At 64.5% G+C, this 113,454-nt stretch carries 109 protein-coding genes, 3 tRNA genes, 2 pseudogenes and 1 riboswitch (1 of these 115 only partly in view); of the genes and pseudogenes, 48 read left to right on the top strand and 66 right to left on the bottom strand.

The window, feature by feature from the left end; genetic code table 11:
* On the top strand, positions 1-357 hold the final stretch of the coding sequence (pks13, locus tag CH302_RS23550) for a polyketide synthase Pks13 (RefSeq protein ID WP_037187198.1). 4,680 nt of this gene lie to the left of the window's left edge; 357 of the gene's 5,037 nt are visible here — the last part of the coding sequence; its start codon lies off the left edge, out of view; it ends in the stop codon at positions 355-357.
* Between the two features lie 3 nt (positions 358-360).
* Positions 361-1,905, top strand: coding sequence for an acyl-CoA carboxylase subunit beta (locus CH302_RS23545; protein WP_037187200.1), 1,545 nt, complete (start codon positions 361-363; stop codon positions 1,903-1,905).
* A gap of 161 nt (positions 1,906-2,066) precedes the next feature.
* Here the strand turns inward: CH302_RS23545 and CH302_RS23540 are convergent, their stop codons facing one another.
* From CH302_RS23540 to CH302_RS23520, 4 genes are all read right to left on the bottom strand, one after another.
* Positions 2,067-3,029 carry a hypothetical protein gene (locus CH302_RS23540; RefSeq protein ID WP_037187202.1) on the bottom strand — a complete coding sequence of 321 codons (963 nt, stop codon included), beginning with the start codon at positions 3,027-3,029 and terminating at the stop codon, positions 2,067-2,069.
* Between the two features lie 327 nt (positions 3,030-3,356).
* Complete coding sequence (locus CH302_RS23530; RefSeq protein ID WP_037187206.1) at positions 3,357-6,674, bottom strand: arabinosyltransferase domain-containing protein; 3,318 nt, start codon at positions 6,672-6,674, stop codon at positions 3,357-3,359.
* Between the two features lie 75 nt (positions 6,675-6,749).
* Positions 6,750-9,920, bottom strand: a complete 3,171-nt coding sequence (locus CH302_RS23525) for an arabinosyltransferase domain-containing protein (RefSeq protein ID WP_230596139.1) — start codon at positions 9,918-9,920, stop codon at positions 6,750-6,752.
* A gap of 10 nt (positions 9,921-9,930) precedes the next feature.
* Positions 9,931-11,700 (bottom strand): glycosyl transferase, encoded by a 1,770-nt coding sequence (locus tag CH302_RS23520; protein WP_037187208.1) that lies wholly within the window; start codon positions 11,698-11,700, stop codon positions 9,931-9,933.
* Between the two features lie 290 nt (positions 11,701-11,990).
* Here CH302_RS23520 and CH302_RS23515 point away from each other — a divergent pair, with 290 nt between their 5' ends.
* Complete coding sequence (locus tag CH302_RS23515) at positions 11,991-12,335, top strand: nuclear transport factor 2 family protein (protein WP_037187209.1); 345 nt, start codon at positions 11,991-11,993, stop codon at positions 12,333-12,335.
* A complete protein-coding gene (locus CH302_RS23510) occupies positions 12,332-13,171 on the top strand; it encodes an SDR family NAD(P)-dependent oxidoreductase (RefSeq protein ID WP_037187210.1) in 840 nt (279 codons plus the stop codon). Before CH302_RS23515 ends, CH302_RS23510 begins: the two co-directional genes overlap by 4 nt.
* A gap of 118 nt (positions 13,172-13,289) precedes the next feature.
* Here the strand turns inward: CH302_RS23510 and CH302_RS23505 are convergent, their stop codons facing one another.
* Entirely contained in the window at positions 13,290-13,700 is a 411-nt protein-coding gene (locus tag CH302_RS23505) for a hypothetical protein (RefSeq protein ID WP_037187211.1), read from the bottom strand.
* Positions 13,701-13,865: 165 nt separating this feature from the next.
* Here CH302_RS23505 and CH302_RS23500 point away from each other — a divergent pair, with 165 nt between their 5' ends.
* Complete coding sequence (locus CH302_RS23500) at positions 13,866-14,087, top strand: hypothetical protein (RefSeq protein ID WP_141216718.1); 222 nt, start codon at positions 13,866-13,868, stop codon at positions 14,085-14,087.
* Positions 14,088-14,213: 126 nt separating this feature from the next.
* On the opposite strand, the gene CH302_RS23495 is transcribed toward CH302_RS23500, so the two are convergent.
* From CH302_RS23495 to CH302_RS23465, 6 genes are all read right to left on the bottom strand, one after another.
* Complete coding sequence (locus CH302_RS23495) at positions 14,214-14,399, bottom strand: hypothetical protein (protein ID WP_141216717.1); 186 nt, start codon at positions 14,397-14,399, stop codon at positions 14,214-14,216.
* Between the two features lie 203 nt (positions 14,400-14,602).
* Positions 14,603-15,619: a hypothetical protein gene (locus CH302_RS23490; RefSeq protein ID WP_037187215.1), complete on the bottom strand. Its 1,017-nt coding sequence runs from the start codon at positions 15,617-15,619 to the stop codon at positions 14,603-14,605.
* A complete protein-coding gene (locus CH302_RS23485) occupies positions 15,616-16,503 on the bottom strand; it encodes a hypothetical protein (protein ID WP_141216716.1) in 888 nt (295 codons plus the stop codon). The genes CH302_RS23490 and CH302_RS23485 overlap by 4 nt, the downstream gene beginning before the upstream one ends.
* 665 nt (positions 16,504-17,168) lie before the next feature.
* Positions 17,169-19,058 carry a galactan 5-O-arabinofuranosyltransferase gene (locus CH302_RS23475; RefSeq protein WP_052047299.1) on the bottom strand — a complete coding sequence of 630 codons (1,890 nt, stop codon included), beginning with the start codon at positions 19,056-19,058 and terminating at the stop codon, positions 17,169-17,171.
* A 37-nt stretch (positions 19,059-19,095) separates the two neighbouring features.
* Positions 19,096-19,860, bottom strand: a complete 765-nt coding sequence (locus CH302_RS23470; protein WP_037187221.1) for a decaprenylphospho-beta-D-erythro-pentofuranosid-2-ulose 2-reductase — start codon at positions 19,858-19,860, stop codon at positions 19,096-19,098.
* Positions 19,857-21,308, bottom strand: a complete 1,452-nt coding sequence (locus tag CH302_RS23465; protein ID WP_037187223.1) for an FAD-binding oxidoreductase — start codon at positions 21,306-21,308, stop codon at positions 19,857-19,859. The genes CH302_RS23470 and CH302_RS23465 overlap by 4 nt, the downstream gene beginning before the upstream one ends.
* A 47-nt stretch (positions 21,309-21,355) precedes the next feature.
* On the opposite strand from CH302_RS23465, the gene CH302_RS23460 reads away from it, so the two are divergent.
* The gene (locus tag CH302_RS23460; RefSeq protein WP_082323528.1) at positions 21,356-21,874 is read left to right on the top strand and encodes a GtrA family protein; all 519 of its coding nucleotides are present in this window, start codon (positions 21,356-21,358) and stop codon (positions 21,872-21,874) included.
* Between the two features lie 177 nt (positions 21,875-22,051).
* Here CH302_RS23460 and CH302_RS23455 read toward each other — a convergent pair whose 3' ends face one another.
* Entirely contained in the window at positions 22,052-22,636 is a 585-nt protein-coding gene (locus CH302_RS23455; RefSeq protein ID WP_037187225.1) for a dTDP-4-dehydrorhamnose 3,5-epimerase family protein, read from the bottom strand.
* Entirely contained in the window at positions 22,633-23,505 is an 873-nt protein-coding gene (gene rfbA / locus CH302_RS23450) for a glucose-1-phosphate thymidylyltransferase RfbA (RefSeq protein ID WP_037187227.1), read from the bottom strand. The genes CH302_RS23455 and rfbA overlap by 4 nt, the downstream gene beginning before the upstream one ends.
* A gap of 130 nt (positions 23,506-23,635) precedes the next feature.
* Here rfbA and CH302_RS23445 point away from each other — a divergent pair, with 130 nt between their 5' ends.
* A complete protein-coding gene (locus CH302_RS23445; protein ID WP_052047300.1) occupies positions 23,636-24,154 on the top strand; it encodes a maleylpyruvate isomerase family mycothiol-dependent enzyme in 519 nt (172 codons plus the stop codon).
* 16 nt (positions 24,155-24,170) lie between these two features.
* On the opposite strand, the gene CH302_RS23440 is transcribed toward CH302_RS23445, so the two are convergent.
* Positions 24,171-24,722 (bottom strand): hypothetical protein, encoded by a 552-nt coding sequence (locus tag CH302_RS23440; RefSeq protein ID WP_052047301.1) that lies wholly within the window; start codon positions 24,720-24,722, stop codon positions 24,171-24,173.
* Positions 24,719-25,495, bottom strand: a complete 777-nt coding sequence (locus CH302_RS23435) for a hypothetical protein (RefSeq protein WP_052047302.1) — start codon at positions 25,493-25,495, stop codon at positions 24,719-24,721. The genes CH302_RS23440 and CH302_RS23435 overlap by 4 nt, the downstream gene beginning before the upstream one ends.
* 226 nt (positions 25,496-25,721) lie before the next feature.
* Between CH302_RS23435 and rfbB the strand changes: the two genes are divergently transcribed.
* From rfbB to CH302_RS23410, 5 genes are all read left to right on the top strand, one after another.
* Positions 25,722-26,726, top strand: a complete 1,005-nt coding sequence (gene rfbB, locus CH302_RS23430) for a dTDP-glucose 4,6-dehydratase (protein WP_037188736.1) — start codon at positions 25,722-25,724, stop codon at positions 26,724-26,726.
* A gap of 54 nt (positions 26,727-26,780) precedes the next feature.
* A riboswitch (cobalamin riboswitch) is annotated at positions 26,781-26,899 on the top strand.
* A 99-nt stretch (positions 26,900-26,998) separates the two neighbouring features.
* Positions 26,999-27,970 (top strand): ABC transporter substrate-binding protein, encoded by a 972-nt coding sequence (locus tag CH302_RS23425; RefSeq protein WP_037188737.1) that lies wholly within the window; start codon positions 26,999-27,001, stop codon positions 27,968-27,970.
* Positions 27,970-29,055, top strand: a complete 1,086-nt coding sequence (locus CH302_RS23420) for a FecCD family ABC transporter permease (protein ID WP_037187230.1) — start codon at positions 27,970-27,972, stop codon at positions 29,053-29,055. The genes CH302_RS23425 and CH302_RS23420 overlap by 1 nt, the downstream gene beginning before the upstream one ends.
* Complete coding sequence (locus CH302_RS23415) at positions 29,052-29,819, top strand: ABC transporter ATP-binding protein (protein WP_037187232.1); 768 nt, start codon at positions 29,052-29,054, stop codon at positions 29,817-29,819. The genes CH302_RS23420 and CH302_RS23415 overlap by 4 nt, the downstream gene beginning before the upstream one ends.
* The gene (locus CH302_RS23410; RefSeq protein ID WP_037187235.1) at positions 29,816-30,508 is read left to right on the top strand and encodes a (2Fe-2S)-binding protein; all 693 of its coding nucleotides are present in this window, start codon (positions 29,816-29,818) and stop codon (positions 30,506-30,508) included. Before CH302_RS23415 ends, CH302_RS23410 begins: the two co-directional genes overlap by 4 nt.
* Here CH302_RS23410 and CH302_RS23405 read toward each other — a convergent pair.
* Genes CH302_RS23405 through CH302_RS23385 form a run of 5 tightly spaced genes read right to left on the bottom strand, consistent with a single transcriptional unit; the run spans position 30,505 to position 36,050 of the window.
* Positions 30,505-31,341 carry a glycosyltransferase family 2 protein gene (locus CH302_RS23405; protein ID WP_037187238.1) on the bottom strand — a complete coding sequence of 279 codons (837 nt, stop codon included), beginning with the start codon at positions 31,339-31,341 and terminating at the stop codon, positions 30,505-30,507. The two genes, CH302_RS23410 and CH302_RS23405, sit on opposite strands and share 4 nt — an antisense overlap.
* The gene (locus CH302_RS23400; protein WP_037187241.1) at positions 31,338-31,805 is read right to left on the bottom strand and encodes a GtrA family protein; all 468 of its coding nucleotides are present in this window, start codon (positions 31,803-31,805) and stop codon (positions 31,338-31,340) included. The genes CH302_RS23405 and CH302_RS23400 overlap by 4 nt, the downstream gene beginning before the upstream one ends.
* Entirely contained in the window at positions 31,802-32,743 is a 942-nt protein-coding gene (locus tag CH302_RS23395) for an NAD-dependent epimerase/dehydratase family protein (protein WP_037187244.1), read from the bottom strand. The genes CH302_RS23400 and CH302_RS23395 overlap by 4 nt, the downstream gene beginning before the upstream one ends.
* The gene (locus CH302_RS23390) at positions 32,740-33,783 is read right to left on the bottom strand and encodes a glycosyltransferase (RefSeq protein ID WP_170945866.1); all 1,044 of its coding nucleotides are present in this window, start codon (positions 33,781-33,783) and stop codon (positions 32,740-32,742) included. The genes CH302_RS23395 and CH302_RS23390 overlap by 4 nt, the downstream gene beginning before the upstream one ends.
* Positions 33,784-33,797: 14 nt before the next feature.
* Positions 33,798-36,050, bottom strand: coding sequence for a hypothetical protein (locus tag CH302_RS23385; protein WP_230596141.1), 2,253 nt, complete (start codon positions 36,048-36,050; stop codon positions 33,798-33,800).
* A gap of 210 nt (positions 36,051-36,260) precedes the next feature.
* On the opposite strand from CH302_RS23385, the gene CH302_RS23380 reads away from it, so the two are divergent.
* Positions 36,261-37,244, top strand: coding sequence for a DUF418 domain-containing protein (locus tag CH302_RS23380; protein WP_037188744.1), 984 nt, complete (start codon positions 36,261-36,263; stop codon positions 37,242-37,244).
* A gap of 111 nt (positions 37,245-37,355) precedes the next feature.
* Positions 37,356-39,248, top strand: coding sequence for a glycosyltransferase (locus CH302_RS23375; protein ID WP_082323462.1), 1,893 nt, complete (start codon positions 37,356-37,358; stop codon positions 39,246-39,248).
* Here the strand turns inward: CH302_RS23375 and CH302_RS23370 are convergent, their stop codons facing one another.
* From CH302_RS23370 to CH302_RS23350, 5 genes are read right to left on the bottom strand one after another with little or no spacing between them, the layout of a single operon-like run.
* Positions 39,249-40,112, bottom strand: coding sequence for a TylF/MycF/NovP-related O-methyltransferase (locus tag CH302_RS23370; protein WP_037187247.1), 864 nt, complete (start codon positions 40,110-40,112; stop codon positions 39,249-39,251). It lies immediately after the preceding gene.
* 51 nt (positions 40,113-40,163) lie between these two features.
* Complete coding sequence (gene glfT1 / locus CH302_RS23365; protein ID WP_037187250.1) at positions 40,164-41,078, bottom strand: galactofuranosyltransferase GlfT1; 915 nt, start codon at positions 41,076-41,078, stop codon at positions 40,164-40,166.
* Positions 41,059-41,901: a galactan export ABC transporter ATP-binding subunit Wzt/RfbE gene (gene wzt / locus CH302_RS23360; RefSeq protein ID WP_052047304.1), complete on the bottom strand. Its 843-nt coding sequence runs from the start codon at positions 41,899-41,901 to the stop codon at positions 41,059-41,061. Before wzt ends, glfT1 begins: the two co-directional genes overlap by 20 nt.
* An 11-nt stretch (positions 41,902-41,912) precedes the next feature.
* On the bottom strand, positions 41,913-42,794 hold the full coding sequence (wzm, locus tag CH302_RS23355) for a galactan export ABC transporter permease subunit Wzm/RfbD (protein ID WP_037188751.1): 882 nt from the start codon (positions 42,792-42,794) through the stop codon (positions 41,913-41,915).
* A 48-nt stretch (positions 42,795-42,842) separates the two neighbouring features.
* Positions 42,843-43,439 (bottom strand): bacterial proteasome activator family protein, encoded by a 597-nt coding sequence (locus CH302_RS23350; protein WP_037187254.1) that lies wholly within the window; start codon positions 43,437-43,439, stop codon positions 42,843-42,845.
* A gap of 175 nt (positions 43,440-43,614) precedes the next feature.
* Here CH302_RS23350 and CH302_RS23345 point away from each other — a divergent pair, with 175 nt between their 5' ends.
* Positions 43,615-44,820, top strand: coding sequence for a cysteine desulfurase-like protein (locus CH302_RS23345; protein ID WP_037187257.1), 1,206 nt, complete (start codon positions 43,615-43,617; stop codon positions 44,818-44,820).
* A 106-nt stretch (positions 44,821-44,926) separates the two neighbouring features.
* Here the strand turns inward: CH302_RS23345 and CH302_RS23340 are convergent, their stop codons facing one another.
* The gene (locus CH302_RS23340) at positions 44,927-45,916 is read right to left on the bottom strand and encodes an NAD(P)H-quinone oxidoreductase (protein WP_037188754.1); all 990 of its coding nucleotides are present in this window, start codon (positions 45,914-45,916) and stop codon (positions 44,927-44,929) included.
* A gap of 35 nt (positions 45,917-45,951) precedes the next feature.
* Positions 45,952-46,986 carry an L-glyceraldehyde 3-phosphate reductase gene (gene mgrA, locus CH302_RS23335; RefSeq protein ID WP_037187260.1) on the bottom strand — a complete coding sequence of 345 codons (1,035 nt, stop codon included), beginning with the start codon at positions 46,984-46,986 and terminating at the stop codon, positions 45,952-45,954.
* A gap of 77 nt (positions 46,987-47,063) precedes the next feature.
* Between mgrA and CH302_RS23330 the strand changes: the two genes are divergently transcribed.
* Together CH302_RS23330 and CH302_RS23325 are read left to right on the top strand one after the other, a co-directional pair.
* Positions 47,064-47,576 (top strand): MarR family winged helix-turn-helix transcriptional regulator, encoded by a 513-nt coding sequence (locus tag CH302_RS23330; protein WP_052047305.1) that lies wholly within the window; start codon positions 47,064-47,066, stop codon positions 47,574-47,576.
* A gap of 45 nt (positions 47,577-47,621) precedes the next feature.
* Positions 47,622-47,711 (top strand) — tRNA-Ser (locus tag CH302_RS23325).
* A 259-nt stretch (positions 47,712-47,970) separates the two neighbouring features.
* Here CH302_RS23325 and CH302_RS30275 read toward each other — a convergent pair.
* From CH302_RS30275 to CH302_RS23310, 5 genes are all read right to left on the bottom strand, one after another.
* A complete protein-coding gene (locus tag CH302_RS30275; RefSeq protein WP_155292874.1) occupies positions 47,971-48,108 on the bottom strand; it encodes a hypothetical protein in 138 nt (45 codons plus the stop codon).
* A complete protein-coding gene (locus CH302_RS23320; RefSeq protein ID WP_141216715.1) occupies positions 48,105-48,641 on the bottom strand; it encodes a hypothetical protein in 537 nt (178 codons plus the stop codon). The genes CH302_RS30275 and CH302_RS23320 overlap by 4 nt, the downstream gene beginning before the upstream one ends.
* Before the next feature lie 308 nt (positions 48,642-48,949).
* Complete coding sequence (locus CH302_RS30725; protein WP_255138859.1) at positions 48,950-49,084, bottom strand: hypothetical protein; 135 nt, start codon at positions 49,082-49,084, stop codon at positions 48,950-48,952.
* A gap of 49 nt (positions 49,085-49,133) precedes the next feature.
* Entirely contained in the window at positions 49,134-49,487 is a 354-nt protein-coding gene (locus CH302_RS23315) for a hypothetical protein (protein WP_141216714.1), read from the bottom strand.
* Positions 49,488-49,804: 317 nt separating this feature from the next.
* Complete coding sequence (locus tag CH302_RS23310) at positions 49,805-50,473, bottom strand: hypothetical protein (RefSeq protein ID WP_037187268.1); 669 nt, start codon at positions 50,471-50,473, stop codon at positions 49,805-49,807.
* Positions 50,474-50,592: 119 nt separating this feature from the next.
* Between CH302_RS23310 and CH302_RS23305 the strand changes: the two genes are divergently transcribed.
* From CH302_RS23305 to CH302_RS30720, 3 genes and pseudogenes are all read left to right on the top strand, one after another.
* A complete protein-coding gene (locus CH302_RS23305) occupies positions 50,593-50,982 on the top strand; it encodes a hypothetical protein (RefSeq protein ID WP_037187271.1) in 390 nt (129 codons plus the stop codon).
* Between the two features lie 228 nt (positions 50,983-51,210).
* Positions 51,211-51,627, top strand: a pseudogene (locus tag CH302_RS30915) (DUF5642 family protein); the annotation flags it as partial.
* A gap of 67 nt (positions 51,628-51,694) precedes the next feature.
* Positions 51,695-52,468, top strand: coding sequence for a hypothetical protein (locus tag CH302_RS30720; protein WP_037187274.1), 774 nt, complete (start codon positions 51,695-51,697; stop codon positions 52,466-52,468).
* 1,043 nt (positions 52,469-53,511) lie between these two features.
* On the opposite strand, the gene CH302_RS30260 is transcribed toward CH302_RS30720, so the two are convergent.
* Positions 53,512-53,688 (bottom strand): hypothetical protein, encoded by a 177-nt coding sequence (locus CH302_RS30260; protein ID WP_155292875.1) that lies wholly within the window; start codon positions 53,686-53,688, stop codon positions 53,512-53,514.
* Between the two features lie 332 nt (positions 53,689-54,020).
* Between CH302_RS30260 and CH302_RS30255 the strand changes: the two genes are divergently transcribed.
* The 4 genes from CH302_RS30255 to CH302_RS23280 all read left to right on the top strand — a co-directional run bounded on the left by CH302_RS30255 (position 54,021) and on the right by CH302_RS23280 (position 58,074).
* Entirely contained in the window at positions 54,021-55,400 is a 1,380-nt protein-coding gene (locus CH302_RS30255; RefSeq protein WP_037187277.1) for a hypothetical protein, read from the top strand.
* 41 nt (positions 55,401-55,441) lie between these two features.
* Entirely contained in the window at positions 55,442-55,924 is a 483-nt protein-coding gene (locus tag CH302_RS23290; protein ID WP_037187279.1) for a hypothetical protein, read from the top strand.
* 78 nt (positions 55,925-56,002) lie between these two features.
* Positions 56,003-56,782: a hypothetical protein gene (locus tag CH302_RS23285; RefSeq protein ID WP_141216713.1), complete on the top strand. Its 780-nt coding sequence runs from the start codon at positions 56,003-56,005 to the stop codon at positions 56,780-56,782.
* A gap of 329 nt (positions 56,783-57,111) precedes the next feature.
* Positions 57,112-58,074: a GGDEF domain-containing protein gene (locus CH302_RS23280; RefSeq protein ID WP_052047306.1), complete on the top strand. Its 963-nt coding sequence runs from the start codon at positions 57,112-57,114 to the stop codon at positions 58,072-58,074.
* On the opposite strand, the gene CH302_RS23275 is transcribed toward CH302_RS23280, so the two are convergent.
* Positions 58,060-59,022 carry a pseudouridine synthase gene (locus CH302_RS23275; protein WP_217903131.1) on the bottom strand — a complete coding sequence of 321 codons (963 nt, stop codon included), beginning with the start codon at positions 59,020-59,022 and terminating at the stop codon, positions 58,060-58,062. The genes CH302_RS23280 and CH302_RS23275 overlap by 15 nt on opposite strands.
* A 51-nt stretch (positions 59,023-59,073) precedes the next feature.
* Positions 59,074-59,388 (bottom strand): excalibur calcium-binding domain-containing protein, encoded by a 315-nt coding sequence (locus CH302_RS23270; RefSeq protein WP_037187287.1) that lies wholly within the window; start codon positions 59,386-59,388, stop codon positions 59,074-59,076.
* 142 nt (positions 59,389-59,530) lie between these two features.
* Here CH302_RS23270 and CH302_RS23265 point away from each other — a divergent pair, with 142 nt between their 5' ends.
* Positions 59,531-59,734 (top strand): DUF3072 domain-containing protein, encoded by a 204-nt coding sequence (locus CH302_RS23265; RefSeq protein WP_037187289.1) that lies wholly within the window; start codon positions 59,531-59,533, stop codon positions 59,732-59,734.
* Positions 59,735-60,025: 291 nt separating this feature from the next.
* Positions 60,026-61,072 carry an alpha/beta hydrolase gene (locus CH302_RS23260; RefSeq protein WP_037188761.1) on the top strand — a complete coding sequence of 349 codons (1,047 nt, stop codon included), beginning with the start codon at positions 60,026-60,028 and terminating at the stop codon, positions 61,070-61,072.
* On the opposite strand, the gene hisC is transcribed toward CH302_RS23260, so the two are convergent.
* On the bottom strand, positions 61,061-62,113 hold the full coding sequence (gene hisC, locus CH302_RS23255; protein WP_037188764.1) for a histidinol-phosphate transaminase: 1,053 nt from the start codon (positions 62,111-62,113) through the stop codon (positions 61,061-61,063). The genes CH302_RS23260 and hisC overlap by 12 nt on opposite strands.
* Before the next feature lie 93 nt (positions 62,114-62,206).
* Here hisC and CH302_RS23250 point away from each other — a divergent pair, with 93 nt between their 5' ends.
* From CH302_RS23250 to CH302_RS23235, 4 genes are all read left to right on the top strand, one after another.
* A complete protein-coding gene (locus CH302_RS23250) occupies positions 62,207-62,971 on the top strand; it encodes a dienelactone hydrolase family protein (protein WP_037187291.1) in 765 nt (254 codons plus the stop codon).
* 123 nt (positions 62,972-63,094) lie between these two features.
* A tRNA-Ser gene (locus CH302_RS23245) sits at positions 63,095-63,184 on the top strand.
* Between the two features lie 50 nt (positions 63,185-63,234).
* Positions 63,235-63,307: transfer RNA gene (locus CH302_RS23240), tRNA-Arg, on the top strand.
* 130 nt (positions 63,308-63,437) lie between these two features.
* The gene (locus CH302_RS23235) at positions 63,438-65,057 is read left to right on the top strand and encodes a BCCT family transporter (RefSeq protein WP_082323464.1); all 1,620 of its coding nucleotides are present in this window, start codon (positions 63,438-63,440) and stop codon (positions 65,055-65,057) included.
* 120 nt (positions 65,058-65,177) lie between these two features.
* Here the strand turns inward: CH302_RS23235 and CH302_RS30715 are convergent, their stop codons facing one another.
* Together CH302_RS30715 and CH302_RS23230 are read right to left on the bottom strand one after the other, a co-directional pair.
* Positions 65,178-65,312, bottom strand: coding sequence for a hypothetical protein (locus CH302_RS30715; RefSeq protein ID WP_255138856.1), 135 nt, complete (start codon positions 65,310-65,312; stop codon positions 65,178-65,180).
* 141 nt (positions 65,313-65,453) lie between these two features.
* Positions 65,454-66,104: a LysE family translocator gene (locus CH302_RS23230; RefSeq protein ID WP_094650075.1), complete on the bottom strand. Its 651-nt coding sequence runs from the start codon at positions 66,102-66,104 to the stop codon at positions 65,454-65,456.
* A gap of 197 nt (positions 66,105-66,301) precedes the next feature.
* Between CH302_RS23230 and CH302_RS23225 the strand changes: the two genes are divergently transcribed.
* Both CH302_RS23225 and CH302_RS23220 read left to right on the top strand, forming a co-directional pair.
* A complete protein-coding gene (locus tag CH302_RS23225) occupies positions 66,302-67,099 on the top strand; it encodes an endonuclease/exonuclease/phosphatase family protein (protein WP_037187293.1) in 798 nt (265 codons plus the stop codon).
* A gap of 11 nt (positions 67,100-67,110) precedes the next feature.
* Positions 67,111-67,704, top strand: a complete 594-nt coding sequence (locus tag CH302_RS23220) for a hypothetical protein (protein ID WP_141216711.1) — start codon at positions 67,111-67,113, stop codon at positions 67,702-67,704.
* A gap of 110 nt (positions 67,705-67,814) precedes the next feature.
* On the opposite strand, the gene CH302_RS23215 is transcribed toward CH302_RS23220, so the two are convergent.
* Together CH302_RS23215 and CH302_RS30250 are read right to left on the bottom strand one after the other, a co-directional pair.
* Positions 67,815-68,033: a hypothetical protein gene (locus CH302_RS23215; RefSeq protein ID WP_037187299.1), complete on the bottom strand. Its 219-nt coding sequence runs from the start codon at positions 68,031-68,033 to the stop codon at positions 67,815-67,817.
* A gap of 28 nt (positions 68,034-68,061) precedes the next feature.
* Positions 68,062-68,205 carry a hypothetical protein gene (locus CH302_RS30250; protein ID WP_176460759.1) on the bottom strand — a complete coding sequence of 48 codons (144 nt, stop codon included), beginning with the start codon at positions 68,203-68,205 and terminating at the stop codon, positions 68,062-68,064.
* A gap of 502 nt (positions 68,206-68,707) precedes the next feature.
* Between CH302_RS30250 and bla the strand changes: the two genes are divergently transcribed.
* Entirely contained in the window at positions 68,708-69,637 is a 930-nt protein-coding gene (gene bla, locus CH302_RS23210; RefSeq protein ID WP_037187301.1) for a class A beta-lactamase, read from the top strand.
* A 3-nt stretch (positions 69,638-69,640) separates the two neighbouring features.
* Here the strand turns inward: bla and CH302_RS23205 are convergent, their stop codons facing one another.
* The 6 genes from CH302_RS23205 to CH302_RS23180 form a co-directional block, all read right to left on the bottom strand.
* Positions 69,641-70,093 (bottom strand): MarR family winged helix-turn-helix transcriptional regulator, encoded by a 453-nt coding sequence (locus tag CH302_RS23205; RefSeq protein ID WP_037187303.1) that lies wholly within the window; start codon positions 70,091-70,093, stop codon positions 69,641-69,643.
* Between the two features lie 81 nt (positions 70,094-70,174).
* A complete protein-coding gene (locus tag CH302_RS23200; RefSeq protein WP_037187306.1) occupies positions 70,175-70,987 on the bottom strand; it encodes an HpcH/HpaI aldolase/citrate lyase family protein in 813 nt (270 codons plus the stop codon).
* Positions 70,984-71,469, bottom strand: coding sequence for a MaoC family dehydratase (locus CH302_RS23195; RefSeq protein WP_037187309.1), 486 nt, complete (start codon positions 71,467-71,469; stop codon positions 70,984-70,986). The genes CH302_RS23200 and CH302_RS23195 overlap by 4 nt, the downstream gene beginning before the upstream one ends.
* The gene (locus CH302_RS23190; protein WP_037187312.1) at positions 71,466-72,632 is read right to left on the bottom strand and encodes an acyl-CoA dehydrogenase family protein; all 1,167 of its coding nucleotides are present in this window, start codon (positions 72,630-72,632) and stop codon (positions 71,466-71,468) included. The genes CH302_RS23195 and CH302_RS23190 overlap by 4 nt, the downstream gene beginning before the upstream one ends.
* The gene (locus CH302_RS23185) at positions 72,629-74,623 is read right to left on the bottom strand and encodes an acetyl/propionyl/methylcrotonyl-CoA carboxylase subunit alpha (RefSeq protein ID WP_037188768.1); all 1,995 of its coding nucleotides are present in this window, start codon (positions 74,621-74,623) and stop codon (positions 72,629-72,631) included. The genes CH302_RS23190 and CH302_RS23185 overlap by 4 nt, the downstream gene beginning before the upstream one ends.
* Positions 74,624-74,628: 5 nt before the next feature.
* A complete protein-coding gene (locus tag CH302_RS23180; protein ID WP_037187314.1) occupies positions 74,629-76,206 on the bottom strand; it encodes a carboxyl transferase domain-containing protein in 1,578 nt (525 codons plus the stop codon).
* Positions 76,207-76,320: 114 nt separating this feature from the next.
* Here CH302_RS23180 and CH302_RS23175 point away from each other — a divergent pair, with 114 nt between their 5' ends.
* The gene (locus CH302_RS23175; protein ID WP_037187317.1) at positions 76,321-76,941 is read left to right on the top strand and encodes an SACE_7040 family transcriptional regulator; all 621 of its coding nucleotides are present in this window, start codon (positions 76,321-76,323) and stop codon (positions 76,939-76,941) included.
* 18 nt (positions 76,942-76,959) lie between these two features.
* On the opposite strand, the gene CH302_RS23170 is transcribed toward CH302_RS23175, so the two are convergent.
* Positions 76,960-78,012, bottom strand: a complete 1,053-nt coding sequence (locus tag CH302_RS23170) for a DUF3068 domain-containing protein (RefSeq protein WP_052047308.1) — start codon at positions 78,010-78,012, stop codon at positions 76,960-76,962.
* A gap of 187 nt (positions 78,013-78,199) precedes the next feature.
* On the opposite strand from CH302_RS23170, the gene CH302_RS23165 reads away from it, so the two are divergent.
* The 3 genes from CH302_RS23165 to CH302_RS23155 are packed head-to-tail and all read left to right on the top strand — an operon-like array spanning position 78,200 to position 81,894.
* On the top strand, positions 78,200-79,588 hold the full coding sequence (locus tag CH302_RS23165) for an MFS transporter (RefSeq protein WP_141216710.1): 1,389 nt from the start codon (positions 78,200-78,202) through the stop codon (positions 79,586-79,588).
* A 27-nt stretch (positions 79,589-79,615) separates the two neighbouring features.
* Entirely contained in the window at positions 79,616-80,740 is a 1,125-nt protein-coding gene (locus CH302_RS23160) for a HoxN/HupN/NixA family nickel/cobalt transporter (RefSeq protein WP_082323465.1), read from the top strand.
* 53 nt (positions 80,741-80,793) lie between these two features.
* The gene (locus tag CH302_RS23155) at positions 80,794-81,894 is read left to right on the top strand and encodes an alpha/beta hydrolase family protein (protein ID WP_230596180.1); all 1,101 of its coding nucleotides are present in this window, start codon (positions 80,794-80,796) and stop codon (positions 81,892-81,894) included.
* Here the strand turns inward: CH302_RS23155 and CH302_RS23150 are convergent.
* The 4 genes from CH302_RS23150 to CH302_RS23135 are packed head-to-tail and all read right to left on the bottom strand — an operon-like array spanning position 81,891 to position 86,366.
* The gene (locus CH302_RS23150) at positions 81,891-82,706 is read right to left on the bottom strand and encodes an SDR family oxidoreductase (RefSeq protein ID WP_037187326.1); all 816 of its coding nucleotides are present in this window, start codon (positions 82,704-82,706) and stop codon (positions 81,891-81,893) included. The genes CH302_RS23155 and CH302_RS23150 overlap by 4 nt on opposite strands.
* On the bottom strand, positions 82,703-84,304 hold the full coding sequence (mhpA, locus tag CH302_RS23145) for a bifunctional 3-(3-hydroxy-phenyl)propionate/3-hydroxycinnamic acid hydroxylase MhpA (protein WP_082323466.1): 1,602 nt from the start codon (positions 84,302-84,304) through the stop codon (positions 82,703-82,705). Before mhpA ends, CH302_RS23150 begins: the two co-directional genes overlap by 4 nt.
* Positions 84,301-85,236: a fumarylacetoacetate hydrolase family protein gene (locus tag CH302_RS23140; protein ID WP_037187329.1), complete on the bottom strand. Its 936-nt coding sequence runs from the start codon at positions 85,234-85,236 to the stop codon at positions 84,301-84,303. Before CH302_RS23140 ends, mhpA begins: the two co-directional genes overlap by 4 nt.
* Positions 85,233-86,366, bottom strand: a complete 1,134-nt coding sequence (locus CH302_RS23135) for a VOC family protein (RefSeq protein WP_037187331.1) — start codon at positions 86,364-86,366, stop codon at positions 85,233-85,235. The genes CH302_RS23140 and CH302_RS23135 overlap by 4 nt, the downstream gene beginning before the upstream one ends.
* A 125-nt stretch (positions 86,367-86,491) precedes the next feature.
* On the opposite strand from CH302_RS23135, the gene CH302_RS23130 reads away from it, so the two are divergent.
* Positions 86,492-87,145 (top strand): TetR/AcrR family transcriptional regulator, encoded by a 654-nt coding sequence (locus CH302_RS23130; protein ID WP_037187334.1) that lies wholly within the window; start codon positions 86,492-86,494, stop codon positions 87,143-87,145.
* Positions 87,146-87,168: 23 nt separating this feature from the next.
* Here the strand turns inward: CH302_RS23130 and CH302_RS23125 are convergent, their stop codons facing one another.
* The 4 genes from CH302_RS23125 to CH302_RS23110 are packed head-to-tail and all read right to left on the bottom strand — an operon-like array spanning position 87,169 to position 91,575.
* A complete protein-coding gene (locus tag CH302_RS23125; RefSeq protein WP_037187337.1) occupies positions 87,169-88,002 on the bottom strand; it encodes an SDR family NAD(P)-dependent oxidoreductase in 834 nt (277 codons plus the stop codon).
* On the bottom strand, positions 87,999-89,528 hold the full coding sequence (locus tag CH302_RS23120) for a flavin-containing monooxygenase (protein WP_037187340.1): 1,530 nt from the start codon (positions 89,526-89,528) through the stop codon (positions 87,999-88,001). The genes CH302_RS23125 and CH302_RS23120 overlap by 4 nt, the downstream gene beginning before the upstream one ends.
* Before the next feature lie 17 nt (positions 89,529-89,545).
* Positions 89,546-90,664, bottom strand: coding sequence for a PDR/VanB family oxidoreductase (locus CH302_RS23115; protein WP_052047309.1), 1,119 nt, complete (start codon positions 90,662-90,664; stop codon positions 89,546-89,548).
* Complete coding sequence (locus CH302_RS23110; protein WP_037187342.1) at positions 90,661-91,575, bottom strand: metal-dependent hydrolase; 915 nt, start codon at positions 91,573-91,575, stop codon at positions 90,661-90,663. The genes CH302_RS23115 and CH302_RS23110 overlap by 4 nt, the downstream gene beginning before the upstream one ends.
* Before the next feature lie 111 nt (positions 91,576-91,686).
* Between CH302_RS23110 and CH302_RS23105 the strand changes: the two genes are divergently transcribed.
* Positions 91,687-92,271 (top strand): TetR/AcrR family transcriptional regulator, encoded by a 585-nt coding sequence (locus CH302_RS23105; protein WP_037187345.1) that lies wholly within the window; start codon positions 91,687-91,689, stop codon positions 92,269-92,271.
* A 52-nt stretch (positions 92,272-92,323) separates the two neighbouring features.
* Here the strand turns inward: CH302_RS23105 and CH302_RS23100 are convergent, their stop codons facing one another.
* The 4 genes from CH302_RS23100 to CH302_RS23090 all read right to left on the bottom strand — a co-directional run bounded on the left by CH302_RS23100 (position 92,324) and on the right by CH302_RS23090 (position 94,649).
* Positions 92,324-92,569 (bottom strand): hypothetical protein, encoded by a 246-nt coding sequence (locus tag CH302_RS23100; protein WP_037187347.1) that lies wholly within the window; start codon positions 92,567-92,569, stop codon positions 92,324-92,326.
* A gap of 304 nt (positions 92,570-92,873) precedes the next feature.
* Complete coding sequence (locus CH302_RS30710; protein ID WP_255138846.1) at positions 92,874-93,008, bottom strand: hypothetical protein; 135 nt, start codon at positions 93,006-93,008, stop codon at positions 92,874-92,876.
* Positions 93,009-93,141: 133 nt separating this feature from the next.
* Entirely contained in the window at positions 93,142-93,561 is a 420-nt protein-coding gene (locus CH302_RS23095; RefSeq protein WP_141216709.1) for a hypothetical protein, read from the bottom strand.
* Between the two features lie 476 nt (positions 93,562-94,037).
* A complete protein-coding gene (locus CH302_RS23090; RefSeq protein ID WP_082323467.1) occupies positions 94,038-94,649 on the bottom strand; it encodes a TetR/AcrR family transcriptional regulator in 612 nt (203 codons plus the stop codon).
* A gap of 138 nt (positions 94,650-94,787) precedes the next feature.
* Here CH302_RS23090 and CH302_RS23085 point away from each other — a divergent pair, with 138 nt between their 5' ends.
* From CH302_RS23085 to CH302_RS23065, 5 genes are read left to right on the top strand one after another with little or no spacing between them, the layout of a single operon-like run.
* Positions 94,788-96,215, top strand: a complete 1,428-nt coding sequence (locus tag CH302_RS23085; RefSeq protein WP_037187352.1) for a flavin monoamine oxidase family protein — start codon at positions 94,788-94,790, stop codon at positions 96,213-96,215.
* Positions 96,197-96,676 carry an SRPBCC family protein gene (locus CH302_RS23080; RefSeq protein WP_037187354.1) on the top strand — a complete coding sequence of 160 codons (480 nt, stop codon included), beginning with the start codon at positions 96,197-96,199 and terminating at the stop codon, positions 96,674-96,676. The genes CH302_RS23085 and CH302_RS23080 overlap by 19 nt, the downstream gene beginning before the upstream one ends.
* The gene (locus tag CH302_RS23075) at positions 96,673-97,608 is read left to right on the top strand and encodes a carbohydrate kinase family protein (RefSeq protein WP_037187356.1); all 936 of its coding nucleotides are present in this window, start codon (positions 96,673-96,675) and stop codon (positions 97,606-97,608) included. Before CH302_RS23080 ends, CH302_RS23075 begins: the two co-directional genes overlap by 4 nt.
* Positions 97,608-98,270, top strand: coding sequence for a class II aldolase/adducin family protein (locus CH302_RS23070; protein ID WP_037187359.1), 663 nt, complete (start codon positions 97,608-97,610; stop codon positions 98,268-98,270). Before CH302_RS23075 ends, CH302_RS23070 begins: the two co-directional genes overlap by 1 nt.
* A 3-nt stretch (positions 98,271-98,273) precedes the next feature.
* Positions 98,274-99,473: an MFS transporter gene (locus CH302_RS23065; protein WP_052047310.1), complete on the top strand. Its 1,200-nt coding sequence runs from the start codon at positions 98,274-98,276 to the stop codon at positions 99,471-99,473.
* 4 nt (positions 99,474-99,477) lie between these two features.
* On the opposite strand, the gene CH302_RS23060 is transcribed toward CH302_RS23065, so the two are convergent.
* The 7 genes from CH302_RS23060 to CH302_RS23030 form a co-directional block, all read right to left on the bottom strand.
* The gene (locus CH302_RS23060; protein WP_037187362.1) at positions 99,478-100,968 is read right to left on the bottom strand and encodes an aldehyde dehydrogenase family protein; all 1,491 of its coding nucleotides are present in this window, start codon (positions 100,966-100,968) and stop codon (positions 99,478-99,480) included.
* On the bottom strand, positions 100,965-102,512 hold the full coding sequence (locus tag CH302_RS23055; RefSeq protein WP_037187364.1) for an acyl-CoA synthetase: 1,548 nt from the start codon (positions 102,510-102,512) through the stop codon (positions 100,965-100,967). The genes CH302_RS23060 and CH302_RS23055 overlap by 4 nt, the downstream gene beginning before the upstream one ends.
* A 133-nt stretch (positions 102,513-102,645) precedes the next feature.
* Positions 102,646-103,275: a TetR/AcrR family transcriptional regulator gene (locus CH302_RS23050; protein WP_037187367.1), complete on the bottom strand. Its 630-nt coding sequence runs from the start codon at positions 103,273-103,275 to the stop codon at positions 102,646-102,648.
* 28 nt (positions 103,276-103,303) lie between these two features.
* Positions 103,304-105,478, bottom strand: a complete 2,175-nt coding sequence (locus CH302_RS23045; RefSeq protein WP_037188781.1) for a 3-hydroxyacyl-CoA dehydrogenase NAD-binding domain-containing protein — start codon at positions 105,476-105,478, stop codon at positions 103,304-103,306.
* A gap of 35 nt (positions 105,479-105,513) precedes the next feature.
* Positions 105,514-106,722, bottom strand: a complete 1,209-nt coding sequence (locus tag CH302_RS23040) for an acetyl-CoA C-acetyltransferase (RefSeq protein ID WP_037187371.1) — start codon at positions 106,720-106,722, stop codon at positions 105,514-105,516.
* Positions 106,723-106,758: 36 nt separating this feature from the next.
* A complete protein-coding gene (locus CH302_RS23035) occupies positions 106,759-107,919 on the bottom strand; it encodes an acyl-CoA dehydrogenase family protein (protein WP_037187373.1) in 1,161 nt (386 codons plus the stop codon).
* 183 nt (positions 107,920-108,102) lie between these two features.
* Entirely contained in the window at positions 108,103-108,801 is a 699-nt protein-coding gene (locus CH302_RS23030; RefSeq protein WP_037187376.1) for a FadR/GntR family transcriptional regulator, read from the bottom strand.
* A gap of 195 nt (positions 108,802-108,996) precedes the next feature.
* On the opposite strand from CH302_RS23030, the gene CH302_RS23025 reads away from it, so the two are divergent.
* The 4 genes and pseudogenes from CH302_RS23025 to CH302_RS30705 all read left to right on the top strand — a co-directional run.
* Complete coding sequence (locus CH302_RS23025) at positions 108,997-110,367, top strand: SLC13 family permease (protein WP_037187379.1); 1,371 nt, start codon at positions 108,997-108,999, stop codon at positions 110,365-110,367.
* A gap of 211 nt (positions 110,368-110,578) precedes the next feature.
* On the top strand, positions 110,579-111,778 hold the full coding sequence (locus CH302_RS23020) for a CaiB/BaiF CoA transferase family protein (RefSeq protein ID WP_037187382.1): 1,200 nt from the start codon (positions 110,579-110,581) through the stop codon (positions 111,776-111,778).
* Complete coding sequence (locus tag CH302_RS23015; RefSeq protein WP_037187384.1) at positions 111,775-113,280, top strand: carboxyl transferase domain-containing protein; 1,506 nt, start codon at positions 111,775-111,777, stop codon at positions 113,278-113,280. Before CH302_RS23020 ends, CH302_RS23015 begins: the two co-directional genes overlap by 4 nt.
* Positions 113,281-113,322: 42 nt before the next feature.
* A pseudogene (locus CH302_RS30705) lies at positions 113,323-113,454 on the top strand (citrate synthase); the annotation flags it as partial.

The raw sequence follows: 113,454 nt of genomic DNA, 5'->3' as shown, positions 1-113,454 counted from the left end.
CGCATCATCACCGATCTGGTGAAGCTCAGTGGCGCGAAGATCCCCGGCGGCATCATCGAGCACCAGCGCACGTCGTGGCTCGACAACCGGGCGATCCAGACGGCCGAGCTCAAGAAGTACGGCGGACACGTGACGCTGTACATGGCCGACAAGTACCACGACGACGCCATCGCCCTCGAGCCCGCGTACGCCAGCCGTGAAGAGCACGGTGGCTGGGGACCTGTGGTCGAGGACCTCGAGATCGTGTACGTCGGAGGCGACCATCTCGCCGTCGTCGACGAGCCGTACATTGGAAAAATTGCGGCCCATTTGTCGAAGACGCTCGAGAACATCGAGTCTGCAAGAACCGGAGCGTAGATCTTGAGTGGCACCACTGCGGAGAAGCTGGCCGAACTACGGGCGAAGCTCGAACAGGCCAAGGAGCCGGCCGGCGACATCGGCGTAGCGAAGCGCGCGAAGAAGGGCATCCCCAGCGCCCGCGATCGCGTCAACTCGTTGCTCGATCCCGGTAGCTTCGTCGAGATCGGCGCACTGGTGAAGGCCCCGAACGATCCCGGCGCCCTCTACAGTGACGGCGTCGTCACCGGTCACGGAACCGTCGACGGCCGTCCGATCGCCGTGTTCTCGCACGATCAGACGGTGTTCGGCGGAACCGTCGGCGAGATGTTCGGCCGCAAGGTCGCAGGCATCATGGACTTCGCGATCAAGATGGGCTGCCCCGTCGTCGGCATCAACGACTCCGGTGGAGCACGTGTGCAGGACGCGGTCACGTCGCTGGCCTGGTACGCCGAACTGGGCCGACGCCACGAGGCGCTGTCCGGTCTGTGCCCGCAGATCTCCCTGATCCTCGGCAAGTGTGCCGGTGGTGCCGTGTACGCGCCCATCAACACCGACATCGTCGTCGCCACCGAAGAGGCGTACATGTTCGTCACCGGCCCGGACGTCATCAAGTCCGTCACCGGTGAGGACGTCAGCCTCGACGAACTGGGCAGTGCTCGCGTCCAGGCGGTCAACGGCAACGTGCACCACGTGGCAGCGGACGAGAAGGCCGCGTTCGAGTGGATCCGGAACTACCTGAGCTACATGCCGTCGAGCTGTCAGGAAGAGTCGCCGGTGATCAACCCGGGGCTCGAGCCCGAGCTCACCGACTCCGATCGCAAGCTCGATTCGTTCATGCCCGACGCCGACAACGCCGGCTACGACATGCACGACATCATCCTGCGTATTTTCGACGACGGTGAATTCCACGAGCTGTCGGGCCAGACGGCACCGAACGTCATCACCGGCTTCGCCCGCGTCGACGGCCGGCCGGTGGGCATCGTCGCCAATCAGCCGATGCATCTGTCCGGGGCGCTCGACGCCAAGGCAGCGGACAAATGCGCCCGGTTCATCCGCCTCAGCGATGCCTACAACATTCCGATCATCTTCCTGGTCGACACACCCGGCTTCCTGCCCGGCGTCGACCAGGAGACCCTCGGCGTTATCCATCGCGGTGGCCGCTTCATCTTCTCGTTCGTCGAAGCGACAGTGCCGAAACTGACTGTGGTGATTCGTAAGTCGTACGGCGGCGGATACGCGGTGATGGGCTCGAAGCAGCTCGGATCCGACATCAACCTCGCCTGGCCGACCGCCCGCATCGCCGTCATGGGTGCCGAAGGTGCCATCAACATCATGAGTCGCAAACAACTCGCCGAGGCCGGAGAGAATGCACCGGCGCTACGCAAGCAGCTCATCAACTTCTACAACGAACACGTGGCAACGCCCTGGATCGCCGCCGAGCGTGGCTACATCGACGCGGTCATCGAGCCCTCCCAGACGCGCCTCGAAATTCGTAAGGCCCTGCACATCCTGAAGGACAAGGAAGTGCACAAGAGTCCACGTAAGCACTCGTTGCTTCCGATCTAGTCGGACTGAAGTGGTGCCCCTGCCCTCGCAGGGGGTCGCTTCGCTCCCGTTCGCGTCAATGGACCACTGCACCGTTCAGACGTATGCAATGGTCCATTCACGCGTCAGCCGGGCCGGTGTCAATGGACCACTGCACCGGTCAGACGTGTTCTATGGCCCATTCACGCGGTCGATTCACGCGGAACCATCACTACATCCGGTCGAGGTCGGGCGAGAGCATGCTGGTAGTTCATCCGTAGGTCGTCGAGCACCTGATGCGGTCGATCGCGGATGTCTTGCGGTGAATGGGATACGACGATCAGACCGTGGGCCTGCATTCGGTTGCGTCGGGCTTGTGTCCGCTGGTAGTCGGCCGGTGACAGATGATGGGTCACGGAATCGATCTCCCGTGCCAGTGCCACGGCGTCGATCCACCCGTCCGTGTTGGCGATGAACTCTCCGCTTCGGGCGTAGATGTCGCAGTTGTGCGTCATCGTGGGCAGCCCGCTGGTTCGGTACAGACGTTGATCCTCGAGTTCGGCCACCGAGTGCGCGTTGTCCCGCAACTCGAGAAGCACACGTCGGGTGAGCGCGCTGTAGCGTCGCGGCCCTTCGGCCAATTCGGTGGCGATTTCGTCGATGGACGCGCTGCCTCTTTGGAGCACCTCGGTCAGCAAGGTGACGCACCGTGCCTCGGATCTCGCGGCCCGCGTGGCGTCGACCAATGAACGCACCAGAGGAGCAACTCGGATGCTGCCCTTGGTGATCGGCTCGGGAAGCCGCCACGTCCGCTCTGCTCGGACGAAAGACACCGATGCCCGACGCATCTCCGCGGGCAGCAGCAGATGAACCTCCCCGGAGGATCCGTTGGTCCCGTATCCGAACGAATCGAGTCCGACGCAGCCGGTGATCATGCTCGTCGGGCCGCCGTACGCGAGCGCCGCGGCTGAGCGCTCGAGGGTCGAGGGATGGCCGTTGCGCAGCAGTACGACACCCGGTAGCAACCGCTGCCACGGACCGCCTGCCGCGCATCTGCCGTCGATCGCTGCGTCACTCACGCCCACTTCGCGAAGCTGTCGGCGCGTCACTACGCCGGTCGAGCTCAGGTCGAACAACGAACCTGCGTTCCACTGTCGTCTTTTCATGCCCGAAGAGTCGAATTCGGCACCGACACGTTTTTCGCATTTAGACGCTGTCGCCGATTGTCTGTGGATACCCGACGAGGCTGTGGATGGATCGGCTGCTACAGGTCGCGAGCCGGACGATGCTGTCGGACTCGAATGATAAAGCCGGCAGATGGAGTCCGATGAAGTCCGCGGTCTGTGCCCCACCGGAGGGTGAATGGACCATCCACGCGCTCAGACGTATGCAATGGTCCATTGATCCACGACGTGCCGAAACGTGAATGGACCCTTGCACGGTCGAGACGTGTGCAAGGGTCCATTGACGCGGAGCGGGGGGCGGGCGGGCGATCAGTCCTCGAAGACTCGCAGTTCTCCGTCTTTGTACCAACCCGATCGGGTGACGTCGGCGGTGTCGAGTTCAGCGGGCACGGCGCTCGGGTAGTACTGCTCGTAGCGCTCCAACGATCCCCAGTCCCTGGCCCAGTCGTTCTCGAGGTAGGTGGGGACGGTGACGGGCTTGGCGAGCAGTTCGGACCAGCCCAGGGGGCCGCCGTTCTCGCCGGATTGCCAGGTGTCGGTAGAGCTGACGGCGAGTGGGCGGTCGGGCAGGATGCGGTATCCGGGTACCTCGGCCACGCCGTATCGGTGGTCGAAGGGGCGCTGGCACGGGAACTGCAGTCCGACGGCCCAGTCGAGCAGCACGGGTTGCTCGCTGCCGATCATGGTGTTGAGGTTTTCCATCACGGGCACTCGCGGTGGGGTGAACGCGAGCCATTGGTCGCCGGTGAGGTTGGGGTCGTTGGCGACGATGCGGACGGCGTCGGCGTCGGGTGCGATGTCTGCCAGCGGGATTCGGAGGTTGCGCCACGAGGGTGCGGGTCCGATGTCACGCGGCAGGTAGGTGCCCTGGGCCTGGACGCTACCGTCGGGCTGGCGCTTGCCGTATTCGAGCAGCAACGACTGTCCGTAGGTGAGGGCTCCGGTGTCGTCGTAGGACCAGATACGTCCGGCTGCGGAGAAGACGACCAGCGGTGCGTCGTCGCTGCGGGCGGGTAGTTGGTACCAGCTCGAGGTGGCCGACGCGGGCTCCTGGACGCCTTCCTGGTACGAGCCGAGGACGGGGGTGGTGGCCGGGTCGAGTCCGAAGGGGAGGGCGGCGGAGGAGCCGTTGACGCCCACTTCGCCGGTGCCTCCTGCGGTACCCGAACTCTGGCCTTCCTCGAAGGCGGGCCCGACGGACTGTTGGTCGGTATTGCCTTGTCCTGGTTTGACTTCCACGGCGTCGGCGCTGAGGTCGCTGGGGACGCCGTTGGCGGTGAAGTTGCGCAGTGTGCTGCTCGATCCGCCGAGGGGTCCTGCGACGGGGTCGAATTCCTCCGGCAGCGGGCTCAGTACACCTGCGTTGGGGTTCGATTCGACGAGGACGTCGTTGGCGAGTCCGCACGAATTGCCCAGAACCGATTGCACATTCGAGCGCGCCAGCGAGTAGGCGGGATACTGCGAGACGGCTCCCTTGACGAGCGAGAGCACCTCGAAGAGCACCATGATTCCGGCGATGACGGTCAGCGGTGCGGCGGCGAACTTACGGATGCGCTTGCCGCGCGCTGACGTCGGTTTCGGTTGTGGGGGAGCGTATCCCTCGCGTAGGTACTGGAATGCGGCGACGGCGAGGACCAGTCCGAAGAGGATGAGGAACAGGGTTCCCGATTCGTTGCCGCTCAGCGATACCGTCTTGTCGAACCACGGCACGCCGTAGCTCGAAACGTACCAGTAGCCGTTGATGCCCGAGAACGACAGTGCGAGAACGAACATCAGTCCGGCGGTGAACAGCGATCGGTTGCGTCGCGAGCGCAGGGCGCTGGCCGAGACGGCGACGGCGGTCAGTGCGGCGAGTCCACCGGCGATTCCGGCGTAGGAACCGAAGTGGTGAGTCCACTTGGTGGGGTTGAACATCATGAAGAAGATGGTGCCGAGCACGACGCCGAGGAGTCGCCAGGCCGGCCCGTTCGCGATGCCGGGGATGCGTCGGCGACGCAGCAGCACGAACAATGTGGTGAACAGGCACAGAATCATCGTCAGGAACGCGAAGCGGCGTGCGACGGAGCCGTCGACGGTCTGGACGAAGAGGTAGTAGTAGCGCAGGAAGTCCTGGTACCAGGCCTCGTTGGGGCCGATGATGGTGCGGACTCGGGTGGACTCGATGACCGTCGCGTACGTCTGGTCGGCGAACACGACGACGAGAACCAGTACGCCTGCTGCGGCCAACGGTGCCAGCATCGCGAGGGTGCCGACCTGGCGGTGGCGTCGGACGACGATGCGCGCGATGGGCCGGGCTCCGGCGAGAAGTGCTGCCACACACATCAATCCGGTCGGCGCTGCGGCGAGGGTGAAGGCTCCGATGAGACATGCGGCGGCTGCGGGGAGCAGTCGTCCGGTGGCGATGGATCGTTCCACCGAGCACCAGGTGAGGAGCGCGCCGAGGGCGACGATCGGCTCGGGACGCAGTCCGTTGTTGTACGGCAGCCAGAACGCGAGGAACACCAGTCCGCCGGTCCACAGAGCGACGTTGGATTTGCGCACTGCGCGGCCGAGGCGTGGCACCACCTCACGGCTGATCACCATCCAGCACAGGACGCCTGCGATGAGGGCGGGTAGTCGCATCCACGGGCTGGCGGTCGAGATCTTGGCGAAGACGGCGAGTACGTCGTAGTACCAGCCGAACGGGGCCTCGGGTACGCCGAACCAGCGGAAGTAGTTGGCCATGTAGCCGGAGTGATCGGCGGCGCGGGCCATCGTGAGCAGGTAGCCGTCGTCCGAGGTGTTGGCACCGACGAAGTGCCACCCCACCAGAACGCCGAGGACGGTGACGTCGACGCCGGTGAACTTCCACCAGTGGGAGGGGAAGAAGCGGCGGTGCGCGCGGCCGTCGGTGCCGTCGAGCCGACCGAGTGCGCCGATGGCCAGCAAGGTGCAGGCGATCGCGAGGATCATGATCAGCGACTTGAGCAACGTCGGCGACGACGAGAACCGCGAGTCGACGTCGACGGTGACGGACATGTCGGCCGGGGCCGCGCCGCTGAGATCGCTGAAGATGCCGACGACCTGGGGTCGCAGATCGCCGTCGAGCCGGCCTTGCAGAGGCTGGCCGTCGTCATCGGTCAGTCCGGTGAAGGCCGCGGAGGTGTACTGGTCGTTCGAGGTGATCTCGATGGCCGCGCAGCGGGTGCTCTCGACGTCGGCGCGAGGTGCCGTCGCGACGACCACGTTGCGGTCGAGAACGTCGACGTTCGTTTCGCCGACGCGCACGAACAGACTGTTCAGTGCCGCGCCTTCGCCCTGCGGGGGCGCAGTCGCCAGCAACAGCCCGCCCGACGCGGGAAGTGCTGCGACGGCAGAGCACGGGAGGGTCGCAGTGAGGCTCAGGGGTGCCTGGGACACCAGCGGGGCGTCCACGTCCTGCAGGAGGCCGTTCTGCGGCCATTCGATGGTGGCCGTGGTCTGAGTGACGGGTGCGAACGGAGTGATCAGCGCGAACAGCACACCGAGCACGCCGGCCACCATGGCGATCAGCCGGGGAATTCGTACCTGAGCACGAAGTTCGTCCGAGGCTCGCAGTGGAGCGGGAACGGGTGGACCAGCTGATGAATCTGTCACGACGTCGGGCACGAGAGTCGATGTTATGCGAGCGTGACGAAGAGGTCACACAGGCACCGTCCCCGGAATAGTTCCAGAACCAGGGGATCAGTCTGTTTTCATCGGTCCGTCGCTGGCCAATCCGGACCGAGACCGCTGCTCGACGGCGATCTCGGCCGTCGCCGCGTCGGGATCGAGTGGCATGTATCTCTCGATCGATCCCCAGTCTCGGGCGTAGTCGTCGGCGAGGTACGACGGCAACGTCTGCGCACCGAGTAGCAGTTCGGTCCAGCCGAGCGGGCCGCCGCCGATCGAGTCCTGCCAGGCATTGGTGGACTCGGCACCGGTGCGGTCGGGCAGGATGCGGTACTCCGGCACCTCGGCGACGCCGTCACGGTGATCGAACGGGCGCTGGCACGGGAACGCGAGTCCGACGGCCCAGTCCAGCAACACCGGATCGGTCGATCCGACCAACGAGTTGAGAGTCTGCGTCTTCGGGACGCGCGGTGGGGTGACAGCGAGCCATTGATCGCCGGCCAGGTCGTTGTCCTCGGCGACGATGCGCACGACGTCCGCGTCGGCAGGCAGCTCGTTCATCGGCACGCGCAGGTTGCGCCACGACGGCGACGGACCGATGTCGAGCGGGGTGATCCGCCCCAGCGCGAGCACGTCACCGCCGTCGCGGCGACCGTATTCGAGTTCGACGCGTTGGCCTTCGGTGACGATTCCGTCCTTGTCCACCGATCGGATACGGCCGGCGGCGGCGATGGTGATGAGGTCGCCCTCTCCAGGCAGCGAATACCAACCCGAGGTCAGGGACGCAGGCTCGGTGGCCCCGAAGCTGCCGAGTACCGGTGTGGTGCTCGGATCGAGTCCGAACGGCAGAGCGACCGTGCTGCCGTTGACTCCGACGTTCTCGTTGGTTCCACCGGAGGTGCCCGCGGAGTTCGACGACGTCGCCGCCGCGCTCTGTTCGGAGTCCTCGGGCCGAATGGAGTTGGCGCTGCCCTGCGCGGTGTCCTCGGAGTCGGCCGTCAGGTCTTGTGCGACGCCGTCGGGGGTGAATCCGGTGCTTCCACCCGCTCCGAGTGCGTCCACGCCGGGTTCGATCGGTTGCAGTACCGAGCCGTTGACGTCGGTCTCCACCTGTACGTCGCCGGCGAGTCCGCACGAGTTTCCGGCGAGGGCAGAGAAGTTCGAGCGGGCGATGGAGTACGCCGGGTATTGCGCCACAGCGCCTTTGGCGAAGGACAGCACCTCGAAGGCGACGACACCGCCGGCGACGATGGTCAGCGCGGACGGCGCGAATCTACGACGCGTGGTGGGTTCTTTTCTGCGATAGGGCAATCGGACGTGTTGGTAGGCGGCGTAGAGCAGCGTCAGAACGGTCAGTCCGAGCAGGATCGTCGAAAATCCCTTGCCGGCAACGGACGGCGGCTTGTCGAACCACGGAATCCCGTAGCTCGAGACGTACCACCAGCCGTTGGAGCTGGTGAACGCCACCGCCGTCAGGAACAGCACGGCGGCGGTGAACAGTGTTCTGTTGCGCGGAGATCGGACGGTCGCAGCGGTGACGGCAACGGCAGCCAGCGCGGCCAACGATGCCGCGAGACCGGCGTACACGCCGAAGTGGTGGGTCCACTTGGTGGGGGTGAACATCATCAAAGCCAGTGCGCCCAGGATGATTCCGAGGATCCGACGCGACGGCCCGGTGGCCGTACCGGGGATGCGTCCGTTCTTGCGGAGCATCACCGCGATGCACACGACGATGCACAGCAGCATCGCGAACATGCCGAATCGTCGGGCGAGCGAGCCGTCGGGCGAGATGGTCATCAGCGCGTCCCAGCGGACGCGTTCTTCGAACCACGGCACGTTCGGTCCGATGGCCGAGCGCACCCGGGTGGCTTCGAGCACGGTGCTCAGAGTCTGGTCGGCGAAGATCGCGATCAGCACCGCCAGTCCCGACGCGACCAGCGGCGCGAGAACGGCGAGCAGTCCCACCTGGCGAGCCCGCTTGACGACGATCATCACCAGCGGGCGCAGCCCGGCGAGCAGGGCGGCGACGGCGATCAGTCCGGTGGGTCCGGCGGCGAGGGAGAACGCGGCGATCAGGGTGCCGATGGCGGCGGGCAGTAGTCGTCCGGTGGCGATGGCGCGTTCGATCGAGCACCACGTGAGCAGTGCGCCGAGGGCGATGATCGGTTCGGGGCGCAGTCCGTTGTCGTAGGGCAGCCAGAAGGCGAGGAACACGAATCCGGCGGTCCACAGTGCGACACGGTTGGTGAGGACCGCGCGACCGAGGCGGGGGATCACCTCTCGGCTGATGACCAGCCAGCACAGCAACGCCGCGATGGTGGCGGGCAGGCGCATCCAGATGCTGGCGGTGCTGACCTTGGCGAGGGCGGCGAGCATGTCGTAGTACGGCATGCCGAACGGTGCCTCGGGGACGCCGAACCAGCGGAAGTAGTTGGCCATGTACCCGGCGTTCTCGGAGACCCGGGCCATGTTGAGCAGGTAGCCGTCGTCGGAGGTGTTCGCGCCGATGAAGTGCCACAGCACCAGCACGCCGACCACGACGGCGTCGACGCCGGTGACGGACTTCCAGCGCGAGGGGAGGAATCGGCGGTGGCGTCGACCGTCCATGCTGTCGAGGCGATGCAGCGCGAACAGGGAGGCGATCACGGCGAGTGCGCCGACGATCATGGCCAGCAACTTGAACGTGGTGGGGCTCGAGGAGTAGCGCGAGTCGATGTCGGCACGCACGTTCAGGCCGTCGACGGGTGCGGTGAGGTCGGTGTAGATGCCGACGACCTGCGGCCGGATGTCTCCGTCCACGGTGTTCGCGTTGCCGTCGAGGTCGACGACCGTGCGGGTGGCGTTCGAGGAGACCGTCAGTGCGCAGTCTTCGGACAGCTCGGACACGGGAGCCTCGGCGAGGACGCGATCACGCAGCAGCACCTGCAGTCGGCCGTCGTCGACCCGCACGATCAGTGCCTTCTGCTCGGTTTTCGCAGCTGCGGTCGGTGCGGTCGAGACAAGCGTGCCGCCGTCGGTGAGAGCAGTGGCTGCGCTGCACGGAACGGTTGCCTCGAGGTCGACGGGCGAGTAACTCACCAGCGGGGCGTTGACGCTGCCGAACGAGCTCTGTGGCCACGACAGCGTCGCGACGTCCTGCTGGACCGGAAGCAGGGGCGTGGCGATGGCCACGACGGCACCGATGATGCCGGTGACGATCGCTATCAGCCGGGCGGTCGCGATGTTCGGAGCGGTCTCGGGCACGCCGACGATGCTATGGGACGAGCGTCCGCACGTCCCACACCCACACGCCACCGGTGTACCGAGGCTCGACGCCGACGAGGTCGGTGACGGTGGTGCGCAGGGCGAGGGTGTTCTTGCCCGGCGGAAGGACGACGACGTCGGCCTCCCAGAACGCCATGTCCTCGGCAGCCTGGCTGCGCTGATCGTCGGTGATCTCGGGGACGGTGCCCGAGTCGTAGACCGAGCCGAGCAGCAATGCCGTCGGACGGTCGACGGCTCCGTACTTGGCGACCTTCTCTTCTTTGTCGCTCGGTCCCACGAAGTATCCGGCGGCCAGCTTGAAGCCCATGTCGGCGTCCATCTGCCAGCGCAGCGGGCGCGCGTCCTCGGGCCGTGGGAGGGGAACGGTGACGACGGAACCGTCGTCGACGTAGTTCTCCCACTCACCGTCGGCGAAGAATTCCGGGGTCGGGGACTTGTCGACGGTCACCAGCGGCGTGGGGATCAGCGGTACGAGAGCGAGGGCGAGGCCGGCGATCCAGAACGCAGGTAATGGGCGAAGTCCGTTACGGAACGTGCGATCGGTGGCCAGTACGAGCAGCAGTGCCAGGGCAGGTACCGCGCCCAACGCGAAGCGGGTCTCGAGCACGGATTCGACGAGGGGGTACTCGGCGAGCTTCGTCCACGGCAGCGTGATGCCGGTGTCGTCCTTGCCGATCACCAGCGTCGCACCGAGCGATAGCACGCTCATGACGATGGCGGTCGCGGCGGCGGCGCGGGCGCAGGCGACGCGCCACATCCACACCGCTGCCACGAGGCACAGCACCAGCAGCGGCCAGCCGAAGTACGCGTTCTCCTCGGTGGCGTTGATGCGGACGTTCTGCCCCGGCGTCGCCTCGCCGCCGAGGGATTGCGTCGGGAATTGGAACAGTGCTTTGGCGTCGTTGCCCATCGCGCCGTGTTCGAGGAACGAGTACGACTGCGGGCCGAAGAACTGCCACCACAGCGGAAATGCCACGAGCGTCAACGCGATACCGGCGGACACCGCGAGTCGGGGAACGGCGTTGCGGACGGCAGGCCACAATGACCGCGGCCGGGACACGTAGTAGACGACGGCGAAGATGGCGAACGACATCGCGAAGATCAGCAGCGGCTCTTCGCCGAGCAGGATCTGCAGCGCGACGATCAACCCGAGTCCGACGGTGTTCTTCTTGGTCCCGCCGCCACGTGCGATGCGGGTGACCAGCATGGCGATGACCGGAAGCAGGAACAGCACCACGAAGTTGGGGTGGCCGTTGGCGTGGGAAATCACGCCGGGCGCGAAGCCGCACAACGCGCCGCCCATTGCAGCGGCACCCTTGGACGCGTTGAGCTGGCGGGAGAACAGCCAGAACCACGCGAACGCGGTGCCGGCCAGGCCTGCGGTGAGGGCAATCGCCCAGGTCACGGTGGGTCCGAAGAGCAATGTGATCGGCGCAAGCGGAATGGAGATCCCGAACATTGCCGTGTTCGCCATCAGATTCACCCCGAGCGGGTAATTCTGCAGGTCACTCCACAGCGGGTTGTCCAGATGCGCGACAGAATGGGCGGCGACGGAGAAGAACCACTCCCACATCGTCTGGTCCTGGCCGCTGTTGTAGAGGTAGCCGCCGTTCGGATTGCGCCACTGACCCTGCAGGACGTACACGGCGGCGATCAGAAATCCGACGGCCGCCACGACGTCGCCACGCCCGACGCCGGAGTGTCGAGCCGGTGCCGTAAGCGGCTGCCGCTCGAGAACTCTCTGGTCGTGGGTGGTCATCGCGTCGAGGTTACAGAAAGATCACGATGGGCGAAAACTCGAACGACCTGGGTCACACCGGCCGGCGCGGTACGTCAGGCCGCTTTTCTCGTCACATCGAAACGATCGGTCAGCGGCGTGGCTCGACGGGGCGGGCGTGCATTGGACGATTCCGTACCCAGCTGTGTCGTCTGGGAGTCCGGCCGACGGGTGAGGTGGTGCTGAAAATGGGCCGGCAGATTTCGGTGCCGAGGGGCTCGATCTCGGCCGAGTGTTGACACTCCCCTTGGGGGAAGGATCACGGTGGGTTCATGACCACAGAATGGGATGGACTCCCGGACACCGTGAAGAAGTTCATGACCGCACTCGACGCCCGACAGGGCGCTCGAGCGCTCACCGTATTCACCGCGGATGCCGTCGTGACCGATGAGGGCCACGACCATTCGGGCCGTGACGAGATCGAGGCCTGGCTGGCCGCCTCGGTCAGTGAGAGCGAGTACACCTACACAACAGAGTTCACCGGAGCGACCACGACCGGCACGACCGTCGACGTCGAGCAGCACCTGGAAGGCGACTTCCCCGGGGGAGTCGCCGACCTGCACTACCGCTTCACGCTGGACGGCGCGCTGATCGACCGGTTGGTGATCGAGCCATGAGCAAGCGATGGTTCATCACCGGTGGCACACCCGGCGGCTTCGGCATGGCGTACGCCGAGGTGGCGCTGGAGGCGGGGGACCGCGTGGTACTCACGGCTCGGCGTCCGGGGGAACTGGCGTCGTGGGCCGATCAGTACGGTGATCGCGTTCTCGTCGTGCCCATGGATGTCACCGACGCGGCGCAGGTACTGCAGGCGGTACCAACAGCCGAGGAGCACTTCGGCGGTATCGACGTACTGGTCAACAACGCCGGCCGCGGCTGGTACGGATCGATCGAGGGAATGAACGAGACCTCGATACGGGCGATGTTCGAGCTGAATTTCTTTGCCGTACTGACCGTCACGCGCGCAGTGCTGCCGGGTATGCGCGCCCGCGGAAGCGGGTGGATCGTCAACGTGTCCTCGGTGGCCGGGCTGCTGGCGGCGGTCGGATTCGGTTACTACAGCGCCACGAAATACGCGATCGAGGCCGTCACCGACGCTCTGCGCCAAGAGGTTGCCGAGCACGGCATCTCCGTGTTGGCGGTCGAACCGGGGGCTTTCCGCACGAACGCTTACGCCGGGTTCGCCGACGAGACCGTCTCGGAGACGATTCCGGAATACCACGACACGCTGAAAGAGGTCCGTGCCGCTTTCATCGACATGAACGGGGTGCAACCGGGCGATCCGCATCGCGGTGCCCGTGCGGTGATCGCAGCGATGGCCCAGGACCCGCCGCCGCGTCGGCTGATCCTGGGCAACAGCGGATACGACGCCGTGATCGATGCGCTGGAACAGAACCTGGGCGACATTCGGTCGAACGAAACGCTGTCTCGTAGCGCGGATTTCCCCGCCTGACCCGCCGAAACAACAATTCGACACCGACCCATCGGTGCACCTATATCGCTACACGTCGACCGAGCTGACGAACGTGCCGGTCCTCAGCGCATCGACGTTCGAATGCACACTCCACCGTCTAGCCGTCAGATTTCACCAGGCCTTCGACTGTCTCAGCTGCTGGACTTGTTACCTGGACCAGCACGTTGCCCGTCGCTGGGTCGGTCAGCGCAGTGGTGCACACTCCGCGGGTAGGTGATGTCCAGATGGTCAACGCGGATTCGTTTGCGCCGTCCTCTGCCCTGAACTCGTCGGAGTAAATCGGGACTGTGTCAGCTGACGCAATCGCGGGAGCCTTTGCCACCGACAGCTCCTCGGTGTCGCGGGAACCGAACGTGGCGCGGACCGTAGCTGCGCCGTCGTCGCCGCAATCCACGGTGGCGACCATCACGGCGTCTGGCCCGCCCACAGTCGGCACTGCTGTGTCGTCGACTGTGCAACCAGCGACGGGCAGTGCGACAGTGATGAAGGCGGCAAGACCCCATCGCACGTCGCCGTTCTTCTCGATCCGGACGTCGTTGATCGCCTACTCCTTCGCCTAGTTCATGCCCTGAATGGGGTACATGTCTGGTTCTGGCATATTTCGTACCACATGGTGTGGTTCGATTGCGTTCAGCGATCCTCGGTCCTAGGCACCGAATTGGAGAACACCACCGTGAGCGATCAGAACAACCACCGCGGCGACCAGACAGTCGGTGCCCAAATGGGCGACGATAACGACCCAGCCTTGGAAGAGCCGGTCATTGATGGCGATGCCCCGCAATCCATCCGTGACTGGGTCCGAGATTCTCGGCCCGGCTCAAACACCGTCGATGACGGTTTCCTGGCAACCGACCCCGAAGACGAAGCTGTTCCGGGCGAGGGCTGGACTTCCTAGGCGGCGCGGAATTCGCTGCGCTGCAACAACCCACAACCAGGACGGCTGCGATCACTCGCCCATATCGTCGTACCTGCACGGCGGCATACTCCCCGGAGGAAGCTGAGGACGGGCCGGGACGCGGGCTTAGAATTCTCCGAGGCGGTCTTGTGTTCGGGCGGTGCGGTCTGTCGTGGGAGCGAGCAGGTAGGCGAACAGGTAGCTCGACGCTGTAATCGCTGCCAGCGCGATCCGCCAAGGCGGGAATTCGTCTGTATCGGTGAAGATTTCACCGGCAGCGACGAACAGCCAGCACAAGGCAAGAGCGGTCACCAGCGTGACTGCTGTTGCTGTGCACGCAGCGAATCGGTGTCGCCAGGTGCGGTGCGACCGTGCGGGCCACACGCGATTGGACCACCCCATGCTCGTCATCAAATGAGGAACATTGGCCCTCTGGATACCGACAGAAGTTGAAGTGCTGCAACAACATGCAGAACTTCTATGGTGACTCTGTATATCGGAGTCGGTCGTACTGCTCAGCGGGGTCTCGGATTCAGTGGAGGTGTGCCCACCACGTCTTGACCTGGATGCAGAGCGTCTTGTAGTTGCGCCACTGTCGCATCGGTCAAACTGCCCGCTCCCAGACCTATTGCGCATGCCCAGTCGAATTCGTCCGTGGACCACGCTCGGATCGGAGTCGGGTAGTGAGCGGTCCAATTGACGGGGAGCAGCCAGTCTTCGCAGGAGCGCGTGCGGCGCCACAGGCGGCCAATACCCTTCTCGAAATCGGCTTCGAAGCTGTCCGGGTGTTCGGGGTCTCGTCGCACCTCGGTCGGGGTGAAGTCGACCAGGACGGTTGCCTGCAGACGTTGTGGGCTGACGTTGTCGTGGAACCATTGCATGGTGCTCTTCGATCGTTCGATCGAGCGCGCCCGATCTTCGGCGAACACGTTTCGGGCCATTCTGACCGGGCCGGTCCACGAAAACGTCGAGTCCGGTACTTCGTTCGACACAACACACTGGACGTACTCCCCACTGCCCTCCTCGCACTGCTGCCTCAGCACGGCCCCGGTCTCGGTGTCGATCGTCAGCACCATCGGCAGGCCCCTGCTGCCGGTCTTCAATTCCACTGTCCAGCAGCGTCGTCCGATGAACTCGACCTTTTCGATGGGGCGTGTGGGTCGGGTAAGGCCCGGCCGCGCCCAGTGTTCGACTGGGCGGGACACGATGAGATCCCGGCCAGGGTCATGTATCCGTGTGTTGAGTTCGTTTGTTTCGATCGGATCGTCATGACCAGCCTGAAAGACCCAACACTTCTGGCCGTCGGCAATGAACAGCGGTTTCCCATCGAGGGACTCCATGCGCGTCTTTCGACCGAAACGGAACAGACGGACCTCGCCGAGTCCGAAACCCACGTACGACGGAACGATGCCGTAGTGCGCGTCGTAGACGACTCGCGGACCGATGTCGGCGTGAATTGCGTGGGCGATGCCCGTGACCGGCCGCTGCGGACCATCGACGATCTTCAGCAACACCTCGACCCAATGCGTCATACGTACAACACTCCGCCAATGGCGTGCGACCGATCAGGGTAGGCGCGAGTGTCTGCCTGCTCCATCAATTCTGTCGGGGCATAACGAGTTATGTCGTCGAGGCGCTGTCCCTGTTCGTCGTACAGATTGAGTCGAGCCACCAAAGTAAGCCGCTCGTAGTCATCGTGCGTGAAACTGATGTGCAATCGACCGCGCGGCCAGTCCCCGATGAACTCGGCTCGCACGTCGTGCATTCGGTTCGAGAACTGCCGACCGTCGAGTCGACGAATGCAGTAGCGAACATACGACGCATGATCCGGCGGCTCCGGGGCGACGGGCCTGCAGTACCCCGTGATGTCCAGATCGTCTATCGCTGTTTCGAGTTCGCGCTCTGCTGTGTCTATCGACAGTCGAATAAGCTGGCGGCCCGGACTGCCTCTGTCTGCAGATCTGACCAGAAGCCATAGCCGGTCACCGTGTGCGGTGCCCTCGTAGACTTGGATCCCGGTCAGTACGATCTCACGGACGGGCGTCGACGAGCCGTCACGGAATGCCTTCAGGAGAAGAACGCCGCTGCGCCTGTCTGGCGTGCCCCAGTGCCATCGGATGCTGGCGCCCAGTGCGCGCTTGCGGCGGTGCTGCTCGTTGTAAGTAGTGTCCGCGTACTCGCTGGTGTGCCAGACGCCGTCAGCTTTCGACCGTGGGTAGTCGTCGAGTCCGATACGGGTTGTCTTTGCGTTCAGTGGTAGGTGAATCCACGACTTGGATTGTCGAAGAACGTATCCTGCCGGAGTTGGGGTGTCCCGATAGGTGCGCGACCATGGGGCGTGCTCGACGCCGAGGTGGACCGATTCTTCGTCGAAATCGGCTGCCAAGACAACCCCGTCGATGGCTATCGGAGACATGCCTCCGCCCGGGTGGGCGAGGAGTAAAGGAGGTCCAGGTCGAGGGCGTAGGAGCGGAGGCGCGTCCGCGGTACGTGCGACGTCGTCACGAATCCGGGTGGGTCGAAAACACCATGCTCCCGACGGTCCTGCCGTCAGCAGCTGTGTGCCTTCGAGATACTCGGCGTGATGTACCCCTTCCGCAGTGACGCAGGCCAGAACCTCCGTCCCGCGGTATTGAAGCCAAACACGGTCCTCATAAGAGGCAACGGTCAGTGCGGGTGACGGTGAGGGTATCTCGGGCCAGGAGACAATTCGGTCGATCTGCCCGTATCTCGGTTCGAGAAGTACTGCAACAGGCTGGGTTTCATCGATCGCCCACAGTCGGCCGCCAGCGAAACGAATGTACCGGGGGCGCAAGAGTCTGCGCTCGGACGACGGGGCGCTCATGCGCCTTTCTGCAGTGTCATGACCGTGACACTACCTCACCACGTTCGACACGTAGTCGATTCATGAGCGGGGAAGCGTGATGGTGGATGCCCCGCAGGCGCGGTGCGCGGCGATCGTCGCCGACGCTGTCGAGGGGGTCGTTCGTCATCGGAATCTGGCCGGATGCCAGCTGGCGCAACAGTTCTTGCACCTCGGCGGACTGCTTCCAAGCATGCGGGTAGGTGCCACCCAATTCGCTAAGCGGTACGCACCACCAGTGCGAAGGGTCCGATGTCGGTGACGGTGAAGCGTGGATCCTCGAACAGTGCCTCGGGGAAAGTGACGGTGTAGCGGCGCACGTTCGGGTCGTTCGGGTAGACGTCCTCGGCCAGGCGCAGGGTGTAGCCGTCTGCACCGCGGCGGAACAGGAACGCATCCGGCGCGCGCCACTGGCTGTTGTCGAGCGCGTCCACCAACTGATCGGGAGTCTCGAGCTCGGTCCACTGCTCGATGGCGTCGGCTCGCTGATCGAACTGCGCCAGTGGGTTGGCGTAGTGCGAGGTCAGTCCTTGGAAGCCGAAGTACGGGTAGTAGCTGAGGAACGATGTATCCGCCGTCAGCACGACGGTCTCGTCGCGCGGACGCTGGGTCTGCTCGGCGAGTGCCTCGTCGACCTCGCGGTAGTACGACACCGCGCTCGGCGGACGCATGTCGGCGCGGTTGCCGTCGCCGTCGGTATCGGAGTACGCGACGGTGATCTCGGTCTGCAGTACCTGGGGGATGTTCTGCGCGTAGGTCATGGCACCGATGGCCGCTACGACGACAGCGGCGATACGGAACTTCGGTGGCTCGTTGATGGCCTGGTAGATCGCGTGACTGCCTTCGAGAAATCCGAAAACTCCTGCACTGCCGAGCAATACGATCAGCACCGCTTCGAGGCGGAACGAGAGCAGGGTGGTGCCCGCCGCCGTGGCGGCCATGGACAGCAGCGTCCACATGTAGATGGACACGACGCCGACGCCCAGTGCCTGCGCCCGGCGCGAGGACGAGAACCGCACCGCCACCCACACCGTGCCGATGAGGCACAGCACGCCCATCAAGGAGAACTCGAACATCGGGAAGGGAAGCGTCGCACCGGCTTCCGGCAGATAATGCAACGCTGTGCCCGACGTGGACGGCGCGCCGCGCAAGAACTCGATCAGGTACGGCAGCCACACGGTCGCGGCGATGAGGCCCGAGATCGCGGCGATCGCGGCGACCTTGATCGCGATGGGAACCAGTACGTTCCAGGACTTACGCTCGCGATAGGCGAGGACGGCGGCGAACAACGCCATCAGTACGACGGTGAAGGCCGCCAGACCGAGATACAGGGTGTAGAACGTCGCGGCCAAGCCGAGGAAGAGTCCGGTGCCGACCACCGCTCCCCACCCGCCCGATGCGGAGCGGTGCAGCGCACCCCAGGCGAGGACCAGTGCGGGAGCGAAGAGCATCACGATCACGGCGCTGTATGCCTCGGGGGAGGCGTGGGCGACGACGAGTGCGGTGGTGACGGCGCTGACGGCGACGGCCCAGTCGGCTCGGATCAACGCCTTCCACAGTACGAACGACACGACGGCGGTCACGGCGAGCAGCCCGATTGCGTAGGGCTTGAACACTTCCCAGCCGTCCATGCCCAGGAGGTTGCCGACGCGTCCGCCGAGCCAGAACCAGCCTGCGGGGTAGAACGGCGGAATGTCGGCGTACGTCATGTCGCGCAACGACGCCGAATCGGTCAGTCGCGTCAGGTATTCCGTGCGGAACTCCTGGTCGACGGAGATGCCGAACAGGTAGAGCTTGGTTGCGGCCAACGGCATCCCGAGAGTGACGGTGACGAATCCGCTCAGCCCGATCCATGCCGCGAGCCGGGCGATCCACGGCCACTTCCGAATCCGGTACAGGTAGATCGACGCCGCGAACAGTGCTGCCGCAACCACCTGACCGAGCGTCGTGATGGCGCGGGTGACGTTGGACGAGTTGAACGCAGGCCACTGAACCAGTGAGAAGGCGTACAACCCGACCGTCGCCACGACGACTGCAACGAGCACACCGAGAACGATTTCCCCGACGGCAGAGGCGGTCCTGCGAGCCGGTGCAACCTGCTGTGTCATGAGCCCCGTTGTCACGAATGCAGAAGTGTCATCGAGATCAGATCGGCAGCTTGCGGAAGATGGGCCGCGGTACGTGCCGCAGGACCATCATCACCAGACGCCAGGGAGCGGGAGTCCAGATGAGCGGAGTGCCCTTGCGTGACGCGTTCACCGCGAGCTTCGCGATGACCTCCTTGTCGACCGTCATCGGGGCTTCCTTGACGTGCGCGCTGAACTTGGTGCGCACCATGCCCGGGCGAACGACGGTGACCCGAGGTCCGAACTCGCGCAGCGCTTCTCCGAGTCCGAGGTAGAACCCGTCGAGTCCGGCCTTGGTGGAGCCGTAGACGAAGTTGGAACGACGTACCCGCTCGCCCGCCACCGAGGACATGACGATGATGCGGCCGTAGGCCTGCGCCTTCATCTTCTCGCCCAGCAGCACGCCGACCGACACGGACGCGGTGTAGTTGATGTTGGCGGCGAGGACGGCCTTGCGCTGGTCCTGCCAGAGCTGCTCGGCATCGAAGTCGACGGCGAAGGCGACGATGGCGACGTCGACGTCACCCTTGGCCCAGGCCGCGTCGATGACCTTCGGGTGCGACGCGGTGTCGAGTGCGTCGAAGTCGATGACGTCGACGGACTTCGCGCCCTTGGCGTTCAGCTGGGCGACGGCGCTCTCGCGCAGCGGGTCGTTCGGCAGCGCGGCGAGGATGACACGTGCCGGGGACTTCGACAGGTACTCCTCGGTGATCGCGAGACCGATCTCGCTGGTGCCACCCAGAACGAGAATCGTCTGGGGGTTACCTACGGCGTCTATCGTCACAGCAGTTCCAGCCTTCTAGCCATATCGGAGGCGAAAACGCCTGTGGGGTCAACGGATCGACGGACCTTGATCCACTCGTCGATCCGCGGGTACATCGAGTGGAAGGTCTCGGCATCGGTGCGCGAGTCCTTCGCGGTGTAGAGACGGCCACCGAATTCGAGCACGCGCTTGTCGAGTTCACGGACGAACTCGTTCAGGCCCGGCTTGATCGGGAAGTCGACGCAGATGTTCCAACCCGGAATCGGAAAGCTCAGTGGCGCTTTGTTTCCGGGTCCGAACAGCTTGAACACGTTGAGGAACGAGTAGTGCCCGGACTTCTGGATGTCGACGATGATCTTCTTGAACTCGTCGACGGCCTCCGGCGGCACAACGAACTGGTACTGCAGGAATCCCTTGGAGCCGTAGGCACGGTTCCACTCACCGAACATGTCCAGCGGGTGATAGAACGCCGTCAGGCTCTGGACCTTGTTCCGGTAGTTGCCGGCCTTGCGATACCAGACCTCGCCGACGGCGGAGAATGTGTACTTGTTCGCGAGACCGTTCGGGAAGACGTCCGGGAACGTCACCAACGGCTTGGCGTTGAACCGCAGCGGGTCCTTCTGGAGTTTGGCCGGCAACTGGTCCAACGTCGCGAGCGATCCGCGGGAGAGGGCCGCGCGGCCGAGCTTGGGCGGCGGAGCAACCGCGTCGAACCACGCGCTCGAGTAGTCGTAGTTGTTCTCGCTGCCATCGCTGTGCAGGGCGATGGTCTCGTCGAGGGTGGTGGTGACGTCGCCGTCGGCGATGAAATAGGCCGTCTCCGTCGGCGTCATCTCGATCGTCGCGCGCAGGATGATGCCGGTCAGGCCGTTGCCGCCGACCGTCGCCCAGAAGAGTTTGGCGTTCTTTCCCGACGGCGTCAGGTGGCGGACCTGGCCGTCCGCGGTGAGCAGTTCCATCGAGCGGACGTGGTTGCCGAAGCTACCTGCGCTGTGATGGTTCTTACCGTGGATGTCCGTTCCGATGGCACCGCCGATGGTGACCTGGCGCGTGCCCGGCAACACCGGTACCCACAGGCCGAACGGCAGCGCGGCACGCATCAGCTGGTCGAGGTTGACGCCACCGTCGACGTCGACGATCCGCGTCGATGCGTCGATGCTGTGAATGCCGTTCAAGGCGTTCATGTCGATGACGAGGCCGCCGGAGTTCTGCGCGTTGTCACCGTAGGAGCGGCCGAGGCCGCGGGCGATGACGCCGCGTCGGAGGTGGGCCGGCTTGGAGTCGTTCTGCTCGGCGACCTGCTTGACCGCGTTCGCGATGAGCTCGGGGTCGGAGGTCGAGAGCACCTCTCCAGTGGAGGGCGCAGTGCGGCCCCAACCGGTGAGTGTGCGGGTCTGCGTGGGTAGCGGCGCAGTGTTCCCGGCCTGTGGTTCCAGGGGGAAGAGTGCGTCGTCGGCTGTCGTGGACATCGCTCAAGAGGGTACCCGCACCGCAGCAGCGGCTAGTGTCAGTCCTCGTGTCCACCCCCGACCGCTCCGCAGAAGAAGGCTCCACGGGCGACGACTGGTCGCCCGAGGACGACGAGTTGCAGCATCACGTCCCGCTCCCCGTCGAGCTGCCGCTGACCGAGAACATCGCCGACGCGGCCCTCGATCTCAAGACGCAGGTGCTGCGCTTCTTGGCGACGGGTGTGCTGTCGGCCATCGTCGACCAGGGCGTCAACCTGATCCTGCATTTCGTGTTCGGCGTGGGGGTGACCCTGGCCAAGGCCATCGGCTTCGTCCTCGGAACCACGACGGCCTACCTGATCAATCGTCGATGGACGTTCAACGCGGCCCCGTCACGGGCGCGGTTCTTTGCCGTCGTCGCGCTGTACGGAGTTACCTTCGCCGTCCAGGTGGGCATCTACACCTGGCTCTACCAGGCCCTTCCCGACGGCTTCTGGTACGCGAACGTGGCCTTCGTCATCGCGCAGGGCACGGCGACGGTCATCAACTTCCTCGTGCAGCGATTCGTGATCTTCAAGATCCGCTGAGCCTCCGAGTCGCCGCCGGGCGTTCGCAGGCGCGGGTTCGCCCCCCGTGAGGTCCGCAAACGCGCGCGCACTTGTTAGACGCGCGCATTCTCGTCAGCGGTGACGGGCGATTCTGCGCGCGCCTGACTGACGCGCGCGCGTTTGCCCGGATCTGGCGTCGCCGCCTCGTCCCGCCGCTCACGAGAAGTTCGGCAGGTCTCCGCGTTCGAGGGCTTCGGCGAGGGTGGGTGCGGCTGTGTCCTTGTCGGAGAGCTCGTAGGTCAGGGGTGTGCCGTCGCGGGCGGTGGTGGGCCAGTCGATGCCCAGCGCGGGGTCGAGGGGGTTGATGTCGCGGTCCAAGGCCGGGGTGTACTCGAGGCTGCACAGGTACATGACGGTCGAGTTGTCTTCCAACGAGAGGATGGCGTGGCCGAGTCCTTCGGACAGGAAGACCGCTTTGCGGTCGATGTCGTCGATCAGCACGCTGTCCCATTGCCCGAACGTCGGTGATCCGACGCGCAGGTCGACGATGACGTCGAGGAAGGCTCCGCGGGCGCAGGTGACGTATTTCGCTTGCCCGGGTGGGTTGGTGGTGAAGTGAATTCCGCGCAGGACCCCGGCTGCGGAGACCGAGCAGTTCGCCTGCAGCAGCTCCAACGACCGCCCGGTCGTGGCCTCGAACGCCGACGCTTTGAACCATTCGAAGAACACTCCGCGGTCGTCACCGAACTGGCGTGGGGTGTATTCGTAGGCACCGGCAATGGTCAGTTCACGAAAGGTCATCGGTTCCCTCGGTCGATCAGATCCAGCAGGTAGCGGCCGTACCCGGACTTGACGAGTGTCTCGGCGCGCACGCGCAGTTCGTCGTCGGTGATGAATCCTCGTCGCCAGGCCACTTCTTCGGGAGACCCGATTTTCAGGCCTTGGCGTTGTTCGATGGTGCGCACGTAGTTGGAGGCGTCGAGGAGGGAGTCGAAGGTGCCGGTGTCGAGCCAGGCAGTACCGCGAGGGAGAACCTCGACCTGCAGGCGGCCGGCCTCCAAGTAGTGACGGTTGACGTCGGTGATCTCGTATTCCCCGCGCGCGGAGGGCTGCAGGTCGCGGGCGATGGCGATGACGTCGTTGTCGTAGAAGTACAGGCCGGGGACGGCGTAGTTCGATTTCGGGGCGGCAGGTTTTTCTTCGAGGGAGATCGCTTTGCGGTTGTCGTCGAATTCGATGACGCCGTAGGCGGTGGGGTCGGAGACCTCGTAGGCGAAGACGGCTCCGCCGTCGATGTGATCGAAGCGCGAGAGTTGGGTGCCCAGGCCGGGGCCGTAGAAGATGTTGTCGCCCAACACCAGAGCTGCGGAGTCGGTGCCGATGTGTTCGGCGCCGAGGACGAAGGCTTGGGCGAGGCCGTTGGGCTCGTGTTGGACTTTGTAGGTCAGTTCGATGCCGAATTGGGAGCCGTCGCCGAGGAGGCGGGTGAACTGGTCGGCGTCCTGGGGTGTGGTGATGATGAGGATCTCGCGGATCCCGGCCAGGATCAGTGTCGAGAGCGGGTAGTAGATCATCGGTTTGTCGTAGACCGGGACCAGCTGCTTGCTGACGCCCATCGTGATCGGATGAAGACGCGAGCCCGTGCCGCCCGCCAGAATGATTCCCCGCATGAACCCGCAGTCTTCCAGACCCCCCGGTCGACCGCGCGGTTGTGCCTGCCCCGTTTCCGCTGCGTGAGCTCCGAGGTGCACCTACGCTCGCCGCATACCCAGCCCTCCGAGAGAACCGAGGACAACGATCGTGACGAGCCGCACCCAGATCGAAACCGGTATCAGCCAGGTCACCGCTCTGCTCTCCACGGTCACCGACGTCGACCGCGCATCGGCCACGCCCTGCACCGAGTGGACCGTCGCCGAGCTGACGGACCACCTGGTGGACACCGCGGCCAACTTGGTGACCATGGCTCGAGGTGGCGAGATCGATTGGGCGGCGTCGCCCGAACCGTCGTCGGATCCGATTCCGCTGTGGACGGAGCGGACTCGCGAACTGCTGGCCGAGATCGATGCAGGTTCGCCGTTGCCGCTCGGCATGGTCGCTGCGGAACTCTCGGTGCACGCGTGGGATCTCGCGACCGCACTCGGTCGCGGCACGGACGACCTCGACCAGACGGTGGCGGAGGAGGGGATGGTGTTCATGTCGGCCAACATGACCGACGAACGGCGGGGCGGTGCCTTCGATCCTGAGCAACCGGCACCCGACAGCGCAAACGCGTACGAGCGTTTGGCGGCTTTCGCCGGGCGCACTGTCCGAGGCTCCTGACAGTTCCAGCGGTCGATCACTCCCACTGAATTCGGTAAGGCGAAGTTCCGGTCTCGGCGATCGGAGTCGGCCATTCGTTCGGCCACACGATCTCCGCGGCATCGTCGAGTAACTCTCGGACGTCGTCGACGACGGGATTCGGCGCGGGATAGTCGATCCCGTGGGGCCGTCCGTAATCGACCGCCCCGTCGAATTCGTCCACGTGGCCGACCGCGGCACGATCCGAGCTGCCACGATCGATGCCCGGTAGTGGCAGCGCGCTTGTGTGAGCGTTCAGCAGGTCATAGTTTCGCTGATCCTGATCGGCATACAGCCATGCCGCCCTGTTGAGTTCTGCACCCATTTCCCCGCAGTTGGCGGACAGGTGAACCTGCCGAGTGCGTGTCATCTCCTGAAAGCGTGCGAGATACGGCTGGAGTCGCTGCAGAATCTGCCCAATCACGTTCTCGCTCAGGCCTGCATGATCGAGCAGATAACGATGACTGGCCAGAGTGTCGCCGCCGATGCGATCGAGAAGATTTCCGAAGCCGGCTATTTCCGAGGATCTGGCGATCAGCGGTTCGGTCATTGCGTCTCGGTCCTTCTCAGTGACGAGACGAGGCCGTCGACGTCCTCATCGGAGAGTGCGTTCTCGACATCACGGTCGGCGAGCACGACGAAGACCGCGACCTCTGCCGTGGCGAAACCGGTAGTGGTGACAACGTCGAATGTGGCGCGGGGAGGAGGGCAGTACGGCGAATCCGGTATGTCTTCCACCAGGGCTGTGTAGCGGACAGCCGGGACTCCGTCGACCTGTAGATACTCGGGGTCGCTGATCTGAACAGTGGGTGCCAGTGACCCGTCTCGGTTGGTGAAGATCATCGACGCTTTCTGCGCTTCTCGATAGGCGAGGATCGTCAAGTCTCCGGCACGTCGACCGGTCATTCCGCTGATCGCCGAAGACTCGAACTCACCCCCCTCGCAATCGAATCGACCGTGGAGGCCCATTGCCCCGTACGTTGCGGTCGATCCGTCCTCGCCGACCCACTCCGAGAATCCGTCATTCCAGTTTTCCCAGTCCGCCGGTATTTCGTAGGTCCAGCCGAATTTGGTGGCGATGGGCTGCGGCTGGCCGTCGGGCACCTCGACTTTCGGTGGCGGCCGGTTCATGGACGGAAACCCCGGCGGCAGGGGTGGTGGGGGCGTGGTCGAGCCCGTGGGTTCCGGCGACACCGGAGGAAGGGCCTGTACCCCCTCGTACGGTTCCGGCACAGGCGGCGCAAAGTGCGGGATTGCCCACATCATCCCGAACAGCACCGCTACTGATGCCGCGAGACGCAGCAGTATGTATCGAAGACGCATCGTCACTCCCCCCGAAGTCGAACAGAAGCTAGCACGCGCGCCCGACATGATGGGTCGACCTCCGGACGCGGTGCAACTACTGCTCCACTCGAAGGTCTCATCGCCGGGATCCCCACAGCTGGGGCGTCGAGTGGAGCATTCCGTGCAGCGCAGCACCCCCGCTGGGATGGCCAGTGGACCCGACAAGAACGGCCCGCACGAGCCTCCGCCGGTAAAGTGCCTGTTCATGAGAATTCTCGTCACGGGTGGGGCCGGGTTCATCGGCGCGAACTTCGTACATCAGACCCTCGCGCAGCGCCCCGACTCCCAGGTCACCGTGCTCGACAAACTCACCTACGCCGGCAACAAGGCCTCCCTCGACCCGGTGGCGGATCGCATCGAGTTCGTGCACGGCGACATCGCCGACGCCGACCTCGTCGACCGTCTCGTGCGCGAGACGGACCTGGTCGTGCACTTCGCCGCAGAATCCCACAACGACAACTCGTTGACCGATCCGTGGCCGTTCGTGCACACCAACGTCATCGGCACCACCACCTTGCTCAACGCGGTCCGCGAACACGACGTCCGCTACCACCACATCTCCACCGACGAGGTCTACGGCGACCTCGAACTCGACGACCCGGCACGGTTCACCGAATCGACCCCGTACAACCCGTCGAGCCCGTACTCCTCCACCAAGGCCTCGAGCGACCTGCTGGTGCGCGCCTGGACCCGATCGTTCGGGGTCCGTTCCACCATCTCCAACTGCTCGAACAACTACGGCCCGTACCAACACGTGGAGAAGTTCATCCCGCGTCAGATCACCAACATCCTCAGTGGCTCCCGGCCCAAGCTCTACGGGGCAGGGCAGAACGTGCGCGATTGGATCCACGTCGACGACCACAACAGTGCCGTCTGGGCCATCATCGACGGTGGCCGCATCGGCGAGACCTACCTCATCGGAGCCGACGGCGAAGCGAACAACCGCACCGTCCTCGAAGCGATCCTCGAAGAGACCGGCAACGCACCCGACGCCTTCGATTTCGTCACCGACCGGCCCGGCCACGACCTCCGCTACGCCATCGACTCGACCAAACTGCGTACCGAATTGGGTTGGACACCAACGTATGTCGACTTCCGCGCCGGACTGAAGGCAACCGTCGACTGGTACCGCGAGAACGAGCAGTGGTGGCGACCGCAGAAAGACGCCACCGAGGCGGTCTACGCGGCGAAGGAGTCCGTCCTGCCGTAACCGACGCGGAGGCACGGTCACGCGGGATCGGCACTGTGGTGCATACTGCGTGGCGAACACAAGCAAGCCAGTCGCAATGGGGGAAGCCGGTCGAAATCCGGCGCTGACCCGCAACGGTGGGCCACTGATACAGGTGGCGAGCCCGATTACCCAGCGACCGGTGTGCGACACACCTATTCGTCGTGGTCTACGAATCGGCAGTCCTGCGCGTGGCCGCTTCGTGCTGCGCACCCGACTCTCATTTCGTGGCTCTGAGCTCCAGTGAGGTCCTCATGTCACGCTCCGCCCGCATCGCCGTTCTCGCCGCGGCCGTCCTTCTCGCGGGGTGCTCCCGCGGTGACTCACCGACCGAGTCTGCGCAGACAGCGCAGTTCGATCAGCCCGTGGAGGTGACCAACTGCGAAACCCTCCAGCGCTTCGAATCCCCGCCTCAGCGCATCGTGTCGATGAACGACCACGTCACCGAGGTCCTCATCGAGATGGGCGTGGCGGATCGGATCATCGGAATGGGGTATCGCAATGCCGTTCCGACGCCGGAGACCGCCGAAAAGTTCGCGTCGATAGAGGGACTCGCCGACGAGTATCCGACCAAGGAGCAAATTCTCGATCTCGAGCCGGATCTCGTCGTGGGCGGCATGCGCAGCGCGTTCGACGACAAGGAAGGGCGCTCGCGCGCGTCGTTCGCAGAGCTCGACATCCCGACGTTCCTGTTCTCCGAGTACTGCGGCGCAGGTCTTGCCGATATCGGCATGTTGGAGACGGACTACGCGCAACTGGGCGACATTCTGGGCGTGGCCGACGCTGCGCGGGACGTCACCGACGGCGTGGTCAGCGGGCTTACCGAGATCGACGACGCATTGGCAGGCGTCGCCCCCACACCCACGTTCTTCTACGATTCGGGCGAGAACGAGCCCACGACGATCGGGAGTGTGGGCGTCGGGCAACTGATCGCCGATCACGCCGGGGCCGAGAACATCTTTCCCGAGGGGGACCGGCCGTACTTGGGTACGACGTGGGAACTCGTCGGCGAACGGGCCCCCGAGGCCATCGTGGTCCTCGATTACGGCGATACGTCCGCGGAGGACAAGATCGACTTCTTGAAGAGTCAGCCGATCATGGCGACGACGCCGGCAGTGCAGCAGGACAATTTCGTGGTCGTTCCGCTCGACGACTTCTTCCAGAGTCCACGGCTCGTCGGAAGCGCCGAGACGATCGCGCGCTCGCTGCATCCCGATCGCTTCTGATGAGCGCAGTGCTGGACAGGCCCGCCGCGGCCCCGGTTCGGAGCACGCGATCGTCGCGCACCGGCTACTCCGTGATCCTGCTCCTCTCGTCGGCAGCGTTGCTCGCATCCATTGCGGCGGCCGTCTCGTTCGGGTCGGTGCGCATACCCATCGGCGACGTGTGGGCCATAGTCGCGCACCGTCTCGCGCCAGGCGCGTTCGAGTCGTGGTGGACCGAGGCGCGTGCGGCGATCGTCGTCGATTCGCGGCTCCCGCGGTCGTTGACCGCTGCGGTGGTCGGTGCGTCCCTCGCACTCGCCGGCGGCGTGGCACAGGCGGTCACGCGAAACCCGCTCGCCGATCCATACCTGCTCGGCGTGTCCTCGGGTGCAGGTTTCGGAGTCGTGATGGTGATGACGCTCGGTATCGGCGCGGGTGCGCTCGGCGCGTTCACCGTGCCTGGGGCTGCGTTCGTCGGTGCGTTGATCCCGCTGTTCCTGGCGCTCGCGATCGGCGGTCGCTACCCACAGTCGACGGCGATCGTCCTCGTCGGTGTCGCAGTGGGCAGCGTGTTCACCGCTCTCATCACCTTGACGCTGCTCGTGTTCGCGGACGAGCGAAGCCTGAGCGGTGTAATGCATTGGCTTGCCGGCGGTTTCGGTGACGCCCGCTGGTCGACGCTCGTGTTCCCCGTGCTGGCGTTGCTCTGCGTAGGAATACTCGTGATGATGAGCGCGCCCAGGATGGACCTGCTCAAAACAGGTGACGACGGCGCGGCCGCGCTGGGTATGAACGTACGTCGGTTCCGGATGATGCAACTGCTGGCCATCTCCCTGCTGGCGGGTGCAGCGGTATCGGTCAGTGGCGGAATCGGATTCGTCGGTCTGCTGGTGCCGCACCTCGCTGGATACGTCGTCGGCACCCGCGCCGTCAGGCTGCTGCCCGTGGCGGCGTTGTTCGGTGCGATAGCCCTCGTCGGTGCCGACACGCTCGCACGATCGATCACACAGAGCACCGAGGTCCCGGTAGGAGTGATCACCGCGCTCGTCGGCGCACCGATCTTCGTGTTCATGCTGTATCGCCGCTACGCACGGGAGATCCGATGAGACTGTCCGTGCGGGAATTGTCCTCGCGACTCGGGTCGCGAGAGGTGCTGCACAGGGTGAACTTCGACGTTCCGCCCGGCGAGGTGCTCGGTCTCGTCGGGCCGAACGGGTCCGGGAAGACGACAGCACTGCGGTGTTGTTACCGAGCTCTGACTCCCTCTGCCGGAACGGTTCTCGTCGATGGCGTCGATGCGCACACCATGAAGCGATCGGAGCTGTCGCGGACGATCGGGGTCGGGACCCAGGAGCCGCAGGCATCGGTCGGTCTGACCGTCCGTGAATCCGTAGCGCTCGGCCGCGTGCCGCACCGCGGCTGGTTCGACCGCCCCACCTCGTCCGACGACGACATCGTCACCGCGTGTATGGACCGCGTCGACCTGCTCACCTTGGACGGCCGCGACGTCGGTGCACTGTCCGGCGGTGAGAGGCAGCGGGTGTCCATCGCGCGCGCCCTGGCGCAGCAACCGCAGACCCTCTTGCTCGACGAGCCGACCAACCACCTCGACCTACGGCAGCAACTGATCGTGATGAACGCGATTCGCGACCTCGCCGCAGACGGGCTGGCCGTCGTCGTGACCGTCCACGATCTGCGGCTGGCGGTGGAGTACTGCCACAGTCTCGCCGTGCTCGACGGCGGGGCCGTGGTGGCGTCGGGACCGACCACCGATGTTCTCGACGATCGGTTGCTTGCCGACGTGTTCGGCATTCGCGCGACCGTCCGAACAGGACCGCCACCCACCATCGACATTCAGGGGCTGGCATGAACGCCTACGCGCTTGCGGCAGAACGAGTCCCGGGTCTGCAGCAGTACATCGACGGGCCATTCGATCTCTGTGCGACGGTCATGCTCGACGACGACTGGCTGCGGGCGCGGGTCGCCGATACCGGCCGCCGGTGGCAGTGCACCGACGCGCGGGTCAACGGAACGCTGTGGTGGTATTCGGCCAGCTCGACGATCGCGTTCCTTGCCATCGCCACTGCGATGGCCACGGGTGAGGCAGCAGATACACGGCTGGACGGCTCGCGCTGCTTCCTGCGTCCGGACGGATATCTGGGTGGAACGGTGTCGGACAGCGTTCTCGAGGTCGCGGCATTGCCCGCGGCAGTGAACGAGACGTTCACCGGCATCGTCGACGCGTTGTCGGCGGCCTCGGGGGTACGCAGGCAAGCGTTGTGGGCGATCGCCTCGGATTCGATCGCCAACCGAAGCTTGGATGTCGGTGCTGCGTTGGGTGATCGGTCACTCGGCAGCGACTTCGCAGAATGGCTGATCGGGGAGATGGCCGCGACACTTCCCGCGCCGCGTTTCGTCGACGTCGGTGGACGGCGGTTCACACGGCGTAGCTCGTGCTGCCTCCTCTACGAGACGAGCGGGGCGGACAAGTGCACCAGCTGTCCGCGTCGATCACCGTCGGACAGGCTGCGGGGCCTCGAGGCCGCCGCGCGATACTAGCTGCTGCGCGACATCCGGTGCCGCAGCAGCAGGTACACCGCACGACGCATGAACGACGTCATCAGAGCCTTGGCGTTGCCGATGCGAACGTCGCTGTCGGACAACAAAGTCGGGTCACTTGCCTGCAGTGAGCGATGGAAGTCCGCAGCCTGACGTGCCTGCTGTGTCGCCAGTTCCACGCTCCACTGTCCCGAGTTGATGCGGAACGAGGCCAAGGGCTGCGGAATTGCCACGATGTCGCCGCGTAGCGCTACTGCGATGAAGGTGGCCTGGTCGATCAGGTAGGGATGGCTGTTGTCCCACAGTCCGATCTCGCGGAGTTCCGACAGCTTCATCATGACGCCGCCGGGTTCGCCGAAGATGTTGGCACCGGCCCTAACTGCGGTTCTGGCGGCGACTCGACCCGAGACCGTTCCGTGCAGTCCGCCGAGCCCGCGGGCGGCGATGACCGTCTTGCCGTAGGCGTCGATCAGAGTCCGCTGCGAGGCGACCAGAACGGCGGACGGGCTGTCGTCGAAAGCCTGCACCTGGGTGGCCAACGCGGTGGGGGCGATGGTGTCGTCACCGCAGACCAGCTTGATCAGCTCGCCGGTGGCTTCCTCGGTGACGCGATTCCAGTTGGCCTGTGCACCGCCGCCGGCCGGGGTGGTCAGGAGGCGGATCCGTGGGTCGTCGAACTTCTGCGCGACGGCGAGGGTTCCGTCGGTCGACGAATGATCGGCGATGACCAGTTCGAAGTCCGTGAACGTCTGGGCGAGAATCGAATCGATGGTCTCGGCCAGGTACTCGGCGTTGTTGTATGCCGGGACGACTACGGAAACACGGGGGGTCATGGTGTGGGGGCCTGGCTCTTTCTGCGGAACGAGAAGTCGCGGTAGCCGAAGAAGCTGACGACTGCCATCACGGCTGTGACGACCAATTGTGAAGGGATGGGCGGGAAGTGGAAGACGGACACGGCGATCGTCATCAGGGAGATGTTGGCGACGAACGCGCCGAAGTTCACGACGAAGAACCGCAGCAGATCACGTAGGAAGTGACCCCGCACGCGGAACACCAGGTAGCGGTACATCGCAAACGCGCACAGCACGTTGCAGAGATAGCCGAGCACGATCGCGGCGTGGTATCCGTACTGCTCGCCGATCAGCAACTGCCACAGGATGAACCACGCGGTACCCAATGCGGTGTTGACGCCGCCGACGAGCAGGAACGCGATCTTCTGATTCTTGACGATGCGCATCAGCGGCCCGGGCGCGCCGTTCATGCCGGCCGGGGGAGCGGGAGTCTGTGGTTCGGTCATCGACCGACCCCCAATGCTTGACGCGTCGCGAACAGGGTCGACGCGATGCCGGCGGGCAATGTTCGGTGCGTTCGGCGATCGATCTGTGGCCAGACCGTCGACCGCAGCCGTAGATCGCGACCCTGGAACACTGCGAGTGGGGACGCCGCCAGCACCACGTTCGGTCGACGGCGGAACACCGTCCGGCACGCTCCGAGTATCGAGCCGATGGTGACGGCCTCACCGGAGGCGAAGATCTTGATCGTCGGCGAGAGTCGTTGCGTGGCCGACATGGCGAGGGTGTCGGCAACCATCTCGGCCGCGTCGGACACGTAGAGGTAGTCGCGCAACGTGTCCATCGGGACGTAGATGGAGACGGGGGAGGCCATGAGGTATCCCCGGCACAGGTGCGAGATCAGGCCCTGCGGTTTCGCGAGGTTCTGACCCGGCCCGTAGAGGTTCGCGAACCGGCCGATGGCCACGTTGATGCCGGTGCGTGCACCGAACTCGGTCGCGATGGCCTCGGACTGCAGCTTGGCGAAGCCGTAGTCGCCCAACGGAACCGGGCTCGTTCCCTCGTGATGTGGGGCACCTGTCGCGCCGGCGTAGACACCTCCGGCGGACGAGGCGAGGAACACGGTTCCGGTGCCCGCGCGGTCGGCGGCGACAGCCTCGATACGTGCCAGGACGGTGCGGATCAGGCCGTTCTCTTCGGCGAATTGTGCTGCGCTGGTTCCGTTCACGCCCGCGCCCGCAGCCCAGATCACGTTCCAGGTACCGTCGGTGAAGGAGTCGAAGAAGTCCGAACAGCGCTGCAGCAGAGCCTGTTCGGCGGACGCTGTATCCGACCACGGGATGGTGCTGGTGTGCACCCGATGCCCACGACGACCGGCCTCGCGGGTCACTGCAGCGCCGAGCAGTCCGCCGCTGCCGACGATCCACGTGTGCGTTGCGGTCACAACGGCGGCGTTTTTTCGGGCGATTCGGTCGATACGGCAGGCGCAGTGCGTCCGAGCGGGCCGTTTCCGGGATCGGTGACGATCAGGTACGGCGGCTTGCCCATGGCCGTCTTGACGTTCACGCCCACGTACTCGGCCACCACACCGAGGGAGAACAGTGTTGCCCCGAAGCCGAACAACAGGATCACCATCGTCGATGCCCAGCCTCGCACCTCGGCACCCGAATCGAAGACGAAGTACGACACCAGTACGTACGCCACCAGAATCAGGCCGAGTACGGCGAAGGCGATGCCGATGAAGCTGACCAGCCGCAGGCCCTTGGTGCCGCTCGAGAGCACCATCCGCCAGAAGTGCGAGAGCAAGGTGCGCAGTCGGTAGCCCGATCGACGGTCCACCTCTTCGCGCAACGCCACCGGGCTGGTCGTGACGTCGCCTGCGATCCACCCGAGTGCGATGTCCAGGTACGCCTCGGAACCGGCGTAGGCGGCGACGGAGCGACCGACTTCACCGAGCACCAGGCGGAAGCTCTGGTAGTCGACGGTGTTGTCCCCGGCCAGAGCCTTGGCGATCAGCCACTTCGAACCCTTGGAGGCTGCGTTGCGCCACATTCCGTGGGGAGCGACATTGGTGGGCTTGGCGTAGACGACGGTGGACTGCTGGTCGAGGGCGGTATCGAGCATGCCGCCGATGGCCGCCGGGTCGTGCTGGCCGTCCTCGTCCATCGTGACGATCCACTCGCCGCCGCTCGATGCCATACCGGCGAGCGTGGCCGGGTGTTGGCCGAAGTTGCGGCTCAGCCATACACCGCGCACGAACGTGTGCGCTGCGGTGAGCTGCCTGATCACTGCAGCGGAGTTGTCGGGGCCGTGATCGAACACGAGCAGAACTTCCTCGACGACCATCGGACGCCCGAGGGGAGTGTGCACCACCTGGGTCAACGGGATGATCTCGTCCATCAACGCGCTGAGCGTCCGTTCGCCCTGATAGACCGGAACCACGATGGAGATGCGGTGCGGATCAGCAGCAGCGTCGTCGGACATCACGAGGTCTGACCTTATCTGCTGGACGTCGTACTGCCGAACTCCGGAGAATTCGAGCTTCGGCGTCGTTGCACATCGAGCACCACGAGCCCGACCAGGACGATCACTCCGCCCGCCATCGCGGCCAGTCCGAGTCGTTCGCCGGGCGGCCGGAAGGTGATCTGCAGGTCTGCGTTCTCGGTGCCGGGTGGCAGGTCGACGTACAGGAAGATGTCGGCCAGTCCCTTCGTCTGCAGCTCTTCACCGTTCAGTGTCGCGGTGTAGCCGGGCCAGGCCAGACGCGAGAACACGACGCTGCCGCCGTTGGGTGCGCTGACGTCGACGTGCTCCGAGTCCGCGTCGGACGATCGGGGTTCGGCCGTGGCGTTCACGGTCGCGACGACGCGTCCCGACGACGCGGGAATCAACCCGTCGACGCGTTCGAGGACGTAGATCTGGCGAGCGGACTCGGGCGTGGGAGCGGTCACCCACATCCAGCCTGCGGGTGCGGGCCGGGAGTTCGCGAGCGGATACTGGTTCTTCTGCAGCACGATTCGATCGAGTTGCATCAGATCGGCGTACGTCTTGCCGGTGTACGGCTCGATCTCGAAGACTCGCTGGAAGGCGGCCGTGCAGGTCGATCCCTCGTGCTCGAAGCACAGCAGGTTGGCGAAGTCGAGATAGCCGACGGGAGTGTAGGCGTTGACGTAGTCCAGGCCCATGATCTTGGCGGAGTTGCCGTACACCTGGGAGTGCCAGGGCAGCCGGGGGTCGTCGGGTCCGTCGGCTGCGGTCTCGGTGAGCGCACGGCTGCCGAGTTGCAGGGTCGCGCCCTGCCACTGCGGGAACTCGGCCTTGGCCTCGGACTGGGACGCGGGCAGCCACCACTTGTCGAAGGGTGGTTCGTAGGTTGCCACCTGGTACATCGCGACCGGTGCGATCGTGACGAGGAGCAGCGCCGCCGTCGCCCGGGTGGAGAACCGGTGGGCCAGCAGCAGTGCGAGCGCGCCGACGAGCAGGATCGCCAGGGCAGCGAGGACGTGGCGACCGAAGTACTCCGGGCCCGACGAACCAGCGCGCAGCAGCAGCACCAGCGTCAGCAGACCGGCCGCGAGCAGCCGTGGCCGCAGCTTGTCCAGAGTTCCGTACCGGCTGATCAGAGTGACCACGAGAATCAGTGCGACGAGGGCGACGAACGGCAGAATGCGGGCGGGCCAGCGGATCGGCCCGATGTCGCTGGGACCTGCGGTGAAGATCAGGGCGAACGCCAGCATGATCAGCGGGGCAGCCAGCTCGCGCAGAGCCGCGGGCACCCGACGCCAGGCGATGAACGCCAGCGCGGGGACGACGAACCAGGCGATGTAGGTGACCGGCGACTCGGTGGTCTCGCCCGCCCAGGATTCGATACTCGTCACGGCGGTCGGGATGCTCGCGGTGAGCGATTCCGACCACGGCGCCGTCAGGAAGTTGTCGTTGAACGTGCCTTCGTCGCCGCTACGCCAGGTGACCGCGGACGTGAGCACTCCGGGCAGGAAGGTGACGGCTCCGCAGGCCGCGGCAGCGATGCCCACCGCGCACACCTTCAGTGCCGGACGCCACAGCCGCTGGAACAGTCGTTCGCCGATGGCGACGGATCCGATCATCACTCCGGCCATCACCGCGGCGTGGACGTATCCCACGCTGATGGCGAGGTAGAGAAAGACGAACGGCACGATCGGGCCGCTGCGACCGCGGGCGTAGGACACCGAGCTCGCCCACGCGTTCATGATCCACGCGGTGCCCATCAGTGCGGTCACCCACGAGGTGTTCTCGAAGAACAGCGTGAAGCCGACGAACGGTGCGCTGGCACCGGCGACCGCGGCCCAGTTGGCTCGGGCACCGTAGGCGAGAGCGACTCGAAAGACGCCCCAGGCCAACAGAATCGAGAAGCCGAGTTTGACGACCGTGGCCAGCAGTACCAGGTTGTCGATCGACGGCGAGATGTAATTGATCGCCATTTGCACCGGGTTCCACAGGCCGCCCTGGCCCTCGACGGGATAGTTTCCTGCCATCCACTGATCGAGCACCAGCGAGGGGAATTGCCCGTCGCGCATGATGCGTCCGAGTTGAAGCCAGTTGGGTACGGCACCCGATTCGGTGTCGTCGATGTAGAAGAACCGGGGATCGACGCTGAGAACCAGGAGATAACCGAGGACGACGACTGCAGCGACCGCTGCTCCCCACACGAGGCGCTCTCTCCTGCTGTCGGGCAGGGCGGCGCGCACGATCGGGGTATCCGTGGGGGTCAAGGGTCAACTCCGTGAGTTCGGGCAAAGACACTCGACTGTATCTCTCGAGGTGGCCGGGAACCGAAACCGCGGCGTGCGGACGAGCGGTGTCGTCGCCGGTCGACAAGGTTTCCATCGGTCGCGAGAGTCACCGTCGATCATTCGCTCGGATGATCGAGACCATCCGCTGGGCCGATGTGGATCGACCGCCGAGACCGAAGACTGTTCATCATGACTCGATACCACTTCATGGACTCGCTTCGCGGGTTCGCTCTGTTCGGGATTTTGCTCGTCAACGTCCTGGACATCACCGAGATCTCCGCCGAAACAACAGGCGGGGGCTTGCTCGACTACACGGTGCAATCCCGGTTCGTTCCGATCTTCACCCTGTTGTTCGGGGTGTCCATGTATCTGATCGCCGACGGTGCGCGTCGACGCGGTGTGGGTGCGTGGCAGCCGCTGATGTTCCGAATGCTCGGACTGGGACTGATCGGGGTGGTGCACTCGCTGGCGTACGGAGGTGACATTCTCCGCGCGTATGCGATCGTCGGACTGATTGTGATGCCGTTGGTCGTGTGGGCACCGGCCCTCGTCAACGTGGTCGTGGGCTGCGCCTTGACCGTCGCGAGCTTCGGTTTCTTCGGTGGTGGGTTCGACTCGTTGCCGGGTTTGCTGCTCGTGGGGGCGGGCGCTGCACAGCTGGGAGTACCGGCGATGATGGAGAAGTCCGCGGTGCCGGGGTTGGTGCTGACCTGCGTGGCGGGCGTGGCCGCGATACCGCTGATGATGTCCTACATCTCTGCGGGCGCCGGTGATCCACGCTTCTCTCTTCCCGGTGCTCGAGCCGGTCTGGCCATGGCGCTGGCATACATCGGCATCCTCGCGCTCGCGTGGCAGTGGGCCCCGATCCGCGCTGGGCTGCGAGCCGTGTTCGATCCACTCGGCAAGATGTCCCTGACGAACTACGTATCCGCGTCGTTCGTCGTACTGGCCGCTGCCTGGGGGTTCGGATTGTTCGAGGCCGAGTCGGTGTACCCCGCGCTCGGCATCGCACTCGTCGTGATCACCGTTCAGTCCGTGCTGAGCCGTATCTGGTTGTCGCACTTCCGCTATGGACCGCTCGAATGGGTCCTTCGGGCTTTGACCTGGCGAAATCGGCCACCCTTCCGTCGCCGTTCGGCTCGGACGACAGAACTCGGCGCGGCGTGCGTCTGACGGATCGGTCGGGGGCTGTGCAACCATGGTCAGTGGTCTTCTTGTCGACACGGCCGCACATGTTCATCGCTCGAACTGTCATTACTCGAACCGGATGGGGTACTTCTCGGTATGGACGGCACTGCTCTCGATCGTCTCGGCTCCGCATCGGATGTGTCGGCTGTTGCCGGCGGTGACGGTGAGCCCGAACTGACAGTTCAGAGACTGCTGTTCGACGGTCCGTCGCCCCTGGTCAGTGCCGATATGTACAGCTCGGTCGGCAAGGGCAATGCCGAGCGCACCCGCACGGGCGTTCGTATCGCCAAGCGCAGCGTGCTGCACACCAACAGCTACTTCGGACGGTTCCCGGCCAGCTACTGGCAGCGGTGGACCACCGTCACCGAGGTGGTGTTCCGGGCGACCGTCGCCGGTGCGGGTCGGATCGATCTGGTGGCCACGGACTACAAGGGTCACGAGCGCACGATGGCCAGTACAACGGTCGATTCCGCGAACGCGTCGACCCAATTGGCCGTTCCCGTCGCCACGACGCAGTTCCTCGACGGCGGCGCGCTGTACGTCCGCTTCACCACCACGTCGAGTGAGTTGTCGGTGCAGGACGCGGAATGGACCGTCGCCGCGCCGGAGAAGCTGCGTCCCACCTCGGTGGTGATCTGCACGTTCAATCGCGCCGACGACTGCGCCAACACCGTCGCTGCCATGGCCGACGATCCCATCGCTCTGCTCGGGGTCGACAACGTCTACGTCGTCGATCAGGGCACCGATCAGGTGCAGACGCGCGAGAAGTTCCAGCGCGTCGCGGCCGAGCTCGGTGACAAGCTCGTCTACATCACTCAGCCCAACCTCGGCGGGGCAGGCGGGTTCACCCGTGGCCTCTACGAGGTGCAGGGCAAGGGCGGCGATCCGGCCAACGTGATCTTCATGGACGACGACGTGCTGTGCGAGCCCGAGGCGATCGTGCGCATGAACTCGTTCGCCAACATGACCGTCGAGCCGGCGATCATCGGCGCGCAGATGCTGTACCTGCTGCACCCCGATCGTGTGCATGTCGGTGCCGAGGTGGCCAACCTGCAGAAGCTCGAAGCCGGAGTGCACGTCAAGAATGCGATCTCGGACAAGAGTGCGTTCAAGCGCAAGCGGCAGCAGGACGTCCGCGTCGACGCCGGCTACAACGGGTGGTGGTCGTGCCTCATTCCGTCCGAGATCGTCGGGCAGGTCGGCTACCCGCTGCCACTGTTCTTCCAGTGGGACGACATCGAGTACGGATACCGTTCTCGTGCAAACGGATTCGCTACCGTAACGCTTCCGGGCGCAGCGGTGTGGCATGCCGACTTCGCGTGGAAGGACTGGGACGAGTGGCACCGCTACTTCAACCTGCGCAACGGCATGATCACCGCGGCCCTGCACATCGAACTCGACGGGCGCGCGCTCGCCAAGCAGCTGTTCACCGATCTGCTGCGGTACCTGGTGTCGATGCAGTACGGCATGGCGTACACGCTGATCAAGGCCGTCGAGGACTTTCTGGCCGGCCCCGATCATCTGCTCGACGGCGGAATGGACGCTGCCGGTTCCATCCGGCGTGAACGTGCCGCATACGGAGAAACCAAGCGCCACAACGCGAACGACGTTCCCGGAGTGCGTCCGGCGGATATGTTCATCACTCCGGCGGGCCCACCGCCGAAGAAGAGCATGGAATTCGCCGTCCTGGCCAAGCGCGTGCTCAACCAGTGGCGCGGCACGGTGAATCCCGGTCCTGTTGCCATCTCCGCGGACGACGCGCACTGGTGGCACGTCTCGCTGTTCTCGCACGCGATCGTCACCGATCGCTCGCAGGAAGGTGTGCGAGTTCGCAAGCGCAACAAGGCGCATGCGTCCGAGCTGCTCAAGCGCGGGGTGACCGCACTCAAGCGTTTGCGCATCGAGACGCCGACGGTTGCTGCCTCGTACCGTGCCGCCGTGCCGAAATTGACGAGCCGAGAGAACTGGGCTCGCCTGTACGGCCAGTAGCTATTTCGAGCCGACGACGGGCGCTGTGCGAATGCGCACGACGACCTGCTCGTTGTCGGCGGTGTAACCCAGGTAGTCGAACTCGGTACCGGTGCGTGCGACGAATTCCGTCCACGCCCGGTACTCGTGGTTGCGCCAGCCGGGGAAGTTGAAGTACTCGTCGAACACGATGACGGTGCCCACCGCGAGTCGGTCGGCCACCAGATCCAGCACGGTGACCGTCGACGAGTACAGGTCTGCGTCCAGGTGCAGGAACGCCAACTTCTCGTGGTGACCTTTCAGGAAGCCCGGAAGCGAGTCCTCGAACAGACCGGGGACGATCTGCGCCCCGGGCACCTCGGGGATGGTATCCTGCTCGAACAGTCCTTTCGGAAAGCCCGTACGCCAGGCCTCGGGAAGGCCGGAGAACACGTCGAATCCGGCGACGACGGTGATGTCCTTGCGCGCGCTCAATTCCTCGGCGATGATCTCGAGCGTCGTGCCGCTGGCGACCCCGAATTCGAGGGCCATGCCGCGAATGGAGACCTCGCCGAGCGCGAATCGCAGCGTGGCGTGCGGCCGCAGGAACGTCGGGGCCTGCGGCATCATCTCTTCGGCGAATTCGGCGCTCTGAGCGGCCGCTTCGACGTCGGACGCGTACGGGATGTCGCGACGCATCCGCATTTCGAGGCCGCGGATGAAAGCGTGGAGATCGTCGATCTCACGGCGTTGGCGTTCGAGGACGTCGAGCAATTTCGCCTGCTGATCGTTGGTCTGCTCGGCCAGCTGGGCGGTCTGCTGAGCCAGAACCTCGCCGATCGCTCGTTGAAGCTTCTCCCGTGCCGACGACTTGATGCGATCAGCGAGCTTCCGAGGTTCCGTCATGGGCACACGGTAGCGGTATCACGTGGGTGCGCGCACCCCTTGGAGGCAGCGTCAGGGTCGGCGGAAGTGTTCCCGACGCCCCAGCCCGCGCAACCGGAACCACTCGGCCAGACCCTTCGGGTTGCGGGTGGTGATCAGGAAGAACCAGGTGAAGCGAATCCACTCCTGCGGCAGCAGCTTTCGCATGCCGGGCTGCGACATCAGGTAGCCGCGATTGCGGTACGTGAAGTAGCGCTTGGTCGCGTCGTCCGGGTACTGCGTGTGCATCCGGCCACCGAGGATCGGCTTGAACTCCTCGGCCCCGTTGGGGTGGACGTAGGCCGCAGTGAGGCAGGTGCCGAACTTCAGGCCCGAGCGCTGCAATCGACGGTGTACTTCCACCTCGTCGCCGCGCACGAACAGCCGTAGATCGGGCACGCCGACCGCGTCGATCGTCGACGCCTTGAACAGTGCTCCGTTGAACAGCGATGCGATGCCTTCGAGGAGGTCGTCATCGGGATTCTCGGGGTCGATCAATTCCGAACGCAGCCGACGCCACTCGACGCCGCGACGTAGCGGAAAGGCCAACCGGTCCGGGTCAGCGATGTCGCAGACGACGGGGGAGACCTCGTCCAATCCGTGGGTGAGGGCGCAGTCGTAGAGAGTCTCGAGTACCTTCGGGCCCTCGGGGCGCCCGTCGTCGTCGGCGAGGAACACCCAATCCGCACCGAGCGAGAGCGCATACAGAATTCCGAGGGCAAACCCGCCTGCGCCGCCCAGATTGTGCTGCGAACCGAGATACGTCGCCGGCAGGTCGATCGATTCCACCAGTTCGCGTACGGCCGGCTCGTCGGCATTGTCGACGACGACCAGATGATCGAGCGGACGCGTCTGTGCGCCGATGACGTCGAGCGAGAGAGCCAACAACTCACGTCGCTTGTGCGTGACGATGACCCCGATGATCCGGTCAGGCACCGGCTTGCCCATCCGGTCGTTCCGCAGGCGTCACTCCCGCTGCGTCTTCCCGCTCGATCTCTTTCAGGATCTGCGCGACGTGGTCTCCCGCGTCATTGCCCTCGTATGCGCGCACCACGTCCTCGATCCCGCCCTGCTGCCGCACCTGACCGTGATCGATCCACATCGCGGTGTCGCACAGCTGGGCCAGGAATTCGTTGGAGTGGCTGGCGAACACCAGGATTCCCGATCGTTTCACCAACTCCTGCAGGCGAAGCCGAGCCTTCTTCATGAATTCCGCGTCGACGGCTCCGATGCCCTCGTCGAGCAGCAGGATCTCCGGATCGATGCTGGTGACCACGCCCATCGCGACGCGCACGCGCATGCCCGTCGAGTAGGTACGCAGCGGCATGTCGAGGTAGTCGCCGAGTTCGGTGAAGTCGGCGATCTCGTCCATCTTCGCGAGCATCTGCTTGCGGGTCTGCCCGAGGAACAGGCCGCGGATGATGATGTTCTCGTAGCCCGAGATCTCCGGGTCCATACCGACGCCCAGATCGAACACCGGCGCGACGCGGCCGCGGATGGTGGCGCTGCCCCGCGTCGGCTCGTAGATGCCCGAGAGCAGACGCAGCAGCGTCGACTTGCCCGCACCGTTGTGTCCCACCAGTCCGACGCGATCGCCGTCCTTGAGGTTCATCGTGATGTTCTTGAGAGCTTCGACGACGACGACGTCGGAGGAGTTGCGGTCGATGGCACCGCCGGCCTTGCCGAGGAACGCCTTCTTCAGTGACCGCGTCTTGGCGTCGAAGATCGGGAAGTCGACGCACGCGTCGTGGGTGCTGATGCTGATGGACAACTCGAATACCCCTAAACCCAGTAGGGCACGCGGGCCCGGTACTTCTTGAGTGCGACGATGGCCAGCGCCCATCCGACGACGGTGAAGCCGAGCACGATGTACCAGTGGTACGCCTGCTGATCCTCGCCGATCAATGGGGCCCGGATGATGTCGAGGTAATGGAAGAGCGGGTTGATCTCGACGAGCTTGGCGCGGTTCGCGGCCTCGCCGCCCATCGACTCGAGTCCCGAGGTGGTCCACACGATCGGCGTCATGAAGAACATCAGCGTGACGAAGCTGTTCAGGATCGGTGCGATGTCGCGGTAGCGGGTGGCGACGATGCCGAACAGGATCGATACCCACACCGCGTTCAGCAGGATCAGAACCAGCGCGGGGATCGCGAAGATCACGGTCCAGTGCAGCCCGCCGGGCGGCCAGAAGATCGCGATGATGATCACGTAGATCAGCATGTTGTGGCCGAGCAGCAACAGCTGGCGCCACACCAGGCGATAGACGTGCACACTCAACGCGCTCGGCAGCTGTTTGATCAGTCCCTCGTTCGCGACGAAGACGTCTCCGCCTTCGAGAATCGCGGCACTGATCAGACCCCAAACGATCAAGCCGACAGTGACGTGCGGCAGGAACTCGCGCAGATCGATGTTGAGCAGAACCGAATACAGCAAACCCATGGCGATTGCCTGCACACCGGTGGCGATGGTGATCCAGAACGGACCGATCACCGACCGGCGATACCGCTGCTTGATGTCCTGCCAGCCGAGATGCAGCCACAGTTCGCGCTGGCTGAAACCGGTTCTCAGGTCGCCGAAAGCGCGCCGATAAGTCTGTGAGTCCGAAACCGGAGCAGTCATGTGAGCTCCTGCCTCGCTCTCGGGATCCTTCGCTGGTGCCGACACGACGGTCGACACTACCTCTCTTCGGAGACTGCGCTCATTCCGAGCTTGCTACAGATACTGGCCGGTACCGCCGCCGCCGTGGCCCCCGCCACCCTGGCCGCCACCCGGAGCGCCCATCACACCGGGAGGCAACGCACCCTGCCGCATCTGTTCGAGTTGAGCCCGCGCGGCCATCTGCTGAGCGAACAGGGCCGTCTGGATGCCGTGGAAGAGGCCTTCGAGCCAGCCGACGAGCTGAGCCTGCGCGATGCGCAGTTCCGCGTCGGTGGGGACCACGTCGTCTCCGAAGGGCAGTACCAGGCGCTCGAGTTCGTCGCGCAGTTCCGGTGCGAGGCCCTGTTCGAGTTCGTGGATAGACGACTTGTGGATTTCCTTGAGCCGCGTCCGGCTCGCGTCGTCGAGCGGTGCGGCGCGCACCTCCTCGAGAAGTTGCTTGATCATCGTGCCGATGCGCATCACCTTCGCGGGCTGCTCGACCATCTCCGACAGGCCCGAGCCATCGTCCGATCCGTCGTTCGCGGAGGATCCGGCGGCGCGAGCCGCAGCGGCCGTCGCTTCCTCGCGGCTCAGGGCGAGTGGTTCTCCATTGGGGCCGATCACAACGACATGGTCCTCGGATGCGCTGTTCGGCTCGGATTGAGTCATATATCCATCTTTACGCGTCGCTCGCCGTTGCGCGATCGTCCGGGGCGATTATCCTGGTTCGGTCGTCGGGAACAGTGGAGGCCGGGAGGATCGAGCGTGCGAGGTGGGCAACCGTTCCCTGGGGAAACAGGACGTGGAACACATGCTTCACCGGTCGGCGCTTAGAGTGTCCGGCATGGGTTACGACGTCGCACGAGTGAGAGGTTCCATCCCCTCGCTCGGTGACGGGTGGATTCATCTCGACCCTCAGCTGGGCATGCTGATCCCGGACCGTGTGTCGACCGCTGTGTCCACCGCATTTCGGCACAGTGCCTCCAATCATTCGGCCGGCAACACCTCGGCCAAGCGCAGTGCAGCTCTGCTGGAATCTGCTCGCGTCGCGATCGCCGACCTGGTCGGTGCCTACCCGTCCGGCGTGGTCATCGGTCCGGACCGCGCGACGCTGCTGTCCTGGCTCGCGGATTCGATGAGCTCGCGGCTGGGGCTGGGAACCGGTCTGGTGCTCTCGCGTCTGGACGAGGAAGCGAACGTTGCACCGTGGCTGCGGGTCGCCAGCCGCTCGGGCGCGCACGTGCGATGGGCCGAGGTCGAGATCGATACGTGCGAGTTGCCCACCTGGCAGTTCGACGACCTGATCACCTCCACCACTCGGCTCGTTGCGGTCACCGCGGCGTCGCCGATCGTCGGTAGTGCGCCCGATGTTCGGGTCGCGGCGGATCTGGTGCACGAGGTCGGTGGCCTGATCGTGGTCGACGCGGCCGGAGCTGCCCCGTACGCCCACGTCGACATCAAGGAACTCGGGGCCGACATCGTCGCGATCGACACGGCCGCGTGGGGTGGGCCGTCGGTCGGTGCGCTGATCTTCCGCGACCCGACGCTCCTGGAACAGCTGCCGTCGATGTCGTTGAACCCGTCGGCCAAGGGACCCGAGAGGCTCGAGGTCAGCGCCCATCAGTACGCATTGTTGGCGGGCGTGGTCTCGTCCATCGACTACCTGGCAAATCTGGACGACGCAGCCACCGGGACGCGTCGCGAGCGCCTCGAACTGTCGATCGGATCGTTGCAGCACTACCACGACGGTCTTTTCGATTACCTGATGAAGGCGCTCGATTCTCTCGACCACGTCATGGTGCTGGGCAACGCACCGACGCGCATCCCCACCCTGAGCTTCACCGTCGAGGGCATGCCCGCGGTGAAGGTGTCCGAGCAACTCGCGCAGGCCAGAATCGGCAGTGTCAGCGGAGTCCACGGTGGCAGTCGGTTGCTCGACGCGTTGGGCGTCAACGACGAGGGTGGTGCCGTCACCATCGGTCTGGCTCCGTACACCACCCGCTACGAGATCGATCAGCTCGTCAAAGCGCTCACTGCGCTCGCCCTCTAGAGCGGCTTCGCCGCACGTGCACGAGGAGCCTCCGGGTCGTTCCGCAGGCTCCACTCCGGCCTCGTAGCCCACTACGAGGTTCCGCGCACGACCGCCGACCTGCGCGCTACTGGATTCGCAGGATCACTTTCCCGATGGTCTCGGCCTCGTCGAGCATTCGATGTCCTTGCGCTGCTTCGGTTATCGGGATCTCGGCGTGCACGACGGCGGTGACGCGGCCTTCGGAGATCATCGGCCACAGGTGTGCGGTCATGTCTGCGACGATGTTCGCTTTGCTCGACGGCCCGGTTTCGGGTCGGCCACGCAAGCCGGCTGCGTGTACCGAGCCACGCTTGGCGAGGAGTTTTCCGAAGTTCAGCTCGCCCTTCACGCCGCCTTGCATACCGATGGTGACGACGGTGCCGTCCATGGCCAATGCGTCGAGGTTGCGGTCGAGGTACTTCGCTCCCATGTTGTCCAGAATCAGGTCGGCACCGTGATCCTGTGTCTGTGAACGGATCTCGGTGACGAAATCCTGGTCCTTGTAGTCGATCAGGATGTCGGCTCCGAGATCGGCGCACATGTCCAGCTTGTACTTCGATCCGGCGGTGACGGCGACGGTCACGCCCATCTGTTTGGCCAGTTGGATTGCGTGAGTGCCGATTCCGCTGCCGCCGCCGTGAACGAGCAGTACCTGCCCCGAACGCATGTGTGCATCCATCACCAGGTTGGACCACACTGTGGAGGCGACCTCCGGAAGTGCCGCTGCCACATGTAGATCGAGGCCCCGAGGAATGGGAAACAGCTGAGTGGCGGGTACGGCGACCTGCTCGGCGTAGCCACCGCCGGCCAACAGAGCGCAGACCCTGTCGCCGACGTTCCAGCCGCTGACGCCCTCGCCGAGTTCGGAGATGATGCCCGAGCACTCGAGACCGAGGATGTCACTGGCACCCGGAGGCGGCGGGTAATTGCCCTGACGCTGCATCAGATCGGCGCGGTTGACGGCGGTGGCCGAAACATCGACGATCACCTGCCCGCGGCTCGGACGTGGGTCGGGGACCTCGGTCCATTCCATGACGTCGGGATCGCCGAATTCTCTGAGTGTGATGGCACGCATGTCTCCATAGTGCGCCTCCACTGCCGCAGGCACTCCTACAGGTCCCAGAGATTGATCCCGAAGTCCTCGGCATGCGTGTCGATCTCGGCGAGTTCGGTCTCGGTGAAGTCCAGGTTCTTCAATGCCGCCACGTTGTTCTCCAGCTGTTCGACGCTCGATGCGCCGATCAGTACCGAGGTCACGCGCGGGTCGCGCAGGGCCCAGCTCAGGGCGAGTTGCGCGAGGGATTGGCCGCGAGTGGCGGCGATGTCGTTCAACGCCCGGAGATGCCCGATGTGGTCATCGGTGAGCCAGTCCGGATTCAGTGATTTACCCTGCGCTGCGCGCGAATTCGACGGGACGCCGTCGAGGTACTTGTCGGTGAGCATGCCCTGCGCCAGAGGTGAGAAGGCGATGACGCCCGCGCCGACCGCATCGAGGGTGCCGAGCAATTCGGGCTCGATCCAGCGATTGACCATCGAATAACTCGGCTGATGGATCAGCAGGGGAACACCCGCATCGGCGAGCAGGTCCGCCATCTTCTGCGTGCCCTCGGGCTTGTACGAGCTGATGCCCGCGTACAGGGCTTTGCCCTGCTGCACAGCGCTGATCAGTGCGCCCGCAGTCTCTTCGATCGGGGTGTCGTGGTCGGGGCGGTGGCTGTAGAAGATGTCGACGTGGTCGAGTCGCATCCGGGTCAGCGATTGTTCGAGCGAGGACAGGAGGTATTTGCGGGAGCCGCCGAAGCCGTAGGGGCCGGGCCACATGTCCCAGCCGGCCTTGCTGGAGATGATCAGCTCATCGCGATATCCGGCAAAATCCTCCGCGAAGATGCGACCGAAGTTCTTCTCCGCGCTGCCGTACGGCGGGCCGTAATTGTTGGCCAGATCGAAGTGCGTGATACCCAGATCGAATGCGCGACGCAGGATTGCGCGCTGGTTCATCAGCGGTACGTCGTCACCGAAGTTGTGCCACAGTCCCAGCGACACCGCCGGAAGTCGGGGGCCACGTGAGCCCACTCGGCGGAAGAGCATAGACTCGTAGCGGTCGGCGGCGGCAACGTACGGCGGGTCGATGTTGGGATCGGTCATTCTTCGACCTTAGGGCGCTGTACCGAACAGGGCCTCGAACCGCGTCAACCTACTCGTGGGTAGATTTCCTGCCTAAGATGACACGCGTGACGGCCGAACTAGCCATTGGTCCCGGGGGGGACCCGCAGTGGCTCGATACTGCGGAAATGAAAGCATGGCGCGCCTATATGGACGGCGGGCAACGATTGATGGGGGTATTGAACAAGGATCTGCAGGATCGCCACGATCTGTCGATGGCCGAATACCGCATCCTGGTGATGTTGTCGGAATCGGTCGACGGCTCCATCAGAATGAGTGAGCTGGCCGACGGTGTCCTGTCCTCCAGAAGTCGCCTGACGCATCAGATCAGGCGAATGGAACTCCAGGACATGGTGTCTCGCAGTACCTGCGTCAACGACGGCAGAGGCGTGCTCGCGGTGATCACCGACGAGGGCCGTCGGCGATTGACGGAGGCGGCACCCACCCACGTCCGCGGCGTCCGTCAACACCTCGTCGACATCCTCTCGCCCCACGAACTCGAGGTGCTGGGCGACATCTTCGAGAAGGTCGACGCCGCGATGGACGCGTCCGGCTCGACACCGCGGCGATGAGGGGCGATTGGGACTCGGTGCGCTCGGCCGTTTAAGATCGCACACGGAAGCGTGGCAGAGCGGCCCAATGCACTCGCCTTGAAAGCGAGAGACGTGTAAAAGCGTCCGGGGGTTCAAATCCCTCCGCTTCCGCCACATGTCAGGGGCGGTTTAGACAAACCGCCCCTGACATCGAAGCACCTGGCCACGCTCCGGTATGCCACACATGTGACACGTCCTCGGTAGGACCGCGCCATAGCGTTGCGGAAAGGCGTGGATGAAGTTTGCGCTCCCGAGTGGGGACATCCGATACGAGGTGCGGGTGCGTCTGACGCGGGCTGACGGCACGAGACGGTAGACCCAGCGTCGGTTTACTACTGCCGCGCTCGCGGGTGAGTACCTCGACAAGCCTGAACTATATGTATGCGCGAAAAGTGCTGATGCTGAGGAAGAGTCCGAAAACATGCTCGGACTCGGAGAAGGCTATGAACAGCACAGCGAGAACTGCGATCACGACCAGAACGGCGTACACAACGATGTCCGGCTTCCTCATGAGTCCGCTTCCTGTTCGGTGGGATCCTCCGCGATCACGTGGTAGGCAATCTCTTCCAGAAGTGCGCTCGTCTCGCTCGTCCATCCGCCGCATTCGAGGCGTACGTAGCCGTCTTGGAAAGGCGACGCTTCGGTGATGATTCCCGGCCCCAACCGGTACAGCGACGACCACGGTGAGGTGTTCTCGACACGAACACCTGGCTCGAGCACGAGGTCGAGTGGATAGCGCCCGCGATCGGACGGTTCGATCGCGCTGACATCGGACCAACGCACATACCCGCTGTATGCGCGGCCCAGTTCCATACGCATGCCATCGCCGTCGATGTCGATACGAAACCGCCCGACGTACCTCAGAGGAGAGAAAATGCTCGCGCCGATCCCGAGGGCACCGAGCACCAACCACCAGATCCCGTTGTCCGAGCCACCACCGGTCCTGCTCGCGTGGTTCAGCCCGATCCCGATGAAACACAGCCCACAGGAGACCAACGCCGACCACAACCACAATGCCGACGCCCATTGACCGAGAGGGTTCATGGTGAAAACACGACCATTCCCCACCTCATCCGCACGCGATGCACGCCGAGGGGGAAGGCCAGCGAAGACCAGCATCGATGCGCCGAACAACACAAACCCCCCGGCCGCGACGACTCCCACCGCGAAAACAGTATTCGAGTACGCCTCGTACATCACGATCGAACTCGTCGCCACAAGTCCAGCGCCAAGAACGAGTCCGATCAATTTGAGCCAACCGCTCTTCCGGGCCCATCGCGTGTGTAGCACTCTGACGATGTCCACATCGGAATCCACAATCATGTCCTTTACCGAAATCGACGTCACTCAGATCACCAGAGCGTTGAAATCGCCCACGCCGCACGTTGGATCCTTTCGAGCCAGTCTGCGTGCAACACCACATCGATGTGCTCGAGGTCGCCCTCGAAGCTGTTCTTCTCCGCCTCACGGAGAGGGCTTCTGGTCATTCTTGGCGTGCTCGTGGCGATACCGAACCACCGATATGGGTCGAGAAGGTCAGGACCGCAACGGTTTCGGCCATGCTGTCGCATCCTTGGCGGTCACCTTCGGATGCGCGACGATCGCCGCGATGAATGCCGCAATCGACACACCCAAACCATGCGACAACGGCGCAACCACTCTGTCGCCCTCGAGCCATGCGCTCAGGTCCTGAAATACAATTCGAGCCGACTCGGCGGTAGCGATGAGCAATGGTGTGCCGATCACGATCGTTGTGGCCCAGAGCGCGATTCGGACACCAGTCGGCATGCTGAGCGCCCATCCGATACCGACCAGCAGGACGAACCCTATCCAGATGACTAACAGCAGCATGGCGGGCCAGCGAGGGCTAGACGGACGTGCGGTCGTCATCTGTGCTGTCCCTTCCTGGGGTCGGAGGTCTTGTCGTAGGGGTAAGTGCGTTGTCTCCGGGGCCGCTTGGGCGCAGGACCTAGGTCACCCACACCGGACGCACCACCGGCGATGAATGCGCCGATCCAATAGCCCACGCATTTGACGATCCACACCACGTATTTCCAGAACATGGTTGCCAACCTTTCAGGCCGTCTCCGCGACCGCAGGCTTCGTCCGCCACCGCTCGATCCGGTTGTTCGCGCTTCGGAACGACTTCTTCTCGCTTGTCAGCGCGGCCCTTTGCCACGAATTACCTCACCCAACGCTCGATCGGCTCATCGTATTGGCTGACGATACGGCCTGATGGCCTTGCGGTCCGTGTACCAGGGGTGGTGGAGGAAGGGCCGCACTTGAGCGAAGGTGTCGATGACTTGGTGGACTATTCGCTCGATCGCGGCCGCGCCGTGCAGCGGGGAACCATCCGAATTACCAAGTTCTCCGATTTCGATCGTGCCGGCGCCAGCGCGGATCTGCAGCACTGAACTGTCCGCGACTGTCAGTCCGTAGCCCGCGGCAGTTTCGAGCTCGGTAATGGGGTCTCGAAGCACATACGCTCTGGCCAGTCTCCCAGGCATGGGAAGAGTCACGATGCCGTCTTCGACTGCCTTCGCGATCACAACTTCCTCCAGCCTAACGCCGGGCGTGAACGGCATCCTCGGGATCTCACCGTGCACGTACGCAGCTTCCAACTCTGTCGGCGACGCGTCGTCGAGGTCGTCTGGGAGCCAAGTACGCGCCCACTGCGACACATCTCCCACGATTCGGAAGGGCCATTCGCGGGACTCGAACTCGGCCTTCGCCTTCTCCCACGTTATGCGTTGATGCTCGTAGAACTGTGTGAGCGCGGTCGGGGCCTCGGGCGTCTCGCCTTGTTCCTGCTCGGACAGCGGCGGTTCGGCTGGCCGCTGTCGCCGTTGAAACCATCCCCGCACCGACCAGCTCATTCGTCGAGTAAACCACCGCCTGTTTGTGCGCGCACGGTCCCTGAGATTCAGGGGACGCGATGCCACACTGGTCGACATCGAGAGCCTGCAACAGTCTCTATCGACCGAAGGGGCAGCCGATGAACGTCTTCAACCTCGCGAACACAGCAAACGCCAAGACTGAAATGCGCAGGTTACGAAGCCAACTCATCTCCAACTACACCCGAGAAGATGCAGAACGGCTACTCCACGCAGTCCGCAACTTCCGAATCCAACGGGCCATCACTATCAAATACGTCCTCGCGTTCAGCTGCGGCATTTTTGCTGTCGTAGCCTTCGCCAACGCCAACGCCCTGCTGACGGGGCGACACCCGTCGAACTTTCTGGTGGTCGCCCTGGGTGTAGCCGCACTCGCAGTCGCTGTCAGCGCCCAGACCATGTGGCGGAACCGCAGGGACGGGAGATTCGAGAACAGTCTCATCGCAGGAGACAGGGAACTCCGAACAACAGATGACGAGGGCAACCCGTAGACCCTTCTCTGCAGGGACGTGCTTGGTTGGGCGGGCGCGCCGCGAATTCGGTCGAGGATGCGGGGCTGGTAAGGCGATACCTCGACTGCCAAGCTAGAAAATGGACAGTTGCGCCGGATCGGACTGCGCTCGCCGTCGCCTCCGCACAGTGCTGATGGCGCGGTGACGCTCCGGGGCTGATGGCGCGGTGCTGCTTCGGGGCAGCGGAATCCGCAACCCACGCTGACAGTGTCTCCGCCGGAGTGCGGCAAAGTGGGCTCGAGCGGCGAGATGCTCCCTGCAGGAACGGCCGTGGAGTCTGTCAGTGTTGCCCTGCCCGGTTCCTTCGTCACGCTGTCCGCGCAGGAGTTGCCAAGGCCGAGAGTGCGCCGTCCGGCCGATTCGCCAGATTGCTCAAGGTTCAGTTTTACCGGCGAGGCCGGCGAGGGGATCTTCGTCCCCGCCGAGCCAGCCGTCATTGCGGACGCGGACAGCACCGGAACCCGCACGATGACCTTCGCTGCGGATGGGAAGTCCGCAGACCAGTACGGGTTCGTCTCGTGGCTCGACGACACCCACGTGGTGACGGCGATCGTCCTGCCGAGGGAGGAGTCCTCGCCAGGGCAGCTGTACGTGAACCCGGATTCAGGTCGTGAACTGCTCGCCGCCGCAGCATCCCTTAAACGCCTACGCTGGCGTTTCGACCTGTCCGGTGCTCAGAAGGAGGAACGAGATGTCACTCTGCGACCAGCTCGAGGCGCTGATGCCCACGTCTGGCCCCTTCGAGCGGCTGGAGATCGTCGATCCCGCCGACCTCACCTCGGAGGAGGCAGCAATCATCCCGCCTGGATGGATCACGGTCGCGCAGATCGAGGGTCCGGCCGCAGTGCAAGTAGCACTCCAGCTCTGGGAAGCCGCGCTTCCATCCCGGCTTCCCGGCACTGTCGCAGACATCCGAAGTCGTGGCCTCGACGTGCTGATCGGCCGTGCGTACCCCGGCGGGGAGTTTCCCGCTCGCCTTGTACTCGTATACGCACTCTCTGTCTCCTCGCCCGTGCGCAAGGTCGATGCCTGCTTCGGCTACCTCCCCGCGCCGGCTGACGCACTCCCGCCCTTCTGGTCCAGGCTGTCCCATAACATCGGCCGCTTCCACACCGGTGTCCACGACGGGCTCCGGACTCAGCTCGGCGGGCTCCTCCCGTCGACGGGTCTCCGCCCGGTCAGCGCCGACCCCGTGCGAGCGGAAGCGCCGCAGCCCGCGTTCCTCGACCAGAATTTCAACGCGTTGCCGGCGGAGCGAATCCCGCGACTGGAAGATCTTGTCGTCCTCGTCCGGACATTCTCCGACGGTGTCGCGGTGGACCTGTCCGACCCCGACCTCGCGGCATGGGATGTGACTGATCTTTTTCAACCGAGCAAGCTGGAGACATGGTCGGCGATCGACGCAGCATTGATGGACTGTCTGAGCGCACCAGTGGAAAGCTATGCAGAGTTCGGCTACGAGTGACCGTCCACGCACAGTCGGACGTCAACGTCGGCGAGTCATGACCGGCCGATCAAAAAGTCAGGCCCCGTGAACGTGCTGCGATCTAGCGGGGCCTTCGCTGGTCGCGGACCTCAATACGCCGGGCCGCACGACCTTCGATGTCATCGTCGACGGGCTTCGGTATCAAAACTGAGTTACCGCCGGTCCGAACCCCAATGCCGTTGCAATGTTCGACGTCGCAGGGTGGCCAGATAGTCGATCGATGCGAAACACCAACTGCCCACCGTAGCCGCTCCTGGAGGCGGTTCCGCCGTCGCGAACTCCCTGCGATTGGTGCGGAGCATCTTGCCACCGCCATCCTGACTCGCGTCATGGCTTCGCGCCCACGTCTCAACACACAAAATTTCGACCAAGATCAGGCCCCGTAAGCCCGAGCGTGGTCACTCCACATTTATGCGCGGTTGCCCATGAGAATTCTGTTTCCCGCGGCCTCTCCGACAAAAGGCCACCTCAGCACGTTCTTCCCATAACTGGGAGTGTCGGTAGGCTAGATCGTCCGCCGTACTGGCGGTCGTTGAGATCGGACGGCGTGTGTCACCAGTTCGAGCGCTGCTGCTTGTAGCGTGCAGCTATGGGTGTGCCGACCGACCTTTGTCTTGTCGACTCCGTGAACCCTCAGTGAATCGTTGAGTTCTTCGGTTCATAGTCAGTTGCGTGTTACTGCCGCACAACTGAATATGAACACTTTCCGTTCCTAGTTCAGGTTCTTTGATTGATCGGCAGAGGCCGTTGTGACCCGGTCACGATCGAGCCCTGCCGACGAGCTGCCCACGTCACATGTTGGCTCACGGCGTCGCTCTCGCTCGACTCGACGTTGTTCTTCCGCCAATTCGCGGCATTGCCGAAGGAACTCCGCATCGGCATCAGGATTCTGCGCAGTCCGCCGGCCAGGACGAGTTTCGTTCTCCGGGGACGCCGACGTATTGCGCCTGCTGTTACCTCGACCGCCAGGGCCACCCCACCCCAGATTCCGTCAGCAATAGGGCGACCAGCCACGCGAGCGATCACGCAAACGGCAAGAAGATGACCAGCAGGATCCACACATCCAAGTTCGGCTTCGTCGGCGTTATCGCTTGTTGTGCAATCGAGACAGCATGTCGTTCGGATCGACGTTTGAGCGCTTTTGTCGGCTCCGCGAGCAGAATCAGGAACGTTTTGGCGCACTGGCGCTCCGGGTCCATGCTTCCGTACCTAATTGTCGGGAGCGAGCGCACGACTATGTGCTAGCTACTATCAAGCGAACCGTAGGCGTAACCGTTCTGTGACTATGATCCGAATCACTGTAGCCGCAGTGGTGGTCAAGCAGGTCAAGCCATCTAACGGACTGGAATTGACCAGTTTGAGACCCATCTTCCCAGTCAAGTTCGACGGTACAGTCCTAGGGTGGCCTCCGAAGGTTGGTACCTTCCTCGCACTTTCTAGTTATGTTTCAGCTATCTACTTGTAGGGGTGCTGGATGAGGTGGAGTTCGAGAACACCGGCAGTGCGTGTAGAGGATCGACCAGCACGCAGAATGCTGATCGGCTTTCTCGCAGCCGGAGCGTTCGTGACAGGGGCTGTCGGTTTGAGTATCTCGATCACCACCGGGCCTGCTTACGCCAGCCCCGCTGACGATTGCGCAGCCGTGAGAGCCCGCGATCACCAGATCTACCTGAACCTGATCAACTCATTGCCACCAGGGGCACCGATACCGCCAGAGGTAGTCAACCCGTGCCTGACTGCCCCGACTACTACCACCACTGCGACTCCGACGACCACCGTCGGACTTCCCGGCATGCAATCACCTGGCGGCGGTCCGAACGTCGGAGCGAACGCGCCGACGAACTTCCCCACCTATAACGGAACTCCGATCGTTCCGGTCCCTGGTGCGGAAGCGGCTGCGTTTCAGGACTTCCCATCGAATGGGCAACAAGCGACGATCGAGCCCCCTGTGGCAGATTCGGATGACCGAAGCCAGACGGAACCACTCTCCGGCACGAACACACCAGGCGCAGAAGAAGCAGCAGCGACCACAACCCTGCGTGCTCGTCCGCCGGAAGAGGATAAGATAGCGGAGCAGGCTGATCCCGGGGAATGGCGTTCTCCCCCTGTCGATACCGATGCAGCGCAGTACACGGTTCAACTCGCCGGGTTCAATTGGAATGATCTGAATCCCTTCAACCCTGGTGCGGACTACAACCCATTCAGCGACAACTTCTGCTTCTTCGGCCATAACAACGTCGGTGGGTGCCTCGGGAAAGGGATATTCGACGAAGTCCTTCCCGAAATCTTCAAGACCTTCATCAGCTCACTCATTTTCACGGCAATCATCGGACTTATCGTCGCTGGACTATTCGGTGTGGACGGCGTGGCACTCGGTGCTCTCGGTGCTGCCGGGATCTTCCGGCTGCTTCTCGAACTGATCTTGAAGGGCGTCTTGAAGGGCTTCATTGCGAACCTGTGGAAACGACCGCTGTTCTGGGTGTGGTCGAATTGGCACGGCATCTGGGGCAACCGAGGGAACATCTGGGACTTCTTCAAAGATCTGTGGAACTCCCTGAAGAACATGTTCGGCCAGGGCGGGGTGTCCCCTCCGGGCTCGACGGTTCCGGGAACAGTTCCGGCTCCGCCTGCGCCTCCGGAAGAAATAGTGCCGCCGGAACAAGCCCCTGAACCGGAACAAGCCCCTGAACCGGAACCCGAGCCTGAACCGGAACCCGAGCCGGAAGCGGAACCCGAGCCTGAACCAGAGCCTGAACCGGAGCCGGAGCCGGAGCCGGAGCCCGAGCCGGAGCCCGAACCCGAGCCGGAACACGCCCCGGAACCGGAACCGGAACAAACGCCTTCGGCTCCGCCGCAGGAAGAGCCGGGCGACTCCCACGTCCCGAACCCCGACATTGCGATCAAGGCATGATCACTCCAATGGGTGGTCGAGATGTGGAAAGGAAGCGCGAGATGAGAGACCGTCCGAGTCCGCGAACCAAGTTGGCAATCGTCTACGTGGCATCATTTCTGCTGATCCTCGGATTGTCGGCGAGTTGGAAGGCCCTAGGTCTGTCCGACATTCCGGTGTGGGTGTCACTGCTCGTTGCGGTGTTCGGCGCGGCAATCGCTGTCCGCGTGATCGCGATGCCGTTCATGAAGGTCAGTTCGTCGGAGGAACCGAGTGTCCAACTTCTGTTGGCGTCGATGACCGACCGGACGGGGACAACCATGTCTGTGGCGGAGAAACACGAGACGATCCGAACCGTTCGCCGTTCCACCTGGTGGGGATCAGCAGTGTTGATCGTCTTCGGTGTTCTGATGATTGGATATGCATCTCAGCCGGTGCCGATGAAGCTCTTCTGGACTCTGGCGGGATTGTTGCTGGTGCTCGCCGCCATTGCGTGGGGAGTCAGCGGATGGAGAGAGATCCGACGTCTCCGCAAACTCCCCTGAGCCTCGATCCTTCGACTGAGATGATCAACTGTGGTCGACGACTGGATTGTGGGGCCGGGATCTGGTGAAGGACGAACGGTGACGCAGCTCAGCGACTTCGAGGACTACATCACCAGCCATCATCCGTTCGAGCGCCTCGAACTCCTCAGCGTTGGTGACCTGACGGACGACGAACGTCGTTCGCTCCCATCGTCGTGGCTGGCTATCGCCGAACTCGACGGCACTCGAGCTGTCGAGCGGGCGCTGAAAATGTGGGAAGACGCAGTCCCGGGACGATTTCCTGGAACAATTGCCAACCTTCGCGACCGTGGCATCGATGTCCTTCTCGCCCGGGTGCTCCCGCGACAGGGAGATGCGACTCGGGTCATCCTCGTATACGCCATTCTCCGAAACGCCTCGCCCCTGCCATTCGACGCATGCTTCGGTTATTTACCGGCCGAATCGAGTCGGCTTCCAGATTTCTGGCCTCGACTCCCGGAGGATCTCCGTCGGTTCCACACCCAAGTACACGATGGATTCCGCGCCGAGTTCGGTGGACTCTTGCTGTCGGATCGGCTGCGAACGATTGCATCGGACTTCGTTGCGCCCGAGGTGCCAGACTTCGAGTACGTCGATGAAAGTTTCGACACGTTGCCCGAGGACAGGCGTCCCGCGCTCGACAACTTGGTGGTTGTTGTTCGCGAAGGCTCGCGGGGTGTCGCTTTGGACGTCAGTACACCGGAACTGATGGCATGGGAGACATCCGAACTCATAGAGCCGTGTCGCCTGGGGGCGTGGTCGACAATGGATGGTCGCATCATGTCCGCGATGAGTAGTGACGGAGAGTATTACGAACGTCTCGGATATCACGGCATATAGAAGTTGCAGCCACTCGATTGCAGTCTCTTCCAGCTACAACTGGCCGTATCGCGGTGGATGAAGATCGGATCTCGATGCTCGTCGGCAAGACCGACTACCTCTGCACCAGCTCGATCGTCCACGTGCCTGCCTGGCGCGCCGCCTTCTCGATGAAAGGCAGACGTTTCTGTCGGTAGTTGTTCGAACCCGGTCCGCCCGCAAGGGTGGGCCGGGTTTTGTTCGCTCGGGGTGCCGCGGAGAGGCGTCGACACCGCCCCGGTCGACCGTGGCCTCGTTCTGCGCTCACAATTGTCGCCATGAGGACGCGCCGCAGTCGACCGTTACTGCACTTGAAGACACGGTTGTGGACGAATCCACCGTTTGCGAACGTCACCTCGCTTGCCTCCGCGGTCGTGGCCGTCAGTGGCGTGCTCGACGCCGTCACCTCCGATCCTGGCGCTCTCGGTCGGTTGTGGACATGGCTCTGGACGGCCGTCGCCGTAGTTGTGGTTCTGATCCCGGCGGCGATGGGTGAGAGGTTTCCGCGGAGCATCGCCTTGCTGGGCTGCGCTTTGTTCATCGGGGTCACATCGGTCCAGATGGCCACATCGACCCAAGGGATCGTCGCGATCAACAACCTGGTTTTCTATCCGTTGCTCGCCTGCTATCTCGGATGGTTCTTCCGTCGTCTGGTCGCCAGGTCGGTTGTAGGAGTGGCGATTGCGGCATCCGGCGTCGGCGTTGCGCTCAGCCCCAGCGGATCGCTGACGGTCACCTGGCTCAATCTGATGCTCGCGTCGCTGTTCTGTCTCGAGTCTGCGAGCTATCTCTACCGCCGCTTGCAACGGCAGGTCGAGACGGACTCATTGACCGGGGCTGTGAACCGGATCGGGTTTGAGCGCAACGGAAGTCAGTACCTACGGTGGGCAGAGAAGTCCGGTGCACCTCTGGCATTGGTGATGATCGACCTGGACCGCTTCAAGCGAGTGAACGATGAGTACGGGCACCACGCCGGCGACCGCGTGCTGGCTCGATTCGTCACCGAAGTTCGACGCGGCCTTCGTGCGTCCGATGTGGTCGCGCGCATCGGAGGCGATGAGTTCGCCCTCGTCCTGCCCGGAATCGATGAGGAGAGTGCCCAGAGTCTGGTGGAGCGTCTTCAGTCGCTCACCTCCAGCGCGTGGTCTTCGGGTTCGGCAGTGAGTTCGCGCGGCGACACCATGGACTCGCTTCTGGCTCGTGCGGATGCTCGACTGCTCGAAGCCAAACGAGTCAGTCACTCGGCAAAACCCGACAGATCAGAGCGGCCCTGACCGTCGCGCGCCCTCAGTCCACCGCTCCAAGCTCAATCCGGTCTCGAAGCGTCGCACAGCTTTCGAGATTGGATCCGTGAATTCGATTGCACTGGCGAGTAATTGGAGCGGATCGGTGAAATCGTCGACGGCTCGGCCGGTTGCCGTCGGGTAGAGATCGTCGCCGAGGATGGGTACACCGAGCGAATTCATGTGCAATCGCAGTTGATGGGTGCGGCCGGTCAACGGTGTCAGTCGGTAGCGACCGAGCCCGTCTCGATGCTCCAGGAGTTCGACGGTGGTGTGCGCGTTGGGTTCTCCGTCGACCTGGTGGGCGGTGAATTGCCCCTTCTCCGAGACGATTCGGCTGCGAACGACGGTGGGCAAGGTCAGCGTGGGGTCATGCAGTGCGACCGCCTCGTACTCCTTGCGGACCTTCCGATCCTGGAAGAGTGTCTGATACGCGCCGCGCAGTGTCGGGTCGATGACGAACAGGACCAGGCCTGCGGTGACGCGATCGAGTCGGTGAGCGGGCACCAGTTGCGGCAGGTCGAGTTCGAGTCGCAATCGCACGAGTGCGGTCTGCAGGATATGTCCGCCGCGGGGGATGGTCGGCAGAAAGTGCGGCTTGTCGATCACCAGCAACGCGTCGTCTCGGTACACGATCGAGATATCGAACGGCACAACGGTTTCCGACGGTAGATCGCGGTGGAACCAGACTGCCTCGCCGGGAACGTATGGAGCGTCCAAGGGTAAGGGACCGGCCATGTCGACGATCTCGTCGGCGTCGAACATGGCGTCGATGCGGTGCGGAGGAATCCGGAACTCGGTCGCTGTCAGGAACTCACGGACGGTGCGCCAGGTGCCGTCCTCGGGCATCCGGATTCGCGCGGGATCGAGACCGTGCCGCTTCGCCAGGGGTGGTTGCTGGCGTCGTCTCACCGGATGAGCGTATCCGCCCGCCGACATCGCACTTGTGCAGACAAATCAGTGTTATCTGTCTGCACAAGTGCGAATTCGCTACTCGCAGCCGATGCCGTCGTCGTCGCGGTCGAGATGAGGCCCGTAGCCGTAGTCGCCTCGATAGACCGGGGCGGCACCGGCGTCACGCGCCGCATCACAATTCTTGTACTGGAATGCCCCGCCGGAGGGAGCAGGTGCTGCCAGTGGGGCCGGCGGTGGGGGAAGGAGTACCGGGCAGAACTGGGCCGATCCGCTGCTGCAGAGGAAATCGTTGATCGGGTCGGCCGAGGCGACGGCCGGGGCGGTGACCAGAGCGGCCGCAGCGATCGCACCGCTGATGCCGATCTTGACCAGCAGGTTCTTCGTCTTCATGGAACTCCAATCGAGGGGATGTGTTGTGGAGCATTCTCGGCCCATTGTTGAACTGTCAATCAAGTCATTCGAGTGACCTACGCCGCGACTCCGCGAATGCGAATGTGTTTGGAACCCGGCGATTCGGCGTATCTACGAACGTATGAGCGAAAACGAGCAGGTCAATCAGAACCCCGAGAAGGATCCCGACGATTGGGTCACCGGCGACGAGCCGATGACCGGCCCACAGAAGAGCTACCTGGGCACCCTTGCGCAGGAAGCGGGAGAGGAAGTTCCCGAGGGTCTCAACAAGGCGCAGGCGTCGGAAATGATCGACAAGCTGCAGGGCGAAACCGGCCGCGGCTGAATCGACGCCGCAGAGGTCCACTCGATGTGACATTGACCCCCGAAAAGTCCACCGAATGTCACATCGAGTGCCCCGCGTGAACGGCGTGTACGAGGACATCCGACCAGGTAGACCGTTATGCCTCGAGTATATGTAACAAAGGATCACGCGGACTTTTGGACCCGCATGTGCGCGGCTATTGTGAGCGAACCCACAGCTTTAGCGTGCGCGCAACTCGGTGGGTACGTTGAGTGACGGATGTTGTTTTTGTTGCGCCCCGTGAGGGTGCGCCGGGGGAGGATGGGCAATCTGATGCACCGCCGAGTGTTGGCAGTAGCGGGAACTGCTCTGGCAGTGTCGCTGCTGGGGTCGGGTCTCGCCGGGGCGCAGCCGCTTCCCGATACCGGCAGTTCCGACGGTGGCGGTGCGGCTCCCGGAATCACAGCTCAGTCCCTGCCAGCGGCGTCGGCACGCATCGATCGTGTGGACATGCTGACCGACCGTCGCGCTGCGGTGTGGGTCGACTCACCCGCGATGGGACGCGCCATTCAGGTCCAGGTTCTTCTTCCGGCCGCGCAGGCCGTGTCCCGCCCGACGCTCTACATGCTCGACGGTGTCAGCGCGGGCAAAGAATCCGATTACAAGGAAAGCACCTGGACGCAGAAGACCGACATCGTCGACTTCTTCGCGGACAAGCAGGTCAACGTCGTGCTCCCGGTCGGTGGATCGAGCAGCTATTACACGGACTGGAACGTGCCGGATCCGGTGCTCGGCGTGAACAAGTGGGAGACGTTTCTGACGTCGGAGCTGCCGCCGCTGATCGATGCGCGCTTCTCCGGTAACGGCACCAACGCGATCTCGGGTGTGTCGATGGGTGCCCAGGCCGCGATGGACCTGATCACCCGTCACCCCAGCCTCTACACCGGAGTCGCAGGCCTGAGTGGTTGCTACGACAATTCGCAGACCAACTTCAAGGACGCGGTGCGCGCCACCGTCGCCACGAACGGCGGCAACGCGACCAACATGTGGGGCGAGAACACCGATCCCCGGTGGGTCGAGCACGATCCGTCACGTAATGCCGAAGCGCTCCGCGGCAAGGACGTCTACTTGTCCGTCGGCACCGGCCTGCCCGGTCCGTACGAGCTCGGCCCCGGTGGTAGCGGCGTCGAGAGCGCACTGATGGGCGGACCGCTCGAGGCGGCCGCGCTGTACTGCACCACCGTGTTCGATACTCGACTCCGGTCGCTCGACATCCCCGCGACAGTTGTCTACCGCCCGTACGGGATCCATCAGTGGCCGTACTGGCAGGACGACCTACGTGAATCCTGGCCGACGCTCGAGCGCGCGCTAGGCCTGTAGAGCAAACTTCAGAAATGCGTCGTTCTCGTGCGGGTCGCCGATGGTGACCCGCACTCCGTCGTTTCCGTAGGCGCGCAGCAGTACGCCCTGTTCGGCGGCAGCAGCAGCGAATTCACCCGAGCGTTCTGCCAGCGGCAGCCAGACGAAGTTGGACTGCGATGCACCGACGTCGTAGCCGCCCGCCACGAGCGCATCGCGCACACGATCGCGTTCCGCGATGAGACCATCGGTGCGAGCGAGCAGTTCCGCCGAGGCCTCCAACGACGCCACCGCCGCCTGCTGGGCAACGGTGCTGACCGCGAACGCGATCCGCACCTTCGACAGTGCCGTGATCACCTCGGGATCGGCAATCGCGTAACCCACCCGCAAACCGGCGAGTCCGTAGGCCTTGGAGAACGTCCGCAGCACGATCACGTTGCGTCGTCCGCGTGCCAGCTCCACTCCGTCGGTGTGGTTGCCCGCGTCGGGGCGGGTGTATTCGAAGTAGGCCTCGTCGAGGACCACGAGAATGTTCGACGGCACCGCGTCGAGAAACGCCTCGAGCTTGTCGCGCTGAACGACCGTTCCGGTCGGGTTGTTCGGGTTGCAGACGAAGATCAGCCGGGTGCGGTCGGTGATCGCGGCGAGCATCGCGTCCAGATCGTGCACGTGGTCGGCGGTCAACGGAACCCGGACGGGCGTCGCGCCGGCGACGCTGGTGACGATGGGGTACGCCTCGAACGAGCGCCAGGCGAACAACACTTCGTCGCCGGGACCGCAGGTGATCTGGACGACCTCCTGGCACAGCGAGACGGAACCACTTCCGACGGCCACGTTCTCCGTGGCGACGCCGAGCTTCTTCGCCAGTGACTCGACGAGCGCGGTCGCTCGATTGTCGGGGTAGCGATTGACGCCGCCGACGGCCTCCGCGATCGCGTCGCGCACGCTCGGCAGCGGTCCCTGCGTCGTCTCGTTGCTCGCCAGTTTGATCGCACCCGGAAAGGTGCGGCCGGGAACGTAGGCGGGGATGGCGTCGAGGTCGGGGCGGATGCGCGCGGTCACGGCTGCCATTATGCGCCCAGGTTCGGGGTTGACTTCTACGCGTCCGTGATATTGCTGTGCACGACCGGACCGATCGTCCTATCTTCGATAAGTATGTCGGGAATATTGAGCGACGTCGCAGTTCTTCGGTCCGCCTCCGCGCCCACGGTCGGCGCGGACGACGTGGTGGACACGTCCGCGCACGAATCACCCCCGCGAGAGAAAGTGCCGTTGACGGCCGTCGAACCCGATGGGCCACCTCGCGGCGGAATCGTCGTGCTGCACGAGGCCCGTGAGGTGCCCGAGTCTCTGCTCGACCTGCTGCGCGCGCTCGCGTTGGAAGGCTGGCTGGCCGTCGCTCCGAACCTGTTCCATCGAGGCCACGGCGACGACAAGGAAGTATTCGGCGACGACCTCTTCGCCGACTTCGACGCCACCTCCGACTGGCTCGTCCAACGCGGTGTCTATCCCGACTGTGTCGGAGTCATCGGGTTCGACGACGCAGGGACGGCAGCGTTGATCGTGGCCACCAGCCGTCCGGTCGGGGCGGCGGTCAGTGTCGCTGCGGCCGGAATCGTCGAACCGCTCAACTCCGACGCAGTCGCGTTGGTCGAGGCAGCACCCAAGCTGCAGGCCCCCTGGCTCGGTCTCTACGGCGAGGACGACCCGCACACCCCACCCGATCACATCGAAGCCCTTCGCGACGCCGCCACGCGCGCCTCAGTGGCCACGAACGTCGTCAGCTATTCAGGGCTGAAGCATCGAGCCGACCATCCCCGCGAACAACCGGGCAGCTCCGATCACAGCGACCCGGCAGCGGCCGCGCTCGTCGACGCGCAGACCCGAATCTTCGATTGGTTCGACAGCTTCATGCGCTGAAGAGCAACAAGCATCTTTTACGCGAACGCCGCGCGAACCAGAGGCGTCGACCAGCCGTTTTGCCTTCTGGCCTTTGCCGTGTGTAATCTCTTTCCTCGGCGGTCCGAGAGGGCCGGCAGCCTAGGAGGCGTGCCAGAGCGGCCGAATGGGAGTCACTGCTAATGACTTGTCCTTTCACCGGGACCGGAGGTTCAAATCCTCTCGCCTCCGCCACGAACGGTAGATCGTTACCGTTCAGCTAGACCAGTTGGATAACTGAACATGCGCCCGTAGCTCAACGGATAGAGCACTTGACTACGGATCAAGAGGTTAGGGGTTCGAATCCCTTCGGGCGCACAGAAGAAGAAGCCCCGAACTGCAGCGATGCGGTTCGGGGCTTTTTCGTCGGCGTTGTCGCGGCGCATCCCAGGTACGACTCGGTGTTCCGAGTTGCCAACAGCCGGAATACGGCGTTACCTGGGCATCTATGACTTCCCGAACTCACATCCCGGTCGGCTCTTCCGACCCTGACCGTCACGAGGTCGACGCCGGGCAGAACGGGACGTCGACCTCCGCCATCCGCCCGCCTCGACTCGACAGAGTGGTCTTCGGTGTCGCAGCCGTCGTTGTGGTTGCCATCATCGTGTGGGGCCTGGTGGTGCCGGACAATCTCGAGTCCGTCTCGTCCTCGACACTGAACTGGCTCGTGACCAACCTCGGCTGGCTCTTCATCCTCGCCGCCACCGGGTTCGTGATCTTCTCGCTTTATCTGGCGGTGTCCAAGTTCGGACGTATCCCGCTGGGTGCAGACGGCGAGAAGCCCGAATTCAAGACCGTCAGCTGGATCGCGATGATGTTCAGTGCAGGCATGGGCATCGGCCTGATGTTCTACGGCGTCTCCGAGCCACTGACTCACTTCGTCACACCGCCTCCGGGAACGGGCGGTGGCGTCGGAACTGCCATGGCCACCACCATGTTCCATTGGAGCTTGCACCCGTGGTCCATTTACGCGGTGATGGGCCTGGCCATCGCGTACGGCACGTATCGCCGCGGTCGCAAGCAACTCATCAGCTCTGCGTTCATTCCTTTGATAGGTCGCCGCGCCGAAGGCCCGATCGGCAAGATCATCGACATCCTGGCCATCTTCGCGACGCTGTTCGGTACTGCAGCATCGCTGGGACTCGGTGCGCTGCAAATCGGTTCCGGATTCGAGGTGGTCGGCTGGATCGGTGAGAGCGGCACACTGTTGCTCGTCGCCATCGTCGCGTTGTTGACGCTGGCGTTCGTGGCATCGGCGGTGTCCGGCGTCTCCAAGGGCATTCAGTGGCTCTCCAACACCAACATGGTGCTTGCGTTGGTCCTTGCCATCTTCGTGTTCGTCGTCGGCCCGACTGTGTTCATCCTCAACATCATTCCGACGAGTATCGGCGACTACGCGTCTCAACTGTTCGACATGTCCGCCCGGTCGGCGGCGAACTCGGATCCAGAGACGGCTTCGTGGCTCTCGTCGTGGACCATCTTCTATTGGGCGTGGTGGATCTCGTGGACCCCGTTCGTCGGAATGTTCCTGGCGCGCATCAGCCGTGGCCGCACCATTCGTGAATTCATCGTCGGTGTCATCCTGATCCCGAGTGCTGTGTCACTGGTGTGGTTCGCGATCTTCGGCGGTGCCGGTATCGGTGAACAGCAGGACGGCATCGACCTCGCGACCCGCGACAGCACCGAGTCGCAGCTGTTCGGAATGCTCGAAAACCTGCCCCTGTTCGGCATTTCGACCGTTCTCGTCGTGGTGCTCGTCGGTATCTTCTTCGTCTCCGGTGCCGACGCCGCGTCGATGGTGATGGGATCGCTGTCGCAGCGCGGAACGCTCGAGCCGAGCAAGTGGGTCGTGGTGTTCTGGGGCACGTTGACCGGCGCAACAGCGGCGATCATCCTGTGGACCGGAGGCTCCGACGCGCTCAACGGCCTCCAAACGATGACCATCATTGCAGCGGCACCCTTCGTGGTCGTCATGATCGGATTGTGTGTCTCGTTGTATCGGGACCTCAGCAACGATCCGATGATCCTGCACCCGGCACCTCGCCGCAAGAAAGACAAGGTCACCTAGGGCCCGTTCGAGACTCGAACCCCCTCGGACGGATAACAGAAAAGCCCCGAACTGCAGTGATGCAGTTCGGGGCGTTTTCGTCGTTGTCGCCGCGTTCGCCGTCCGGCGCAGTGATGGTCGCTAGTCCTGAGGAGAGCGCACACGGTCGAAGACAGCCCAGAACAGTTCGTACAACCCGTATGCGGCGAGGCTGGCCAGAGCCCCCCACCAGAAGCCGACGTCGAAGACGTTGAAGGCGATCAACTGACAGATCAACAGGCATATGATGAACACTCGCCAACGACGCTGTTTTCGTCGAGCGGCCGCAGAGGGTCCCCGCTCCACATAGTCGACCGGGCGCATGGGTTCCACCACCTCACGTTCTCACATCCCGTTCGCTGAGTCAGCCGGTCGCACTCAACCCAGAACGACATCGACCACGAGTGCGCCGGCGAAGACCAGCAGCAGAAGTCCCACTCCGAGTTCGAGGTTCGCCAGTCCCCGCGGTCCGAGATTGCGAAATGCTGTGACGCCGAACAGGACCAGTATCGGCAGATACACGATTCCGACGAGGACATCGGCAGAACCGAGAATTCCGAGTTGCATGGCAACGGGCCACGAGGACGATCGGTCGACGAACTGCGGCAGCACGGCGACGAAGAACAGGATCACTTTCGGGTTCGTCAGGTTGGTCACGAAAGTGCGTCTGAAGGCATGTCTACGGGCATGGCGACCGGACACCGGCTCGGTGCCGTCGGTGAGGGGGCTTCCGCCTCGACGCCTCATGCGGCCGCTCTCCATCAGCGCCCGAATGCCGAGGTAGGCGAGGTACGCGGCACCGAGAATTGCGAGAACGGTGAGGCTGCCGGGAAGCGCGACGATCAATGCCGACAGACCCACTGCGCTCACCAGCATGTGCACGGCCAAACTGCACAAGGCGCCGGCAGCTGCCGCCATCGCAACGAGCCGGCCACCGACGCTCGAACGCAGGATCATCACGGTGTCGGGCCCGGGCGAAATGTAGCTGGCCAACACCAACGGCAGGAAGACGGCCCACTGCACACTCACGGGTGCTCGATCTCCTGTCGTTCGTCGTCGGGTGATGGAACCCTAGAGTGTGTCGGACGCGCCGGTGACGGGAGCCCCGTGCATCGCGACACTGTGCGCAACGTCGCGGTTCTCGTAGTGCTCAGGCGTCTCGGTAATCGTCACTGCCGCATCGAAATGGACTGTTCCACGGCGAGGTCGTCTGACATCATGACGCCGTGAAGATCGTATCGATCAATGCCTGGGGCGGCGCGATGTTCGACGAGCTCGTTGCCTGGCTCGAAACCGTTGACGCGGACGTCATTTGCCTTCAAGAAGTCACGCGCACCGCACATCGATCGGGATGGTCGACGTTCGCCGACGGCGAGCGCACACTGCCGCAGCGGTTGAGTCTGTACGACGACGTCTCGGCGGTGCTCACCGACTACACGCCGTACTTCGTCGTGAACGACGCCGGGCCCGTCACCGATGGCGAGGGCGTCGAATTGCGTCAGGACTTCGGGATAGCGACGTGGGTGCGTGACGAGTTTCCGGTGGTCGGACTCGATGCGCGGTTTGTTCATTCACGGTTCGTCGATCACGCGGTCTGGGATGTGGGCGACCGTCCACGAGCTGCTCTGACGGTCACCGTCCGCGATCGTGTCGCGGGAAGGTTCGTCTCCGTCATCCACATGCACGGCTTGCGTGATCCAGCAGGTAAGGGAGACAGTCAGATTCGGGTCGAGCAGGCCCGAGAGTTGGTGGACGTCGTGGAGCACGTTCGCACGACGAGCGATGTCACCGTACTGTGCGGCGATCTGAACCTGCTGCCGTCGAGTGAGACGTTCACACTGCTGGCCGAACACGGGATGACCGACCTCGTGGGAGACGCCGACACTCGAACGTCGATCTACACGAAGCCGATTCGCAGTGCCGGCTATCTGATGGTGTCGTCACCGACCGCCGTACGGAAATTCGAGATCGTCACCGAGCCCGAAGTGTCCGATCACCGAGCGCTGATGCTCGATCTCGTGTGACACTCGGCGACATGAACCGTGTGCTTCGGAGTGCTCTCGTCGTTGTTCTCGCCGCACCGCTGACTGTCGCGTTGACGTTCGCTCGGCCGGGCGTCGCTCATGCCTGCTCGTGTGTCTACAACACAGATGGAACGCAAGCCGAACAGCAACTCGAGGACTTCGCCTCGGGGGACAACGCGGTGTTCACCGGAACGGCGGTCGCCGAGCGTCGAGATGGCTTCACCGTGTACTACGACTTCGATGTCCGCGAGATATTCCGTGGCGACGTCGGCGCGAAGACGACGTTGTCCACTGCAAGTGACAGCGCGGCGTGTGGAACGGGCTTCGAGCTGAAGGAGGAGTACCTCGTCTTCGCCGGCACCTACGACACACAGAACGCACCGTGGTCGGTGACTATATGCTCGGCAACAACGCTGTCCACCAACGAACTCACCCGGGCCGCGACGCTGCAGCAGTTCGGAGAGCCCCGAGCTGTGACAGCTGGCGAGCGTGCCGTCGCGGACTACCCGCAGGGCATGTCGATCGTGCAGTGGGTGGGTATCGGGGTCGCCGCTGCCCTGTTCGCCGCCGGAACAGTGTGGATACTCCGAAGGGCACGTCACTGATCGACGAGGCCCGTATCGGTCCCGTGCGCGACAGTGGTTCTTGCCCTGGGCGATTGCAGTTCGGGGGACCCCGCCGAAGCGGCATGGCCAGGGTCTCCCGAACTTTGCATCTATTGGGCCGTGACCTGCTCGTGCTCATCCACTGTGGGATCTTCGGTCCAAGGATTGGATTCCCACGCAAAGTTCAGTCCGAAGACGACGCCCGCACCGACCAGCACCATCAATGCGGCTCGCCAGAGCGGGATGTCTCCGCCGATGCCCCAGATGATTGCCAGTGCGACGATGACTCCGACGACCGGGCTCAATAGCGCGCGTTTGGTGGCGTTCACAGAGTGCCTCCTGCTTGTTGTCGTCTGGTCAGCAGTTTTTGATACCGCCGACGATACCGCCGACGATACCGCCGGCGATCCCGCCTGGAAGGGCGCCCGCAGCGCCGGCTTCGATCGTGGAGATACCCCCGGTGAGCGCCCCTGTCCCGATGCCCTCGCCGATCCCGTTCACGCATTCTGTGAATCCGACCTGGTGTAGAAATGGCGTGAGCGGACTGGCGAGAGGGGTTTCGACCGGTGGCGGCGGTGGCGGCGCTGGCGATGTTTCCGCGCTAGCAGTCGCCAGTCCGAAAGTGGCTGCTCCGACAAGACTCAGGGAAGCACCCACAGCGATCGTTAAAAATCTGCGCATTGGACATCTCCTCGTCGTTCGAGATCGATTGAGACCTTCCGTTACGTAACAGAAGTAACGATAATATGGGGCGAGGGGTCTGCACAGGCAGATTTTTATGATTCGGATCACACTCAAACGTTCTGTAGGCAGATCGGTCGACGGAAGATTGGCGCTTTTTCTGTCCGTGCAACTGGCCGCTGCGAGTGGGCGGTGTTTGTGACTACAGTGCGTCTCGCACCGCGTGGACGGCTTCCGCGACCCGGCGGTCACGCCGACCAGCTGCGAAGCCGAAACGGGTCCGGTAGCCACGTACTGAGGGGTTCTGTGATCGGGTGACCCCATGCGTACTTCGACATCCACCCGACTGCTCATCGCGATTGCAGCGGCGACGTTGACCGCGGGCGTTGCCTGTTCCTCGACGACCACCACCGAACCGCCGCGATCCGATACCAGCACGTCCCAGTCCACCACTGAACAGGCCTCGGCCGAACAGAACTATCTCGATCTCGAGGACAGGGATACTGCTCGACTGGGCGTCAGTGCTGTCCACTTGGACTCCGATTCCACCGAAAGCCATCGCGGCGACGAACGTTTCGCGTTCTGCTCCACCTTCAAGGTGTATGCCGTCGGTGCCGTACTTGCGGCCGTCGATGCGGGAACTCTGCAGCTGTCCGACACCAGAACGATCACCGCGGAAGACAAGGTGCCCGAGTCCGCGGTCGATTGGGCTCCAGGGTCCATTGTCACGATTGCAGACTTGGCGTCGGCCGCATTGACCGAGAGCGACAACACATCCGGCAATCTTCTGATCCGCGAGGCCGGTGGAACTGCGGCACTCACCGAGTTCGCGCGCTCGCTGGGCGACACCGAGTTTCGACTCGATCGCACCGAGCCTGAACTGAACACCGCCATACCGGGCGATCCACGCGACACCACGACACCGAACTCGATGGCCGCCGGCTACCGGACCTTGCTCGACGGCGATGTACTGACCGCTGCATCACGCGAACAGCTGTTGGCCTGGATGGCCGATACCCAGACCTCCGACGCCCGGTTCCGCGCCGCGCTCCCGGCAGGGTGGACTTCGGCCGACAAGACCGGCACGGGCAGCTACGGCGTCTCGAACGATGCAGGGCTGTTGCTCGGACCGGACGGACAGCGAATTCTCGTGGTCATCCTCAGCGCTACGACGTCAGACACCGAAGACTCACCGGCCATGAATTCCCTCGTTGCCGATGCGACGCGTCAGGTCGTCCAACAACTGCAATGATTCTCAGCCCTCCGCGCGGCGGACGGCGTCGACCAGTGGGATCAGATCCGGCTCGGTCGACGCCTCGTCGAGTGCCTCGCGCAGCGCCGCGTCGTTGGTCGGTCGCGCCGCTTCGAGCAGTGCAAGTCCTTCTTCGCTGACGTCGGTGTAGATGCCACGTCGATCTGTCGGGCACAGGTACCGCGTGAGCAGCCCCCGATCCTCGAGGCGGGTGACCAGGCGAGTCGTCGCGCTCTGGCTCAGGACAACGGCGTCGGCCACCTGCTTCATCTGCAGATGCCCGCCCTCCCCGTCGTGCTGCCTGCCCAGGACGTCGAGCAGCCAGTACTCGCGCGCGCTGAGATTGTGGTTGGTCTGCAGCGCGCGCTCGATGCGGCTTTCGATACGTCCGTGCAGGACCGCAAGCGCAAGCCAATTCTGCGCAAGGGCAGTCAGGGCGGGGTCGTGTGCGCTCATGTGTCGTGCCTCTCGATACCTGTACTCGTGACCACCCACCATACCGCGCTGGCAATTAACGGCGCGTGCAAGTACTGGCGGCTAGGAGGGGGAACTGCGCGCGACGATGCGCCGAGCATGCGCGAGCACCGGGGCATCGACCATCTGGCCACGGAAGGCGAAGACACCGCGATTGTGTGAGACGGCGTCGAGCACGGCGATGGCCCAGTCGATTTCCTCGGCAGTCGGTGCATAGGCCTCGCGAATGACAGGGATGTGGCTGGGGTGAATGGCCACCTTTCCATCGAAGCCGACGGCCACGGCATCGTCGGCTTCCGCACGGACACCGTCGAGATCGGGGATGTCGAGGAACACCGAATCGAGCGCGAACACCCCGCGTGCCTTGGCTGCGAGCAAGGTCTGCGACCGAACGTGCTGCGCCACAGCACGATACTGCCCGTTGGAGAGCCTGCTCGAGTTGCCACCCATGGCGGCCACCAGATCCTCGGCACCCCACATTGCACCGATGGCGTTGTCGGCGGCGAGGGCGTCGAACACCGTCATCGCGCCCAGCGGGGACTCGATCAGCGCGACGACATTCAACGGAGCAAGAGCCGCAATCTGTTCTGCCGATTCACATTTGGGCAGCATCACGGTGGTGTACTCGGTCTGCTGCAACGCCGCGAGGTCCGCGGCCTGATCGTCGGTGCCGTGCGCGTTGACTCGGACGATGGTGCGCGCCGGGTCCAGCGGGGTAGCGGCCACGGACTCACGAGCGCCCGCTTTGTCGGCAGCGCCGACGGCATCCTCGAGATCGAGAATGACCACATCCGCTCGTGCTGCGGCCTTGTCGTAACGCTCGGGTCGGTCTGCCGGGCAGAACAGCCACGCCGGTCCCGGCGGAACCCAGTTCACGACGCCTCCTCCGGTGGTTGCATCCGGACGAGTGTCTTGCGGACGGCGATCGCGACGACGTCCCCGTGCTGATTTCGACCGGTGTGCGTGAACGTCACGATGCCCTCGCCGGGGCGAGACTTCGATTCGCGCTTGTCCGAGATCACGGTCTCGGCGTAGAGGGTGTCGCCGTGGAACAGCGGTTTGGGAAACGACACCTCCGAGAAGCCCAGGTTCGCCACGATGGTGCCCTGGGTCAACTGCGTCACCGACAGTCCGACGAGCGTGGACACGGTGAACATGGAGTTCACCAGTCGCTGCCCGAAAGGTGTTGTCTCGCTGTAGGCCGCGTCGAGGTGCAGGGCCTGGGTGTTCATCGTCTGCGTGGTGAACAGCGTGTTGTCGGCCTCGGTGATGGTGCGGCCGGGTCGGTGCTCGTACACGGTGCCGAGTTCCATCTCCTCGAACCACAGGCCGCGTTGGCGAATTCGTTTGTCGCTCACAGTCCGAGGCTCCGGGCGATCAGCATCAACTGAACCTCGGTTGTGCCCTCACCGATTTCGAGGATTTTGCTGTCCCGGTAGTGGCGAGCGACGACGTACTCGTTCATGAAGCCGTATCCGCCGTGGATCTGCGTCGCATCGCGCGCGTTGTCCATTGCGGCCTCGGAGGCGACGAGCTTGGCGATCGACGCGGCCTTCTTGAACGGCTTGCCCGCCAGCATCAATGCCGCGGCGTCGTAGTACGCGGTTCGAGCGGTGTGTGCGCGGGCCTCCATGCGGGCGATCTTGAACGAGATCGCCTGATTGCGGGCGATCGGAGCACCGAAGGCCTCGCGCTCCTTGGCGTACTTCACGCTCTCGTCCACGCAGCCCTGCGCCGCACCGACCGACACCGCCGCGATCGCGATCCGGCCCTCGTCGAGGATGTGCAGGAAGTTCGCATACCCGCGGCCTTCCTCGCCGAGCAGATTCTCTTGCGGCACGCGCACATCGGTGAAGCTGAGCGGGTGTGTGTCCGACGCGTTCCAGCCGACCTTGTTGTAGGCAGCCTCTGCGACGAATCCCGGGGTGTCGGTGGGGACGAGGATCGAGGAGATCTGCTTGCGTCCGGTCGCTTCGTCGACCCCTGTCACCGCGGTGACGGTGACGAGCTCGGTGATGTCGGTGCCGGAGTTGGTGATGAACTGCTTGCTGCCGTTGATGATCCAGTCGCCACCGTCGCGTCTGGCGGTGGTCTTGGTGCCGCCCGCGTCGCTGCCGGCACCGGGCTCGGTCAGACCGAACGCGGCCAGGGCCTTGCCTGCGGTGAGTTTGGGCAGCCACTGCTGCTTCTGTGCGTCGTTGCCGAAGCGGTACACCGGCATGGCACCGAGTGAGACGCCGGCCTCGAGAGTCATGGCAACACTCTGATCGACCTTGCCGAGCTCCTCGAGCGCCAGGCACAGCGCGAAGTAGTCGCCGCCCATGCCGCCGAACTCCTCGGGAAACGGCAGGCCGAACAGGCCCATCTCGGCCATGCCTGCGACTACCTCGTACGGAAAGGAATGCTCGGCATCGTGTTTCGCCGAGACCGGTGCGACGACCGTCCTGGTGAAGTCGGCAACGGATTTGACCAGTTGCTGGTATTCGTCGGGCAGATTCGACGACGACAGGTGATCGGTCATGGCTGGTCCTCTTCGGTGGGTGTGGGAACGATTCGGGCGAGGATCTGATCGACGCGGACCTGATCCCCCACTGCGACAGTCAGTTCGACTGTGCCGTCGATAGGGGTGGTCAGGGTGTGTTCCATCTTCATCGCCTCGACGACGACGATGGCCGTGCCCGCGGTGACGGCGCTGCCGGTTGTGGTTCCGATCGCGATGATCGAGCCCGGCATCGGCGAGAGGATCTCGGCGTCACCGGAATGGGCATCGTCCTCGCGGACGCTCGCCTCGGCAATCCGATCGATGCGCCAGGTGCCGCGAGCACTGGAAATCCAGGTGGCCGAGCCGTTTCGGGCGAAGGTCATCGATTCTCGGAGACCGTCGATCACCAGATCCACGGAATCCTCGGTGGCCGTAGCCCGGAGGGTGCGCGGCGATCCCTCGTCGACGACGACCGTTGCCGTGCTCGCTGTACCGGTGATGGCCACATGCGCCGTCCGACCGCCGGACGCGAGGCGACGATGGAACGGAGCTTTCGCGCCGACTCGCCAACCCGATGGTGCTGCCCAGATGTCCTGTCCCGCGGCCTGCCACGCGTCGAGCCACTGCACTGCGGTGGCGGCGATCAGCGCCTCGTCGGTCGCCTCGGCTGCCACGAAATCCTCGACACGGCGGTCGAGCAGGCCGGTGTCGAGATTGCCTGCACGAACATCGTTGTCGGCGAGCAGGAACCGTGCGAACTCGATGTTGGTGACCACTCCGAGTACCGCGGTGTCGGCCAGGGCACGATCGAGACTGCGCAGTGCGGTCGCGCGATCGGGCCCGTGCGCGATGACCTTCGAGAGCATGGGGTCGTAGTTGCTGCCCACCTCCGTTCCGACGGCAAGCCCGGAGTCGACGCGAATCCCCGGCGCAGAAGGCTCGCGCAATCCGACGACGGCACCGCCGGTGGGGAGAAATCCGCGGCCGGGATCCTCGGCGTAGACGCGGGCCTCGATCGCATGTCCGGTGAGCGTGATGTCGTCCTGGACGAGAGTCAGGGGCTCACCCGATGCCACCCGGACCTGCCATTCGACGAGGTCGAGGCCGGTGACCATCTCGGTGACCGGGTGCTCGACCTGGAGGCGAGTGTTCATCTCCATGAAGAAGAACTCGTCGGGGCGCTCGGCCGAGACGATGAACTCGACGGTGCCGGCGCCGGAGTAGTCGACACTGCGGGCAGTGTTGCAGGCGGCCTCGCCGATTCGTGCCCGGGTTGCGGCGTCGAGCAAGGGCGAGGGTGCCTCCTCGATGACCTTCTGGTGCCTGCGCTGCAGGCTGCACTCGCGTTCGCCGAGGTGGATGACATTGCCGTGTCCGTCGGCGAGGATCTGTACCTCGATGTGCCGGGGCCGCAACACGAATCGCTCGAGGAAGAGGGTGTCGTCTCCGAACGACGACGCCGCTTCCCGACGTGCGCTGGTCAACGCGGCGGGTAGATCCTCGGCGCGCTCGACCAGACGCATACCCTTGCCGCCGCCACCGGCCGAGGGCTTGACCAGCACCGGGAATCCGACGTCCGGCGCACCTGCGATGAGGTCCTCGTCGGACAGTCCTGGGCGCGAGATGCCGGGCACGACCGGGACGCCGAAGGCGCTGACCGCGGCCTTCGCGGCGATCTTGTCGCCCATCACTTCGATGGCCTTCGCCGGTGGCCCGAGGAAGGCGATTCCGGCTTCGGCACAGGCGGATGCGAACTCGGAGTTCTCGGACAGGAATCCGTAACCGGGATGAATTCCCTGCGCTCCTGTGGCTTTCGCGGCCGCGATCACCTTGGCGATGTCGAGGTAGCTCTCGCGAGCGTTCGCAGGGCCGAGCCGTACCGCGGTGTCGGCCTCGTGGACGTGGCGGGCGTCGGCATCGGCGTCACTGTAGACGGCAACGGTGCGAATCCCCATGCGGCGCAGCGTTCGTGCCACCCGCACAGCGATCTCGCCGCGGTTGGCGATCAGAATGGTGTCTATCGTGGTCATGTCCGTCACATCCTGAAAACGCCGTAGGAGACCGGCTCGAGCGGCGCATTGGCGCACGCCGCGAGGGCCAGTCCGAGAACCTGCCTGGTATCGGCCGGGTCGATGATGCCGTCGTCCCACAGGCGGGCCGTCGAATAGTAAGGGTTGCCCTGACTTTCGTACTGCTCGCGAATCGGCGACTTGAACGATTCCTGGTCCTCGTCGCTCCACGGCTGACCGGCAGCGTCGAGTTGTTCGCTGCGCACGGTCGCGAGCACCGACGCCGCCTGCTCACCGCCCATCACCGAGATTCGCGCGTTGGGCCACATGAACAGAAAGCGCGGCGAATACGCTCTGCCGCACATCGAGTAGTTGCCTGCGCCGTACGAGCCGCCGATGACGACGGTGATCTTCGGGACACGGGCACATGCCACGGCCGTCACCATCTTCGCGCCGTGTTTGGCGATGCCGCCTGCCTCGTAATCGCGGCCGACCATGAACCCGGAGATGTTCTGCAGGAAGACGAGCGGAACGCTGCGCTTGTCGCACAGTTCGATGAAATGCGCGCCCTTCATGGCAGATTCGGCGAACAGCACACCGTTGTTGGCGACGATTCCGACAGGATGACCGTGGATGTGGGCGAATCCGGTGACGAGCGTCTTGCCGTATTCGGCTTTGAAATCGTCGAATTCGCCCGCGTCGACGACGCGGCCGATCACCTCACGCACGTCGTACGGAGTGCGGGGGTCGGTGGGGACGACATCGTAGAGCTCGGTCTGGTCGGCTACGGGTGCGCGCGTCGTGACGACGTCCCATGGCCGTGGTGTCCGGGGCCCGAGGGTGGAGACGATGCGGCGGACGCGGTGCAGTGCATCTCGATCGTCCTCGGCGAGATGATCGGTGACGCCGGAGATCTTGGAGTGCAGATCACCGCCGCCGAGTTCTTCTGCGGTGACCACCTCGCCGGTCGCGGCCTTCACCAGCGGCGGGCCGCCGAGGAAGATGGTGCCCTGGTTCTTGACGATGATCGCCTCGTCGCTCATCGCCGGCACGTAGGCACCGCCTGCGGTGCACGAGCCCATGACGGCGGCGATCTGCGCAATTCCCCTGGCGCTCATGGTCGCCTGATTGAAGAAGATGCGGCCGAAGTGGTCGCGGTCGGGAAAGACCTCGTCCTGACGCGGGAGAAACGCGCCGCCCGAGTCGACGAGATAGATGCACGGCAGGGTGTTCTGTAGTGCGATCTCCTGCGCGCGCAGATGCTTCTTCACCGTCATCGGGTAGTACGTGCCGCCCTTGACGGTGGCGTCGTTGGCGACGATGACGCATTCGCGACCGGAGACGCGCCCGATGCCGGCGATCACTCCTGCGCCGGGGCACTCGTCGTCGTAGAGACCGTTCGCGGCCAGTGGTGCGATCTCCAAGAACGGGCTGCCGGGATCGAGTAGCTCGTCGACGCGGTCGCGGGGGAGGAGTTTGCCTCGTGCGATGTGGCGTTCCCGGGATTTTTCGCTACCGCCGAGCGCCGCCGCGGCGAGCCGTTCGGCCAGCTCGCCGGTGAGACGCTCGTGATCTGCCCGGTTGGCAGCAATGTCGATTGCCATGAGGTGCACGCCTTAGGGGTTGGACGCCGGTGTCACAGGAGTTCAGTTAATGGTTGATAACTGACATCATAGTAAACTACGATTAACTGAGAGTCCAGGGTCGAGGGGGAGCCAGTGCAGGAGTTGGAGGCAAGGCCGACGACGGTGCGCGAGCAGCGCAAGGCCGAGCGTCGACAGCAGTTGCTCGATGCTGCCGCATCACTGTTCGCCGAGCGCGGCTTCACCTCGGTGCGACTCGAGGACCTGGGCGCGGCAGTCGGCGTCAGCGGACCGGCCGTCTACCGACACTTCCCGAACAAGGAGGCAGTGCTCGTCGAGCTGATGGTCGGAATCTCGGAGTATCTGCTCGACGGTGGCCGTGCGGTGGTCGATCGTGGCGGGGCGGCCGTGGATACGTTGTCTGCGTTGGTCGAGTTCCATCTCGATTTTGCCTTCGACACACCGGCATTCATCAAGATCCAGGATCGCGACCTGCAGAGCCTTCCCGAGGGTGCTCGACGCAAGGTGCGCCGAATGCAGCGCGAGTACGTGGAACTGTGGGTCGGGGTGCTCTGCGCCGTCGGCCCGGAACTGAACGAGTCCGACGCTCGAACCACGGCACACGCGGTCTTCGGCCTCATCAACTCCACGCCCAACAGTGCGGGGCGTACTCCGTCGAAGAACGCTCGTCCCGTGTTGCGGGCAATGGTGCTCGGGGCGTTGGGGATTGCTCCGAGTCGTGCAGCAGTGACCTGAGAGTCGACCCCAGGTCACCTATACCGACGCGCGCTCGTCTTCGTCTGCATGTCGGCGAGTGGGCTCGGGTGAACGCGCGCGACGAGATCCGATCACTCCGGCGGCGACGGCACCGACGAGGCAGGCTCCGCCGACCGAGTATCCCAGGAGTGGTCCGCGAGAAGTCAACCAGGCCAACTTGTTCGCGGCGTCGCGTGCCGAGGCCACCTGCTCCAGCCGACCCGTCTCGTCCAGAGCGAGTGACGCCCTGAATATGGTGACCTCGGGGATCTTCGGATCTCTCGCGAAGTACTGGTACGGCGTTTCCTGTCCCCACACCAGGCTCCCACTCGAGGGCTCGACGTAGATGTCGCGAACGTTCGAGTACCAGCGCTTCATCGTGATCGGCTCGTCCCCGTCGCCCAGTCCCCATTTCGATGCCGGGAGGGTCACCGAGTTGATCGGCGACTGTGTTGTGGTCGAGAGGTCGGCTTCGGTCACGATCGATCGGAAGTGATAGATCGGCAGCCCCTCCATGGTGAGCTCCTCGACGAAGTTCGCCTCGAAGCTCGTCCACGCCGTCGCGTCGTAGACCGTGTACGTGATCGGCTGGGTATCGAAGGGGAAGCGATGCTGTAACCCCATGCGCGGCAGAGGAACAGCAGGCGAGTCGACGGTGGTCTGCAGGGATCCGGTGGGCTCGACGGGCAGGCCGGTGCGCCGGTCACTCGTCACTCGATCCACCGAGGCGGTCAGCAGGCCCGCATCCCCGTCGCGGTCGGCGCGTCGCACCGTGGCTCCGACCTGGAAGGTGACGCGGTCTGCGTCGGAGGGATCCTCCACGGTGATGTACCGCTGAAGAACGAGGGGAACATCTGTCGCGATGGACAGGGGTCCGGGTCCGGTGATCGTCCTCGCGTCGAGGACCTCGCCGCCCGCACCTTCTGCCGTGGTGGCCACCGTGGTGGTGGCGATGTCGAGGGGAGTCACCGCCAGACGGTCGTATACGAGGGTGGGCAGAAGTAGCGCAACGACGATCGCGAAGGATCCCAGACCCGCGAGCACGCACATCGCGATTCTCGCCCGTGACATAAACACCGTCCCAACTCATTTCGTTTCCGGCCATCTCATCCTGCCGTGACGGCAGCCCCGAATGTCCGCTTCTGCGTTGTGACCTGTCAGCATGTTCGCCGGAAATCACAGAGACATCAACCGATGTTGAGATTTTCTCGAAAGGTACAGACTGGGGTACGAGGTGGCCCGGGAGTGGAGCCTTCCCGTGACGCTGAATCGAGGTGGACGACGCATGGCGACCGGTATCGATCGAGGCACGGTGGTCGATCGCGGCAGCCGTTGGCGAACCATCGGGACCTTGCGAACCGGGCCCGGTTCTGCAGTCCTTCCGTTCGGCTGGGGACCGGCGATCGTGTTGGTTCTCGTCGCCTTCGTGGACCGTATCGAATTCAGCCTCGTGGCCGCCGTTCTTCCTCAGCTGCAAGCCGAATGGGGTTTCGGCGACGCGGTGGCGGGATCGCTGCCCAGTGCGTCCGCTATCGCCGCGGGCGTCCTGGCGATACCGGCTGCATACCTCGCCGACCGTCACGATCGCGGCAGGATCGTGACCTGGGTCGTCGTACTGTGGTCTCTGGCGACGTTGGGTTCCGCGCTTGCGCCCACCTTCCTGATCTTCTACCTCGTACGGGTCGGTCTTGCCGCGGCGGAGGCAGTGGACAACCCGGCGAGTGCGAGTCTTCTTGCCGACTTCTACCCGCCCGCAACACGATCTACGGCATTCGGTTGGTGGCGAACCTCGGCGTACTTGGGCGGAGCGGGCATTGTCCTGGGTGGTGTGCTGGCGGACTGGCTGGGCTGGCGCGGGGCGTTCATGGTCATGACGATCCCCGGACTGCTTGTCGCAGTGCTCGTCTCACGTCTGAAGGAACCCGAGCGCGGATACGCAGACAGGTTGGCGGCCCGTGCAGACTCGAGCCTGCAGGCTCACACGCCGTCCGGACCGCTTGCCACCCAGCTCCGCCGGCTACTTCCCATCCGAACGCTGTGGTTCACCGGCGCGGCTCTGACGGTTATGAGTCTGTCGATCGGTGGTCTGACCTTCTGGCTACCGAGTCTGCTGCAACGTCGGTACGGCCTGTCCGAATCGGCTGCCGCGACGGCGGGCGGAGGGATGACGCTGCTCGGAATCGTCCTCGGCACGCTCGTCGCGGCGATGGCAACCCGTCGTGCCGTGGTCGGCACCAGCCTCGCGCAATGGCGAGTACTGCTGGGCGGTAGCGGAATTCTGGTGGGAAGTGTGTTCATGTCGATTGCGCTCGGTATGAACTCCACGCTGATGTTCGTCGTTCTCCTCACCGTGTTCGCCTTCTTCTCGGCCTTCGCCCTTCCCACTCTCACCGCCTGCGTCGCCGACGTCGTCCCGGCACGCGATCGGGGCCTGGGATTCGGCATGCTGCAGATCGCCGCGACGGCGGGCGGTGCCGTCGGGCCGCTTCTGGTCGGTGTGGTGTCCGACGCGGCGGATTCACTCACCGTCGGCCTGATTCCGCTTCTTCCGCTGCTGGCCGTCGGGGGAGTGTTCGCTCTTCTGGCCTACTGGTCCGTGGAACGCGATTCGATGCGCGTCCTGGCAGCGGCTGCGCGGGAAGAGTAATTCGATGTCATCGGCCACAATGTCTCCATGACGACCCAACTCTCGCGTGTCGAGCTCGGCCGACGGCAGAGTCGATTCACTCTCGACGAGGTTCCTCGACTGCTGGCGATGGCCGGCTTCGTCGCCGCTCTGCACGTGGTCGGGTGGGGTCTGTTCACCCATTACAACTCCATTCCGAGCATCCACAACCTCACCGGAGCCGACGGCACGCTGGTCTACGCCGGAGCAGGCGTGTTGGCGTACACCCTCGGGCTCAGGCATGCGTTCGACGCCGATCACATCGCCGCCATCGACGACACCACCCGCTTTCTGCTGCAGAAGGGCAAGCGGCCGTTGGCCGTCGGCCTCTTCTTCTCGCTCGGTCATTCGACCGTCGTGTTCGTCTTCGTCGCCGCCATCGCGTTCGTCGCGTCGCGGGCGACGGCGTTCCAGGACGCATTCGCCGGAGTCGGCGGCATCATCGGCACGCTGGTGTCCGGAACGTTCCTGTATCTCATCGCGGCGTTGAACATCGCAGTGCTCGCGGGAATCGTCGGAGTCTGGCGACGCGCGAAACGAGGTGAGTTCACCGAAGCCGGCCTCGACGAGTTGCTGGCCAAGCGTGGGCTGATGAATCGACTGTTCCGAGGTCGCTACGACAAGCTGATCAACCATTCGTGGCAGATGTACCCGCTGGGTCTGCTGTTCGGGCTTGGGTTCGATACCGCCACTCAGGTCGGTCTGCTTGCGGTCGCAGGCACGACGGCCATGGCAGGCGGACTTCCGCCGATGGCGATCATCGCGCTGCCGGTTCTGTTCGCCGCGGGCATGACCACCATGGACACCATCGACGGCATCTTCATGTCCAAGGCGTACGGCTGGGCATTCGTGACGCCGGTGCGCAAGATCTACTACAACATGACGATGACGGGACTGTCCGTGTTCGTGGCACTGGTGATCGGCACAGTGCAGCTGTTGACCCTGCTCGCCGAACAGTTCGAGCTGACCGGCGGGTTGTGGGACGCGTTGGCCGTCATCGATCTGAACTTGGCCGGCCAACTCGTCGTCGGCACGTTCTTCGTCGTGTGGATCGGAGCGGTCGTGTATTACAAGGTGGCGCGCATCGACGAACGCGGCGGCTTCGCACACTCGAATGGAATGGAGAACCAGTGACCTCTCGGCGTCGGATCGGTGCCCTCTCGATTGCCGCGGCGCTCGCGTCGAGCATGGTGACGGCGCTGCTGGCCGTACCCGCTTCCGCTGCACCGGCTATCACTCAGGAGATCGGTGACGTCGTCTCGACTCGCGATCTGGACCGAGACCTCTGGATTCCCGGCGCTGCCTCGGCCGAGGTGCTCACCTACGTCACCACCGACACCTTCGGTGAGAAGGCTCTGAGCACCGGCACCGTCTTCCTGCCGCCGGGAACTGCGCCGGAGGGTGGTTGGCCGGTGATCTCGTGGGCTCACGGCACATCCGGGCTCGGCGACGCATGCGCGCCGTCGCTGATCGGTCCGTCCTACGCCGAGCGAGATCTGCCGTACCTGGCGAACTGGCTCGCGCAGGGCTATGCCATCGTCGCCAGCGACTATGCCGGCCTCGGAACGCCCGGATTACCGGCGTATCTCGACGGTCGAACCACGGCCCACAACGTGGTGGACATGGTCAAGGCGGGCCGCAACCACAGCGAGGACCTCTCGCGATCCTGGGTGGCCGTCGGCCAATCCCAGGGCGGTGGCGCAGCGATCTACACCGCCCGTTACGCAACCGAATTCGGCGGCCCCGATCTCGACTACCGCGGGGCGGTGGGTACCGGAACTCCCGCGTACATCGAAAAGTTGGTCTCGATCGGTGGACCGGGCGTTCCGCCGGTGGAACTACCGTCGGGCCTGACCGCCTATGTCGCGTACATCGGTGCGTCGCTGCGTTACGCGCATCCCGAGCTCGGGCTGGACGACATCCTGACCCCGCTCGGGAAGAAGTACGCAGACCTGGCCGAGACGAGCTGCGTATCGGACTTCGAGGCGCAACTCGACGGCGTGACGATCGGCGACTTCTTCACCGCGCCACTGACCGGCCTGCCGAATTTCACCGCCGTTCTCGACGACTACATGGCGATGCCCGAAACCGGCTTCGACAAGCCCTTCTTCATGGGAAACGGACTGCAGGACATCGACGTTCCGTTCCCGACCACCGCCGCCTACGTCGCCAGTCTGACGGCCGACGGTCAGCCGGTGACGTTCAGGGCCTACAACACCGACCACAGTGGAGCCTTCGTCCAGTCGCAGGCCGATACGATTCCGTTCGTGGCGAACCTGTTTCGCTAGTTCACCGGTCGCTTGCTGGGCAGTCCGTAGGCGCGGGCCGTGAACAGTTCGAGTACCGTGCGCGGCAGCAATCGCTGGGCGAAGAACACCGCAGGGGCATTGCTGCCGACCGCGTAGATGGGCAGCGTCTTCTTGTCCTCGACGGCTCTGAGAACCGTGAGGGCCACGGTCTCGGCCGTGATGCCTTCGGCCTCTTTGGCGTCGAGCTGCGAGATCACCGTGGTGAAGTCGCGGAGGTACGGTGAATGCGGGCCGCAGTACTTGGTCCGACGGGCCGAGAGCCCGGTGGCGATGGAGCCGGGTTCGACTGTGGTGATGTCGATTCCGTAGGGCTTGAGCTCGTAGCGCGCGGCGGTGGAAAACCCCTTGATCGCAGCCTTGGTGGCGGCATACGACGAACGGTAGGCCAGCGGAAAGCTCGCGAGCATCGACCCGATGTTGACGATCTTTCCGCTGCCACGATCTCGCATGCCCGGCAGCACGGCCTGGGTCAACTCGATCGCTCCGAAGACGTTGAGCTGGAAGAGCCGGGTGATCGCCTCGATGGGCAGCTCTTCGAGTGGGCCGCACTGGCTTTCGCCTGCGTTGTTGATCAGCACATCCACCGAGGTCTCGGCGATGCCGTCCACGAACCCGCGGATCGATGATGGGTCCGTCAGGTCCAGGTCGCGGTATTCGACACCGGGTATCGGGTCGGCCACCGACGAGCTGTCGCGGCTCGTTCCGATGACGTGGTAGCCGCGAGCGATCAGAACCTCGGCGACGGCCTCGCCGATTCCCGACGTCGCTCCGGTGACTATTGCAGTGTTCATCTACGCCTCTTGTTCACGGTGCGGGTAGGTGCCGGCTTCGTCACTGCGGGTGCCGGGCATTCTGTCCTGCGAAAAGCTGTGGTCGGTACTTTGGTGTGCAGGGAGGGCACCGAGGTGCCCGACGCCATGACCGTGCGGTCCGGTCGCACGATGGCGGCAACAGCGTGTCCGCGGCGCAGCCAGACCCCCAGCTCCGACGACGCCGCCACCTCGACGACGACGGCTCCGCGGCGTTCGATCTCTCGACGGTGCCCGATGGCCAGGGGTGTCGACGAGACGAACAGGAACCGGCCCGGCGCGAGGTCGTCCAGACGAGCCCCGCTGTCCAACGGACTGTTGGGGCACAGCTTTCCGGCCAGTGTGCGAACCGGGACGGGCGAACGCAGCACGTACTGCGATCGAGCGAGTGACGGGGTGGTGCTGGCGGTGACCTTCTCGCCGACGAACGGTAGGTAGCCGAGGGCGGGTGCGATGTTCGTGCGCATGATTCCGGTGAGCCGGCTGCCGCCGGTCATGGCCCATCCGATCGCGACCGCCAATTCGATCATCTGCTTGGCGTGCGTCTTTCGTTCTGTCTCGTAGCTCTCGAGCGAGGTCTCCTTCAGATGCCCGTCGAGCACGCCGACGATCTTCCAGATCAGATTGCGCGCATCTCGGAGCCCTGCGCCCATGCCCTGCCCGATGAAGGGCGGCGTCAGATGCGCGGAATCGCCGAGCAGGAAGACCCGGCGATCACGCCACCGGTCCACCACCTGTGCACGAAAGGTGTACTCCGCGCTGCGAATCAGCTTCATGTCCGGGATCTCGCCGGAAACGAACCACGGTGCGATGAAAGGGTGGATGGCCGAGAGATCGGTGAACTCGTCGAGGGTCTCGCCGTCGAGCATCCGGAACTCCCAGCGGTAGCGGGTGGGGCCGATGCGCATGTACGTCGCCGATCGCTCGGAATCGCACACCTGGTGCACGCCATCCCACTGCCCGAGATCGACGTCGGTCTCGATATCCACGACCAACCATCGCTGCTCGAAACCGAGATCCTCCATTTTCGAACCGATGGATCTGCGCACCACACTGTTGGCCCCGTCGCAACCGAGGACGTAGTCGGCGGTCACCCAATGTGGCGTCCCGTCCTCGGTCGAGTCGTACCGGACCCGAACCGAATCCGTCAGGTTCTGCACATCGGTGATCTCGCATCCGCCACGCATCTGCACGGAGTCGTAACGCGCGATGTGAGAACGCATCAGACGCTCGAGTTCGGGTTGATCGAACATGTTGGCCTGCGGGTAGCCGTGCGGTCGATCGTCGGGATCGCGCTCGAACTCGGCCAGGGTTCGAATGTCCCTGGTGCACAACCTCAGTCCGCGACCGGGCCGGGAGATGGCCGCGAAGTCCTCGGCCAGGCCCAGATCACCGAGAATGCGGTACACCTCGTCGTCGAGGTGGACTGCCCGCGGCTGCGGGTAGACGTCCTCCCACCTGTCCAGCACGAGGCACGGCACGCCGTACCGGCCCAGCAGCAACGCGGCGGTCATGCCCGTCGGACCGGCTCCGACGATCACCACTGGAAAGTGCGTGCCGTCGGACTCGGTACCGGTCATCGGTAGGAGACCCGGGTGCGCTGGACCCCCAGATCGAGGGCTCCGTCGGGAGTCGAGCAGGTCAGTTCGAGGACGTCGCCGTCTTTCAGGAACGCGGGATTCTTGGCCTGCTTCTTGAAGAAGACCTTCCACTTGACCGACGGCGGAACCAGCGATCCGATCATCTCGATCGGCTTGGCGGGGGCCTTCAATGCGGTGCCGCCGGGAGTGCCGGTGAGCAGCAGGTCGCCTGCGTCGATCCGCTGGAACTTGCTCAGGGCCTTGAGTGACTCGACCGGGCGGTAGATCATGTCGGCGACCGTACTGTCCTGTCGCACAGAGCCGTTGACCCGCAGGGTGAGGGCGAGTTCGCCGAACCGGTCGAACTCACCGGCCTCCAGAAGGACCAGGCGCGGCCCGACCGGAGTGAAGGTGGGATACGACTTGCCCTCGTAGAACTGAGTCTTCGGCAACTGGACGTCGCGGGCAGAGACGTCGTTGGTGAGCACGAGGCCGGCGACGTACTCGGCCACGTTGGAGGCGTCGACCTTGGTTCCGACGGTGAGCGTCTTGCCGAACACGAGTCCGATCTCGATCTCGTAGTCGAGCAGCTTCACGTGCGGCGGCTTGATGACGTCGTCGGTGGGTCCGCTGATGGAACCGGAGGTCTTGCGAAAGAACGTCAGCGGAACCGTCTCGGGGTTCATTCCCGAGTCCTTGACGTGAGAGACGTAGTTGGTCATGTTCGCCATGACGCGGCAGGGAGCCGTCACCGGCGAGATCAACGACAGTGTCTCCACGGCAACGACATCGGTTGCGCTGCGCGCGGATTCGATGGCAGGCCGATCGGCGAGGAGCTCGGCGGTGCTCACCGCCGAGGTGTCGATGCGTGACGCGCCCGCGGGGGTTTCGACCCACCAGGCGTCGGCGGTGCGGAGTACAGCGATGCTCATGAGGATGCCACTTTCATCAGGCCGCGAAGGCGATCGGTGTCGAACTCGTTGTCGTTGCGCAGTGAGGAGAAGATCGATTTCAGTTCGTGCAATGACGCTCTGCTGGGGGCGATTCCGAGGAAGTCCTTCGACGCGGGCGGCCCCCACTGGGCCAAACCGGACGCGGTCATCGGAGCCCAGCCGGGTTCGAGGGAGTTGTCGAACATGTCGCCGTCGCTGAAATGTTCCACCAGGAAACCGTCGGGATCACGCCAGTAGTCGAAGATCTGGCTGCCCTGGATGTGCCTGCCGATACCCCACGAATGCCGGTACCCGCGTTGGGTGAGGTACTCCCCGCCCGCGGCTATCGCATCGAGATCCGACACCTGGTAGGCGGAGTGCACGTACCGGTTGGACGGACCGAGAGTCATTGCGAGAGTGTGATGATCGGACGCAGTATTGCCACGATCGCAGCGGATGAAACTCATCACGGGACCGCGATCACGCTGACCGTCGTAGTAGAGGAAGTCGCTGACGATCAGGCCGAGGTGATGCAGGTACCAGTCCAGGTTCTCGAGGTAGCCGGTGCGTTGGAGCACCACGTGTCCCAGGCGCTGGACTCGGGCGGGCTGACGCGGTGGCCGTTGCGTCGCGTTGAGCCGGTAGCGGGGTTCACCGAAGTTGTAGGTGTGCGCTTCCTGGCCGGGAAGTTCGGGATGGTCGGTGTACCCGGACACCACCTGGACGGGTTGCCCGCCCGGGTCGGTGAGAGTGACCGCGGCACCGCCGAGTGTGTCGGGTAGGCGCTGGACCCGCTGCCCGGTGGCCTCGGCCAATGTCACGAGGTCGGCATCGTCTGCGGCGGCGAAGGCTGCGCCCACGAAGCGTGTTCGCTTACCGCGGCGGATGATCACGCACGGCGCGCCGACCTGAGTGCCGCGCAGATGGATCTCCTCCGGAGTGCGAAGCGAGACGGTGAAACCGAACGCGACGGCGAATGCCTCGGCTTTGATCAGATCCGGCTTGCGAAACTCCAGCCAGGCGATGTCTCGAACCTTGATGATCGGATCTTTCGCGCGACCGGGGTGCTCGCCGGGGAGTGCGCCTTGGTCCACGTGCATGTCCTTGTGGCCGTCGACGTCGTGTCCCATGAAGCCCTCCCTCGTTGGTGACAATATCGTCACCTATGAGTGTGGCGTCAGTCAAGAGTGTTGACAAATTCGTCAGCGGTGAGGAAGGGTCAGGGCGTCGACCAGCGCAGACAGAAGTAGGGAACATGACAGAGACCCCGAATCGGCTAGAGCGGCGTAAAGCGCGCACGCGCGGCGCGCTGATCGCGGCTGCGCAAGGATTCATCGCTCGCGGCGAACTGAATGCTCCGATCGCGGAGATCACCCAGGCTGCCGACGTCGGGATGGGGTCCTTCTACAACCACTTCGTCAGCCGCGAGCAGCTGTTCCAGGCCGCAGTCGACGGTGCCCTGGAACTGCTGGGCACCTATCTCGATTCGCTGACCGACAGCTCGGCCGACCCGGCGGAAGCCTTCACCCGGTCCTTCCGAATCGCAGGCCGTCTGTTCCGGCTGCAGCCGGAACTGAGCCGCGTGCTCATCCATTCCGGTCCGGAACTGATCACCTCACAACACGGCCTCGGCCCGCGCGCCGCGCGAGACATCGAGGCCGGAGTCGTTGCCGGTTACTTCCAAGTCCCGGACATCCAGCTGGCGCTGGCGTTGGTCGCGGGCGCACTGCTGGGCATGGGGCAGCTACTGCTCGAGCAGCCCGAGCGCAGCGACGTCGAGTCCGTCGACCGGATGGCCTACGGCGTTCTGCTCGCTCTCGGAGTATCCGACACCGATGCACAGGACCTGTGCGCGCGATCGCTACCGCCCATGAGTGACGTACCGAGCGTGGACGGCGACAGCGACTAGCAGTCAGCGCAGGCAGGCGAGACTCAGCGGGCGTGTGTCTTCTCCAGATCCCGGATGATCTCGGCGATCGCGCGGTCCTTCACGAGTCTGCGTTCCAGAATCGGGTTGAGAACTCCGCGGAACCAGAAGTACGGCGTCCAGGTGGACGGCGCGATGAGGCGGGCCCGACGCGTGCGGACCGAGTGCACGAGCAACTCCGCGGCGCGCTGCGAGGGCAGACGCCGGTTCAGCGGCCACGGCAGGAATCCGCCGATCCGCCGGCCCATCGGATCGCTGTCGAGGGTGTTGCGGGCCAGATCGGTATCCACCACACCGAAGTACGCGAGACCCGCCGTTGCGCCCACGGCGGCGAGTTCGATTCTCAGCGCGCGGCCGAGCTGTTCGACCGCCGCCTTGCTCACCATGTAGGCAGACCCGCCCATGCCGGGAGTGAATGCCGCGCACGACGACACCAGCAGAATGTGGCCACCGCTCGCGACGATCTCGTCGGCCGCAGCCCGCACGATGTTGAGCACACCGCCGAAGTTCACGGCCATCACCGAGTCGAAGACCGCGCGGTCGACGGTCCTGATGGTGGCGGGCGGTGGCGTGATGCCCGCGTTGGCGATCACGATGTCGAGACCGCCCAACGTGCTCACCGTCGCGGCGACGCAGTCGGCCATCGCGTCGGGATCGGTGACGTCGCCGGTGAGCAGCAGGATCCGTTCGGAACTCGCGGCGTCCGGCGGAAAGTCTCGATCCACCACTGCCACCGAGGCTCCGGCGGATACCAATTCCGCGACCGTTGCGGCTCCGATTCCACGCGCTCCACCGGTCACCAACGCCACTTTTCCGGCCAGTTCCATACGGTTCTTCATGCAAGGTCCTCGGACGTCACGAGTTCGGTATCGGGACGCACATCTGCACTGCGCCAGTGGTAGTGGCCGAGTTCGATCGTGGCCATCCGCTGAGTGAAGTCACGCACCGACCCGGGCCAGTACGTCACGTTTCGGCCCGACGGGCTCAGGTAGTAGCTTTTGCACCCGCCCGAGTTCCACACCGAACCCGCGAGCTTGCGGTCGGTGTGTTCGGCGAACGTCGACTGCGCACGCATGCTCACTTCGAGCGCGGTGATCGCGTTGGAGTCCATGGCGCGCAACGCCGCGAGAATGTAGTTCACCTGCGCCTCGATGGTGACCACCTGTGAGGTGTACACCACCGAGTTGGGGCCGAGCAGCATGAAGAAGTTCGGGAAGCCGTGCACCGTGGTACCCCGGTACGACGACATCTCGCCGTCGGGCCACCTGTCTGCCAACGACTTTCCGTCGCGGCCGACGATGCGCCTGAAGCCGGTGTGGCCCGAGACGGTGAATCCCGTCCCGAGGACGATCGCGTCCACCTCGTGCACGGTCCCGTCGGTGGTGACGATGCCCTCGGGCACGATCCGAGCGATGCCGGTGGTCTCCACGGTGACGTTCTCTCGGCACAGTGCGGGATAGAACTTGTTCGAGAAGGTAGGTCGCTTGCAACCGAATTCGTAACCGGGCGTGAGTTTCTCGCGAAGAACAGGATCCTTCACCTGGCGACGCAGGTGGGCACGTCCCATGGCCGTGAGCGGTGCCAGCAACGAGCGATGGCCGATGAGTCCGGGGACCAACGCTTCCTGGAACAGATCGAACACGCGGCGCATGGCGCGCTGGGCCAGGGGGTACTTCCTGAGCACGGATCTGCCGGATTCGGAGATCGGCCGGTCGGGGTGCGGAAGAATCCATGTCGGTGTCCGCTGGAACAGCGTCAGGTGTGCGGCCTCGGGGGCCAGACGCGGAACGAACTGCACCGCAGATGCTCCGGTGCCGATGACGGCGATGCGTCGCCCCTCGGCGGAGTGCTCGTGGTTCCACTTCGCCGAGTGGAACACACTGCCCGAGAACGATTCCAGGCCGTCGATCTCGGGCGTGGCCGGCTCGCTGAACGGACCGAGAGCTCCGATGAGGATGCGCGCCGACCACGTTCCTGCACTCGTCCGCACCACCCATCGGGCCTGCTCGTCGTTCCAGGTTGCGTCCAGTACCTCGTGACCGAAGCGGATGCGATCCCGGATTCCGAACTTGTCGGTGCAGTCGTTGAGGTACGCCTCGATCTCGGGCTGCAGCGGGTACAACCGCGTCCAGTCCGGGTTGGGTGCGAACGAGAACGAATACAGCGCGGACGGGATGTCGCACTGCGCACCGGGATAGGTGTTCACGTGCCACGTTCCACCGACGGCGGTGTCGCGCTCGAAGATCAGAAAGTCGCCGCGTCCTTCCTGCTCGAGTCGGATTGCGGCACCGAGACCGCCGAAACCCGCGCCGATGATAGCGACGTCGATCTGCGGCATAACCGTGCCGGATTGTGTTGCAGTCATGAGAGTTCGAGCTCCTTCTACAGATCGAGGACGACGACTTCGCCGTCGACGGCACCACGCGAGACGCACAGGGTGAGCGACTTCTCGCGTTCGGAGGCATCGAGAACGCGGTCGCGGTGATCGACGAGTCCGCCGACGAGACCGACCACGCACGCTCCGCAGAAGCCCTGGCGGCAGGAATAGGGCTGGTCCGGCCTCGACCGACGGAGGGCGTCGAGAGCGGTCTCCTGGGCACCGACCTCGACGGTCTCGCCGGAACGGTCGAGCCGCAAGACGAACGGCGTGCCGTCGACCACCGGTGCGGGCGCGAACAATTCGGTGTGGAACTCACGAACGGCGGTACTCGAGAGGGCCTCGGCGCGAAGCCTGCTCGACAGTGCCGCGGGCCCACAGACGTACATCGCGGAGTTGCCCATCCCGAGATCGACGATGTCCGCCGGAATCGGAAATCCGTCGACATCGTCGGTCTTGACGATCACCTGGCCACGCGAGGTCAGTGCCAACTGCTGCAGCACGGCGACGAACGGCAGACTTGCCCGAGACCGACCGTGGTAGTACAGCGTCCACCGCGCCCCGTCCTGAACGGCGCGTTCGATCATCGCCCGGATGGGTGTGATGCCGATTCCGGCTGCCACGAAGAGGTAGTGCTCGGCCTCGGCCATCGGAAAGGCGTTGCGGGGTCCGCGAACTCGTAGGACATCGCCGCGGGTGAGGGTGTGAATCTCGGTGGACGCCGTGCCGCCGGGGATCTTGCGGACGCTGATGCGGTAGCGATCACCTGCGCCGGGGCGACCGGCGAGCGAGTACTGCCGCACCGAGCCGGACGGGGTGGTGACGTCGATGTGCGCTCCGGGCAGCCACGTCGGAAGCGGTGCACCGTCTCTGCGAGACAACAACAGTGAGAGAACGTCCTCGGCCTCGTCGATCGTGTCGTCGACGACGGTCTCGAATTCGTATCCGACGCTTCGCCGGGGCCGCGCGGGGGACAGGGCCGTCACGATCGACGAATCGGTGACGAGTTTGGCGTAGATGCGGGACGCGGCACCGACGGCCCGCAGTCCGAGTCCGGGCGCGGTCACGGTGACCTCGCCCAGATGACTGTGGGTGGGAGTGGTCACCACGGTCGTGTCTGTCATTGCTGGGCCGCCAGGGCTGCGGGGGAGATGGCGAGGTACTGCACTGCTTTGTCGATGTCGCCCATCTTCGAGGGGTGGAAGCCCGGACGGATGTAGAGGGCGAGCTGTACGAACAGGAACGACAGACCGGGAATGAGATTCTTGCGTGACGCGCGTGCGAAGGCGAGGGGCCAGGGGGTGCGCATTCGGCGTCGTCCGGTGCGCGGCGTGGCAACCGAGTTCTTGTACAGGTACGCGGCGGTGCTGAACCACAGCACGGCCAATCCGGCACTGGCGACGACTGCCGTTCGGGCACGGCGGAATCCGCCACCGTCGACGTATTGGAACGCGTCGAATGCCACGTTGCGGTGCTCGAGCTCTTCCGCGCCGTGCCAGCGCAGCAGATCCAGCATCGTGGGGTCGACGCCGATGCGGTCGAATTCCGTGTTGTCGAGCAGCCACTCGCCTACCACGGCGGTGAAATGCTCTGCTGCAGCATAAATTCCGAGGCGTTCGTCCAGCCAGGCTTTGCCGGCGCGGCCGGTGAGGCCGTGGTCGCCGAACACCACACCCACGGCGAAGCGAATGCGCTGCAGGATCGGTTCGATGTCCACTCCGTGTGCGACGAGGTAGTTGCGGAAGCTCTCGTGGGAGGACGCGTGCGTTGCTTCCTGGCCCACGAATCCCACGACCTCCTCGTGCAGTCGACGGTCGTCGATGAACGGCAGCGCCTGGGCGAACACGTCCGCCATCGCTCGTTCTCCCTCGGGCAGGACCAGGTGCATCACGTTCCAGAAGTGGGTGGCGTACCACCCGTGGGGGATGTACTGGAGTGGAACGCCGGACCAGTCGAATGTCACCGCACGCGCCACTATCGCGTAGGACTCGTCCGTGTACTGCTCGTTCGAGTCGACCGCCTTGTTCCGAGACATTCGCAACTCCGTTTCTCCGAGATGGTGATGCTGCTGACACGGATGCTACATAGCAACAACTTGTGTTGCAATGTTGCATAACACTGGCCGGACGACCGATAGGATCGAACGATGCATCCAGATGGTGACGACGGGCCGATTCTCGATGCCGCCTTGGAGCTGTTCGGTGAGGTCGGAATCCCTCGAACCACCATCGGTGACGTCGCCAAGCGCGCCAGAATCAATCGAGTGACCGTCTATCGTCGGATCGGGTCCAAGGACGACCTGGTGCGGGCCGTCATGGCGCGGGAGTCGTCGCGACTGTTCGTGGCGGTGGCGGCAGCTGCCTCGCAGCAGGCGTCACGAGCCGATCGGGCCGCGCACGGATTCGCGACGACCATCGACTCGGTGCGGACGAACCCCGTGCTGCTGAAGATGTTCGATTCCGAAAGTTCGTTGGTGCTCGAGCAATTGACCACGAATGCATCGGCCTTGCTCGCGCCCGCGATCAACGCCGCCGCGCACATCGCAAGGGGCGAACTGGAATCCGACACGTTTGCCGTACCGGATGCGCCGGAAATTGTTGTGCGCGTAGTTCATTCGATCCTGTTGACGCCGTCGGCCGCCGCTCCGCTCGATACCTACGACGATCTGCTCGCGTTCGCGCACCGCAACATCGTGCCGTTGCTCGTGGGCGATAGCCACCGCGGCTCCTGATTCGACGCGAAGTCACCCAGAGCACCTTCCGGCTCATTCGCGGCCATCCATGTCACGGTGTATCGACGGCGTCGCCCTCGAGAAGATCGCTGTCGTCCACGAATACGAGCACACCCGTAGCGAGTGCGACAGCCCACCGGCGTGGTTGCGCCCAATCTCGCCCGAGATCCGCATCGGACATCAGTGAGTCCGCGAAGTCCTCGACGAGCTTTCCTTCGCTGATACCGGCGTCGCGTCGAATTCGGACTGTGTCACCAACTTTGTGACTGATTTGTGTGTTACTTCGTGTTGCAGTCATGTCGGTATTGAATCAGACAGCACCCGCGTCCGCGTGCACGGAGCACGGCCCGAAACGGTGTGTGACGCATTCGTGCCCGCCCCGCGGACCGAGGTGCAGGCCGCGCAAGCGGGTCGACGCCGCCGAGCATCGAGTCGGCTGTCGACCGCCGACACCTGCGGGGCAGCGGTCCGCTCCCGCGCGCACCCTCGAGGCGGACGCATCGAACAGGATCGAGCACCTCGGGCGCAGCTCAAGAGCAAGGAAGGTTGCCTGATCGCTGCGATCGATGCATGCCCCGGCCCGAGCCGAGAGCCGTGGAAACTCACCGTGCCGGCGCGGGTGCACTGCGTCGGCAGGTCGCGATGGCGTCGAGTGTCTCGACAACGATGAGTGCGGGGATGGCAAGGGCGAGCACGGTCACGGACACGATGAAGCCGGGTACGAGCACGGTGTACATGGGTTTGTCTCTTTCCGAAGTACCGATGAACGCGGCGGGCACGCACCGAATCCGACTGTTCGACCGGCGAGGCGTCGACGACGGGGTGCAGCGCCGGGTTCTGTTGGGCGGCAGTGTCTGCGCGGTCCGGCATTCACCAGCCGGAGATCACCCACAGCAGGTTCTGATACTGAGCGGGGTCGGTGAGGTAGAGGGCGACCTGACCGTTTCGGGCGGCGGCTTCGTCGAAGAGTTGATCTCCGGTGACCGGTGTCCATCCGCCGGTGTACCAGATCGAATCGTCGGGGAGGGTGACCGTCCAGGAATCGCCGAGCGCGAGGTTGATCAACACACCGGCATTGGTCTCGGCGGCGAGTCGGGTTTCGGCACGGTCGAGCACGATTCCTGCATAACCCGCGTCGGTGTCGACGATCGGTGTCGCCGCCCCGGCGGTGCCGGCCCCGAGCGCACCGACTCCTGCGATCGTGGCTGCTGCGATCACGGCACCGGCTGCAACCGGCCGGAAGCGGCGGAAGGCGACGGAGCTTGCGGTGACGCGGTGGGTATCGGTCATGGGATTCTCCTGACTGAGTACGTGAATGGGAGGTTGGAGGCCGGTGAGGTGAAACCGGGACATCGATAGCGCTGATGTCCCCTCCGACTTCAAGTAGTTAGCTGAATAGTAACTGATGCTGGTGTGACCGGACGTTACATCACCATTCCCGCGTTCGCGTCGACGCCGTGGATGCCCGCCGGCATCGCGGCAGAGGACGGGAGGCTGTTCGTCCGCCATCGACGCGGGCCGATCGGTCTGCTCACCTGCGTAAACGTCGTGGAAAGCGGGTGTGATGGAGGTCATGGTCACGGAATGGGCACGGGGCCACTCTCCATGCCGAGACCGTCGTGCCGTCGGGTGTTCCGTGCTGGATCCAGGTACCCGCATCGTGTCGAAGCTGTCGATAGCTCAGGAATAGCTGGTTTATGTCTTGTGTAGACGAGCGTGTCGCGATTTTGGTGTTCGACATTCATCCGTAGCAACGCGGACTGGAATCAGGGTGCCCGATCGTACGAGTCGAGAACCCGAAACAGTGCGTCACGCAACGCCGTTCGATTGCCACCCGGTGTCGGTCTGGCGATCTCGTGCAGGGTGTAGCCGTCGATCAGGGCCAGGAAATGCCGAGCCGGTAGATGTGGTTCCGCGATACCGAATGCCCCCAGAGCCGCCTCGGCTGCCTCCTCGATCATCCGCATGATTCGGTGCACCGAATCCGCCAGCTCGGGTCGTCTACGCACGGCGAGGTATGCCTCGAACTGGACGAGGGAGTCGTCGTCCTCGGGAGAGGACAGCAGCGAGACGAGGTCCATGATCGCGTCGGCGAGATCGTCGCGAGTGAGCCCGCCGGTGTGCGCGACGTCGAGTAGAGCCGTCACTTTCGCTGTCACGTTCTCGGCGATTCGAGTGATCGCGGCGTCGATGAGTTCGCCGACCGAGCCGAAGAAATAGCTGGTGGTCGACGGCGGAAAGCCGGCGGCGTCGGCCACGGACCGAAACGAGACACGTTCGAGTCCACGCGTTCCGATCACGCCGATGGCAGCGTCGACCAGCGCGTCGCGGCGCTCCTGGCCACGTGCGTATCGAGTCTTTCGGCGCTCTTCGGTCATCGATACAACGTAGCCGGGGCGCGGTCGTATACCCCCATCGCAGTGCTCTTCAACAGGCGATCTCGGCCAATCCTGGCCTAGTGGCCAATATTGAGCTACTGTCGCCGCTACATCGAACAGCCCTGAAAAGGAGCACCCATGACCGACATTCCGGAAGCCTCGCGTGTGGACGTAGTGGTCGTCGGCGCAGGACTCGCGGGTCTGACCGCCGCCAGGGAACTGACGGCCGCAGGACTGACCGTCCAGGTCCTCGAGGCCAGAGACCGGGTGGGCGGGCGGACGGTCAATCACACACTCGGTGAGAACGCGGTGGTCGAGACCGGCGGACAGTTCGTCGGTCCGACGCAGGACCACATCCTCCGCCTGGCCGCGTCGGTGGGTGTCGGGACGTTCCCCGCGTACGACATCGGATCGAGCATCTACGTCAAGAACGGACGCGCCCGACGCTTCGACGGCGGGGTGCCGCCGGACTTGGCGGCACTTCCTGACGTCGGGATGCTGGTGGCGCGAATCGATCGGGCCGCCGGGCAGATCCCCGTGAGCAGACCGTGGTCGGCACCGCGTGCGACCGAATGGGACACCCAGACTCTCGCAACCTGGGCTCGGAGGCACTCGGCCACCGACGGCGGCGTGGAACTGCTCGACATCCTGCTCGGTTCGGTGTTCGGTGGCACATCCGCCGACGTGTCGGCGCTCTTCGGCCTCGCGTACATCGCCGGGGCGGGCAACGAGTACACCCCCGGCACCGTCGACCGGTTGATGAGTGTCGCCGGTGGAGCGCAGCAGTGGCGATTCCTCGGAGGCTCACAGGCGATCTGCATCGAAATGGCGTCGCGACTCGGTGATTCGGTCCGCCTCGAGACCCCCGTGCGCCGCGTGGAGCAGTATCCGGATCGCGTGGTGGTGCACAGCGATACCGAATCGTGGGTGGCCCGATCGGTGGTCGTGGCGATCCCGCCCGTCCTGGCCGCCCGAATCGACTGGAGCCCTGCGCTGCCCGCGCCTCAGGAAGCACTGTTCCAGCGGATGAACTTCGGCGGATTGGCCAAGTGTGAGGCCGTGTATCCCGAACCGTTCTGGCGCACGAGCGGGCTCTCCGGTCAGGCACTCTTTCGCGACAGCGACGTACCGGTGTCCTCGATGTTCGACAACTCACCTCCCGACGGAAGCCACGGAGTGCTGATGGGATTCGTCGGCACCTGGGGCGCGCGCCATCGAGGTGGCCGAAACTGGTCCGAGGGCAACGAATCCGAGCGCCGCGGTGAGGTGCTGCGTGCCTTCGCCTCGGTGGTGGGTCCGCGCGCACTCGAACCGACGGAGTGGATCGAACTGGACTGGACCGACGAACAGTGGACGCGCGGCGGGCCGACCGCGGTGTTGACCCCCGGAGTGTTGACCGGGCTCGGACGGTGGCGCGACGTTCCGTTCGGACGAGTGCGATGGGCCGGTGCCGAGCACTCCGACTATTGGAACGGATACATGGACGGCGCCGTGCGATCGGGTGAAAAAGCAGCAGCAGAAATACTTTCGACCGAAGGAGAACTCTCGTGGAACAACGCTTCGTAGTCTCGGCTCATCGCACACTCTCGGTCAGTCCGGAAGAGGTCTGGGCACTGACCGGTGACACCGGCCGCTACGCGGAATGGGTGTCCGACGTCCGAGCCGTCACCGCTCATCACGGCACCGCACGATCAGGTGGTGTGTACACAGAGGAAGTGGCGGCGCTCGGACGCTTCACCACTCACGCCACGTGGACCGTGCGGCATCTGGAACCGAACCGCCTGCGAATCGATTCGGGCCAGGGATTTGCGCCACTCACCAACGTGGCGAACGTCTTTCGCTTCGCGCCGCTGAGCGGTGGGACCTCCACCGCGATGACCTTCGAGTTCTGGTTCGACGTCTCCCCGCGCTGGCTGGGACGTCTTGTACGGCCCATTGCGACCGCCGGGATGTCCGCACGATTCGACGTCTCGATGTGCAACCTGGAGGCGCTGATCCTCTCCGAGCGAACCGCGACGATCCGATGAGAGAACCGGCGGAAGTCCTCACCCTCGGGGTGCACATACTCGACACTCTGGTGCGGCCGGTGACCGAGATTCCCGACGGTCAGGCGGCGGTCCTGGCGGAGCAGATCGCGATGTCGGCCGCGGGCACAGCCGCGGGAACGGCGCTGGTGCTGTCCCGACTGGGGGCCGCGGTCCACACCGCGGGAGTCGTCGGCGGTGATTCGGCAGGTGCGTTTCTACTGCAGCTCCTCGCCGACGACGGAGTGGACGTCTCCCTCGTTCATCGCCTGGACGGGGTGCAGACCTCGGCGTCGGTGTTGCCGATCAGGCCGGACGGATCTCGGCCTGCTCTGCACGTGATCGGAGCCAACGGTCATCTGGCTCAGCATGTTCCGTGGAACATGTTTCACAACGTCGACTTCCTGCATCTCGGCGGGCCCGAGTTCTTCGGACCGGACACCGCATGCGACATCGCACGCCGTGCGCACGAGGACGGCGTCGTCGTCACGGTGGACAGCCTGGCACCGTCCGTTCCGGAAGGACTCGGTGCGTTCGCCGCCGCGCTGCCCCATGTCGACTACCTGCTGCCCAACGACGAGCAGGTCCTCGGCTGGACCGGTTGCGGCACTGTCGAAGACGGGTGTCGTCGGCTGCTCGAGCTCGGAGCGTCCTGCGTGGTGGCCACCGCGGGGGCGTCGCCCACTCTCGTCGTCACGACCGACGGAGCCGTCGAGGTCCCCGCGTATTCCGTGGACGTGGTGGACACCAGCGGATGTGGAGATGCGTTCTCGGCCGGGTTCGTTCGTGGCCTGTCCCTGAGTATGAGCGTCGTCGAGTCGGCCGAACTGGGCAATGCGACCGCCGCGCAGGTGGCGCAGGGCCTCGGAACCGACTTCGGCACCTACGACCTCGATTTCGTTCGGAAGTTCGCACGTACCTGCAGGACCATCTGATGCCGACCGACGTGGACGAGCTACGGCAGTCCGTCGCCCAGACCGCCCGGCACCTGGGCCGACGGGGCCTGGTTCTCGGTACGGCAGGCAATGTCAGCGCACGCGCGGGTGATGTGGTGGCGGTGACGGCGACCGGGCTGGTGTTGGCGGACGCCACGATCGAGGATGTCACGGTCGTCGGTCTGGACGCAGTCGTGCGCGCCGGTGCGTGCGAACCGACCTCGGAACTGGGCCTGCACCTCGGCATCTACGCGTCGTCCGAGGTTCGGGCGGTGGTGCATGCACATTCTTCTGCGGCCGTTGCGCTTTCGCTCGTCGCGGACGAACTGCCGCCCGTGCACTACGCGCAGCTGGCCCTCGGCGGCAGGGTCCCGGTGGTGCCGTTCGCGCCGTTCGGTACGGCCGAGCTCGCCGATGCGGTGGTGTCGGCGATGCGCTCGAGGTCGGCGGTGATCATGGCCCATCACGGCTCGGTCGCCACCGGTCACGATCTCGGGGCCGCGCTGTCGAACATCGAGCTGCTCGAATGGCTCTGCGGGGTCTATCTTTCCGCTGCGTCGGTGGGGACCCCACGTACCCTTGACGACGCGCAGCTGGCGGCGACCCTCGACGAGGTGGTGCGCCGTGCATACGGAACAGCAGCACCCGTGCGAAGAGACTGACCGATGACCACCCGGGTGCGCCCGCTCTGGATTGCCGTGTTCTCCGTGGCGTGGCTGGGCTATTGGATGGCCGATCTGGTTCCACTGCAGCTGCTTCTACCCGAGCGATTGCAGGAGATCGATCCGCAATCGAAGGTGTTCGACTTCGCCGTGATCAACGCGGTCTCCGCCGTGGTGCTGCTGATCGGTCTGCCTGTGTGCGGATCGCTGTGCGATCGCACGCGCAGCAGGTTGGGGCGGCGGCGCGTGTGGTTCGGCGGCGGTGTCCTGTTCTTCGCCGGTGCGTTGGTGGTCACGGGTCTGCAGAACACCGTCCTCGGAATCGGGACGGCGTGGTCGGTGGCGATGCTCGGATTGAGTGCTGCAACAGCAGGGTTGACGGCCGTGGTGGCCGACCGCGTGCCGGACGAGCAGCGCGGAACGGTGTCGAGCGCGATCTATGCGCCGCAGGCACTGGGCGTGGTGGCGGGCCTGGCCCTGGTGTCCACGCTCGCTCTGTCGGTACTGGGCGGGTACCTCGCCGTGGCGATCGCCTTGGTGATCTGCGCGGTGCCATTTCTGCTGTCGTATCGCGAAACCGATTCATCGACAGCGCTGTTGAGCCTGCGCAGCATCGTGGCCTTGCTGCTCGATTCGTTGCGTCACCGCGACTTCGCGTGGGCCTTCGGCGGTCGATTTCTGGTCAACGTGGCCAACTCGCTCGGCACCTGCTACTTGCTGTTCTTCCTCACCGACGGCCTCCGAGTCGTTGATCCGACGGCATCGCTGCTCGAGGTCACCGTTGTCTATTTGATCGCCTGTGTGGTGTGCACGTTCACCTTCGGGCCGTTGTCGGACCGGATGCGTCGCCGAAAGATCTTCGTGGCGGTTGCGGCATCGATGCAGGCCGTCGCCGGCTTCGTCCTGGCGGTACATCCCACGATGGACGCGACGTTCGTCTCGGCTGCGTTGCTGGGCGGCGGATTCGGCGCGTACATGGCCGTCGATCAGGCACTGGTGACCGGGGTTCTGCCGTCCGCCGACAGTCGGGCGACCGATCTCGGTGTGATGAACATCGGGGCGATCGTTCCACCTGCCATGGCTCCGCTGCTCGCGAGCGTGTTCCTCTCCACCGTCGGTGGGTACCCGGCACTGTTCGCGGCAGTGGGGGTACTGGCCGCACTCGGGGCAGCGGTGACATGGCAGGTGAAATCGGTGCGCTGATCGCTCAGCGGCGGTGACGCAGCCCCAGTACTCGGTCGATCAGCGGCATGACCCACCGTCGGCGTTGGAGCGTGACCAACTCGAATCCGGGGATGTCGAAGAGTTTCGTGACGCGGCTGTGCGTGCGGCAGAATTCTGCGAACCCCTCGTCTCCGTGTACCCGACCGAAGCCGCTGGCACCGACGCCGCCCATCGGAACCGATCCCATTCCCGCGAACGCGATCACCGAGTTGACGGTGACCTGACCGCACACCAGCTGCGCCGCAATCTCTTTGCCGTGCGTGCGGGAAAATACCGATGCGCCGAGGGCGTACCGATGATCGTTGCTCAGCTCGATCGCCTCGTCGATGCTGTCGACCTCACGGACGGTGACCGTGGGGCCGAAGGTTTCCTCGCGGACGGCCGAGCAGCTCTCGGGCGTGTCCACCAACACGGTGGGTCCGACGAATCGCTCGCCGATCGAGGACAGTCCGCCGATCAGTGCTCGGCCACCGGCCGCCTCGGCGTCGGCGAGGTGGCGTCGGACGATGTCGATCTGGCTGGGCATCGTCATCGGTCCGTAGGTGGCCGACGCATCGCCACCGGGCGCGATGGCACGTGCGTGCTGCACGAGCGCTCCGGTGAATTGTGCTGCGACACTGCGCTCGACGTACACCCGCTCGACTCCGACGCACGTCTGGCCGCTGTTGGTGAATGCACCCCAGGCCACCGCCTCGGCTGCTGCGGCAATGTCGGCGTCCGCCGCGATGATCACCGGATCCTTGCCGCCGCATTCCACGACCACCGGTGTGAGTGTCTCGGCGCACGTGGCCATGATCTTCGAGCCGGTTCCGGTCGAGCCCGTGAACGCGATCTTGTCCACACCCGAGCGGCACAGCGCGGCACCGGTCTCGCCGTACCCGGTCACCAGAGACAGAATACCCAGTGGCAGAGACGGATTGGCCTCGTGGAAGGCGCGCACGTATCGGGCCGCCACCGCGGGGGTGTACTCGCTCGGCTTGAACACCACGCAGTTCCCTGCGGCCAGAGCCGAACCGATCGCACTGTTGGGTGCATAGAGCGGGTAGTTCCACGGACCGATGACGCCCACGACACCGAGCGCCACCGTCTCCACGTGAGCGGAGTAGTTCGCGAGCAACAACCCGGGGTCGACTCGGCGTGACCGCATGAGCCGTGGTGCTTGCCTTTCCGCCCACGCGATGTGTTCGAGGGTCAGTACTATCTCGAGCAGTGCATCGTCGGCGGGCTTGCCGTTCTCGCGGTGAATCAGATCGATGAATTCGGCGCGGTGAGTCCAGATTTCGTGTCGCCATGCCCGCAGGTGCCGGGCGCGAGTACGCGGCGGCAGTGCCGCCCAGGTGCGCTGCGCCCTTCGCGCGAGGCCGACCGTTCGCGCGACGGAGTCGGCCGAATCGACGGCGAACGAGGCGACCGGGCCGTCGTCGATCGGTGAGATCGAATCGAAGGTGGCTCGTGCCTCGACCTGGCTGGTCACAGGGAAGCTCCGAGCGCGTCCTTCGCAACGTGCGCGTCCCGCAGTTCGCGCTTGAGGATCTTGCCCGCACCGCTCATGGGCAGTGCGGTGACGAACTCGATGGTGCGCGGAGTCTTGTATCCGGCAACGTAGCTGCGGGTGTGATCACGAAGCTCTTCGACACTCGGCGAGGTGCCCTCGGCCAGTACGACACAGGCGTGGACGCGCTCGCCCCATTCGCCGTCGGGAACACCGATCACGGCGCAGGCCAGCACCGAGGGGTGCAGGCTCAGTGCGCTCTCGACCTCGGCACTGTAGACGTTCTCGCCACCGGTGATGATCATGTCCTTGAGTCGATCGACCACGAACAGGAACCCGTCGGCGTCGAGGTAGCCGACATCGCCGGTGTGCATCCAACCGTCGCGAACGGCCGCGGCGGTCTCGTCCGGCTTGTTCCAGTAGCCCAGCATCACGTGTCCACCGCGAACACAGATCTCGCCGACGGTTCCGGTGGCCAACTGCTCGTCGTCGGGGCCGAGAATCTGGATCTCCGAGTGTGGCGCCGCGCGACCGGCCGAGCCGATGCGTTCTCCCACATGGTGTTCCGGCCAGAGCAGCGACGCGACGGGTGCGAGCTCGGTCATGCCGTATGCCTGAGTGAGGCGGGCCTGCGGGAGCCGGGCGAGGGTGCGCTCGAGGACGCCCGCGGAGATCGGGGATCCTCCGTACAGCACGCGGCTCAGCGAGGAGGTGTCGAACTCGCTCAACGTGGGGTGGTCGACGAGAAGCTGAATCATCGTCGGTACCAGCAGCACATCGGTGATGGCGTGCTTCGCGATCGCGCCGAGGACGGCGGTCGGCTCGAAGAACGGAACCATGACGTGGGTGCCGCCGAGCATGACCTGACCCACCCATGCGGCCAGATCGGCGAGGTGGAACATCGGTGCGGCATGGAGCAGGATCGATGCGTCGTCGAGCAGCTGCCCGGTCGCCACCGTTCCCAGGCCTGAGGTGACGAGGTTCGCGTGCGAGAGCATGACGCCCTTGGGGAAGCCGGTGGTGCCACCGGTGTAGAACAGGCCGGCAAGGGCGTCGCCACTGCGTCGCGCGTCGGGAATCGGATCGTGGGAAGAGATCAGGTCCTCGTACGAGACCATGCCCTCGGGGGTGGCCCCGTCCCCGCAGTAGACGATGGTCTGCAGGCCGGCGCATGCGGGGCGCAGTGCCGGGACCATGGCACCGAAGGTGTCGTCGACCAGCAGGACCTTGGTGTCGGAGTCGTTGAGGGCGTACGCGACCTCCACCGGCGACCACCGGATGTTCACGGGGTTGAGCACGGCGTCGGCCCACGGCACCGCGAGCAGGTACTCCGAGTACCGGTCGCTGTTGAACGCCAGCATCGCAACTCGATCGCCGGACTCGACGCCGATGGAGTGCAGGCCTGCCGCCAGTCTTGCCACTCTGTCGATCTGTTCGGCGAAGGTACGAACGCGATCGCCGATCACCGTTGCTGCCCGGTTCGGAGTGGTTGCCGCGGAGCGGTGGAGGCCTTGAGTGAGATACATGGCGAGTCCCTTGTACGAGAGGGGGCGAGGGTGCCCGAGGTGAACACCGTCACAGTTCCACCTTATTGGCACTGTGTCAATAGGCGATATGTGCGGTTACCACTCGAATGGATCGGCGAAATGGATTGTCTGGCTAACGGTCTCGGGCGTCGTCCAGGGAGCGCACCGTACCGAGGACGGTGACGAGCACATCGGTCAACAGAATCTCGACCTGTTCGCGCGTCAGAGTGCCGCGCACCAACCATTCGCGGCCCGCCGCCTTGACCATGCCGCCGAACGCACGGACCGCAGAGGTCGCAACTCGCCGGTCACCGCCTCGGCCCTCGAATGCCGTTGCGTCGAGCACGCGTTCGGCAGCAAGATCGTCGGCCTCGTCGAGAATGCCCGCCACCTGCTCGTCGACGCCCGATCCGCTCGCCACCGACACCCACGCCGCGCCGTGTGTCTCGATCACCCCCACCAGCCAGTGCACACTGCCACGGGCCCGCTCCTCGAGCGAGCCCGTGGGCAGATGCACGTCTTCGATCGGCGGCACGGTGACCAGGAAGCGAACGCTCTCGAGGTACAGATCTCGTTTGCTGCCGATGTAGTGGTGAATGAGCCCGCGGGCGACGCCGGCCGAGGCAGCGACGTCCGACATCGACACCTCGGCGTAGGGCTTGTCACCGAACAAGCGAACAGCGCTCGCCAGAATCTGCGTTCGTCGCTCGTCCGGTTCCAGTCGATTCCACTTGGGTGTACTTGCAGCCGGCATGGTTGTCATGATTGCACCGAACCGACTCCGCCAGTCGTCAGAGGTACCGCTCGGTGCGTGAGCGCAGTGACCTCGGTACGACGAACCGATCGCCGTACCGTGCCCGCAGTCGGTCGGCCCGCTCGACGAATCCCTGGAGGCCGCCGTCGAACTGATTGACGAACTGCAGCACACCACCGGTCCACGCGGGGTAGCCGATGCCGAGGATGGAGCCGATGTTCGCGTCGGCGACGGTCCGCAGGACACCTTCGTCGAGGCACGCGATCGAGTCGAGCGACTGCGCGACCAGCATGCGATCCATCATGTCCTCGAACGGAATTCCGTGATCGGGGCGGTGATAGTGCTCCGCCAGACCCGGCCACAATCCGGCCTTGGTGCCGTCCTCGGCGTACTCGTAGAAGCCACGCCCGGCCTTGCGGCCGGGGCGGTCGAACTCGTCGACCAGGCGATCGACCAGGGCGTACGAGTTCGAGACGATCCACGGTCGACCGTCGGCGCGCGCGGCCTCGGCCATGCCCTCGCGGATGTGCCGAGAGAGAGTCAACGAAATCTCGTCCATCAGGGCCAGCGCACCGGACGGGTAGCCCGCCTGGAGAGCGGCCTGTTCGACGGTGGCCGGATGCACGCCCTCGGCGACCAGCGAGATCGCCTCGTCCATGAACCGGCCGATGACGCGGGTGGTGAAGAAACCGTGGCTGTCTCCGACGACGATCGGAGTCTTGCCGATCAAGCGAACGAAGTCGAACGCGCGGGCCAGCGCGGAGTCGCTGGTGTGTTCTCCCACAACGATTTCCACCAACGGCATCTTGTCCACCGGGGAGAAGAAGTGCGTGCCGATGAAGTCCGAGGTGCGCGAGACTCCCGCCGACAGTTCGGTGATGGGCAGGGTCGAGGTGTTCGAGCACAGCAGTGCGTCGGCGGTCAGATACTTGTCGACCGCCTCGAAAGCACTCTGCTTGACGGCGGGATCCTCGAACACGGCCTCGACGACCAGATCGCAACCCTCGGCATCGGCCGCGTCGGAACTGGGCGTGATGAGCGCGAGCACCGCATCGGCGTCGGCCTGGGTCTTGCGTCCCTTCGCGACGGCCTTGCCGAGAATCGAACGCGCGTAATCCTTACCGCGTTCGGCGGACTCCATCGAGACATCGCGCAGCACAACGGGAACCCCGGCCGAGGCGACGACGTAGGCGATGGCGGCACCCATCATTCCCGCACCGATCACCAGCACCTTCTCGGGTACCCGGTGCGGTTCGGCGCTCGGACGAGAGCCACCCTTGTTGATCGATCCGAGATCGAAGAACATCGATTGGATCAGATTGCCCGAGACCGCTCCGCAGGCGAGCGAGGTGCAATGCCGGGTTTCCACCAGCGATGCCGACTCGAAGTCGAGCACCGACCCTTCCACGGCCGCAGCAACCACCGCGATCGGAGCGGGCATCGGTGCACCCTTGACCTGCTTGCGTACCGTTGCCGCGAAGGCAGGCAGCTGGGCAGCCAATGCGGGTGACGCTGCGGTGCCGCCGGGAATCTTGAATCCTTTTCTGTCCCAGGGCTGTAGCGCGTCGGGATTGGCGACGATCCAGGCACGTGCGTTCGCCATCATCTGCTCGTGGGTGTCGACGACCTCGTCGACGAGTCCGAGTTCGAGGGCCTGCGCCGGCCGATACCGCTGGCCCTGGCCCACCACCTGCGTCAGAGCCTCGACGATGCCGAACATTCGAACCGTTCGGGTGACGCCGCCGGTGCCGGGTAGTAGACCGAGCGTCACCTCGGGTAGTCCGAATCGAGAATTGTTTCTGCTCAGCGCGATTCGATGATGGCACGCCAGCGCGATCTCGAAGCCGCCGCCGAGTGCGGTGCCGCCGAGCGCAGTCACCACGGGCTTGCCCAGCGTCTCGAGCCGGCGAAACTTGTCCTTGGTGAAGTCGAGGGCGTCGGCGATGGCCTTGTGGTCGTTGGGTCCTGCGTCGCGCAGCAGTTCGAGGTCGCCACCGGAGAAGAACGAATCCTTCCCCGACGTGACGATGATGCCGTCGTAGTCATCGACGTTGGCTTCGAGCCAGTCGACGGTCTGTCCGAGCGATTCGCCGAACGCGGTGTTCATCGTGTTGGTGGACTGCGTCGGGTCGTCGATCGTCAGCACGAGTACGCGGTCGGTGCCGATCTCGCCGGTGATCGTGGAAGTCTGCAGAGCAGTTGCAGTGGTCATCGAGGTCCTCGGGTCGTTGTTCTCTCTCGTGATGGTCACAGGCGCTCGATGATGGTGGCGACGCCCATTCCGGCACCGATGCAGAGCGTGATCAGTGCGTAGCGCTCACCCCGGCGCTCGAGTTCGTCGAGGGCCATTCCGGTGAGCATCGCGCCCGTTGCGCCCAGTGGGTGGCCCATCGCGATCGCGCCACCGTTGACGTTGATGCGCTCGTGGTCGATGTCCAGCTTCTTCGCGTAATTGAGCACTACCGAAGCGAATGCCTCGTTGACCTCGAACACCGCGATGTCGTCGAGAGTGAGCCCCGCCGCGGCCAGCACCTTGTGCGTGGCCGGAACCGGACCGGTGAGCATCAGCGTCGGGTCCGATCCGGCGACGACACCGGCCACCACGCGTCCGCGTGGAGTCAATCCGCCTGCGCGACCGGCTTCTTCGGAGCCGATCAGAACCATCGCGGTGCCGTCGACGATGCCGGACGAGTTGCCTGCGTGGTGGACGTGATCGATGCGCTCGACCTCGGTGTACTTCTGCATCGCGACGGCGTCGAACCCGGCGAGCGTGCCCATCCGGGCGAACGACGGCTTCAGGGCAGCGAGATCGGCCGTGGTCGTCTCGGGTCGCATGATCTCGTCGTGATCGAGCATCAGCCGGCCGTTCGCGTCGAAGACCGGGATGACCGACTTCTCGAAGTGGCCCATCGACCAGGCGTGCGCCGCGCGCTGCTGACTGCGCACTGCGAAGGCGTCGACCTCGTCGCGGTCGAACCCTTCGATCGTTGCGATGAGGTCCGCACTGACTCCCTGCGGAACGAAGTAGCTGCCGTAGTTGGTCAGCGGGTCGCACGGCCATGCGCCGCCGTCCGCCCCGAGTGGGACACGAGACATCGATTCGACGCCACCGGCGACGATGAGCTGATCCCATCCGGACCGAACACGTTGCGCCGCAGTGTTGACGGCCTCCAATCCCGATCCGCAGAAGCGGTTGAGCTGAACGCCGGCGACACTGTCCGGCAGGCCGGCAACCATCGCAACGGTTCGGGCGATGTCGCAGCCTTGATCGCCGACGGGGGTGACGACTCCGAGCACGACGTCGTCGATCAGGGCCGGATCGAGCTGCGAGTGTCGAGAGAGCAACGTGGACAACGTGTTCGCGGCCAGATCGACCGGTTTGATGGTGTGCAGTGAGCCGGAGCTCTTACCGCGGCCACGTGGGCTGCGCACTGCGTCGTAGAGGAACGCCTCCATGGTGGTGCCTTTCTGGGGCAACAAGATTGCCGAGTTCTACAGGGAGCGGGAGATGAGGTCTTTCATGACTTCGTTGGCACCGGCGTAGATGCGCGCGATGCGGCCGTCGACGAACATGCGGGCGATGGGGTATTCCTCCATGTAGCCGTAGCCGCCGAAGAGCTGCAGGCAACGGTCGACCACCTCGAACTGTCGGTCGGTGGTCCAGTACTTGACCATTGCTGCCGTGGTGACGTCGAGGCTGCCCGAGATGTGCTGTGCCATTGCGTCGTCGACGAAGGTGCGGACGACGCGGCCGATCGTTGCACATTCGGCGAGCTCGAACTTGGTGTTCTGCAGATCGAACAGTGTCTTGCCGAAAGCGCTGCGCGACTTCGTGTATTCGACGGTCTGCGCGACGGCGGCATCGATCATCGCGGCGGCGGCGATGCCGCAGATCAGGCGTTCCTGGGGGAGTTGCTGCATCAACTGCGCGAAGCCGCGACCCTCTGCTTCGCCGAGAATATTCGCTGCGGGGATGCGGAGCCCGTCGAAGGTGAGTTCGGCTGTGTCCTGGCCCTTCTGGCCGATCTTGTGCAGCACGCGTCCGCGGTGGAAACCTGCGGTGTCGTCGGAGACCTCGGCGACGAGCAGTGACAGTCCCCGGGCTCCCGCGGACGGATCGGTCTTGGCGGCGATGATGATCAGATCGCAGTGAGCCCCGTTGGAGATGAACGTCTTTCCGCCGGTCACGACGTAGTCGTCGCCGTCACGCACCGCGCGGGTGGTGATGCCCTGCAGATCCGAGCCGGTGCCCGGTTCGGTCATGGCGATGGCACCGATCCACTCTCCCGAGCACAGCTTCGGCAGCCACTGCTGCTTCTTCTCCTCGGAGGCGTAGGCCAGGAGGTAGTGCGGAACGATGCCGCTGTGCACGCCGAGCTGCATGGCCGAGTCGCCGGAGCGCACCTGCTCCTCGAACAGCACCGCCTCGTGGCGGAAGTCGCCGCCGCCTCCGCCGTATTGCTCGGGTACCGACATGCCCAGCAGTCCGAGGCTGCCTGCGGTTCGGTAGACCTCGCGGCTGGGGCGCCCGGCTGCCGCGAATTCCTCGCGGTGCGGCGCGACCTCTTTCTCGAAGAATCCTCGGGCGAGCTGTCGCACGTCGGCGAGCTCGGTGGCGAGGTCGTCACTGGTGCGGTCTGCGAGTGCAGTCATGGGGGTCCTTGGCTCGAAGCGCAACTGTGGTTTATTGGCGCTGTGCCAATAATGATGGCGCGACGGTGCGGTGGATGTCAACCAATGATGCTCTCCACCCTGCCCAACTCGAAGTTGTGGACGGATTCGGGCCCCAATTCGTCCCTGCCTTCGAGCTCGGCGGGCGGTCGCTTCTCGAGTTCTCTAGCTGTCGACCGAGCGCAGTAGCGCCACGTCCGAGACGAGTCGGATGTGGTCGGCCATCGCCCGTCCGGCCTCGGCCGGATCCTGCCTGCGCACGGCCTCGGCGATGCGTCGATGATGTTCGAGCGAGGCCTGAGGGCGATTGGACTGCGACAGTGACTCGATGCGCGTCTCGCGAATGAGGCCGGCGATTTCCCCCATGAGCCTGGCGAGCAACGGTGAGTGCGCCGCCTCGGTGATCGCGTGATGGAACAACTCGTCGCCCGAGTCGCCTCGATTGCCGTCGGTGATCTCGGTGGCCATCACGGATACGGCGTGGTCGATCGCCGCCATTTCGTCGTCGCTGCGACGCGTCGCGGCCAGTTCGGCGAGTTTCACCTCGAGTGCCTCGCGGGCCTCGATCACCTCGGGTAGTCGGTCTGCGTGCTCGCGCAGAGCGCGAATCGCCATGTCTCCCACGGGTCGTCGCACGAGCACTGCGCCGTCGCCGTGCCGGACCGACAGGATGCCCTGCACTTCGAGGGCGACGAGGGCCTGGCTCAGGGATGCTCGGCTGACCCCGAGGTGGCCGGCCAGCTCACGCTCCGGCGGGAGTCGATCGCCAGGGTCCATTTCGCGGTCGGCGATGTGCTTGCACAGCTGTTCGACGATGACCTCGTACAGCCGCGGTCGGGTCACGGGGCGAATTTGCTCAGCCACTGTGTCACTCGCTCTCTGTTCCTCTGGGCCTTCACCCTAGCCGTCGAGGTCAAGGTAACGGCGGACACATAGGGTCTTGACAAGTGATCCACTTCACTGGTTGAGTCCCTATTGACTCAGTGGCCAGTCCAATTAGCCACTGAAGATCTCGGGCAACCGCTCGAGTGATTATTCGAGACGGACCGGAGACCTTCGATGTCGACCGAGTTGATCCCCATCCTTGCGCTCGTCGTCATGTTCCTCGCCGCAACCGTGTTCCCCGTGAACATGGGCGCGTTGGGGTTCGTGGCGGCGTTCTTCGTCGGAACACTTGCCGTGGGCATGGGTGCCGACGACATCATTGCCGGCTTCCCGAGCAGTCTCTTCCTCACGCTCGTCGGCATCACCTACCTGTTCGCCATCGCGCAGAACAACGGCACGGTCGACCTCCTGGTCCGCGGAGCCGTTCGACTCGTCGGAGGCCGGGTGGCACTCATCCCCTGGGTGATGTTCGGTATCACCGGTGTCCTGACCTCGATCGGTGCGCTCGGGCCTGCCGCGGTGGCCATCGTTGCCCCGATCGCCCTCGGTTTCGCCGCGCGCTACAAGATCAACGCCCTGCTCATGGGCATGATGGTCATCCACGGCGCGCAGGCAGGTGGATTCTCGCCCATCAGCATCTACGGCGTCACGGTCAACAACATCGCCGCCGACGCAGGATTGGTCAACAGCCCGCTCACGCTCTTCCTCGGCAGCATGCTCTTCAATGCCGCGATCGGTGCAGCGCTCTTCATGTTCCTCGGTGGCCGCTCCCTCATCGGACGCAGTGTGCACGACGAGGACGGCACGCGTCCCGACGGTGACACCGGCGGAGTCGGTGGTTCGGGTTCGCGAACGGTCATGCGCGGTTTCGGGTCGTCGACGCCTCGTCCGTCCGGTCAGACGGTCACCGTCGAGAACGCACCGCCTCTTGCCACTGCGGTCAAGGCCATCACCTTCGATCAGATTCTCACCCTCGTCGGCCTGGCTTCGCTTGCGCTGTTCGCCCTCGTGCTCGATCTCGACGTCGGATTCATCGCGATGACGGTGGCCGTGGTCCTCGCTCTCGCATCGCCCAAGGCGCAGAAGGGCGCGATCAACCAGATCAGCTGGTCGACGGTGCTGCTCATCGGTGGCGTGCTCACGTTCGTCGGGGTGCTGCAGGAAGCAGGAACCGTCGAATACGTCGGCGACGCGGTTGCCGGAATCGGAATCCCACTGCTCGTGGCATTGCTGCTCTGCTACATCGGAGCCATCGTCTCGGCGTTCGCCTCCTCCACTGCGATCCTCGGCGTCACCATTCCGCTGGCCGTTCCGTTCCTGCTCGCCGGTGAAGTAGGAGCCATCGGAGTCATCGTGGCTCTGTCCATCGCATCGACCATCGTCGACGTCAGCCCGTTCTCCACCAACGGAGCCCTGGTGCTCGCCAATGCTCAGGACATCGACCGTGATGTCTTCTACAAGCAGATCCTCAAATACAGCGCCCTGGTCGTGATCATCGGCCCGCTGATTGCCTGGGGATTGCTGGTCGTACCCGGCTGGCTGTAGCGGTATCGCAGCCCGAAGCAGGCGCTCGATGATGGCGGCACGTGTGTTCGACGTGCCGCCATCACGCGTCTGAGCTGGGTAAAGGCACTCAAATCGGTACTTGACTTCTCTTCGGATCGCTGGTCCAATTGAATTGGATAGGCCACTGGCCCAATAATCCAATCCTCCAGGGTTCAGCTCCCACCCCGCTTCGACGCAAAGGATCACTTCGATGCCCCTCAACACGACAGGCAGAACCGGACCGCTCGAAGGCACCGTGGTGGTCGATCTGACCCGCGCCCTGGCCGGCCCGCACGCGGCGATGATGCTCGGCGACCTCGGCGCAGACATCATCAAGGTCGAGACCCCCAAGGGCGGCGACGACACCCGAGTCTGGGGTCCTCCCTTCGTCACTCCGCGTGACGCCGAGCGTGAGTCGACGTATTTCCTCTCGGCCAACCGCAACAAGCGGTCCATCGCACTCGACCTGAAGACCGACGAGGGCCGAGAAGCGTTGGAGCACATGATCGAACGAGCGGACGTCCTGCTCGAGAACTTCCGCACCGGTGTTCTCGACCGACTCGGCTTCTCGCCCGAGCGGATCGCCGAGATCAACCCGCGCACAGTGGTGCTGTCGATCAGTGGGTTCGGCCACGACGGCCCCGAGGGCGGCCGCTCCGGATACGACCAGATCGCCCAGGGTGAGGCCGGGCTGATGTCGTTCACCGGCTCGAGCCCCGACGACGTCCAGCGTGTCGGCGTTCCCATCGCAGACCTGCTCGCCGGAATGTACGGAGCCTTCGGGGTTCTCGCCGCTCTGCGCGAGCGGGACCGCACCGGCCGTGGCAAGGTGGTGCGCACGTCGTTGCTCGCCAGCGTCGTCGGAGTGCATGCATTCCAGGGCACCAAATGGACGGTCGCCGGCGAGATCGGTAAGGCTCAGGGCAACCACCATCCGTCGATCTGCCCGTACGGCCTGTTCCCGACCTCGGATGGTGCCGTGCAGATCTCGGTCGGTAGCGAGGGACTGTGGCACCGGTTCTGTGAGGGCTTCGGTATCGACCCCGACCTCGAGGGCATGGCCACCAACCCCCAGCGCGTGGACAGTCGCGACGACGTCATCGAACTCGTCTCGAAGATCTTCCGCACCTACGAGACCGAGCCGCTGCTGACCCTCCTCGACGAAATCGGTGTTCCCGCAGGAAAAGTGCGCAATATCCAAGAGGTCTACGAGTGGGAGCAGACCAAGTCCCAGGGCCTTCTCGTCGACGTCGAGCATGCGACGCTCGGCAAGGTCACTCTTCCCGGGCCGCCCCTGCGATTCTTCGAATCCGACGGCACCGAGGTCACCGAAACCAATCACCTGGCACCGCCGGTACTGGGTGCCGACGACGAACTCGTCCGCGACTGGCTGAAAGAAGCGATCCGATGACCAGAATGACCGCCCTCGAACTTCTCGATCTCGTCATCGATGCCGACAGTTTCGATTCCTGGGATACCCCGACCGCGGACTACGTCGTCGACGACGAGTACGCGAGCGAACTCGCCGCGGCCCGCGAGAAGACCGGATTGGACGAGTCCGTACTCACCGGCTCCGCCACCATCCGCGGCCGCAAGGTGGCCATTCTGCTCGGGGAGTTCGCCTTCCTGGCCGGCTCGATCGGTGTTGCGGCGGGCGAGCGGCTGGTCAACGCGGTGCACCGGTCGACCGACGAGCGGCTGCCGCTGCTGGCGCTGCCGACCTCCGGCGGAACCCGCATGCAGGAGGGCACCGTCGCGTTCCTGCAGATGGTCAAGATCACCGCGGCGATCACCGCACACAAGGCGGCGAACCTGCCGTACATCGTCTACCTGCGCCACCCCACCACCGGCGGAGTCTTCGCGTCCTGGGGATCGCTCGGCCACGTCACCGTCGCCGAGCCAGGTGCCCTCGTCGGGTTCCTCGGCCCCCGCGTCTACGAGGCGCTGTACGACGCGAAGTTCCCCACGGGCGTACAGACGTCGGAGAACCTCCAGGCCCACGGGCTCATCGACGCCATCCGCCCGCCCGAGCAGCTCGGCGAGATCGTCGATCGGGCGCTGCGCATCATGACCGACATCCCGTCGTGCCGGCCACGCACCGTCGAAGCGCTGGAGTGGAAGATCGAAGACGTGCCCGCGTGGACGTCGATCCTGGCCTCACGTAGGAGCGACCGTCCCGGCGTCCGCGAGTTGCTGTTCAGTACCGCAGCAGACGTGTTGCCGCTCAACGGAACCGGTCAGGGCGAGTCCGATCCGGGACTGATTCTTGCGCTCGTTCGATTCGGCGCCATGCCCTGTGTTCTGCTCGGTCAGGACCGACGCGGTCAGACGACCAAGACCCCGCTCGGCCCCGCAGCGCTACGCGAGGCCCGACGCGGAATGCGTTTGGCACAAGATCTGAAGCTGCCACTCGTCACCGTCATCGATACCGCTGGTGCCGCGCTGTCGAAGGAGGCCGAGGAGGGTGGCCTGGCCGGCGAGATCGCGCGGTGCATCGCAGACATGGTCGACCTCGAAACCCCGACGCTGTCACTGTTGTTGGGGCAAGGGACCGGCGGCGGCGCGCTCGCTCTGGTGCCCGCGGACCGCGTTCTCGCGGCTCAGCATGCGTGGTTGTCTCCGTTACCGCCCGAGGGTGCGTCGGCCATCGTGCATCGCGATACGACTCACGCCGCCGAGATGGCCACCAAGCAGGGAGTGCGCTCCCTCGATCTCTACCGCGCCGGCGTTGTCGACATCATCATTCCCGAATTGCCCGACGCGGCAGACGAATCGCAACAGTTCTGCGATCGAGTGGGTGCGGTGCTGCACCGTGAGCTCGCCGACCTGATTGCCCAGGATCCATCGATGCGGATGATCGCCCGGGAAAAGCGTTTCAACCGAATCGGTTTCGCGGCTACTGCCTCAGCCTGAAAACCCGCCCGGAACGATCACCCTTCACGAAACGAGACAACCATGACTGCCACGATCGCCGAGTCGAACTCGAAGGTTCCCGAGGATTTCGTCTCCGGTCTCGAAGGTGTCGTCGCGTTCACCTCCGACATCGCCGAACCCGACAAGGACGGTGGCGCACTGCGCTACCGCGGC

The organism is Rhodococcus sp. 15-2388-1-1a, assembly GCF_002259145.1.
Taxonomy (GTDB): domain Bacteria; phylum Actinomycetota; class Actinomycetes; order Mycobacteriales; family Mycobacteriaceae; genus Rhodococcoides.
The sequence above is the reverse complement of the archived record's forward strand: the minus strand, read 5'-3'. Positions and strand labels throughout refer to the sequence as shown.

Excerpts from the sequence above, each read along its gene's own strand:
- CH302_RS23540 (WP_037187202.1), bottom strand. The coding sequence starts at position 3,029 with ATGAAAAGACGACAGTGGAACGCAGGTTCGTTGTTCGACCTGAGCTCG.
- CH302_RS23520 (WP_037187208.1), bottom strand. The coding sequence starts at position 11,700 with ATGACCACCCACGACCAGAGAGTTCTCGAGCGGCAGCCGCTTACGGCA.
- CH302_RS23515 (WP_037187209.1), top strand. The coding sequence starts at position 11,991 with ATGACCACAGAATGGGATGGACTCCCGGACACCGTGAAGAAGTTCATG.
- CH302_RS23510 (WP_037187210.1), top strand. The coding sequence starts at position 12,332 with ATGAGCAAGCGATGGTTCATCACCGGTGGCACACCCGGCGGCTTCGGC.
- CH302_RS23490 (WP_037187215.1), bottom strand. The coding sequence starts at position 15,619 with ATGACGCATTGGGTCGAGGTGTTGCTGAAGATCGTCGATGGTCCGCAG.
- CH302_RS23485 (WP_141216716.1), bottom strand. The coding sequence starts at position 16,503 with ATGTCTCCGATAGCCATCGACGGGGTTGTCTTGGCAGCCGATTTCGAC.
- CH302_RS23475 (WP_052047299.1), bottom strand. The coding sequence starts at position 19,058 with ATGACACAGCAGGTTGCACCGGCTCGCAGGACCGCCTCTGCCGTCGGG.
- CH302_RS23465 (WP_037187223.1), bottom strand. The coding sequence starts at position 21,308 with ATGTCCACGACAGCCGACGACGCACTCTTCCCCCTGGAACCACAGGCC.
- CH302_RS23455 (WP_037187225.1), bottom strand. The coding sequence starts at position 22,636 with ATGACCTTTCGTGAACTGACCATTGCCGGTGCCTACGAATACACCCCA.
- rfbA (WP_037187227.1), bottom strand. The coding sequence starts at position 23,505 with ATGCGGGGAATCATTCTGGCGGGCGGCACGGGCTCGCGTCTTCATCCG.
- CH302_RS23440 (WP_052047301.1), bottom strand. The coding sequence starts at position 24,722 with ATGACCGAACCGCTGATCGCCAGATCCTCGGAAATAGCCGGCTTCGGA.
- CH302_RS23435 (WP_052047302.1), bottom strand. The coding sequence starts at position 25,495 with ATGCGTCTTCGATACATACTGCTGCGTCTCGCGGCATCAGTAGCGGTG.
- rfbB (WP_037188736.1), top strand. The coding sequence starts at position 25,722 with ATGAGAATTCTCGTCACGGGTGGGGCCGGGTTCATCGGCGCGAACTTC.
- CH302_RS23425 (WP_037188737.1), top strand. The coding sequence starts at position 26,999 with ATGTCACGCTCCGCCCGCATCGCCGTTCTCGCCGCGGCCGTCCTTCTC.
- CH302_RS23420 (WP_037187230.1), top strand. The coding sequence starts at position 27,970 with ATGAGCGCAGTGCTGGACAGGCCCGCCGCGGCCCCGGTTCGGAGCACG.
- CH302_RS23415 (WP_037187232.1), top strand. The coding sequence starts at position 29,052 with ATGAGACTGTCCGTGCGGGAATTGTCCTCGCGACTCGGGTCGCGAGAG.
- CH302_RS23410 (WP_037187235.1), top strand. The coding sequence starts at position 29,816 with ATGAACGCCTACGCGCTTGCGGCAGAACGAGTCCCGGGTCTGCAGCAG.
- CH302_RS23405 (WP_037187238.1), bottom strand. The coding sequence starts at position 31,341 with ATGACCCCCCGTGTTTCCGTAGTCGTCCCGGCATACAACAACGCCGAG.
- CH302_RS23400 (WP_037187241.1), bottom strand. The coding sequence starts at position 31,805 with ATGACCGAACCACAGACTCCCGCTCCCCCGGCCGGCATGAACGGCGCG.
- CH302_RS23390 (WP_170945866.1), bottom strand. The coding sequence starts at position 33,783 with ATGTCCGACGACGCTGCTGCTGATCCGCACCGCATCTCCATCGTGGTT.
- CH302_RS23380 (WP_037188744.1), top strand. The coding sequence starts at position 36,261 with ATGACTCGATACCACTTCATGGACTCGCTTCGCGGGTTCGCTCTGTTC.
- CH302_RS23375 (WP_082323462.1), top strand. The coding sequence starts at position 37,356 with ATGGACGGCACTGCTCTCGATCGTCTCGGCTCCGCATCGGATGTGTCG.
- CH302_RS23370 (WP_037187247.1), bottom strand. The coding sequence starts at position 40,112 with ATGACGGAACCTCGGAAGCTCGCTGATCGCATCAAGTCGTCGGCACGG.
- glfT1 (WP_037187250.1), bottom strand. The coding sequence starts at position 41,078 with ATGGGCAAGCCGGTGCCTGACCGGATCATCGGGGTCATCGTCACGCAC.
- CH302_RS23350 (WP_037187254.1), bottom strand. The coding sequence starts at position 43,439 with ATGACTCAATCCGAGCCGAACAGCGCATCCGAGGACCATGTCGTTGTG.
- CH302_RS23345 (WP_037187257.1), top strand. The coding sequence starts at position 43,615 with ATGGGTTACGACGTCGCACGAGTGAGAGGTTCCATCCCCTCGCTCGGT.
- CH302_RS23340 (WP_037188754.1), bottom strand. The coding sequence starts at position 45,916 with ATGCGTGCCATCACACTCAGAGAATTCGGCGATCCCGACGTCATGGAA.
- mgrA (WP_037187260.1), bottom strand. The coding sequence starts at position 46,986 with ATGACCGATCCCAACATCGACCCGCCGTACGTTGCCGCCGCCGACCGC.
- CH302_RS23330 (WP_052047305.1), top strand. The coding sequence starts at position 47,064 with ATGACACGCGTGACGGCCGAACTAGCCATTGGTCCCGGGGGGGACCCG.
- CH302_RS30275 (WP_155292874.1), bottom strand. The coding sequence starts at position 48,108 with ATGAGGAAGCCGGACATCGTTGTGTACGCCGTTCTGGTCGTGATCGCA.
- CH302_RS23320 (WP_141216715.1), bottom strand. The coding sequence starts at position 48,641 with ATGAACCCTCTCGGTCAATGGGCGTCGGCATTGTGGTTGTGGTCGGCG.
- CH302_RS30725 (WP_255138859.1), bottom strand. The coding sequence starts at position 49,084 with ATGACCAGAAGCCCTCTCCGTGAGGCGGAGAAGAACAGCTTCGAGGGC.
- CH302_RS23315 (WP_141216714.1), bottom strand. The coding sequence starts at position 49,487 with ATGACGACCGCACGTCCGTCTAGCCCTCGCTGGCCCGCCATGCTGCTG.
- CH302_RS23310 (WP_037187268.1), bottom strand. The coding sequence starts at position 50,473 with ATGAGCTGGTCGGTGCGGGGATGGTTTCAACGGCGACAGCGGCCAGCC.
- CH302_RS23305 (WP_037187271.1), top strand. The coding sequence starts at position 50,593 with ATGAACGTCTTCAACCTCGCGAACACAGCAAACGCCAAGACTGAAATG.
- CH302_RS30720 (WP_037187274.1), top strand. The coding sequence starts at position 51,695 with ATGTCACTCTGCGACCAGCTCGAGGCGCTGATGCCCACGTCTGGCCCC.
- CH302_RS30260 (WP_155292875.1), bottom strand. The coding sequence starts at position 53,688 with ATGGACCCGGAGCGCCAGTGCGCCAAAACGTTCCTGATTCTGCTCGCG.
- CH302_RS30255 (WP_037187277.1), top strand. The coding sequence starts at position 54,021 with ATGCTGATCGGCTTTCTCGCAGCCGGAGCGTTCGTGACAGGGGCTGTC.
- CH302_RS23290 (WP_037187279.1), top strand. The coding sequence starts at position 55,442 with ATGAGAGACCGTCCGAGTCCGCGAACCAAGTTGGCAATCGTCTACGTG.
- CH302_RS23275 (WP_217903131.1), bottom strand. The coding sequence starts at position 59,022 with ATGTCGGCGGGCGGATACGCTCATCCGGTGAGACGACGCCAGCAACCA.
- CH302_RS23270 (WP_037187287.1), bottom strand. The coding sequence starts at position 59,388 with ATGAAGACGAAGAACCTGCTGGTCAAGATCGGCATCAGCGGTGCGATC.
- CH302_RS23265 (WP_037187289.1), top strand. The coding sequence starts at position 59,531 with ATGAGCGAAAACGAGCAGGTCAATCAGAACCCCGAGAAGGATCCCGAC.
- CH302_RS23260 (WP_037188761.1), top strand. The coding sequence starts at position 60,026 with ATGCACCGCCGAGTGTTGGCAGTAGCGGGAACTGCTCTGGCAGTGTCG.
- CH302_RS23250 (WP_037187291.1), top strand. The coding sequence starts at position 62,207 with ATGTCGGGAATATTGAGCGACGTCGCAGTTCTTCGGTCCGCCTCCGCG.
- CH302_RS23235 (WP_082323464.1), top strand. The coding sequence starts at position 63,438 with ATGACTTCCCGAACTCACATCCCGGTCGGCTCTTCCGACCCTGACCGT.
- CH302_RS23220 (WP_141216711.1), top strand. The coding sequence starts at position 67,111 with ATGAACCGTGTGCTTCGGAGTGCTCTCGTCGTTGTTCTCGCCGCACCG.
- bla (WP_037187301.1), top strand. The coding sequence starts at position 68,708 with ATGCGTACTTCGACATCCACCCGACTGCTCATCGCGATTGCAGCGGCG.
- CH302_RS23205 (WP_037187303.1), bottom strand. The coding sequence starts at position 70,093 with ATGAGCGCACACGACCCCGCCCTGACTGCCCTTGCGCAGAATTGGCTT.
- CH302_RS23190 (WP_037187312.1), bottom strand. The coding sequence starts at position 72,632 with ATGACCGATCACCTGTCGTCGTCGAATCTGCCCGACGAATACCAGCAA.
- CH302_RS23185 (WP_037188768.1), bottom strand. The coding sequence starts at position 74,623 with ATGACCACGATAGACACCATTCTGATCGCCAACCGCGGCGAGATCGCT.
- CH302_RS23180 (WP_037187314.1), bottom strand. The coding sequence starts at position 76,206 with ATGGCAATCGACATTGCTGCCAACCGGGCAGATCACGAGCGTCTCACC.
- CH302_RS23170 (WP_052047308.1), bottom strand. The coding sequence starts at position 78,012 with ATGTCACGGGCGAGAATCGCGATGTGCGTGCTCGCGGGTCTGGGATCC.
- CH302_RS23160 (WP_082323465.1), top strand. The coding sequence starts at position 79,616 with ATGACGACCCAACTCTCGCGTGTCGAGCTCGGCCGACGGCAGAGTCGA.
- CH302_RS23155 (WP_230596180.1), top strand. The coding sequence starts at position 80,794 with ATGGTGACGGCGCTGCTGGCCGTACCCGCTTCCGCTGCACCGGCTATC.
- CH302_RS23150 (WP_037187326.1), bottom strand. The coding sequence starts at position 82,706 with ATGAACACTGCAATAGTCACCGGAGCGACGTCGGGAATCGGCGAGGCC.
- mhpA (WP_082323466.1), bottom strand. The coding sequence starts at position 84,304 with ATGACCGGTACCGAGTCCGACGGCACGCACTTTCCAGTGGTGATCGTC.
- CH302_RS23140 (WP_037187329.1), bottom strand. The coding sequence starts at position 85,236 with ATGAGCATCGCTGTACTCCGCACCGCCGACGCCTGGTGGGTCGAAACC.
- CH302_RS23135 (WP_037187331.1), bottom strand. The coding sequence starts at position 86,366 with ATGGGACACGACGTCGACGGCCACAAGGACATGCACGTGGACCAAGGC.
- CH302_RS23130 (WP_037187334.1), top strand. The coding sequence starts at position 86,492 with ATGACAGAGACCCCGAATCGGCTAGAGCGGCGTAAAGCGCGCACGCGC.
- CH302_RS23125 (WP_037187337.1), bottom strand. The coding sequence starts at position 88,002 with ATGAAGAACCGTATGGAACTGGCCGGAAAAGTGGCGTTGGTGACCGGT.
- CH302_RS23120 (WP_037187340.1), bottom strand. The coding sequence starts at position 89,528 with ATGACTGCAACACAATCCGGCACGGTTATGCCGCAGATCGACGTCGCT.
- CH302_RS23115 (WP_052047309.1), bottom strand. The coding sequence starts at position 90,664 with ATGACAGACACGACCGTGGTGACCACTCCCACCCACAGTCATCTGGGC.
- CH302_RS23110 (WP_037187342.1), bottom strand. The coding sequence starts at position 91,575 with ATGTCTCGGAACAAGGCGGTCGACTCGAACGAGCAGTACACGGACGAG.
- CH302_RS23105 (WP_037187345.1), top strand. The coding sequence starts at position 91,687 with ATGCATCCAGATGGTGACGACGGGCCGATTCTCGATGCCGCCTTGGAG.
- CH302_RS23100 (WP_037187347.1), bottom strand. The coding sequence starts at position 92,569 with ATGACTGCAACACGAAGTAACACACAAATCAGTCACAAAGTTGGTGAC.
- CH302_RS30710 (WP_255138846.1), bottom strand. The coding sequence starts at position 93,008 with ATGTACACCGTGCTCGTACCCGGCTTCATCGTGTCCGTGACCGTGCTC.
- CH302_RS23095 (WP_141216709.1), bottom strand. The coding sequence starts at position 93,561 with ATGACCGATACCCACCGCGTCACCGCAAGCTCCGTCGCCTTCCGCCGC.
- CH302_RS23090 (WP_082323467.1), bottom strand. The coding sequence starts at position 94,649 with ATGACCGAAGAGCGCCGAAAGACTCGATACGCACGTGGCCAGGAGCGC.
- CH302_RS23085 (WP_037187352.1), top strand. The coding sequence starts at position 94,788 with ATGACCGACATTCCGGAAGCCTCGCGTGTGGACGTAGTGGTCGTCGGC.
- CH302_RS23075 (WP_037187356.1), top strand. The coding sequence starts at position 96,673 with ATGAGAGAACCGGCGGAAGTCCTCACCCTCGGGGTGCACATACTCGAC.
- CH302_RS23070 (WP_037187359.1), top strand. The coding sequence starts at position 97,608 with ATGCCGACCGACGTGGACGAGCTACGGCAGTCCGTCGCCCAGACCGCC.
- CH302_RS23065 (WP_052047310.1), top strand. The coding sequence starts at position 98,274 with ATGACCACCCGGGTGCGCCCGCTCTGGATTGCCGTGTTCTCCGTGGCG.
- CH302_RS23055 (WP_037187364.1), bottom strand. The coding sequence starts at position 102,512 with ATGTATCTCACTCAAGGCCTCCACCGCTCCGCGGCAACCACTCCGAAC.
- CH302_RS23050 (WP_037187367.1), bottom strand. The coding sequence starts at position 103,275 with ATGACAACCATGCCGGCTGCAAGTACACCCAAGTGGAATCGACTGGAA.
- CH302_RS23045 (WP_037188781.1), bottom strand. The coding sequence starts at position 105,478 with ATGACCACTGCAACTGCTCTGCAGACTTCCACGATCACCGGCGAGATC.
- CH302_RS23040 (WP_037187371.1), bottom strand. The coding sequence starts at position 106,722 with ATGGAGGCGTTCCTCTACGACGCAGTGCGCAGCCCACGTGGCCGCGGT.
- CH302_RS23035 (WP_037187373.1), bottom strand. The coding sequence starts at position 107,919 with ATGACTGCACTCGCAGACCGCACCAGTGACGACCTCGCCACCGAGCTC.
- CH302_RS23025 (WP_037187379.1), top strand. The coding sequence starts at position 108,997 with ATGTCGACCGAGTTGATCCCCATCCTTGCGCTCGTCGTCATGTTCCTC.
- CH302_RS23020 (WP_037187382.1), top strand. The coding sequence starts at position 110,579 with ATGCCCCTCAACACGACAGGCAGAACCGGACCGCTCGAAGGCACCGTG.
- CH302_RS23015 (WP_037187384.1), top strand. The coding sequence starts at position 111,775 with ATGACCAGAATGACCGCCCTCGAACTTCTCGATCTCGTCATCGATGCC.